Genomic DNA, 115343 nt, shown 5'->3' with positions numbered 1-115343 from the left:
TTGTTCTCCTAAATCTACATTTGACTGCTCTATACTATTTGGAGCAATCGTTCCAAGCCCATTGGTTCCAGGTTTACCTGTAACAGGAGGACCAGAATGAGTTGTTTCTTTAAATAAATTACCTCCTACTCTTTGCAATTTTTCTGGAGCATTGAAATTAGCAAGTCCTACCATCCAAAGAGGAATTACTCTACCATTAGAGTAAATACCTGTAATTCTTCCTTCATTATCCACACTTATACTTTCAAGAGCACCAGGGCCAAAACCATTTTGATCATAAAAAAGTGTAGCATTGGAAGTAGCATACTGAGTAGTTCTAACTGATTCTGAACGCCAAGTATCTTTATAATAATACCCAAAATTAAGCTCTATTTGCTGAACATCATTTTTTGCTTGACCTTGATCATTAGAATTTGGAGCTCTATCATCATAAGGAAAATCTATTCCAAGAAAATCTGCTATCATTAAAGGATATCCGTTAGAACCAAGAGCATTATATTTATCTTTTGGAGAAGCTAAGGGCACTCCATTCACATCAATAACTTGAACCAAATCTCCTGTATTGGGATCAATTCTGTAAGTATCGTAAAACTTTTTTACATTACCTTGATTATCAAATTCAAGTCTTCCATACATTAAAACCCCCTTTTTAGTCTGAGTAAAAGTCTTCCCAGAAACAATTTCTATTCTTGAGTCAGTAGCAGGATCATACCATTGCATAGGATTATCATCTCTTAAAAAATCTCTTTGATCTTCAGAGGGATTACAAGTTACCAGAAATTCCCATACATTATCTCGGGTAGTAGGATTGTAATAGACAGTAATTTCATGCGGTGTTCCAAGAGAATCATAAACAAAAAGTGTAGAACGATAAGTATAAGCTGTAGATTGAAGAGGGGTATCATTTGTCGCATTCCAAGAATTAAATAGAGTAGGCATATCTACCACTTCATAAAGAGAATAAGAGCTATCATCATTCCCATCTTCATATAACTCATAGCTATAATCATTACTTCCATCAGTATTTATTCTATTTGAATCCCAGTCCCAGTTGAGTTTCTCGGTAGTTCCATTAAGAAAAAAGTTTACCGGACCATTTTTGGAAATATCATAGTTAGTTCCTTTAGCAAGTAAAGTTCCATTAACTGGATCATCTTCTGGAGTATTAGCTGTATCAGTCAGCGTTGTAGATGTTGGATTTTGAAAAACATAATAATCCCATGTAGACCCACTGGCAGATTGTTTTATAAATAAACGAATAGTTTGCTGATTTCCATTAGCATCTTTAATATCTATATCTTTCCAATACCAAGTATCTCCTGAGGCATAAGTAAAAGTATCTGCCCATGAAGTAACACTTGGGTCAACAGTTTCTATTCTTTTTGTACTCTTTTCTCCAATATTTAAACTTGTAGGATTGGCATTATCCTGAGTTACTGCACTCCAGTCAATTATTACCTGTTCTTGTGTAGTTGAAAGAGTTATAGTAGCTTGGGTAGAAGTAGTTCCTATTGTATTTTGGGATAAAACATTTGGATTTGTAATATCAGTAATATCTTCTATAGTATAAGTCCATGTTCCTTTTGCTGAATCATATCCAAGTGTGATTCGCAATTTAACATCCTGTCCATCTATATCTCTAATAACAAAATCGTAACTATCTGGATTAGTATCTGAGGTATTAATTGTTCCTCTGACATTAACGATTTTTGTTCTGGTTTCCTCTCTTGCATCTAAATTAGTAATCATATCTATTTTTGTAGTTTTTACTGGAGGAGAACTTCTATCAATTCTTATATCGGTTAAAGCTCCTGTAATATCATTAGTGGTTTCATCAATTTTCCATCCCTGTACTCTTAGACCCTGGGGATTTACTAAATATCCATCTTTATCAACTACAAATTGTCCATCTCTGGTATAATAAATTCCTCCAGTAGTTTGAGGATTTTTCACCATGAAAAATCCTGCTCCTGCAATAGCCATATCTGTTGGATTAGCAGTTGATTCAAAAGCTCCTTGAGTAAATTGCTGATAAAGTGCCTGTATTCCCGCTCCTCTACCGAGCTGTCCACTTCCTGCAGCGGTATTTATACTCTGAGCCATAATATCACTAAAAGTAATTCTTGCTCCTTTGAAGGCAGTAGTATTGAGATTTGAAACATTATCACCAATAACACTCATTCCATGTCCTAAAGCTCTAAGACCACTTGTTCCTGTAAACAGGGCATCTGTTAACCCCATATAATCACCTCCCTTTATTTATTTTCGGTTTTTTATAACAAAAACTTAAATTATACTTTACTTAAAAAATCTTCCAACATTTGATATGCTGTATTAATTACCCTTATATTACTTTGAAATGTTCTTTGGAGTGTTATTAAATTAACCATCTCAGTAGCTAAATCTACATTAGATGTTTCAAGAGCTCCTGATAAAAGTCTTCCTCTTGTCCCTGAACCCGGTGCAAAAATAAAAGGGATTGCTTCGGATTTAGTCTTAAATAGATTTCCTCCTATTTTATCTAAGGAATCTTCATATCCTGAAAAATCTGCAAGAAAAATCCTTGATACATCTATAGTCTTTTGATTGGTATACCAAGCCCGAATTAATCCCTCCTCTGTAATAACTTCTATTCTATCAAAAATTCCCTGAGGATAACCATCCTGATTAAAGCTTAGTTGTGTAAAGGGATTAGCAAGCATCTTTATGACACCAGATTCTCTTTTTATAGAACTATCAGAATTCACAGTAAATCCTAAATCTAAAGTAATAGATTGATTATTTCCATTTATATTTAAATTAAACACTGGTTTACCTGTTTGGGTAAGATCTATAGGAGTTAGTGTTCCATCTACTCCCACTTCTGAAAAATCAGCTGATACAATATCTCCAGAAGCTCCAAAAGTAAGATTTCCATATAAAAAAGCTCCTTTAAATTTGCCATTTCCTCTTCCATCAAGAGAAGGATCTGCAAGAGCAAGAAGCATTTCATAACTATTTGATGTGTTTCCTCTATCTACATATAACTTTAGTGGTATAGAATCTCCTTTATTATCATATATAGACCAGTTAAAAACCCAATCATATTTTCCATTTCCAATAGGTTCTTCTGGATTACTCTGCGCATCATATTTATCAATTAAAGTCTGATCATTTACAGATTTTCTACTATCTAATATAAGCTCGGCTTTGATATTAGATGTAGCCTTCGCATCCATAACCTTAGGAATAAGATAAGGCTGTAAATTATCCAGGTTAGCTGAAGTAGCTGTAGGATCAGCTCCAAGAAGATACATCCCCATGCTATTTTGTAAAGCTAAATGATCCTCATCAACTTCATTTATGAAGAACTGTCCATCTCTGGTATAAAATATATTTCCATCTTTATCTTGCACTATAAAAAATCCTTTTCCTGAAATAGCTAAATCTGTAGAAATATCTGTAGTGGTAATTCCTCCCTGTGTATATAAAGTTCTTATATTTTTAATAAAGCACCCTAACCCTTTTTCCTTTTCCAAAACCTCTTGTGTGCAACTTAATAGCTCATTCATAAATTCATAACGGCTACCTTTAAATCCAGTAGTATTAAGATTAGAGATATTATCAGCAATCACTTTCATACCTATAGAAGTTGCATAAACCCCACTGCACCCTGTATATATGCTTCCAAAAAGTCCCATACCTAACCTCCAAATAGTTCTTTTATATCTTCTAAATTAACAACTTCTTTTTCATCAATAATTATCTGAGGCTTATCACCAAGTTTTGCTCCTGTTACTTTAGCTATCATGGTAGGAGTAATTGTTGTTGTGGTTTTACCTTTAGGAATAATAATAGAAAACATATAATTACCATCCTTAACCTTATTACCTTCATTATCTGTTGCATCCCAATTTATTTTATGAGTTCCTGCTTGAAGATTTGTCAATTGAATCCTTTTCACCACCTTTCCTTCACTATTTCTAATAACAATCTCTGCATTATTAACAGGATTATCTAAATTAAATTCACCTCCTAAAAACTCTCCATTTTCCACTCTTCCTATTTTGGTATTAATTTTGATTTTTTTTCCTATTAAGCTTGTTGCATAAGTCAAATCCAAGGATTTGAAACTATTTTCTAATTTCTTTAAAGTATCATTAATATTAAAAAGCTGATCTACTTGATTAAATAAAGCAAGTTGAGTAGCCATTTGATCAGTATCCAGAGGCTTCATAGGATCCTGAAATTGAAGTTGAGTTATAAAAAGTTTCATAAAAGCCTCTTTATCTAAAACTTTCTTAGGCACTCTTTCAAGATTAGCAGGTTGATTAGTTTTCTCATTTATCTGATTTATCATTCTTTCCTCCTATTAAACAATATAATAAATTTTCCCATTTCTATTTATAAACATTTGTTTTGGATCTACTTCCACTTCTGTAATTTCTTTAGTCTGTTTTATTGCCTTATCAAAATATTTCCATCTCTTCTTTTCAAAATTTTTAAAATATCCATTATCCATGCTATTTCCTAAATAAAATTGAAAATCCTTAAGATTTAACCCCATTTCTTGCAAGCTATTTTTAATATGATGAATGTTATTTTTCAGTTCATTTAAAACTTCCATTTTATCTGCTCTTATAACTATCTTTACATCTTTATCCTTTATTTTGATTTCCAAATCTAAAGAACCTAAATCAGGAGGTTCAAGCTTTATAGAAGCCTTTTTTTCTCCTTCAGGTAAAGTTTCCAAAGTTATATTTTTTATAGATTGTAAAAACTCATTTGAAATTTTTGAATCTTCAATCAGTTTTACCTTATCCAGTTTTATAACTTTATCATCAAACTTGAATTGAAATGGTTGATTTAATAAAATATTATTAAATTTTAAAAATATCTCACTTTTGTTTAAAAACCCTGTTTGGTGATCTATTTTTTTGTGTCTCAATAAATCTTTAAATAAATTTGATACTTCATCTTTTGGTCTTATATTATCTTCTAATTCAACTAAATTATTCTTATAATTATGAAAATTTTTAAGTTCTTTTTTAGAAACATCTTGAAAAAAATTAAGCTCATTTAAATTAGATTTTTTAAAATTAGATTTTAATAACTTTATATCTTCTTTGAGATCTAATCCATCATCAGAAATTTGTTGAAAATTAATATTTTTGGAATACCTCGTCAATTTCTCTAAAACTGTTTTTAAAGCAGAATCATTATTCAAATTTTCCTTAATTATTTCTTCTAAAACCTTTTTTCTTTCCTCATCTTTTCTTATAAAATCAAACAAAGATTTTTTTAAATTTTGTAAATCTATTTTTAAATATGAAAGATTTTTTACATTGGCATTAGCATCTTTTTTTATATTTCTTTCTGAGGTTTTAAAATTAATATCTTTACAGTTATCTTTTATAATTTTTTCAAGTTCTTCTAAAAAATCGTTATTTTGTAAGACCCTGCTATTTTGATATAAATTATTTATATCATTTAATTTTTCTTTTATCCAATTTAAAAATTCACTTTCTGAAATAAATTCTATATTTTTAAGCCAGCTATTTTGAATACCTTTAGATTCTCCATCTAAACTTTTAAAGTCGGAAAATTCTGAACCATTTTTTCCTATCAAAAACCAGTTTATGAAAATATTTACCAAAAGATTTATCTCTTCATCTAATCCTTTTTCTTTTAAGTTTTTATTTATATTTAAATCATTTGATAATAAATCATAACCTTGCAAACGATTTGATTCATCAGAATAAAAATTACTATTTAAATTACTTATTAAATTTAATAAAATTATCTGAAACACTTGTAAATCTTGTAAATTTTCAAAAGCAATATTCTGACCCATTCCACTTAAAAAAGTTTTATTCAAATTAAAAACCTTCATTTCATTGTCCTCCCGAACTTTTTATTAAAATTAAATCAAAAAATATACCCAAAATTAAATCAGAATAATCAACTGAATTTAAAACTAAGAAGGATCAAAAATGAAAAAATTTTTTCAGGAAAACTAATAGAGTAGGAAAATTTTTCCCTGAGTTTAAATAAAAAAAGAGCTAAAAATTAAAATTAGCCCCCTTTTAGGGGGCTTTTAGATCAAAAATATTTTTTTCAGTTTTTTAAAAATTACTGAGGATAAAAGAAAAGATTGACATAAAGATAAATAGTTTTATAGATGATATTAGTCAAGACTTGAGGGTATACACCCAAAATAATAACCAAAAAGGCTGTAAGACAAACAGGAATTAGAAAAGTTATACCATATTTGTATTCAAAAGATATGTCTTTCTCATCCATATAAATAACTTTTAGAACTCTTAAATAAGGATAAGCACCAATTACTGAGAATAAGATAGCAAGAAGAGCCACCCAAATATATTTAGCTTTTATTAAAAATAGAAATACATAAAATTTAGCCATAAAACCAGCTGTAGGAGGAACACCTGCTAAAGAAAACATAAAAATAAGAATTAAAAAGCTAATAAAGGGATAATTTTTGCTAAGTCCAGCCATGTTAGGAATATTTAATAAATCCTTTTTATAATTAGCTAAAAATACAAGAACACTAAAAATTCCTATAGTCATAATTAAATAAACCAACATATAAAAGATAGAAAAACTATAACCTGCATAATTTCCACTTATTAATCCTAAACCTGCATAACCAGCATGTGCTATAGAAGAGTAAGCTAACATTCTTATTATATTATCCTGTTTTATAGCCATAATATTTCCAATTAAAATAGTTAAAAGTATAATAGGTATAAGCAATTCTCCTATTTGAACTTTTAAAGGATTAAAGCCAATTAAAATTATTTTTACCAAAGTAGCCATTGCTGTAAATTTCATTATTGATGCTATAAATGATGTAATAGGAACAGGAGCACTTTCATAAGCATCAGGAGCCCACATATGGAAAGGAACAAAGGATAATTTTATAGAAAAACCTCCCAGAAAGAAAATAAAGGCTAATAAAAGAATTTTATTATTAATAGATTCTTCTATTAATTTATGAGAAATTTCAGGTAAAGTGAAAGTTCCTATAAAATAATAAACCAATCCTAAACCAATTAAAATAAAAAGAGAGCCTAAGGATCCCATTAAGAAATATTTTAAACTTCCCTCTAAGGAAGTTTTATTATAAGCGTAATTCAAAGCAATTAAAAAATACACTGGAAAACTCATCAATTCTAAACCTAAATAAATAGTTAATAAATCCATAGCAGAGAGCATTATAAAAGAACCTACCAAGGAAAAAAGTATAAGTCCGTAGTATTCTCCATAATTTAAAGCTTTAAAATGTTGCAAATAATTGTATGAAATTAAAGTAATTAAAATTGCACCAAATAAAACAAATAATTTAAGAATAGAGGATGAAAAATCATTTTGATAAGCATAGGTAAAATTCCCAAAAGGAGTAAATAGAGCTAAAAAAATTCCTACAATTAAAGTAATAAAAGCTATATAAAAACTATAATTTTTATTTTTAATAAACTTATCTGTTAAAAAGATTAAAGAAGAAATTAAAATGAAAATAATTTCTGTAAAAATTACAGAAAAGTTTAAAGTAATACCCATTCCTTCCTCCATTTTACTTAAAATTCATTAATAAGTTTGCTACAGAAGTCTTCATAAAGTCTAAAAATAGATTAGGATACAAACCTATTAAGAAAACCAAAATCACCATTGGAATAAGAGCAACCAGTTCATTTGTTTTTAAAGGTGGTAAATTTTTCACATTAGGACTAACTTTTTGGAAAAATACACGTTGATAAAGCCATAACATATACCCAGCTCCTATGATCACTCCTAAAGCAGCAAAAGTAGTAGCTATTTTATTGCTAAGGAAAGTTCCTGCTAAAATTAAAAATTCTCCTATAAAACCATTAGTTCCTGGAAGTCCAATAGAAGCTAAAGTAAATATCATAAACAAAGCTGCATATAAAGGCATAGTTGTAGCAAGACCACCATAGTAATTAATAGCTCTACTATGGGTCCTATCATAGACTACACCTACACACATAAACAAAGCACCAGTAACAATACCATGATTTATCATCTGTAATATAGCACCTTTCATAGCTATGGGATTAAGAGAAAATATACCCAAGGTTACAAATCCCATATGGCTTACAGAACTATAAGCAATAAGTCTTTTCAAATCTTCTTGAGCTAAACAAGCTAAACCTCCGTATATAATAGCGATAACTGAAAGTGTAAGTATCAAAGGAGTAAAATAAGCTGAAGCATGTGGGAACATAGGTAAAACAAATCTTAAGAAACCATAAGCTCCGAGCTTAATTAAAATCCCTGCTAAGATAACTGAACCAGCTGTAGGAGCTTCTGTATGAGCATCAGGAAGCCATGTATGGACAGGCCACATAGGAATCTTTATAGCAAAGGCTAAAGCAAAAGCTAAAAACAATAATTTCTCAATTCCAAAAGAATATCCTTTATTTAAAAGCAATGTGTAATCAAAAGTTCCAAATTTTATATATAAATAAATAATAGCAATTAACATAAAAACAGAACCAAAAAAGGTATAGAGAAAGAACTTTAATGTAGCATAAATTCTTCTTGGACCTCCCCAAATACCTATAATAAGATACATAGGAATTAACATTGCTTCCCAAAAGATATAGAAAAGCAGCAAATCTAAAGCACAAAGAGTTCCTACTATAGAAATATTAGTAAATAACAAAGCTAAATGAAATTCTTTAACTTTCTTTTTGATAGAATTCCAAGAGATTAATATACAAAGAAGTGTGGTTAAAGTGGTTAAAGGTATAAAAAGAATACTTATTCCATCTACTCCTAAAAAGTAATAAGAATTAAGAAAATCTAACCACTTTTTCTTCTCTACAAATTGAAATCCAGGATCTGAAAAATTAAAATTTAAAAGTAAAATTAAAGATAAAATGAAATCTATTAAAATAGTGATTAAAGCTACCCATTTAATAGCCTTTTCATTTGTCCTGTTGATTAAAAATATTATAACAATTCCAATAAGTGGAAACCACAATATCCAGGAAAGTAAGTTATTCAATAAATCCATACTTTATCCTCCACTCTCCTATTTCAAACTTTTTATTTTAAATATAAATAAAGTATAATATAAATAATCACACCAAGTAAAACAAAGCTACCATAATAGTTAACTATTCCTGTATGTAAATATCTCAATCCTGTACCAACTATATTTACAAGCCTTGCACTACCATTTACAATTCCTTCAATAATAAAGTTATCTGATATCTTAGATACAATACATCTTGCTGTCCATAAAACAGGTCTTATAATTATTAAATGATACAACTCATCAAAGCACCACTTTCTATATAAAAATGTATAAAGAAGTTTAAGGTTGCGAGAAAAAACAGTTTCTAAAGCAGGAACCTTTATATAAACTAACCAAGCTAAAAAGATTCCAGATAATCCAGCAAGAACTGATAATCCCATAAGTAAGTATTCTGTAGAATGAGGAATTTCATGAATAACCTTAGGATGCCCTAATACAGGCTCTAAAAACTTCTCTATTAAATTATTTCCACCTAAAACTTCAGGAACTCCTATCCAACCTGCTATTACAGCACCTATAGCAAGGAAAATTAAAGGTATAGTCATTACCTTAGGAGATTCATGAGGATAACCATGAATTACATCTTTTCCTTTAAACTCTCCATAAAAAGCCCTAAAAACTACTCTAAAAGTATAAAAAGCTGTCATAGCAGCCACTACCCAACCTATAAACCAAATTATTTTACCCCAAGAATATTGAGAAAAATAAGCCTGGGATAATATCTCATCTTTACTAAAAAATCCTGCAAAACCGGGAATTCCAGAAATAGATAAACTTGCAATAAGAAAAGTCCAAAAAGTAACAGGCATATATTTCTTGAGACCACCCATTATTCTTATATCATTAGGATCAGGAGCATGATGAAGAGCATGTATAACACTACCAGCTCCTAAGAATAATAAAGCTTTAAAATAAGCATGAGTAAACAAATGGAACATACCTGCTATAAATGCTCCCACACCACAAGCCATAAACATATAACCAAGTTGAGAAAGGGTTGAAAATGCAATTACTCTCTTTATATCAAATTGAGTAGGAGCAATAGTTGCTGCCATAAAACAAGTAAATGCACCAACAAAAGCAACTATACACATCATCGCATTTGATAATTCAAAAAGAGGATGAAGTCTACATACCATAAAAACACCAGCTGTAACCATAGTAGCAGCATGAATTAAAGCTGAAACAGGAGTAGGACCTTCCATAGCATCTGGAAGCCAAACATGAAGCGGAAATTGAGCACTTTTACCAACTGCTCCACAGAATAAAAGAAATGAAGCTAAAAATGGAACATAAACCTTTAAACCTAAAATATTCAAATATGAATGAGAAATTTCTGGTAACTTAGGGAAAATCTCATGATAATATAAAGTTCCTAAATAATAAAAAACCATAAATATACCTAAAGCAAACCCAAAATCTCCTACTCTGTTAACAATAAAAGCCTTTTTACCTGCATCTGCAGCACTCTTTTTCTCATACCAGAAACCAATAAGTAAATAAGAACAAAGTCCAACTCCTTCCCATCCTAAATAAAGCTGAGCTAAATTATTACTCATACACAACATAAACATAAAAAAGGTAAATAGAGAAATATAAGAGAAAAACCTATAATATCCAGGATCACCACTCATGTACCCTATTGAATAAACATGAATAAGAAAAGATAAAGATGCAACCATAGCAACCATTAAAGCAGATAAGGGATCAATCAAAAATCCTAATCCCACTTTCAAATGAGAAGCAAAAATCCATGTATATACATCAAAATTATAAATTTTTCCACCTATCACATCTATTAAAACTTTAATAGATAAAAGAAAACTTAAAAATAAAGCCAAAACAGGTAAAAAATGTGATTTGTCTCTGAAATATTTCTTACCAAAAATTAAAGTTATAATACTTGCAACTAAAGGTAAAAAAGGTATTAAAAATACAAAAATATTGAAATTTGTCATTACTTCAAATGATTTTTCAAGCATACTTTACCCCTTGAAATTTGTAATTTCATCAGAATAAACTGTTTTTAATTTTTTATAAATTAAAACAACTAAACTTAATCCTATAGCAGTTTCTGCAGCAGCCATAGCTATTATAAAAAACACTATAATATATCCACTAATATCTTTTGTAAAATGAGATATACTCGCAAAAAGTATAATAATAGCATTAAGCATTATTTCTAAAGATACCAACATCACAATAAGATTCCTTCTAAGGATAAAACCAAAAAGTCCTATAAGGAATAATACAATAGATAAAGTAGTATAGTGAGTTAAACCAAGCATTTTACCTCCTAATTATTAATACTTTTAACTTTTCTAATTAAAAAGACTGACCCAAGTACAGCAATTAATAAAATAACTCCTATTATTTCAAACTGTAAAAGATAATTTTTAAACAAATAATTTGCTATCCACCAAACATCTGAAGCCTTTTCGTTAAAATTAAAAGGTAAATAAGCTTGAATAAATGGCTTATTTCTAAATACCAGCATTAAATTTGTAAAAAACATACCAAAAAATATCAAAAATATTATCAAAGCTAAGGAACATCTTCTTACAAAAATGCTCCGTGTAGTCTCTTTTCTTAAATTTATCAAATATACAACAAATAGGAATAAAACTAAAATCGCACCAGCATATACTATAATCTGGATAGCTGTTAAAAATTCAGAACCTAAGGTTAGGAGTAAAAAAGCTTGATGAACAATCATTACCAAAACTAACAAAACAGTATATATAGGATTATTAGAAAGTACACCCAAAATACTTGATATTACCATTGCAAAAGCTAAATAATAAAATATAACTAAATCCCAATTCATTTTTATACTCCTGTAAATTGACGTTTTTTAACTGGTAATCTTTTTTCAGGAATACCTCTTGGTTTCCAAAAAGGATTCAAATAAGGTCTTGATTCTTTAGCTATAAATTCATCCCAATTTTTTAAAAGTCTTTCCTTGTCAAAATAAAGGTCTCTTCTTGTAAATCCTATATATTCATAATATTCTGTTAAAACAATAGCATTGACAGGACAAACCTCCTCACAATATCCACAAAATACACACCTTAAAGCATCTATTTCATATTTGGTAACTTTCCTCTTGCCCTTTTCTTTATCAACTTCATATTCTATATGAATACACTGAGAAGGACAAACTTTAGCACACCTCAAACAGGCTACACATAAAGTATCTCCTGTTTCTGGATCTCTAACCAGAGCATGCCTTCCTCTAAATCCAGAATAAGGCTTAGGTCTAACTTTATCATAATACTCTATAGTAACAGGCTTGGCAAAAAGCATCTTCTTAAGAGTAAGCGCTAAACCTTGAAGAATTTCTGTTAAAAATACCTTCCTTATTAAACTCATCTTATAACCTCTTTTAAAAGATTAATTTGAAAATAGCTGTTAAAAATACATTAGCTAAACCCAAAGGTATTAATATTTTCCAACCTAATCCCATTACTTGGTCATAACGATAACGAGGTAAAGTAGCTCTAATCCATATATAACAAAATAGAATAAAATAGAATTTTAGGAAAAACCAAAAGAATGGTATATAAGGAATATCAAAAGGACCAGCCCACCCACCTAAAAAACAGGTAACTGCTAAAGCACTCATTACTATCATTCCAGCATACTCAGCTAAATAAAATAAAGCAAATCTCATTCCACTGTATTCTGTAAAATAACCAGCTACCAATTCCTGTTCAGCTTCTGGCAAGTCAAAAGGTGTTCTATTACATTCAGCTACAGCAGAAATCATAAAAACAAAGAATCCAATAATTTGAGGTATAAGATAAATTTTAAAAGGTGAATTAAGCTGAGCATTTACTATATCTCCTAAATTAAAAGAACCTGCCATCAATACCACACTCAAGAGAGCTAAACTCATAGCAATTTCATAACTTATTACCTGAGCCCCTTCTCTTAAACCTCCTAAAAGCGCATATCTTGAATTAGAAGACCAACCAGCTAAAAGTATTCCATAAGATCCAAGACCACTTAAAGCTAAAATAAATAAAAGACCCACATTGATATTACTTAAAACAAAATTTTTCCATATAGGTATAAGAGCTACTCCTGCTCCTGCACAAACCAAAGAAATAAAGGGTGCTACCCAAAATGTAGGTTTATCTACAGCCTTAGGAATTACATCTTCTTTAAATATTAATTTTAACATATCTGCAAAAGGCTGTAAAAGCCCCCTTGGACCTACTCTATTAGGACCAAGCCTTTGCTGCATACGTGCTATTATCTTTCTCTCAGCATAAGTTAAATATGCTACATGTAATAAAGTCACTGCAACCATTATAACTGCTGCCAATATAACTTTTACAATTTCTATATTTAATAGATTTAACAATTGTTCAATCATCTTGCCTCCTATCTATCAGAATCCCCTAAAACTATATCTAAGGTTCCTATAATAGCTACTAAATCTGCTATCATATGTCCTTTTGTTAATTCAGGTATAGCAGAAATATGCACAAAAGAAGGCGTTCTAATCCTTAATCTCCAAGGATTACTTGAACCATCACTTACTACATAAACAGATAATTCTCCCTTAGGAGACTCTATAGCAGCAAAAGCCTCTCCTACAGGAACTATAGGTTTATCTGCTCCCCTAAAAACGACTCCCTTTTTAGGAACAGGCATCGGCTTGGGTTCTTTAAGCCTTTTAGGCATTAAAAGATCAGGAGCACCCTCTGCTAAAATAGGCTCTCCCTCTGTTTCAGGAAGCTTATCCAAACATTGTTTTATAATATAATTAGATTGCCTCATCTCTTCCATTCTTACACGGTATCTATCATAAGTATCACCATTCTTACCAGTAGGAACTATAAATTCTACTTCATCATAAGCATCATATGGCCTAAATTTCCTTACATCATAAGGAACTCCAGAACCTCTTAAACAAGGACCTGTTAATCCAAGATTAATCGCTTCCTCTGCTGAAACTACTGCTATATTTTTGGTTCTCTTTAGCCAAATTCTATTAATATCAATCAAAGTTTCATAATCAGGAATTCTATTAGGAAATTCTTCTGTAAATTTATATAAATCGTCTATAATTTCCTGAGTAAAATCTAATCTAACTCCACCAACTCTTACGTAAGTATGAGTGAGTCTTGCCCCGCATATTTTCTCAAAAATATTTAAAAGCCACTCTCTATCTCTGAAACAATATAAAAATACCGTCATAGCCCCTATATCAAGAGCATGAGTAGCTAACCAAAGAAGATGGTTACAGATTCTTGCCATTTCACAAACTATAGTCCTGATAAGTCTTGCTCTTCTCGGAACCTTAAGACCCATCAGTTTTTCAAAAGCAAGAGCAAAAGCTATATTATTAGCAGCTGAAGCTATATAATCCAAACGATCACTTAAAACTATAGCCTGATTATAATTTAAATTTTCGGCAAGCTTTTCAACGCCTCTATGAAGTTGACCAATAATTGGATCACAACCAACTATAGTTTCTCCCTCTAATTGCAATAGAAGCCTCAACACCCCATGAGTTGAAGGATGTTGAGGCCCCATATTTATAAAATAAGGCTCTTCCCAACTATCTTCGTTTAACTGCTTTTTATTAATCTCTAATGCTAAACTCATTTATTTGCCTCTCTCCATTTTTGTTTTTTCTACTAATCCTTTATAAACAGCCCACTCTTGTTCTTCATCTAAATAAAGAGGATAATCCTTTCTTAAAGGATATCCTTCCCAATCTTCAGGCATTAAAACCCTTCTTAAATCAGGATGTCCTTCAAATTTAATACCAAACATATCATATACTTCTCTCTCAAACCAATTAGCTGTCTTCCATAAAGGTGTAACTGAATAATGCCAACAATCATCCTCTTTGATTCTCACTTTTAACCTTATCAGCTCTTTTGTATCTAAATTATATAAATGATAAACTACCTCAAATCGCTCTTCAAATTTTTTGTGTTTATAATTTAAATAATCCACACCACAAAGATCTATAAGGTATGTAAACCCCTTTTCCTCTTTCAAATGTTTTATTAAATCTAAAAATCCTTCTCTATTACAAATTACAGTTGGATAATCTTTATCCAACTGCACTTCCAAAACCACAGAAGAAAATTGATCTTTTAATTTATTAATCCATCCACTCATTTATTATCTCCAGCAACCCCATTTTTTACTTTCCCTTCTTATCTTCTCCTGAAGCTGCAACAAACCATAAAGTAAAGCTTCAGGTCTTGGAGGACAACCAGGAACATATATATCTACAGGTAAAAACTGATCCGCTCCCTGAGCAACAGAATAGGTCTTAAAAACACCACCTGAACAAGCACAACTTCCCATAGCAATAACATATTTAGGTTCAGGCATTTGATCATATACCCTTCTTACCATAGGAGCCATTTTCTTAGTAACTGTTCCAGCTACAATTAAAACATCCGCCTGACGAGGCGTAGCTCTAAAAATTATTCCATACCTGTCCAAATCATAATGACTTGCTCCTGTAGCCATCATCTCAATAGCACAACAAGCTAAACCAAACGTTACAGGCCATAGAGAACCTGTTCTCGCCCAATTTATAATCTTATCAATAGGACTTATAACTACAGGAGTTCCAGGAATATGCCTAATACCAGGTGCTATTTCTACAGTAGATTTTTCTATTCCCATGTTAATGCTCCTTCACTCCAAGCATAAATATATGCTACCAAAAGCATTATCATAAATACAAAAATTTCTATAAAACCAAATAAACCAAGATGATCAAATACTATAGCCCAAGGATAAAGGAATACTATTTCCACATCAAAGACTAAAAAAAGCAAACCTATAAGATAAAACCTGATCCTGAAAGGTATTCTTGTATCCCCAGAAGGGTCAAGACCACATTCATAAGCTATCAACTTCTCTTTGTATGGCCTTCTAAGTGCCAATAAATTATTAACAACTACCAAAATTACACCAAGTGCTAAAAGAATAAAAGCAAATATAAAAAATCCTTGATATATACTCATTTAGCTGCTTCCTCCTTTTTTTCCTCTGATTTCTTTTCTTCTTTTGGTTTAGGTTTGGGCTTTGGTTGCTCAAATACTACTTCTAAAGCCTGATTAGGACAAGCCTCTACACAATAGGGCAACTTACCCTGTTTAACTCTATCTACACATAAATCACATTTATTAATTTTGCCCAAATTTTCATTATATTTAGGAACTCCAAAAGGACAGGCCTCTATGCAATTCTTACAACCTATACACCGCTCTAATTCTAAAATAACTGCTACTTCATTTTTTCTGAGAGCTCCTACTGGACATGCACCAGCACATTGAGGTTTACCACATTGTAAACAGGAAAAATAATAAAACTTTCCTTTTACCTCATATATATCACAATTATTAAGCCCCCCATGATTAGTAGCACAAGCTTTTACACATTCTTGACAACCATTACATTTCTCAGGATTATGTTTTATTTTATACTTTTTCATGATATCCTATCCTCACTTTTTTCTATCTAATAGGATTTTATTTTTTTGAACTTTCAGATCAAGGTTTTGTTAAATATTTCACTAATTCAATCTATTTCCATTTTTTACTAATAAATATAATTATGTCTTCTTTATCATTATTTTGTACCAAAAAACAGTAATTATAAAAACAAAGAAAAAGCAAAGCCAAAAAATAATAAACAACTTTTAATAAAAACTCTTCCCTTTCAAAAGTATTAACTCTCTCCTTCAAAAATTCTTTAAAAGTAAAAGAACCTTTATTGTTCATATACTCCTGGATTTCTTCTATATAATAGTCTATAGAAATTTCTGAAAAGTTTTCTAAAAATTGTATTTTCATTTCCTCTTTTTCTAAAAGAGGTAAAAGAGCCTTTATAAGGTCATTAATACTACCCCTATTAAAAGACTCATCTTTAAAATTTAGACCATTTATACTATCCTTTTGAAATTCAGGAACAAAAATTTTATCAAAAAGAATTCTATCCAAGGATAAAGCTTTAAAATAATTAAATTCCTTTGAATATTTAACTTTTTCTATATCCTTTTCTTCAGGCTCTTCAAAAGATATATTTAAAAGTAAACAACTTTTCCAATAAAATGCCTCTGAGAGTTTTATAATAAACTCTAAAAAAATATCATTAAAAAGTTTAGATGAAGATATATTTTTGATAAGTTTTACTATGTTGAAAAGTGGTAAATCAAATAAAGCAAATTTATCTCTGTTTAAAACCTTTCTAAGCTTTTCAAATTCGTTATAAAGATCTATCTCATCTTTCATTTAACTAAACTTTTACCTAATTGATGTATTTTTTTGATACACATATTCATAACCACTTTTATACCTGCTTTTTCTGCTAATCTCTTAGCATCTTCATTAACAACTCCTTCTTGCATCCATATTACTTTGGGATTAAGTTTAATGGCTTCTTCTACAATAGGCAAAACCTTATCAGGTCTTCTAAAAATAACAATTATTTCTGGTTTAAAATTCTTAGGCAACTCAGATAAAGATGGATAAACCTTCTGTCCCAAAATTTTTTCTCTTATAGGATTAACAGGAATCACTTCAAAACCTTCTTTTAATAAATATTCCATAACCATATAACTGGGTCGTTCTGGTTTATGACTTACTCCAACTATTGCTATCTTTTTATATTTCTTTGATATTTCTAAAATATCAGGAGGAATTTGAGAATAGTCTGGTAAAACACAGGCTTCTTCCATAAAAATATCTCCTTTAACAAATTTTTTCAATTTGGATAGTACAAATTTTAATAAATTTTTCTGGATCTAAAGAAGCTCCTCCAACCAAAACTCCATCTATATTGGGTTGCCTCATTAAATCTGCTATATTTTCAGGTTTTACACTACCTCCATAAAGAATTCTTATTTTTTCTGAAATTTCTTTATTATATATTTCTTCTAATTTCTTTCTTATAAAAGCATGTACTTCTTCTGCTTGCTCTGGTGTAGCATTAACCCCGGTTCCTATTGCCCAAACAGGTTCATAGGCAATCACCAAATCATTTCCTTTTACTTCTTTTAGTTCCTTTAATCCTTCTATTAATTGTGTCTTCACCACCTCTAAGGTTTTACCTGACTTTCTTTCTTCTAAGGTTTCTCCTACACATAATATAGGTATTAAACCGTATCTATAAACTCCTCCTACTCTTTTTCCAATAAGTTCATTAGTTTCTCCAAAAATATGCCTTCTTTCAGAATGACCTAAAATAACATAGGTTACCCCAAGCTCTTTAAGCATTACAGGAGAAATTTCTCCAGTAAAAGCTCCCTTTTCTTCCCAACAAGCATTTTGTGCTCCTAATTTTATAAAGCTCTCTTCAGTTAATTTTCTGGTATGAGCAAGAACTGTAAAAGGCGGTGCTATCATAATTTCCCTATCTGAAAAATTAAATTCAGCAAGTCCTTTTAAAAATATTTCAAAATATTCTGTAGTTTCTTTAAAGGTTTTATGCATTTTCCAATTACCTGCCATTAGATATTTTTTCATTTCTATCTCCTCCAAAAGGTTAACTTTTTAAAACTGCAAGACCTGGCAATTCTTTACCTTCTAAATATTCTAAAAAAGCTCCTCCAGCTGTAGAAATATAAGAAAAAGCTGTATCTACTCCAGCTAATTTTATAGCAGATATAGTATCTCCTCCCCCTGCTATAGTAATAGAGGATAAAATTGCTATTTTTCGGGCTACTGCAACAGTTCCTCTATGAAAAGGTTCTTTTTCAAAATATCCCAGAGGTCCGTTCCACACTAAGGTTTTAGCCCCCATTAAACTATCACAAAAGAATTTAACACTTTCCTCTCCAATATCAAAAATTTTATCCTTTTCTAAAACCTCTTTTAATCCTATTTCTCTTGCCTCTCCATCTCTTTCTACTACCACATCTACAGGAAGATAAATTTTTACCTCTTGCTCTTTTGCTTCTTTTATTATTTCTTTAGCTATTTCTATGTATTCTTTTTCCACAAAAGAATTACCTACCGAGTAACCTTTAGCAGCTAAAAAGGTATTTGCCATAGCCCCACCAATTATCAATTTATCTATTTTATTAAGCAAACTCTTTAAAACTCCTATTTTTGTAGAAACTTTACTTCCTCCTACAATTGCATAAAAAGGTCTTTCAGGTTTTCCTACAATTTTAGAAAGATATTTCAATTCTTTTTCCATCTGAAAGCCTATACCCTTTTCCTTTACCAACTGCGCTATTCCTACCACCGAGGTATGAGCTCTGTGAGAAACAGAAAAGGCATCATTTATAAAAACATCTGCAAACTTTGCTAAAATCTTGGCAAATTCGGGATCATTTTTAGTTTCTCCTTCATAATATCTAACATTCTCTAATAAAAGAACTTCTCCATCTTTAAGCTCTGCTAAAATTTTTTCTGCCTCTTCTCCAGTTATATCTTCTAAAAATTTAACAGGCGCTTTTAAAACATTTTTTAAATATTCATAAACAGGTTTTAAAGAATATTCAGGTAATCTTTTACCCTTTGGTCTTCCTAAGTGAGAACAAAGTATAACTTTGCCAGAAGATTGAATAACATAATTTATAGTAGATAAGCTTTCTACTATTCTTGTATCATCAACAATTTTACCATTTTCTAAAGGAACATTAAAATCTACTCTAATAAAAACCTTTTTTCCTTTCAAATCAAAATCCCTTATAGTTTTCATACTTACCCCCCTATTTAAGATTTTAAATTTTTTCAATTTTTTTAAGTAAACTTATCATTTCTAAGGCACTTAAAGCTGCTTCAGCTCCTTTGTTCCCTGCTTTGGTTCCGGCTCTCTCTATAGCTTGTTCTATAGTATCTGTGGTTAAAATTCCAAAAATAACAGGAACTCCTGTTTCTAACATAACCTGAGCTACCCCTTTAGAAGCTTCAGCTGCTACATATTCAAAATGAGGAGTAGCTCCTCTTATAATAGCTCCCAAGCATATAACAGCATCAAATTTCTGAGTCTGAGCCAATTTCTTTGCTACTAAAGGTATCTCAAAAGCCCCTGGAACCCAAATTATATAAATATTCCCTTCAGAAACTTTGTGTCTTTTTAAAGTATCTAAAGCACCTTCCAATAATTTTTGAGTAATAAATACATTAAATCTACTTATAACTATTCCAATTTTTACCTCTTCTCCTTCAAAAAATCCCTCTAAAATTGGATAATTCATAAGAAATACCCCCTTCTTACTTTTTTGAAGTTCGTGAATAAATAATTATTTTTTCGCCATCTTTTATATATCCATATTTAGTCCTTAAAATCTCGTCATAAGCTTTGTCAGAACTGGAAAATTTTTGAATTTCCTTTTTTAAATAATTATTCTCTTGCTTTAATTCTTCTATATTCTTAACCTGACTTTTTATTAAAAAGTTTAAACCTATATAAACAGAAAGAGTTAAAATAAAACTTATTACCAGAATGCCTAATAAAAATTTTTTTATCTTACTTCTTTTCTTTTTTTTATAAGGTTTAATAATTATATGAGGCTGATAATCTTTAAACATGGTTAAAACCACTGCCAAGGTGAATTTGTAGTATTGTTATATACTTTTTTTTGATTAAAATAAATTTCAAATTTGGATTGAATTTGAGGTTGAGGTAAAGATTGAATTGCTATATCTGGTGGCGGAGGCGGAGGTGGTATGGGAATTTTTATATCAAATTCTCTTTTCTTTTGAAATAAATTGCTAATAAAATTTAAAATTTTACTAAAAGGATTAAATTTAGATAAAAATGGTCTTCTTTCTCCCTTCAAATTAATTTCTTGGTAAGATTTAGTTAAACATTTAGGGAATCCCCCTATTTTTACAGGAGATACCCCTATTTTAATATTTCCCAAAACTATAGAAGGGTATAATATAAAAAAAATTAACAAAACTAATAAATATTTCTGTCTCACTTTTTATTTTTAAGTTCTTCTTCCTTTTTAGCAATTAAAAGCCTTGTTTTTACAATAGTATCTGGAGTTAAACTTATGGAATCTATTCCGCATTCTGCCAAAAATTCTGCAAAATCAGGAAAATCACTGGGAGCTTGTCCGCATATTCCCACTTTTCTACCTGATTGTTTAGCTGTTTTTATAACATCAGCTACTAATTTTTTAACAGCAGGGTTTCTTTCATCATATAGATGAGATACTAATTCTGAGTCCCTATCTAAACCAAGAGTTAATTGAGTTAAATCATTTGATCCTATAGAAAAACCATCAAATACTTCAGCAAATTTATCAGCTAAAATAACATTGCTTGGAATTTCACACATCACATAGATTTCAAGACCATTTTCTCCTTGCTTTAAACCATGCTTTTCCATAACTTTTATTACTTCTTTACCTTCTTCAGGGGTTCTGCAGAATGGAATCATTACCTTTACATTGGTTAATCCCATTTCATCTCTTACTTTTTTAATAGCCTGACATTCTAAAGCAAAAGCTGGTTCAAATTTGGGATCATAATAACGAGATGCTCCTCTCCAGCCAAGCATAGGATTATGCTCTACAGGTTCGTATAAATCCCCTCCTATTAAATTGGCATATTCATTACTCTTAAAATCTGAAAATCTTACTATTACATCCTTAGGATAAAACGCAGCAGCTATCATAGCCACACCCTGAGCTAACTTATCTACATAAAAATCCGCTTTTCTCTCATAATTATAAGCCCTTTCTTCTATAATATTTACTACTTTTTCTATTTTTTTATCTTTTTTAGCAAGTTCTTTTAATTTTTCATACTCCAATAAAGCCAATGGATGAATTCCTATATGAGAACCTATAACAAATTCTATACGTGCAAGACCAACTCCATCATTGGGGATCTGGGCCTGAGAAAAAGCCTGTTCTGGAATACCTACATTCATCATCAATTTGATTTTTGTTTGAGGTATAGAACTTAGATCTATTCTTTCTACTTCATAAGGTACCAAACCTTCTAAAACTCTTCCTACTTCTCCTTGAGAGCAATCTATTGTAATCTCATCTCCATTTTTAATTAATTGAGTAGCCTTTTCAGTTCCAACTATACAGGGAATTCCCAATTCTCTTGAAACAATAGCAGCATGGCATGTTCTTCCTCCTCTATCTGTAACAATAGCTGCTGCTTTTTTCATAATTGGTTCCCAATCAGGATCAGTCATATCAGTAACTAATACCTCTCCAGGCTGGAAATCGGCAATTTCTTCAAGTTTAAGAATTACTCTGGCTTTCCCTTGACCAATTTTGCTTCCTACAGCTTTACCTGTACAAATAACTTTTCCTTCTCCTTTTAATTTATAAATTTCATAATATTTTTGTTGTTTTGTAGCATGAACTGTCTCTGGACGGGCTTGAACAATATAGAGTTCTCCTGTTCCAACATTTTTTCCATCTCCATCCTTAGCCCATTCAATATCCATAGGTCTTCCATAATGTTCCTCAATTATTACAGCCCATTTAGCAAGTTTTAAAATTTCATCATCAGACAATACAAATCTAAGCCTTTCATCCTTAGTGGTTCTGACAGTTTTTATAGGTGCTCTGTTACTTTGACCATAAATCATTTTTATTTGCTTAGCTCCTAATTTTTTGGATAAAACAGGTCTAAATCCTTGTTTTAAGGTAGGTTTAAAGACATAATATTCATCAGGATTAACTTTCCCTTGAACAACAGCCTCTCCTAATCCCCAAGAACCTGTAATATAAACTACATCTTTAAATCCACTTTCTGTATCTAAAGTAAACATAACCCCGGAACAAGCCATATCACTTCTTACCATTTTTTGGACAGCTACTGATAAATAGACAGAAAAGTGATCAAAACCTTTATCTTCTCTATAAGAAATAGCTCTGTCTGTAAATAAAGAAGCAAAACACTTTTGAACAGCTTTAATCACACTATCTGCTCCTCTGATATTAAGATAGGTCTCTTGCTGACCAGCAAATGAAGCATCAGGTAAATCTTCTGCTGTAGCTGAAGATCTTACAGCTACATCTGTATGTTTACCATACTTTTCTTCTAATTTAGCATAGGCTTTTTTAATTTCTTCTTCTAAATCCTTAGGCATTTTAGCTCTAAGAATTAAATTCCTAATCCTTCTACCTCTCTTTTGAAGATCTTCCACATTATGAGTATCAAGACCTGTTAAGATTTCTCTTATTCTATTATCAAGACTATTTTCTTTTATAAAATATTTATAAGCTTCTGCAGTAACAGCAAAACCATAGGGAACTTTTATACCTTTTTTTGTAAGTTTAATATACATTTCTCCAAGAGAGGCATTTTTCCCACCTACTAATGGGACATCTTTATAGGTAATTTGATCAAACCAGATTATAAAAGGCTTAGAACTGCTCATAGTGAGCCTCCTTTTTAAAAGATTTTAAATAGAAATATCCCTATATAAAAGGATAATAGCAAACTTATCTTTCTTGTCAAGGCGGCAAAAATTGACTTTAGCTATTAAATGTGTTATTTTTAATATATGCCTGAAAGAATAGTATGCACCAATAAAAAAGCTTATCATTTTTATAATATAGAAGAAACTTATGAAGCTGGCATACAGCTTCTTGGTTGTGAAGTAAAATCTCTACGCCTTGGCAGAGCTAATCTTAAAGATAGCTTTGCCAGAATAGTTAATGGCGAAGTTTTTTTATACAATTTTCATATAAGTCCTTATCCCCACAGCAGAGAAGCCCAAAAACTTGATCCTACCCGCACAAGAAAACTTTTATTAAAAAAATCAGAAATAAAAAGATTGGCTGGAAAGGTGCAAGAAAAAGGTTATACTCTTATTCCTTTAAAAGTATACTTTAATGAAAGAGGTTTAGCGAAAGTTGAGTTAGCTTTAGCTAAAGGTAAAAAAATATATGATAGAAGAGAAGATATTAAAAAAAGAGATCTTGAAAGAGAAATGGGAAGAAAATATAAAATCAAATAGAAATTAATGAGACCGCTTTATCTTTCTATAAAAGGCTTTGGTCCTTATCTAAATTTAGAGCTTTCTGAAGAAGATTTTAAAGTTCTTATAGAAAATAGACTATTTTTAATTTCTGGAGAAACAGGAGCTGGTAAAACCACTATCTTTGATGCTATACTCTATGCTCTTTATGGTGAAGGAACAATAGAAGGACGAACTCCTGCAGATTTAATCTCTCATTACCTCAAAAATCGTTCAGGTATTTATCCTGAAATTGATTTTAAATTTTTTTTAGACGGAAAAATTTATAGAATCTTGAGACGTCCTTCTTTTCAAGGAAGACCAGAAAATGTAAACCTTTGGATAGAAGATATTCTCTTTTCAAGTAAAAAAACAGAAGTTAAAAACAAAATAAAAGAACTCTTAGGTCTTGATGCCAAACAATTTAAAAAGGTCTTTTTAATTCCTCAAGGTGAATATAGAAAAATTTTATTAGCAGATGAAAAAGAAAGGAAATTACTTCTTGAAACTATCTTTGAAACCTTTCGTTTTTCCCAAATAGAGGAATTTCTAAAAAATAAGTTAAAAGACTTAAAAAATAAATACCAATCTTTAAAAGAAAGAGAAAAAGATCTCCAAAAAATTAGCCAAGTTTCTGGTTTAAAAGAGTTAAATCAAAAAATTTTAGAAAAAGAAGAAAAACTCAAAAATGCTAAAGTCTTAGAAAAAGAACTTCTTTTAAAAAGAAAAAATCTGGAAGAAAAGATTAAAAATCGTGAGTTTTTAATCCAGATTTATCAAAAATTTGAAGATCTTTCTAAAAAATTTGAAGAATTAAAATCAAAAGAAGAACAAATAAAAAATAAAAAGGAACTTTTAAATAAACTAAAAATTATTAAAGAACATTTAAATTATTATGAAAATCTTAAAAATCTCTGGAAAAATTTAAAAGATCTTCATATTAAAAGAAAAGTCTTAAATAAAAGTCTTGCAGAGCTTTCAAATAATTTAATTCTTCTTAATAAAAAGTTAGAGAAACTTCTTGAAAATGAAAAAGAAATAGAAACTAAGAAAATCAAACTGCAAAAACTTAAGGAACTTAAAAGACAACTTCAACAAAAAATTGATTTAGAAAAAGATTTAAAAAAGGTGAGTATTGCTTTAGAAAGCAAAATTCAACAATTGAAAAAATTAAATGAAGAGATAAATAAAATAAAAAACAATTTAGAAAAAACCCAGGAAAAAAAGGATCAATTAAGTAAGGCTTTAAGATTAATTAAAGAAAAGGATGAAATAGAAAGATTTATAAAAAATTTTAATAAATACGAAAATTTAAAAAATCAAAAAACAGAAGTAGAAAAAATTTTAGCAAATCTTCAAAAGGAATTTAATCAGCTTGAAAATTTAAAAAAAGAGTTGGAAATAAAAAATCGAGCTGAATCTCTGGCTAAATTTTTAAAAGATGGAAAACCCTGTCCTGTTTGTGGTTCTCTTCATCATCCCGATCCTATAAAACCAGATAAAAATTTTCAAAAAAAACTGGAAAAAATTGAAGAAGAGTTATTAAAGAAAAAAAATGATTTAGAAACAGTTCAAAAACATTTTTTTCAAATTAAAGCAAAATTAGACCATCTGGAAGAAGAATTGAAAAATTTAAAAAAAGATGAACTTATCTTAAAATTTAAAGAATTGGAAAAAGAGCTTTCTAAATTTAAAGTTGTTTTAGAAAAAATTAGAATTAAAAAAGATCCAGAAGGTGACTTAGAAGAAAAAATAGAAAATTTTAAAAATCAGCTAAAATTACTGGAAAAGCAAGAAGAAATTGAAAGAAAGAACATAGAAGAATTAAAAGCAAAAGAAGCTAATTTGAAAGGACAATTAGAAGTAATCCAATCCTTACTAAAAGACCTAAAATTAGATTGTGAAAAAATATCTATCTATATTACAACTTTGGAAAAAGAGATTTTAGAATGGGAAAATAAAAAAACAAAAATAGAAAAAAATCTTCAAAAAATACAACAAGAGAAAATCAAAACCGAAACAGAACTTAAAAATTCAAAAGAATTTTTAAATCAAAGGCTATATGAGTATAAAGAAAATCTTTTTAAACTATGTGAACTTAAAAGATCTGGAGTAATTTCTTCTATAAAAGAGCTTAAAAGTTATATTTCACTTATTTCAAAAATACCTGAATTTGAAGAAGAAATACAAATTTTTTATCAAGAATTAGAGAGAACTCAAAAAAATTTAGAAGAAATTAAAGCAGAATTGGAAAAATTAACCCCAACCAGATTAAATTATAAAAAGCTTTCCTCAGAACTGAATGAATTAAAAAATCAAAAAACAGAAATAGAAAACTCTTTAAGCAAATTACATTATCAAATAGGAAGTCTGCAAAGCGAACTTGATCAGCTTAAAGAAATTTTAAATTCTTTGGAAGAAATTAAAAAAGAAAAAAAGATTTTGGAAGATGAGACTCCTTTATTAGAAAAAATTTATAATTTAATTATAGGAAGAAATAGTAAAAAAATTTCTTTTCATTCTTTTGTGCTTTCTATTTATATAAAATTCATTTTAAAGCGAGCCAATTATTATTTCAAAGAATTTTCTTTTGGAAGATATAAATTTGTAGAAGATAAAGTTTTACACAAAAAATTAAGTTTGGAGGTGTTTGATCATTATACAGGAAGCAGAAGAGAAGCTAAAACCCTTTCTGGAGGGGAATCTTTTTTAGCAACCCTCTCCTTAGCCCTGGGAACCTCTGATGTACTCTTATATTTATTTCGTAATAAACCTTTTGAATCCCTTTTTATAGATGAAGGTTTTGGAAGTTTAGATGAAAGCACCTTAGAAAAGGTTGTAAATGTTTTATTGAACCTTGCTCATCAAAGTGGAAGAATAATAGGAATAATATCTCATTTAAAAGATCTAAGGGAAAAATTTCCTGTGGTTTTAGAAGTTTATAAAAATCAGATTTCAGGCAGTTATGTAAAAATATGCAAGAAATTTTAGGATGAAACCAGTTATATTAGCAGGTGGTAAAGGAGAAAGAATAGGAGGGAAAAAACCTTTAAAACTTTTATTAGGAAAACCTCTTATTTATTGGGTTTTTAACAAAGCCAAACTTATAGATATTCCTGTTTATATTTCAGTAAAAAATAGAGAACAAGAAGAAGAAATAAAAACTGTTTTATTAAAGGAAAATATTAAACCTACAGAATTTATTTTTATAAAAGATCTTTATCCAAATTTAGAAGGTCCTATTTCAGGTATTTTTTCAGCTTTAAAAATTATTCAAGATAATGAGCCTTTATTAATCTTGGCTGTAGATCAGCCTTTTATAGATCTTAAAAATATTTATTATTTTAAAACCCTTTCAGAAATTTTTTGCCATAATTTTTTAATAGTAACCAAAGGTGAAGAAAAAATAAGACCTTTTCCTGGAATTTATCCCCTTTCTTTAAAATCAGAAATAGAAATTTTTATAAATACCTTTACAAAAAGAAGTCTTTTCAGACTTTTTAATTATTTAAAAGAAAAAAATTTGGTTTTATTTATTATTAATGTTAAAATAAAAGAAATAAATTTTATAAACATAAATACATGGGAGGATTTAAAAGAAGCTGAAAAATGTTTTTACCAGAGCTTGAAAATCCAAGAAATGTTAAAATTTTAGTAGTGGATGATGATGAGAATGTTAGAAATACTATAAAAGAAATTCTATCTTTAGAAGGTTATCAGGTTTTTACAGCTAAAAATGGTAAAGAAGCTTTAGAAAAAATCAATACACTCAATCCAGATATTGCTTTAATAGATTATCTACTTCCAAAATTAGATGGAATTTCTTTATGTAAAATTATTAAACATGATCCAGAAATTTTTGATATAGGAGTAGTTTTAATAACAGGTTTAAATAATTTAGAAACTCGTATAAAAGGTATTTCAGCAGGAGCAGATGACTTTTTAACCAAACCTTTTTTTGTTCCAGAATTAAAAGCTCGGATAAAATCATTGGCTAAAATTAAAAAATATAGAGATTTTTTAAACACATATCAACATGTTTTGGAAAAAGAAGTTGAAAGCAAAACCAAAGAATTACAAAAAGCTTATTTAAATCTTCAACAGGCTTATGAAGAAATTAAAAATCTTTCTTTGGAAATAATTTTTCGTTTAGCTAAAGCTGCAGAGTATAGAGATAGACATACTGGATTCCATATTCAAAGAGTAAGTTATTATTCTGTTAAAATTGCAGAGGAACTGAGATTATCTCAGGAACAAATTGAACTCATTAAATATAGTTCTCCTCTTCATGATATAGGTAAATTAGGAATACCTGATAGTATCCTTCTAAAACCAAGTAATTTGAATGAAGATGAATGGGAGATCATGAAATCCCATACTGTAATAGGTGCCAAAATATTACAAGGTTCTAAAATAAAATATCTTAAAGCTGCAGAAAAGGTAGCTCTTTATCACCATGAAAGATGGGATGGTACAGGTTATCCTTATGGTCTAAAAAAGAATAAAATCCCTCTTTTAGCACGGATTATATCTATTGCTGATGTCTTTGATGCTTTAACCACAGATAGACCTTATAGAAAAGCTTTAGATGTTAAAACCGCTTTTAAAATTATTAAAAAAGAAGCCGGAAGCCATTTTGATCCTGAACTGGTAAATATCTTTTTAAAGATTAAAGATACTATTGTAGAAATTAGAAACCATTTTAAAGATGAAGATCTTTCTCCTACTCCAATTTAAAATTAAATATTCTTTATAAGAAGCTCTTTTAACTTTAAAGCATTAGGTACAGCGTAACCTTCTCCTGTATTATCAAAATAAACAAAAGCTTTTTTAATATTATAAGATTTTATTTTTTTTGCCAATTCTTGTAGTTCCTCCTCTTCGTAATTTGAAACATATAATTTCTTAGAGCCATGCATTCTAATATATAAATAATCTGTAGTTTGAACTTCATACCATGAAGGATATTTACCAGCACAATCAGAAAAACAAAGACAAACTTCATATTTTTTTAAAAGTTCTATAAATTCTTCACAATGAAAAGAAATATTTCTAATCTCTATCACATTATAATAATCTTTGGAAAGTAGTTTAAAAAATTCTTTTATAACCTCTGGATCAAATTTAAAGGAAGGAGGAAGCTGAAATAAAAGGACTTCGGCTTTTTCTTTTAAAGGAGAAATAGCTTTTAAAAACTCTTTTAGAGAATCCTTTACATCTCTTAATTTTTTTATATGAGTGATTACTTTAGGAGCTTTTACTGAAAAAACAAAATCCTTGGGGGTCTCTTCATACCATTTCTTAAAAGTTTTTTCAGTAGGAGTGCGATAAAAAGTAGCATTTATTTCTACAGAATTAAAATGTTTAGCATAGATAGAAAGCCATTGTCTTGGTTTAGAATCCCGGGGATAAAGATATTCTTTAAAAGAATAATAGCTCCAACCAGATGTGCCAATATAATAAATTGTCTTTTTCATTTCTTACTCCCTTGACCTTTATTTTATTAAAAGTTAGAATATCTTTGAAATTTTTAAAGTGGTTAGGCAAATTTTGTGGCTAAAAATTTTAAAAGCGAAAAAGATTTAAGACTTTTTATTAAAAAATTTTTAAAAGAAAACCTGAAAGGACTTCCAGAAACAGCTAAGATCCAGATCAAAGTGCTTAATATCAAACCTCCTCAAGTTGTTTTAGAAATGCCTTTTTATTCAGAAGGTAATTTAATAAGAGTTAATGAAGTGGATTTTTTAATTCAGCACCTTGTAAATTTGGGAATAAGAGTAAATATTATATATTTAGACGACATAGAAATCTATCAGGAAGAAAGAAGTGAATAGATTTTTGGTCTTAGTACCTTCAGAATATGAAGCCCGAGTTTTAGAAGATCTGGATATAGATCTAAATATCATAGGAGTAGGAATTATAAAGGCAGCTCTATCTTCTTATGAGATTTTTTTAAAAAAGAAACCCAAGTTAGCTTTTTTAACAGGATGGGCTGGAGCTTATCCAGAAACAGATCTTGATATAGGAGATATAGTAATAGCTTCTGAAGAAATATGGGTAGATTTTGGAAGAAAATATCCTTCTCACTATACACCTCTTCCAGAAAAACTTAAAATATGCAATTCTCTAAAGCTGGATTCGCATTATGCAGAGAAATTAATCTATTTATTAGATCTCTGTGGATTTAATGTTGTATCAGGGCCTATAGCAACAGTCTGTGCTTCCTCTTATGATGTTAAAAGAGCTTTATTTTTTAAAAATAAATATGAAGTTTTAGCTGAAAATATGGAGGGTTTTGGAGTGGCTATGGCAGCTAAAAAATGCAAAATTCCTTTTTTAGAAATAAGGATTATAAGTAATCTCTTAGAAAACCCTGAAAATGAATGGAATTTTAATAAAGCAGCAGAAATATTAAGAGAGGTCTGGAAATGTATTGCTCAAGTCTGGAAATAGCCCTTTCTCCATGTCCTAATGATGTTTTTATAGTCTCTGCTCTGCTATTAAAAAAAATAGCCACTCCTGGTGAATTAAAATTTCATTTTGAAGATATAGAAACTTTAAATCATTGGGCTATCAATAGAAAATATCCTGTTATAAAAACTTCTTTTGCTATATGGAACTATCTATTTTCTGATTATTATCTTTCTCCTGTAGGTTCTGCATTGGGCTTTGGAGTAGGTCCTCTTTTAGTAGGAAATAAAGCTTATTCTATTCAAGATTTTCCTGATCTTAAAATTGCTATACCTGGAAAACACACTACTGCTCACTTTCTTTTTAACTTCTTTTATCAAGGAAAAATAGAAAAGATATTTGTAAGATATGATAAAATTATTCCATATCTTTTGAAAAATAAAGCACAATTAGGTATTCTTATTCATGAAGGGCGTTTTGTTTATTCCAATTATGGTCTTACAAAACTGGTGGACTTAGGAGCCTTTTGGGAAAATAAAAATCAAGCTCCTATTCCCTTAGGTGGATTTTTTATAAAAAAAGATCTGCCAGATAAGACTAAAAATGCAATAATAAAAGTATTTAAGGAAAGTTTAAATTGGGCTAAAATGAATTTGAAGGAGGTTTTACCTCTATTAAAGAAATATGCTCAAGAACTTGATGAAAAGGTTATAAAAAATCATGTAGAAACTTATGTAAATGAATACACTTTTGATTTAAGAGATGAAGCTTTAAAAGGTCTTGAAGTGTTAAAAAATCTTTTGAACATAGAAAAACCTTTAGAAAACCTAATCTGGAGAAGATAAGTATGGAACTCTGGAAATTTTTTTTACAAATAGGTTATGTAGGGAAAACTGTGCTTTTGATTCTGTTTTTTATGAGTTTGCAAAGTTGGTATATAATAATCGCTAATTTTTTCAGGTATAAGAATTTTCAGGATGCTTTAGAAGAAATTAATGAAAAAATTAATAAAACAAAGGACTTCCCTTCGCTTATCAAATTAGTTAGAAATATGGAAAATAATCTTTTAGTAAGAAGTATTAAAAAAATTATAACTTTTTTTGGAGAAATTTATGAATATTATTTTGAAAATGAGAGAACCTCTCATGCTTTGGATATGGATTTAACTATAAACTTAGCTGAAAAAGAGTTGATGCAAAAATCTTTAATAGAAAAAGAACAGGTTTTAAGTCAGATTGATAAAGGTTTAGGATTTTTGGCTACTGTAGGAAATGTAGCTCCTTTTATAGGTTTATTTGGAACAGTTTGGGGAATTATGAAAGCTTTTCATGATATTGGAATGAAAGGTAGTGCCAGTTTGGCTACTGTTGCTCCTGGAATAGCTGAAGCTCTTATTAATACTGCTATGGGGCTATTTTGTGCTATTCCAGCAGTAATAGCTTATAATCATTATTTACTAAAAAAAGAAAAAATTGCTACTAATTTGGAGCTAACTATCAAAAAGATTCTTTTAATATTACAAAGAGGTTTTATCAGCAATTTGAAATAAATTAATTTTTAAGATTGAAGTTTTTTCAAATTATTGTATTATTGTAGTAAAAAATTAAAAGGAGGTTTATATGGGAGCTTGTAAAGTTACAGATCAGGATTTTGAAAAGGAGGTTCTTAAATCTGAGATACCAGTTTTAGTAGATTTTTGGGCTTCCTGGTGTGGACCTTGTAGAATTATTGCTCCTATAATTGATGAAATCGCAGAGGAATTTAAAGGGAAAATCAAAGTCTGCAAATTAAATGTTGATGAAAATCCTATTACACCAGGAAAGTATGGTATAAGAGCTATCCCTACTTTAATTATCTTTAAAGGTGGAGAACCTTTAGAAATAATTGTAGGAGCAGTTTCTAAAGCTACCATTTTAAATGCTCTTAATAAAGCTTTATCTTAAAAATGTGCAAACTCAATAAATTCCAGAAGTTTTTTTATTTGATTTTTATATTTTTATTAGTATCAGTGTTAAATTCTTGTGGAACTCTTTCTAAAATATCTTCTGGAACGAAGAATCAGATAACTGATATTTTTAAGAAAAAGAAAAAACATGAAGAAGAAACCCTGGATGATCTCTTAAGAGAAGCAGAAAAAGCTTTTGCTAAAGGTCATTATAACATCGCTTATGAAACTTATAAAAAAATAAGAAACAGATATCCAGGAACTCCGCAATCTATATTAGCTGAATTGAGAATGGCAGATTGTAAATTCTGGGAAGGTGAATATTTAGAAGCTATATCTATTTATGAAGAATTTGAAAAATTTTATCCCAATAATGAAGCTATTCCTTATGTTATATACCAGATAGGCACCTGTTATTATAAATTGAAATTATCCTATGATAGAGATCAAACTTATACTAAAAAAGCTATTGAAACCTATGAAAGACTTTTACAAAATTTCCCTCAAAATCCTTATAAACTGGAAGTAAAAAAAAGGATTAGGGAGTTGAAAGAACTTTTAGCCAAGCATGAATTTTATGTAGCAAAATTTTATTATAGAATAAAATATTATCGTGCTGCTTATGGAAGGTTATTATATATTATAAATAACTATCCTGACACTTATACTTGTCAAAAAGCAAAAAAGTTGGTTTTAACCTATTATAAAAAAGCTCTTTTAGAAACCAAAGAACTTAGAGAAGGGAAGAAAAAAGACTTTTGGGGAGAAAAAGTTCCTTAATTTTCTCCTTCCTCTGGAGAAAAAGGAAATTCTATTTCTTTGGGTTTTGGTTCTTCTAAGGTCTGCTCAGTTTGAAAGTTCATTTGTTCTTGGGTTTCTTCTTTAAAATCATCTATAGATAAAAATGGTTCTTTTGAAGGAATAGGGAAATATCCTAACTTTTCCAAAACCATTCCCATATCATTTCCACATTTAGGACAAACCTTTTTTTCTTCTGAAAAAAAATAATTGCATTTTGGACATCTCATTTCTTACTCCTTTTTAAATTTCTTTTTAAATTCTAACACGACGAGATTTTTTCTTCTTTTTCTTTTTTGGTTTAAAGTTTGTTTCTATTTTATTTTTTTCTAACTCTGAAATCATATCACCTATTTCTTCATTAGATTCTTCAATTTCTATTCTAAATAGATAAGAAAGTGTGTTCTCTTTAATTCTTTTCATAAGATCTACAAATAAATGAAAAGCTTCTTTTTTATATTCTTGTAAAGGATCTTTTTGTCCATAACCTCTTAACCCAACACTTTCTTTAATATGATCAAGCATTAATAAGTGCTCTTTCCAAAGTGTATCAATAGTAGTTAATAAGAAATACTTTTCTATTTCTCTTAAATTATCTGAACCAATTTGTTTTTCTTTTTCTTCATATCTTTTAAAAGCTACCTCTTTTAATTCTTCAAAAAGCTGCTCTTTTCTGGCAAGATCAGTATCAATTTCAGGAGTAAAAGCAAAAATCTCTTTAAAACGTTCTATTAAAACTTCTATATCTTCTTTTTCAAGGTGTCTTTTTTCTATAAAAGCACTTTCTACCAATTCCTCACATACTTCTTCTATCATAGAAAGTATCCAGTCTTTTATAGATTCGCTTTTCAAGATTTCTTTTCTTTGAGAATAGATAGTTTCTCTTTGCTTATTCATTACATCATCATATTCAAGAAGATGTTTTCTTATTTCAAAATGAAAAGACTCAACCTTCTTTTGAGCCTGTTCTATAGCTTTAGAAAGCCAGGGATGTTCTAAAGGTTCTCCCTCAGGAAGACCCAATTTTTCTACAAAGGTTTTAAGTTTATCAGAACCAAAAAGCCTTAACAGATCATCTTCTAAAGAGAGAAAAAATTTAGAAGCTCCAGGATCTCCTTGTCTTCCTGCTCTTCCTCTTAACTGATTATCCACTCTTCTTGATTCATGTCTTTCTGTTCCAATAATATAAAGACCTCCCAAAGCTTTTACCTTTTCTGCATCTTTTTGACATTCTAAATATTTTTCATAAAGAACTTTAGCCCAGTAATCTTTGTATTTAGTTGTTGGATCTATCCCTTGTTTAGCCATGGTAAGGACTTCGTTCCAAGCTCTTTCATCTATTTCAGAAAGATCATAGCCCTCTGCTTCAAGTTGTGCTTTAGCAAGACCCTCTGGATTCCCTCCTAAAAGGATATCAACTCCTCTTCCAGCCATATTGGTAGCAATGGTTACTGCATGAGATCTTCCAGCTTGAGCTATAATCTGAGCTTCTTTTTCATGATGTTTGGCATTTAAAACCTGATGAGGAATTTTTCTTTTTTTAAGCATTTTAGAAAGAAGCTCACTCTTTTCTATACTTGTAGTACCAACAAGCACAGGTCTTCCTTCTTTATAACACTTCTCTATTTCCTCTACTACTTTTTCAAATTTTTCTCTCTGGGTTCTAAAAACTACATCAGGATAATCTTTTCTTATCATGGGTTTATGAGTTGGAATAACTATTACATCAAGATTATATATTTCTTTAAATTCTGCGGCTTCTGTTTCAGCTGTTCCTGTCATTCCAGCAATTTTTTCATACATTCTAAAATAATTCTGAATGGTTATCATGGCTAAGGTCTGATTCTCAGCTTCAATTCTAACTCTTTCTTTAGCTTCTATAGCCTGATGCAATCCATCACTCCAGCGTCTTCCTGGCATAAGTCTTCCTGTAAATTCATCTACAATAATAATCTTTCCATCTTTAACCACATAATCCACATCTCTTTTGAATAAGTGATGAGCTCTTAAAGCCTGATGAATATGATGAACAAGTCTTACATATCTGGGATTATAAAGATTTTTAATACCTAAAAGCCTTTCGCACTCAGTAATTCCCTCTTCTGTAAGAGTAACATTCTTCGTCTTTTCATCTATAGTAAAATGTGTATCTATTTTTAGTTTCCTTACAATTTCATCTATAAAATAATATATATCCGTAGATTCTTCAGAAGGTCCTGAAATAATAAGAGGTGTTCTTGCTTCATCAATTAAAATAGAATCAACTTCATCTATAATAACATAATAATGTCCTCTTTGAACCATATCATCTAAGGAATATTTCATATTATCACGGAGATAATCAAATCCAAATTCACTATTGGTTCCATAGGTTATATCACAGGCATAAGCCTTTTTTCTTTCAGAATCATTCATATTATTTTGAAGATAACCTACAGTTAATCCTAAAAATCTGTAAATAGGTCCCATCCATTCAGCATCCCTCTTAGCTAAATAATCATTAACTGTAACGATATGAACTCCTTTTCCAGTAAGTGCATTAAGATAAGCTGGAAGAGTTGCTACTAAGGTTTTTCCCTCTCCTGTTTTCATTTCTGCTATTTTACCCTGGTGAAGAACAATACCACCCATAAGTTGAACATCAAAATGACGCATTCCAAGAATACGTCTTGCTGCTTCTCTTACCACTGCAAAAGCTTCTGGAAGAATATCATCGAGTGTTGCTCCTCTTCCAAGTTTCTCTTTAAATTCTACAGTCTTTCTGGCAAGCTCATCATCAGAAAGTTTCTTTATTTCAGGCTCTAAATCGTTTATCCTTTGAACTATAGGCTTAAGTTTCTTAAGCTCTCTTTCGTTTTTAGTACCTATAATTTTACTTAAAACCTTAGCAATCATGAGACAAAATTACCCCCTTTATATCTAAAAAAATTTTTATTTCTTTCTAAATTTAATACCTTTTCTTTATAATACAAGTTTTATTAAGATTTAGGCTACTGGATAAGCAAAATCTGGTCTATTTTTCTAAAACTTTGATATACAAAGCTTCTTAAGCATAATGCTTACTTCTTAGATAAGATTTTTAAAAATACCTTGCTATATTTTAAAAATGTATTATTTTTAATTTTAAAATAATTACAAATTTTAATAATATATGTATTTTTAAGTGTTAAAATTAAATTAAAATATTAAAAAATGAAAGAAAATATAAAAAAATATAAATGCAGTGTATGTGGATATATTTATGATCCAGGAATAGAAAATTCTGACAATATTCCGTCAGAAACACCTTTTGAAGATCTTCCTGAAGATTGGATGTGTCCTATTTGCGGAGCTTCTAAAAAAGATTTTATACCTGAAGATTAATATATAATTTTATTTTTAATTTTATTTAATTTAATTTTATTTAAAAAGAAAAAAAATGTATGAAAGCATTTAAAATTAAGGAAAGAGAGAAAGCTTGCCAAGGGATTAATTTTAGGTTCTCCCATTTTTTTATAATTAGGTATTAGCATCTATGGCAGGTTTTGGAAGTTATTTAAAAAGTTTAAGACCTAAAGGTAAAATCAAAGCTGCTTTTGGGTCTTATGGCTGGAGTGGAGAATCTGTAAAAATTTTAAATGAAGTTCTAAAGGCTATCTAAGCAGATATTATTCATGAGGGAATTAAAGTTAAATATGCTTCTGATAAAGAGTCACTTTCTAAATGTGAAGAACTGGGAAAAATGGTAGCAAGAAAAATAAAAGAAGGTTAAAACAGGAATTTTTAAATTAACTGAAAATTATATCCAAATAAAAAAAGAAGTTCTAAAAACCTTAGAGACTGAAGATATTTCAAGTATTTTAAAATCACTTAGTGTTTATCCTCCCACCAAGATTATTAGTTTTCTTATAGGTGCATTTTTACATCCTGATGAAGTAGTTCGTTGGAAAGCCGTCATTGCTTTTGGATATTTCACTGCTGAAATTGCTAAAAATGAAATGGAAAGAGCCAGAATAGTTATCAGACGCCTTATGTGGATGCTTAATGAGGAATCAGGAGGTATGGCTTGGGGAGTTCCAGAAGGATTTGCAGAAGCTCTTTATAATTGTGAAGTGTTAAAAGATGAATATTTACCTATATTTGTGTCTTATATTTGGAATGCAGAAGAAACTGGTAAATATAAAGCAGATAATTTTTTAGAATTTCCACCAGCTCAAAGAGGAGTAATATGGGGAATAGGAAGACTGGCAGAAAAATATAAAAAAGAACTCTGGGAAAATAAAGCTCCTTTTTACATTAAACAAATTCTGGAAGAAACCAAGGATTCAGGGGTGATGTTCCTCTCTCTATGGAGTTTGAATAAATTAAAACCTTTTCCTAAGGACTCCTCCTTAAATAACAACTTGATTGAAAAGGTTTTTTCTTTTCTTTTAAAAAAGAATTATTCTTTCTTGCTTTTTGATGGGAAAAGAATCTATTCAAAGTCTATTAAAGAACTTCAAAAAGAATTTTTTTCTACTTCTTAATTCCATTTAGAATGGCATTGTTTCATTGAGTATAACAGTTGATTTCTTTTAAATTTTTCAATAAAATAGATAAAGATCTTTTATTTTCTTAAAAATGGATTATATTTATCTCGCTATGAGAGTAGCAGTACAGGCTTATAAAAATGTAGATTTTGAAAAATTAATAAACGATTTTAATGAGCAACTCAAAGATCTAAGGGGGTGTCTTTGACCCTGAAAGTATTAAAATCCGTTTAAAAAATATAGAAGAAAAACTTCAAAACAATCCTGATTGGGATTCTATAGAAACTAAAAATCTTCTCAAGGAAAGAGCTCATCTCTCTGAAAGATTATCTATATTTGAAGATCTTATTAAGTCTTTTAATAATATTTTGGAGTGGTTTGAATTTTATAAAGAGGAAAAAAATTTAGAAACTTTGCAGGCATTTTTAGAAGAGCTTGAGGCTTTTGAAAGTAAACTTAAAAAAGAGGAAATCAAGCTCCTACTTTCTGGAGAATATGATTATTCTTCTGCTATTTTAAGTATTCATGCTGGAACAGGTGGAACAGATGCTCAGGACTGGGCTTATATGCTTTTAAGAATGTATGTAAGATGGGCTGAAAAAAAAGGATATAAAGTAAAATTAGTAGATAGCCTTCCAGGAGAAGAAGCAGGAATAAAAAATGCTGTTCTTTTAATAGAAGGACCTTGGGCTTATGGCTATTTAAAAGGAGAAAAAGGGGTGCATAGGCTTATTCGTATTTCTCCTTTTGATGCTAATTCCAGAAGACATACTTCCTTTGCCTCTGTAACTGTTATTCCTGAAATAGAAGAAGATATAGAAGTAAAAATAAAACCTGAAGATCTAAGAATAGAAACTATGAGAGCAAGTGGCCATGGTGGTCAGCATGTTAATAAAACAGAAAGTGCAGTAAGAATTACTCATATTCCTACAGGGATCGTGGTTACCTGCCAGAATGAAAGAAGTCAATATTTAAATAAAATGACAGCTTTAAAAATTTTAAGATCAAGGCTTTATCAACTTGAAAAACAAAAATTAGAGCAAAAAAAGGAAAATCTTATAGGAGAAAAAAAAGAAATAAGCTGGGGAAATCAAATCAGAACTTATACATTACATCCTTACAGAATAGTTAAAGATCACAGAACTCAATATGAAAACTATAAAGTAGAAGAAGTTCTTAATGGAGAAATAGATGATTTTATACGAGAATATTTACTCTGGGAAGCTAAACAAAAATTAAATAAAAAATAGGAGTAAAAACTATGAAACCCTTTAAAGCTCTTGTTATGTTAGAAGATGGCACTTATTTTTGGGGAAGGTCTTTTACAGGAAGAGGAGAATCTTTTGGAGAAATTGTTTTTAATACAGGTATGACAGGTTATCAAGAAATACTTACAGATCCCTCTTATTATGGACAGATTGTTACCATGACTTACCCTCTTATTGGAAACTATGGGATAAATTCTGAGGATATGGAAAGTGAAAAAATACATGTAGCAGGGTTTATAGTAAGAGAGTATCAACCCTTTTACAGCAACTGGAGAGCAGAAAAATCCTTGGGAAATTGGCTTTCAGAGAATGGAATACTTGGAATAGAAGGAATAGACACCAGAGCTTTAACCAGGCATTTAAGAATTCATGGAGCTATGAAAGGTGGTATTACTACAGAAACTTTGGATCCTAAAAAGTTTTTAGAAAAGATAAAAGAAAGTCCTGCTTATGTAGGAAGAGATCTGGTGCGATATGTAACCTGTAATAAAGTTTATTATTATGGTAAAAAAGGAAAAGAAAATTTTAAGAATTTTAAAGGAGAAGGTAAATATAAAATAGCAGTAATAGACTGTGGTTTAAAGCTAAATCAACTTCGTATTTTTGTTGAAAAAGGAGCTGAGTGTTTAATTTTTCCTGCTTATACTTCCTCAGAAGAAATACTTTCTTATAATCCTGATGGTATTTTTGTTTCCAATGGACCAGGAGACCCCGGAGCTCTTACTAAAATTGTGAGCACTGTAAAGGAACTTTTAGGTAAAAAACCCTTATTTGGAATCTGTTTGGGTCATCAAATTATTGGACAGGCTTTGGGAGCTACTACTTATAAGTTGAAATTTGGACATAGAGGAATAAATAATCCTGTTCTCAATTTATTTAATAAAAAAGTAGAAATAACCTCTCAAAATCACGGTTTTTGTGTCAAAAAAGAAGAATTACCAAAAGAAGCTATAGTCACTCATGTTAATCTTAATGATAATACTTTAGAAGGAATTTTTGTTCCTGAACTTAAACTTATGTCTGTACAATATCATCCTGAAAATGCCCCAGGTCCTCATGATTCAATTTATTTATTTGATAGTTTCTTGAAATTGGTGGAGGGAGAAATTGAAAATTTATACCCCTAAGGATTTTCCTCTTGATTTTGAAACAGTAATAACCATAGGTAGTTTTGATGGGATTCATTTAGGTCATAAGGCGCTTTTTAAAGAAGCAGAAATTTTAGCAGAAGAGCTTGGAGTTAGCCCTTTAATTGTTTCCTTTGATCCTCATCCTCGGCATGTCTTGTTTCCTGAAGCAAATTTTAAACTCCTAACCACTTTAGAAGAAAAATTACATTTACTTTCTCAACTAAATATTAAACAAATAGCTTTAATTCCATTTACCCAAAGTATAGCTAAACTTTCTCCAGATCTTTTTGTGCAGGAATATATAGTAGATAATCTCAAAGCAAAAGGAGTAGTAGTGGGATTTAATTTTAGATTTGGCAGGAATAAAAAGGGAAATACAGAATATTTAAAAAATTTGGGGAAAAAATACAATTTTATAGTAAAAACTGTTCCACCAATAACAATAGATGATTTAACTGTTTCAAGTACCCAAATAAGATATTTTATTGAAAAGGGAGAAATAGAAAAAGCCAACAAACTTCTTGGGCATTCTTATTTTATTATAGGAAAGGTTGTAAAAGGAAAGGGTAGAGGAGAACTTCTGGGTTTCCCTACTGCTAATTTAGAGATACCTTCTTTTAAATTAATCCCTGTTCCAGGAGTTTATGCTGTTTGGGTATATTGGAAAAATCAAAAGTTTAAAGGAGCTATGAACATAGGAACTAAACCCACTTTTGAAGACAAAGAATTAAGCGTGGAAATTCATATTTTTGATTTTAATAAAAATATATATGGAGAGACTCTTAAAATAGAATTGATTAAACATATAAGAGAAGAGAAAAAATTCCCTTCTTTAGAAGAACTAAAAGACCAAATTAAAAAAGACTGTGAATTAATTGATAAGATTTTAATTTAAAATTTACCCTCCTTTTTTAATTGTTCTACAAAAGCATCATAGACATTGACTTTTTTACCAATTTTTTTCGGAATATTTACTCCTCTTTTACGAAGTTCATTTACAATTTTATTAACTTGAAACTTACTTATACCAAGTTTTTCTGCTATCTCATTTGCACTCATGTGAGCATAATTTTCATATACAAACTTAACATCATCTATAGTTATAGGTCTTCCTCTTTTTCTCATAATTTACCTCCTTATCTATTTTTTATATTTAAAATATAACAGATTAAAGAAATATCAAGAGATTTAAAAAGAAAAATTAAAGCTATTTTCTATATTTTTAAGTTTTTCTAAAAATACATAATTAGTAAGATCATACTGAATAGGTGTAATAGTAATATATCCTTGTTTTAAAGCTATTACATCTGTATTAGGATCTGTTTCTGTATGTTCTTCTGCTCCTTGCCAATAATAAACTTTACCATGGAGATCCAATCTTTTATCAAAAAATTCTTTTAATTTGGCTTTGGATTGTCTAACAAATCTAATACCTTTTATTTGGCATGGATTTATATGAGGTATATTAATATTAAGACAGAAAGGTAAGTTAATAGGTAAATTGAAAACTTTTTCAATAAAATTTGATATAAAATAAGCTGTAAAACAGTAATCATTAACTTCGTAAGCATCTATGGAAACAGCTATAGCTGGATAACCCAACATTTTAGCTTCTGTAGCAGCAGAAACTGTTCCAGAATAAAGCACATTAATTCCTACATTAGCTCCTCTATTAATTCCAGAAATTACCAGATCAACAGGGCCTATTAATTCATAAATAGCGAGTTTAACACAATCTGCAGGGGTTCCATTAACAGCATAACCCCAGAAATATTTTCCTCTTTTTACTTTGCTAACTCTTAAAGGATAATGAATGGTGATAGCATGCCCTACTGCACTTCTTTCAGCTTCAGGAGCTACTATATAGACTTCATGTTCCAAACATAAAGCTTCGTATAAAGCACAAAGTCCCTCAGCATAAATACCATCATCATTGGTAAGAAGAATTCTCATAAAGATTTAAAAATCCTTAAATTTTTTGTAAAGATAAATTAAACACTTCTCTCTAAAAGCACAATACTCCTTAGGATGTTTACAACCATCGGTTAGTTTAACATATTCTCTATATTTTTCACAATAAGCTAATTCAGCTTGTTCTTCTTTTTGTTTCCCTTTTTCTTCTTTATTCTCCATTTTTAAGTTCTGTAATGAGCATTTATTTTTACATACTCTTCAGTTAAATCTGTAGTTAAAACTTCATAGCTTTGTTTTCCATCTTTTAACTTTATTAAAAGTTCTATTTCTTCTTTTTGGATTTCATCTTTTAAAATATCTTCATTTGTTGCCACTTTTAAATCCTTAATCCATAGATGATTATTTAAATAGATTTCTATTTTATCAAGATGGAAATAAATTCCTGTTTTTCCAAGTGCTGCAAAAATTCTACCCCAATTGGGATCTCCTCCATAAAAAGCAGTTTTTACTAATGGAGAATTTGCTATTGCAAAAGCTAAATTTTTAGCCTCCTCTTTGGTTTTGGCTCCTTTTATTGTTATTTTAATAACCTTACTTGCTCCTTCACCGTCTTTAATAATTAAATAAGCCAGCTCTTTAGCAACTTTTTTGCAGGTATTTTCAAAACTATCCCAATCTTTAATTTCTTTCCTATTGCTACAAAGCATATAAACTGTATCATTGGTGCTGGTATCACTATCTACCGTTATTCTATTGAAACTTTGATCTACCATCTTAGGAAGAAGTTTTTTAAGGGTCTCCTTAGAAACTATAGCATCTGTGAGAATAAAACCCAGCATAGTAGCCATATTAGGAGCAATCATTCCTGCACCTTTAGCAATTCCCATAACCACAATATCATCTATAGTTTTTTTGGAAACTATCTTTGGGAAGGTATCAGTGGTCATAATAGCTTTGGCAAAAGAAATATAATTATCTGGTGTTAAACCAGAAATTAGTTTTTCAATCTTAGGTAGTATTTTATTTAAAGGGAGCTGTTCTCCTATAACTCCTGTAGAGGCAGGTAAAAAATTTTTATAAGACAATTTAAATCTTTTAGCAATTTCTTCTAACAAATTTTGAGCTTTTACTAGACCTTCATCTCCTGTGCAGGCATTAGCTACACCACTATTTGCTACTATACCAAAAATTTCTTTCCCTTTAATTAGCTTTTTTCCAAGAATAACAGGAGCAGCTTTTACAATATTTTTAGTAAAAACTCCCCAGGCAGTTAATTTTTCAGAAGAATAAATTAGTCCCAGATCAAGCTTATCTTCTTTTTTTATTCCACAACTTACGGCAGAAAATAAAAAACCTTCAGGAACAAACATATTTTACCCCATTTTTCTAAATCTTAATTTAATTTTAACCAAATCTTCCTGTAATATAATCTTCTGTGAGTTTTTTCTCAGGATTGGTAAAAATTTTTTCAGTAGGTCCTACTTCTATTAGCTCACCTAAATACATAAAGGCTGTATAATCCGAAATTCGTGCAGCCTGTTGCATATTATGTGTAACAATTACTATAGTAACCTTTAGTTTTAGCTGAACTATAAGATCTTCTATTTTGGCAGTAGAAATAGGATCAAGTGCAGAGGTTGGTTCATCAAATAAGATAACCTTGGGTTCAACTGCTATTGCTCTGGCAATACAGAGTCTCTGTTGCTGTCCCCCTGATAAAGAAAAAGCACTTTCTTTAAGCCTATCTTTTACTTCATCCCATAGTGCAGCATCTTTCAAAGCTTTTTCCACTCTATCTTTTAATTCTGTCCCTTTTACTCCCTTTAATTTCAATCCATAAGCTACATTGTCAAAGATACTCATAGGAAAAGGAGTAGGTTTTTGAAAAACCATACCAATTTTAGACCTGAGATCAATTAAATCTATGTTTTTATCCAGAATATTTTTTCCTTCAAAAATAATTTCTCCTTCGTATTTATTTCCTACATATAAATCATGCATTCTATTTAAACATCTTAAAAGAGTGGTTTTACCACATCCAGAAGGCCCTATAAGAGCAGTAACTTTCTTTTTAAAGACTTTTAGATTTATATTTTTTAAAGCCTTTTCTTTTCCATAATAAAAATTTAGATTTCTAACTTCTATTTCTATATTTCTTTCTTGCATTCTGGCTCCTTGTTATCTTTTGTTCTTAAAAATATTACCATAATGAATTAAAAATTTGGCTATAAGAGATAATATTAAAATAAAAAATGTTAAGCAAAAAGAAGCAGCCCAGGCTTGATTATGCCAATATTCATAGGGACTCATAGTATAATTAAAAATGGTAACAGTTAAAGATGCCATAGGTTTAAAAATATCAAATGAAAGGTAATTATTACTAAAGGCTGTAAAAAGCAAAGGAGCAGTCTCTCCAGATATTCTTGCTACACCTAAGATAATTCCTGTTAAAATTCCTACTTTAGCTGATCTTAAGACTATATCTTTTATTATTTGCCATTTATAAGCACCTAAGGCATAAGCAGCTTCTCTTAAAGTAAAAGGAACTAAAATAAGCATTTCATAAGTAGTTACACATATTACAGGAACCATAAGCATAGCCAAAGCCAAAGCTCCAGCAAGAGCATTGAAATGTTTTAAAGGGATAACTAAGAGAGCATACATTACAGCACCCATTATAATAGAAGGAGTGCTAACCATTACATCAGTAATGTTTTTTAAAACATAAAAAAATTTAGAATTTCTACCATATTCAGCATAATAAATCCCAGCAAAAAGTCCAATAGGAATACCTATAATAGTAGATAAAATAGTTATAATTAGATGCCCTACAAAAGCATGTCTTAATCCTCCTATATTAAGTCCAGGAGGACCTGCATCTTGTGTAAATAATTCTATACTTAAATGTTTAAACCCATTAAAAAAAAGAACTCCTAAAATCCAAAATAACCAAAAAAGTCCATATAAAGCAGCTAAAAGAGAAAGAAAAAGCATAAGTTTATTTAAAAATTTTCTTTTTAACAGTCTTATTTTTTCCATCTTTTTTCCAGTCTTAACACCATTAATTTAGCTAAAATTAGAATTATAAAAGATATAATAAAAAGAAACAAAGATAAATAAAACAAAGAGGAAAGATAAAGAGGGGTATCAGCTTCTGTAAATTGATTGGCAAGGGCTACAGTAATAGTGGTAAAGGGTTCCAATAGAGATTTAGGAATCTGAGGAACATTACCTGCTAAAAAAGCCACAGCCATGGTTTCTCCAAGAGCCCTTCCTGTAGATAAAATTAAACCACCTGCGATACCAGAAGCAGTATAAGGAATAACTACATCTTTAATTACTTCCCACTTAGTAGCTCCAAGCCCATAAGCTGATTCTTTCATTACAGAAGGAACCAAATTAAAAGCATCTTTAACTACAGAAGCCATAAAAGGTATAATCATAATAGAAAGAACCAATGAAGTAGTAAGAACATCCACACCTGTAGGGACTCCAGAAAAAAGTTTTCCTATAAGCGGAATAGGTCCTAAAACCGTTTGTAAAAAAGGTTCTACTTTGTTTCTCATGACTTCAGCCAAAATTAAAAAACCCCACATACCATAAATAATACTTGGAATAGCTGCTAACAACTCTACACAGGTGATTACAAAACCTTTTAACCAAGAAGGAGCAAGTTCTGTAATAAAAATTGCAATTCCTATTGAAATAGGAGCAGCGATAATTATAGCTATAAAAGTGCTTATTAAAGTCCCTGCTATCATGGGCAAAGCACCAAAAGACTCTCTTACAGGATCCCAAGAGGTAGAGGTTAAAAATTGAAGAAATCCAAACTTTTGAATAGCTAATCTGGATTCATAAAACAGGATCAAAAATATAATTAAAGGAAAAATAAAACCTGTAAAAACTGCCCAAAAACCTAAAAAATATCTGGTAAAGGTCTCTATATAAGGACTTTTTTGAAACATTTTGCACCTTTATTCAGGTCTAATTAATTTTAACATAAAAATTGAAAAAGATAATAGTCCCTCTCTTCTGTAGAAAAGAGAGAGACTATACGTAGAATCTATGATTAGTAAGGATATACTTTTTGAATCTTCCAGTATTTATAAATCAAATATTTTAAATTCTTAGGAAGAGGAATATAATGCAACTTTTTAGCTATTTCATCTCCATTTTCAAAAGCCCATTTAAAAAATTTAGTAACTTCTTTTGTTTTAGGATTATCTTTTATCAAAAGAATATAAGAAGCCCCTGTAATAGGATAAGAATCTCTTCCAGGTTGATAAGTAAGATCAGCATAAAAATCTTTTTTTATAGACCATTTAGCATAAAAAGCAGCAGCTTTCATAGTTTTAACCGAAGGTTTCACAAAATTTCCACTTCTATTTTTAAGAATTGCTATGGGTAAATGGTTTTCCATAGCATAAGTATACTCTACATAGCCAATAGCTCCAAGAGTTTGTTTTACATAATTAGTTACACCAGGATTTCCTTTAGCACCTATCCCAACAGGCCAGTTAACAGATTTTTCTGCTCCTATTTTATTTTTCCATTCTGAACATACTTTACTTAAATAGGTAGTAAAAAGCCAAGTTGTCCCAGAACCTTCAGATCTATGAACCACTATAATAGGCAAATCAGGAAGATTTATATCAGGATTAAGTTTCTTAAGATAAGGATTGTTCCAGTTTTTAATTTTGCCTAAATAAATGTCACAAATGGCTCTCCCATCAAGCCTTAAAGTTTTATTATGCAAAGGTAAATTGTAAGTAATGACTACTGCACCTATAATTTCAGGAAATTGAGCTAAATTGTATTCCCTAAGCTCTGAAGATTTTAAAGGTTTATCACTTGCTCCAAAATCAACAGTCCTACTTTTAGCCTGTCTTATACCTCCTCCAGATCCAATGCCCTGATAATTAATCTTAATTCCTGTTTCTTTATAATATTGATAAGCCCATGCTTCAAGAACCGGTTGAGGAAAAGTTGCCCCAGCCCCTGTTAACTCCAAACTCCATCCTTGTGATAAAGTAAAACAAAAGAGAAAAATAAAACATAGTAAAAAACTAAACATCACATTCTCCTTAATTTTGCTGTAGTATCTCATGATTAACCCTCCTTTAAAGTTTTTCTTAAAAGATACAATAAATATGTTAAATCTTTGTTAAAAATCTGTTTAAAAAAAATAAAAATTTTATGAAAAAAGTTTTAAACTTAAAGCATAATTAATAGAAACCAGAACATAGATATTCTGAAATTTTTTCTGAAAGTTTTTCCTGCTTTTGCCAATCACCAAAAAGCAACCCTTTACCAAGAAGTTTATTTATAACTCTAAAAAGCTCTTTATCAATTTTACCAGGTTTTTCATAGGCAAAAGGGGTCTGAGGAAGTGGCATAAAGGTATGAGCATGAATAATAGCTCCCATTTGGGTTAAATCTTTTATAACTTTTATAGTTTTTTTAACATCTTCTTCTGTTTCTCCTGGTAAACCAAAAATAAAATCAACTTTAGCCTTGAGTCCAGCTTTGATAGTAAGCTTAACAGCTGTATAAACATCTTCTACAGTATGCCCTCTATGGCATAAATCAAGAATTTTTTGACTTCCTGATTGAGCTCCTATAACCAAATTATCATTATTGCAATATCTCAAAACCAGTTCCAAAGTTTCCTTAGTAACATGTTCAGGTCTGACCTCAGAGGGAAAAGAACCAAAAAATATGCGACCATTTGTTCCTATGATTTTGCGAATATTTTTAAGTAAAGACTCAAGAGCTTCTAAATTTAGAATTTTTCCATCAGAAGAGCCATAACTAAAGGCATTAGGAGTAATAAATCTTATATCTGTAAGATTTCTGCTTTTGAGTATCTCTACAATTTCACAAATTTTTTCTATGCTTCTATGTCTTACTTTGGTTCCAAAAATACGAGAAGTTTGACAAAAATAACAGGCAAAGGGACAACCTCTGGTGATCTCTATAGGTCCAAATCTTTTAAACTTAAGACTAAAAGGCAGAAATTTATCAAGATTTATATTCTTTCTCTTTCCTGTAAAAATAATCCTGTTATCTTTTAAAAAAGCAATTCCTTTTATATAAAAAAAATCCCTTTTTTCTAAAAGAGCTCTACAAAATTCTAAGAAAGTTTCTTCTCCTTCTCTTAAAACTACAAGATCAGCTCCTGCTTTTAAAGTTCTCTCAGGATCCCCTGTAGGATGAGGACCCCCTGCTATGATAAAAACTTTTTTGTCAAATTCCTTTTTGACCTTTTTTATAAGATCAAAAAATTCCCAAAGCTGAGGTGTAAAAAAAGATAGAGCTAAAATTATTTGAGAATAAAAATTTTTAATTTGAGAAAGGACTTTGAAAACCTCTCTTCTGTTTTCACAGAGAAAAATTTCTATTTCTTTTAATAGATATTTCTGAGTTTCAAGAGCTCCTAAAATAGCATTAAAACTGTATCTATTTAAGCGGGAAAGATATATTACAAGAGCTATATTTTTAAGCATCAAGCCAAAATTTTTAAAATTTCTTCTATTTTCTCCATAAAGAAATCTATTTCTCTATAGCTTATAATTAAAGGTGGAGAAATGCGCAAAATGTTAGATTTTGGAGTAGTGGTTAAAATTTTTTGTTCCAAAAGTTTTTGATAGATCTTTTTAACCTCTACATGAAATTCTATTCCTATAAGAAGCCCGAGCCCTCTTACTTCTTTTATAAGCTGAGGATATTTTTCTTTTAAAGTTTCAAATTTATCTTTGATTATCTTTCCTTTGAGTCTTACCTCCTCTAAGAATAGTGGATCGGAAACTATTTCAAGAACTTTTAAAGCTACTGCACAGGCTAAAGGATTTCCTCCAAATGTTGAAGCATGAGTCCCAGGTTTTAGAGCGGAGATAACTTCATCCTTAGCCAGCATAGCAGAAAGAGGCATACCATTAGCCAAAGCTTTGGCAAGACACATTATATCTGGCTCTATTTCAAAATGTTCATAAGCAAAGAGTTTACCTGTTCTGCCTATTCCTGTTTGAATTTCATCAAAAATAAGCAAAGCTTTATATTTTTCGCAAAGCTCTTTGGCGGTTTTTATAAAATCTTTTTCCAAGGGATAAACACCACCTTCTCCTTGAATAGGTTCCATAATAATAGCACATACTTTTTCATTAAAAGCAGATTTTAAGGCTTTTTTATTATTAGCAGGAATAAAAGTTATTCCTGGGACTAAAGGCTCAAAACCCTCCCAATATTTAGGTTGTCCTGTAACAGAAAGAGCTCCATAGGTTCTTCCATGAAAGGAGTTATATAAAGCTATAAATTGATTTTTTTCTTTACCAAAATTTTCATAAGCCCATCTTCTGGCAAGCTTTAAAGCTGCTTCTACTGCTTCAGCACCGCTGTTTGCAAAAAATACTTTATCTCCACAGGAATTTTCTACAAGCTTTTGGGCAAGTTGGGTCTGAGGTTCAGTATAATAAAGATTTGAAGTATGCCAAAGCTTTTCAGCCTGCTCTTTTAAAACTTTTACCAGTTCAGGATGTGTATGTCCTAAATTACAAACTGCGATTCCTGAAGTAAGATCTAAATATTCTTCTCCATCTTCTGTAAAAAGCCTTGTTCCGAATCCTCTAATAAAAGCTATAGGTTCTCTCTTATAATTTCCAGCTAAAAAAAGTTCTCCCATTTCTACAAGATAGCCCATAAGTTTTCTCCTTTTAAAATAAATTAAAGAAGGATTTTTTAATGATATCAAAAATATATTAAATTACAAGACTTTATCTTTTCCAGAATTGACCCTGTATAGTTTTCAGTATTTTGAATTTTCTATCCTCAAATTAGGAAGTGCCCAACTAATTATAGAATTTTCACCAAAGGATTGGAGACTCCCTATATTTAAAATTATGTGATATATTTTAAAACTATAATGAAAATTAAAGAAAAATTAGAAGATTTTATAGTTTATGAAATAGCAGATATTTTCCCAGAAGGTAAAGGTGATTTTTCTCTCTATCTTCTTAAAAAATATAATATATCTACTTGGGATGCTCTTGGGAAAATAGCCAAAAAATTGAGAATTTCCATGGATTCCATAGGATTTGGTGGATTAAAAGATAAAAAAGCCATATCTCATCAATTTATAACTATTAAAAAAGGTCCTAAAAAGGATATTAAAACTAAAGAATATGAGCTGATATATCTTGGACAAACTACCAAACCCATGTCCAAGGATTTTCTTTTAGGAAACAAGTTTGAAGTTATTATAAGAAGTTTTTCTGTAGATGAAATAAAATTTAATAAAGAAGTCTCCTTAATAAAGCAATATGGACTGCCTAATTACTTTGATGAACAAAGATTTGGCTCTGTTAAAAACTCTAAGGAGTTTGCAGTAAAAGAAATTATAAAAGGTAATTACGAAAAAGCTCTTTATCTAATGCTTGCAGAGGGTAGCCCTGCAGATATTCAAAAAACAAGAAAATTGAGGAACTGTCTAAAGAAATATTGGGGAAATTTTAAAGAATGTTTAGAATTTGCTAAAATTAAATGGGAAAAGGAACTCCTGCAATTTTTGATAGAACATAAACCCTCCAAACGCACTTTTAAAAGGGCTTTGAATTTGGTAGATAAAGAATATTTATTTTTTTTAGGAAATGCTTATCAGAGCTATTTATGGAATGAAATTCTAAAAGAAATTTTAAAAATACTTGAAATACCATATTTTAAAGTTCCTTATCTTCTTGGAAACTTCTATTTTTATAAGGAAGTCCATGAAGAAAAATGGGAAATTTTAAGATCTTTGAAACTTCCTCTTCCTGCTCCTAAATTAAATTTTAAAAAAGAAACAACTTCTTTAAATCTATCTCAAATCTATGATGAAATCTGTCAGAGAGAAGGTTTTTCTGGTTTAAAAAATTTGAGGACCTTTATAAGAGGACTTATTTTTAAAACTTATCCCAGACCTGCTGTAGTATTTCCAGAAGATATAGACTGGCAAAAATTGGATAATAGTACTGTAAAACTTGTTTTCTTTTTAGAAAAAGGTTCTTATGCTACTTTAGTTATCAAAAGACTTTATTATGGTTATCAGAATTCCTAATTGGCTTGGTGATGCCTTAATGGCAACTCCTGTTTATTATAATCTTTCTCAAATGGAGAAAATATATCTATTCGGTCCTCCCCAAATAGTTGATCTTTTTAAAAATTTCCCAAATACAAAAATTATTTATTATAGAAAGGAAGAAACAAAAGAAAATTTAAATGTTTTAAAACCGCTTAAAAACGAGATAGGACTTCTTTTACCAAACTCCTTTTCTTCTGCCTGGCTTTTTTTTAGAGCAAGACTTAAAGAAAGATGGGGCTATGCTACAGATTTGAGAAGCTTTCTTTTAACCAGAAGAGTAAAACCTCCCAAAAATAAACTTCATCAGCGAGATTATTACTTAAATCTTTTAAAATCTTTAGAACTCCCTTGTGATTTTAAAGAGCTAATTTTGCCTTTGGATGAGGAAATTTTAAAGAAGGCTAAGATGCTTTTAAAAGGAGTTGATGAACCTTTTATTGTGCTTGCACCAGGTGCTGCTTATGGGCCTGCCAAAATGTGGCCTAAGGAGTATTATAGAGCTTTAGCTAAGGACCTGACAAGGTTAGGATACGCAATAGTTATTGCAGGAGGGGTTAAAGAAAAAGAAATCGGAGATTTTATAAAAGATAATTCTCCTCAAATTTATAATCTTTGCGGAAAAACAGATTTATTAACTGTAGCAGGAATTTTTTCCCTGGCAAAATTGGTGATATCTAATGACTCAGGGCTAATGCATCTGGCAGCAGCCTTAAAAATTCCGCAAATTGCTATTTTTGGATCAACTGATCCAGAAGCTACAGGTCCTTTAAATCCAAATGCTATAATTTTAAAAAAAGAACTTTCCTGTAGTCCATGCTTTGAGAGAACATGCAAATATGGACATTACAATTGCTTAAAGTCTATCGCAGTAGAAGAAGTTATTAGTTCTATTTCAGAACTAATAACTTGAAAAGTTTCATATTTCCAATCTACAACTTTTACAAAGTTACAAGATATACTTTCAAAGCTACATCAAAACATCCAGACTCTGAAACAGAAATAACCAGTTTCCAAACTGTCACATTTTCTCTTCTGTAATTTTTTATAATTTTTAAAAATTTCAAAATAGAATAAAATCGTTTAGTTTTTCAGCTTTCTGTAATATTTCTGGATCTCCTGCCATTTTTCCCAGGCTTTACCTGATTCTATTAACTGTTTAGCCTTCTTAATGCCTCCCTTAAAATCTATAGACTTTTCACAGAGATAAAGAGCTCCTCCAAGATTTAAAAGGAACATATCCATAATAGGTCCTTCTTGTTCACCTTTTAAGACTCTTTCCAAGATCTTTTTGCTTTCTTCAGGACTTTTTACCTCAAGCTCTGATAGATCTTCACACCTTTCAAAACCAAATTTTTCTGGATCTTCATAATAAGTGGTAATTTTTTCATCTCTAAGCTCTGAAATCTTAGTAGAACCTGTAATTGTGATTTCATCAAATCCTTCCTCTCCAAAAACTACTAAAGCCCTTTTTACTCCTATGCTATCAAGAACATAAGCTATTTTTTCTGTAAATAAAAAGTTATATACTCCTAAAAGCTGATAATTAGGTTTAGCTGGATTTAAAAGTGGTCCTAAAACATTAAAGATGGTTCTTCCTAAACGTTTTCTTATAGGAGTAATTTTTTTAAAAGCTGGATGATAAATAGGAGCAAAAAGAAAGGCAAATCCTATTTCTTCTAAAGCCTGAGCTGAAGCCTCAGGTGAAAGATCTATGGGTATTCCGCAAACCTCAAGAAGATCAGCACTCCCGCATTTGCTTGAAATAGACCTGTTTCCATGTTTTGCTACATAGATCCCTTCCTCTGCAGAAAGAGCAATAGCCACAGCTGTAGAAAAATTAAAACTATTTTTCTGGTCTCCTCCTGTTCCGCAAGTATCCACTATAATTGCATCTTCCGGCAATTTATGAGGTAAAGGAGTCATAACTTCTCTATAAGCAAGCACTGCTCCAGTAATTTCCTGCCAAGTCTCTCCTTTTTTTTGTAAAAAATCTAAAAATTTCTCTACTTCCTCTTCATTAAAATTTTGTGTAGCTATTTTTTTAAAAACTTCATAAGATTCCTTCTTAGTAAGACTTTGTCCTTCTTTAAGTTTAACTATAGCTTCTTTGATCTCCATTAAATTTTAACCTCCTATATCCATTTTATTGATTAATAAACTTGGACTGCCCGTGCTTCCATAAAATTTAAGATCTGATCCTATTTCTATTATATTATTAAATAATTCAAAAAAATTTCCAGATAAAGCCATTTCAGAAAAATAATCTACTGGCTCTCCGTTTTTGTAGTAAATTCCTGAAACTCCCAAAGAAAAATCTCCGGAGATAGGATCTGATGTGTGAGCACCTAAAATTTCCAAAACTTCAAAAACTTCAGTATTTAAATTCAGAAGTTCTTTTTGAGTTAAAACTCCTTTTTCTATATAAAAATTGGTAGAAGATACCTTAGGAAAAGTGGTAAAATCAGGTCTTCTTGCATTGCCTGCTCTTATATTTGAAAAACCTCTTTTTTCTGCTTCTTTTTTCCAAAAAGTATCAAATAGGAATTCTTTAACTACTCCTTTTTCCACCAAAACTTTTTTATTTTGGGCCTCTCCTTCATCATCAAAAGGTCTGCTTTCAGGCAAATCAGGATTTATACCATCATCGTATAAAGTTAGTTTTTCTGAAAAAACTTTTTTCCCAAGTTTATCTTTCAAATAAGATCTGCCTTTTAAAACCTCATCTCCTAAAAAAGCAAATTCTAATAAATCTAAAAACTCTACACTAATAAAAGGTGGAAATAAAACAGGAATTTTCAAACTTTTACCTTTTTTAGCTTTAGATAAAGCCAAAGTTTTTTTGCAGGCTAAAAATGCTCTTTCTTTAATCTCTGTTAAATCCAATTTCGTATCTTCTAACCATTCATAAGCAGAGGCTTCTTTTTCATTATTTTTGGCTACTACAGAAATTATAAAACTATAAAAAGGAACTTCCCAACTAAACTTCAAGTCTTTTCTTAAAAGAATATATTTATTTGTTCCACAAGAAAGTTTTAATTTTTCTATTCTTTTTATAGCAGAATCAAAATCAAAGAGCTCTTCTTCAACTTCATTAAGTATATTTAAAATTTCATCAAAAGTTAAGAAATGAAAAGTTTTAGGAGAAATTTCAGGGTATTTAGAGGGTTTTGGGAAAACCGTTGGAACTCCATGTTCAGATAAAACTTTAGCCTTTAAACAAGTTTCTTCTATACTTACAGGATTTAAAAAGGTGTTATAAGATAGCCCAGCTTTTCCATTTTTATTTAAATATCTAACTGTAAAGGTTTGTTCATTGTATCTTTCTTTTAAAAAGATTTTACCGTCTCTTTTTTCTACTTCTATACCTTCTTCTAATTCTATCCAAAATTCTACAGACTGAGCTTCTTTTTTTAATAAATTTTTTATAATTTCTTCCATAAGTCTATTTTAAAATGCTTTTTCCTGCAAAAATAGCAGTATTTCCGAGAAATTCTTCTATTCTTAAAAGCTGATTATATTTTGCTATTCTCTCGCCTCTGGCAGGAGCACCTGTTTTAATCTGTCCTGTATTCAAAGCTACTGCTAAATCTGCAATAAAAGTATCCTCTGTTTCTCCAGAACGATGAGAAATCATACAATTCCAGTTGTATTTATAAGCAAGTTCTACTGCAGAGATAGTCTCTGTTAAAGTTCCAATCTGATTTAGTTTAATAAGCACTGCATTAGCTAATTTTTCGTCAATCCCCCATTTTATTTTTTTAGGATTAGTTACAAAGATATCATCTCCTACAATTTGAAATTTTTTTCCAAGCTTTTCTGTTATGAGTTTAAATCCCTCAGGATCATCCTCAGCAAAAGGATCTTCAATAGAAATAATAGGATAATTATTTACCAGCTTTTCATAATATTCTACCATTTCTTCTTTGGTCAATTTTTTGCCAAGCCCTGGAAGATGATACACACCATCTTTATAAAGTTCTGAAGCAGCTACATCAAGAGCTATAGCTATATCATCACCTGGTTTATAACCCGCTTTTTCTATAGCTTTAGTAAGAAATTCTAAAGCCTCTTCAGGAGAACCGATTTGAGGAGCAAAACCTCCTTCATCTCCTATAGAAACGCTTAAACCTTTTTCTTTAAGAAGACTCTTTAAAGCATGATATGTTTCTGATCCCATTCTAAAAGCTTCTGCAAAATTAGGTGCTCCCCAAGGAGCAATCATAAATTCTTGAAAATCCAGAGGATTGTCCGCATGAACTCCGCCATTAAGCACATTCATAAAAGGCACTGGAAGAGTCCTTGCTCTTAAACCTCCTATATAAGCAAACAAAGGTACCCCAAATTCTTCTGCTGTAGCTCTGGCACAGGCTAAGGATACTCCTAAAATAGCATTGGCACCAAGCTTAGATTTATTTTCTGTTCCATCAAGTTCACAGAGAAGCTGATCTATTTCAGTCTGCTTAGAAGATTCCAAGCCTTCCAATTGAGGAGCAATAATCTCATTTACATTAAATACTGCTTTTTGAACTCCTTTTCCAAAAAATCTTTTTAAATCACCGTCTCTTAATTCTAAAGCTTCATGTTTACCTGTAGAAGCTCCTGAGGGAATAGCTGCTCTCCCAAAAAATCCACTCTCTAACCAAACTTCTACCTCAACTGTAGGATTTCCTCTGGAATCAAGAATTTCACGAGCTTTAATATATGCAATTTTACCCATTGTTAAACCTCCTTAAGAAAAATTTTCCTTAATAAAACTTTTTATTTCTTCCCAATAGATTGGCTTGGTACCTATCTTACCAACTACTATTCCTGCTGCTATATTAGCCAGCTCTAAAGCTTTTTCTATAGGTAACTTAGCAGCATAAAATGCTCCAAGAGAAGCAATTACTGTATCTCCTGCTCCTGAAACATCATACACCTCTTTAGCCTGTGCAGGTAAATATTTAAAACCTCTTTCAGGATGATAAAAAAATATTCCATCTTTTCCCAAAGTGACTACCAAAAAATCCAAATTGTATCTATCTATCAATTCCTTTGCAGATTTTTCCAAATCATCCTGAGGTAGATTTTCTTTAAAAGCTGTGTTTTTAAATTCTTTTAAATTGGGAGTTATAGCAGTAGCCCCTTCATATTTTTTCCAATCTATACTTTTAGGATCTACCAAAACAAACCTACCTTTTCTTCTGGCTTCACCTATTAACCAAGAGCAAAAACTTGCAGATAAAAACATCCCTTTAGCATAATCTGAAATAATTACACCATCTACCTTTTCTAAAATCTCTTCATATATCTCTTGAAAGCGCTTCATTAATTTTTTATTTAAAGGAGCTCTTTCTTCTAAATCTATACGTAAAAGATGCTGAGAATAGGCAATTATTCTGGTTTTAAGAGTGGTAGGTCTTGATTTGTCTTCCAGAATCCCCTTTATACCTATTTTTTCTTTTTGAGCAAGTTCTTTTAAAATTTTTCCTTTATCATCTTCACCTACAATTCCCATTAATTCCACCTGAACATTTAAACCTCTCAAATTAGCTGCTACATTGGCAGCTCCACCAAGGCTATAATAAGTTTCTTTCAAATCAAAAACAGGAACAGGAGCCTCTGGAGAAATGCGATTTACCTCTCCTAAAAAATATCTATCAAGAATACAATCTCCTACTACTAAAAGCTTTACTTTACTAAGTCTTTCTTCAAGTTTTTCTAAATTTAAAGATTTCATTTTTGAATAATCAGTCTTATTCTAAAGTTTTTTCTTGGGTTTTCATTTTTTGACAAATTTTTGGTTTTTTGTTTTGTTTTTTTCTTCTGGTAGAGATAAAATAGGTAATCCTGCTAATTCTCTAATTTGTCTTTCAATTTCTTGGGCAAGCTGTTTATTCTCTTTTAAATATTTTCTGACATTTTCTCTGCCCTGACCCAAACGTTCTCCTTTATAAGAATACCAAGCTCCACTTCTTTCAATAATTCCCATAGCAAGACCAAGATCTATTAATTCAGATTCCTTGGAAATTCCTTCTCCAAAATAAATATCAAATTCTACTTCTTTAAATGGAGGAGCTAATTTATTTTTAACTATTTTAACTCTGGCTCTATGCCCTAAGATCTGTGTTCCTTCTTTAATTGTTCCTATCCTTTTTATTTCCATTCTCAGAGAGGCAAAAAATTTTAAAGCCATTCCACCAGTGGTAGTTTCAGCAGGTCCTCCATATCCTCCCATACCTATTTTCATTCTGGTTTGATTAATAAAAACCACAGCGGTATTACTTTTAGAAATAGCAGCTGTTAATTTTCTCATAGCTTTTGACATGAGACGCGCTTGAAGACCAACCTGTTGAGTATCCATTTCTCCTTCAAGTTCAGCTTTGGGAACAAGAGCTGCTACAGAATCCACTACAATAATATCTACAGCTCCACTTCTTGCTAAAATTTCTGCAATTTCTAAAGCCTGTTCTCCTGTGTCAGGCTGAGAAATAAGCAAATCATCCACATTCACTCCTAAATTTTTAGCATAATGAACATCTAAAGCATGCTCAGCATCTATAAAAGCAGCCACTCCTCCTGATTTTTGAGCTTCAGCTACAGTATGCAGAGCTAAAGTCGTTTTTCCTGAAGCTTCAGCACCATAAATTTCTGTAATCCTACCTCTGGGAATGCCCCCTATTCCTGTAGCAATATCTAAGCTTAAAGAACCAGTAGGAATAACCTCTACCTCTATTTTTTTACCTGATTCTCCAAGCTTCATTATAGAGCCTTTTCCAAATTGCTTTTCAATCTGAGATATAGCTGCCTCTACAGCTTTCTTCTTATCCAAAGCCTCCATCTAAATAAGCCTCCTTTTTCTTAACATTTTTATAATCTTACCATAAAAAATTTTTGCTAAAAAGTCAAGTAAAATAATTCTTAAATTTTTTGATTGTTATTCTAAATATAAGCCTGAAGAAATTTTTAATAACAGCAAAAATTGTCTTAAATAGTTTATTATATTATATTATATCTTATGGGAAAAGATCCTTGGTTTGACAAATGGGCAAAAAAAGCTAAACAGTTAGGTTATCCTGCACGTTCTGTTTTTAAGCTTATGGAAATTCAAGAAAAATACCATCTTATCAAAAAGGGGAACATTGTTTTAGATTTAGGAGCTGCTCCTGGCTCTTGGTCTAAATATGCTTGTAAATTAGTAGGCTCTGAAGGTAAAGTAATAGGTGTTGATCTGCAGGAGATCAAAATAAATTTGCCAAATTTTTTCTTTATTCAAAAAGATGTTTATGAACTTTCTGAAGAAGATTTTAAACCCTTTGGTGTTAAAAGCTTTGATGTAATCTTGAGTGACATGGCTCCTAAAACCACAGGAGATAAATTCGGAGATCACATAAGGTCTGTTAGATTAGTAGAAAAAGCCTTAGAGCTTGCTTTAAAATTTTTAAAATTTAATAGACCATTTTTAGCTAAGGTATTTGAAGGGCAAAACCTGCCTTTACTCAAAAAGCAAATTGAAAAATACTTTAAAAGTGTTAAACTTTTTAAACCAAAAAGCTCAAGAAAAGAAAGCAAAGAACTTTTTATTATAGCTCAAGGTTTGAAAAGTAGAGGTTAGTTTTGAAAATTATTCATACTTCTGACTGGCACTTAGGAAAAAATTTTTTTGGTAAAAAGCTCACAGAGGAACAGTCTATATTTTTTGAAAAATATTTTTTTCCGTTATTAGAGGATATTAAACCTGATCTTTTAATAATAACAGGAGATATAGTAGATAAACCCAATCCTGATTACGAAACCCAGCAGCTTTTTAAAGATATTCTTTATAATCTTTTTGATAAAAAAATACCTGCTATCTTTATTTTAGGAAATCATGATTCTAAAAGAATAAGTCTTTATAAAGAATTTTTAAGAGATCTTAATCTTATTTTAGTAGATAATCTTAATTATTTTAAAAATCCTTTTGTTTTTGAAAATAGGAAAGGAGAAAAAGCCTATTTTTATATCTTACCCTATTTATCTTTATATGAGCTAAAAGAAAATATGGAAAATTTTTGGCAGGAAGAAATTCAGCGCTTTGCAATTTTTTTTAATTCTAAAAATCAACTTTTTTTAAAAGAACTGATAGAGCTCCTTTTATCTTTTCAAAATTCATTAAAAAGACCTGCTTTCTTATTAGGACATTTTGCTTTAGAAAAAGGAATTTTTACAGGAGAAGAGGTTACTTTGAAATGTATAGGAAGAGAAGAAATTTTTCCTATAAATTTTTTTGAAAAATATGATTTTCTTTTACTTGGGCATTTACATAGATTACAAAAAATTTCTCATAAAGCTTATTATGCAGGTTCTCTTTTACCATATAGTTTTGAAGAGGCAAATTATAATAAGGGAGTATGGTTTTTAGAGCTTAAAAATAATTCTTTAGTAAAAGAAGAAAAAATTTATTTAAACCCCTCTTTTAAAATAAAGACTTTAAAAGGCTATTTTAATGATTTGATAAAATATCCTAAGGATGAAGCCTATATAAAAGTGATTTTAAAAGATGAAATCCCTGTTCTTCATCCCTTTGAAAGACTAAAAACAGTTTTTCCCAACCTTTTGGTTTTAGAATATGAAGAAAAAGATAAAAGTAATGCAAACTATGATTTTAATGCAGATAGTTTAGAAATTTTTGACAAAGCTGAAATTGATTTAAACGAAGAGAAACTTTTTAAAGAATTTTACAAATTAATAGAAGGAAATGAAATAGATGAAAAACTTTTTAAAGTTTTTCAAAAATATTTAGAAAATTTTAATGAAGAATTGAATAAAGAAACTTTATAAAAGGAGGGATACCATGGCTATAAAAGCAATAGTTGCAGGAGCAGCAGGAAGAATGGGAAAGACTATTATCAATTTAATATTTCAAAATCCTGAAATAGATCTGGTTGGAGCGTTTGAACATCCTGAAAATCCAGCTGTAGGGAAAGATGTAGGCGAGGTGGTTGGTCTTCCAAAAACAGGTATTATAATAGAGGATTCCTTAGAAAAAGTTATTGAAAAAGGAGATGTGATTATAGATTTTACTTTTCATAAAGCTTCTGTAGAAAATGCCAGAATTAATGCTAAATATAAAAAAGCTATGGTTATAGGAACTACAGGTTTTACTAAAGATGAATTAGAGGAAGTTCATAATTTAGCCCAAGCTAAATTTCCTTTGGTGCAAGATTATAACATGAGTTCAGGTATAAATCTTCTCTGTAAATTAGTGGAACTTACTGCTAAAGTCCTTTCAGAAGGATATGATATAGAAATCATAGAAGCCCATCATCGTATGAAAAAAGATGCTCCCAGTGGAACAGCTTTAAAACTTGCTAATGTAATAGCTCAGGTGCTTGGAAGAAGTGATAAAGATTATAGATTTTGCAGAGAGGGAATAATAGGAGAAAGACCTGCTAATGAGATAGGTATTCAAACTATTAGAGGTGGAGACATTGTTGGAGAGCATACTGTTATGTTTGCAGGAATAGGAGAGAGAATTGAGCTTACTCATAGAGCAAGTAGTCGTGAAACCTTTGCCAGAGGTGCTATAAGAGCTGCTCTTTGGGTTGTTGGAAAAGCTCCAGGAGTATATACTATGCAGGATGTTTTAGGCTTAAAAAAATCTCTAATATGAGGAGGCTTATGGAAGAGAAAAAATCTTGCCCAACTGCAGAAAGTTTTTTAAAAAATGAGCTAAAAAAACATTCAGGTTTAAAAGATGTTAGATTTGTATTAGCTGTAGGAAGTGGAAAAGGAGGAGTGGGGAAAACCACTGTTTCTGCTCTTTTAGGCTTAGCCTTAAGAGATGCTGGTTATTCAGTTGGTATTTTTGATTTGGATTTCTATGGACCTAATATTAATCTTGTTTTAGGAATTAAAAATAAAAAACCTATTATAGAATTTGGTAAAATTAAACCTGTTTTAGGTGCAGAAAATATTAAATTGGTCAGTTTAGCTTTGATGGTATCTGAAAAAGAACCCATTTTTATGCGTGGACTTTTAGCTACTAAACTACTACAAGAACTGGTTCAAAAAGTTGAATGGGGACCCGTAGACTTCTTGATCCTTGATTTGCCTCCTGGAACAGGTGATATCTTTCTCACCATGCTTGATATTTTTGTGCCAGAAGGATTTATTCTTGTTACAACCTCTCATAAGTTGGCTTTAGCCGATGCTAAAAGAACTGTGGCTATATTAAAAGAAAATAAAATCCCTATTCTGGGAGTAATTAAAAATATGGCTGATTTTTTTGAAGATGAAGGTAGTTTTAATCAATTTTTAGAAGAACAAAGACTCTCGCTTCTATTTGAATTGCCGGTTTTAAAAGAACTTTCCTATAAAGAAAATTTACAAGAAGTTACAGTTTTACCTGAAAGACAAAATCTTTTAAAAGATCTGGGAGATAAAATTTTGGATAGAGTTTTTAGAATTCACTAAGAGGCTTTTGTAAATATGAGTATTTATAAAGATCTTGTAGAAAAAGCCTTACCTCTTGCCAGAGCTAAAAAAATTAAAAGAGTTTGTGTAGGGATTCACTATACCGTAGCTGAGATAGAAAGAGGAGGTGCAGGTCTTGCTTATACTTTTTTTAAAGAAGCTAAATATTGCTGTGAATTAGGAGATGAATTAAACTTCTGGAAAAGCCCTGCTGATATAGTAATAAAAGGTTATCTTTCAGATCATCCTGTAGAAATTTCTGTGGGATTAGCTACTATAAATGCCATTTTTTCTAATAAAAAAGAATTTCTAAAAAATGCTATAAGTGGAGATATATTTTCTGAAATAAAGCTTGAGCCAAGGGATGAAATCTTAATGATAGGATATTTTGAGCCTATATTTAAAAAATTGCAAGGAAAAGTAAAAAAGATATGGCTTTTGGATAAAGCACTGGAAGAAGCTAACTTTAAAATCTCGGATATTGTACATAAGATAAATTTAGCTATAATTACTTCTTCAACCTTAGTAAATAAAACTTTAGAACCTTTACTGGATGAATTAAAGGATGTGCCAGAAGTTTTATTGATGGGACCAAGCACTCCTTTAAATCCAGAGATTTTTAGATTTACTCCTATAACCTGGTTATGCGGGAGCATAGTTAAAGATTCAGAATTTTTATTTCGTAAAATTTGTGAAGGTAAAGGTGCTCCTGCTTTTTTTAAAAGCGGAGTTTTAGAAAAAATAAACATAAGGATTAAAAAATGAACTGGAAACACTATTTGCAAAAAGAATTTTTTTTACCATTTTTTTTATGGATTCTTTTTAGCTTGAGAATTTATCCTTCGGATTTGTTAAAAACCTTTTTAGAATCCGGAAAAATATTTATAGGAAGTGGTTTATATGGATTGGGAATGACCATTATAGCTAATGGTCTGACTGCTAAAATTGCTAAAAAGCATTTTAGTAGAGAGTATTTCATAAAGATTGCCCTTTGGTTAGCTGTTATTACAGCTATATCTGCAAGTCTGGAATTTTATTTTGGATTACGTAGATGATAGGAGTATTTGATTCTGGTTTAGGTGGTCTTACTGTTGTAAAAGAACTTCTTAAACTCCTTCCTCAATACCGACTTATTTATTTTGGAGATACTGCAAGAACTCCTTATGGAACAAAAAGTGCTGAAACTGTTACTCATTATGCTATAGAGATTACCAATTTTCTTCTTAAAAAAGGGGCTAAAATTATTGTAGTAGCTTGTCATACAGTTTCAAGCACTGCCATGCCTGCTCTTAAAGAAATTTTTCCAAAAGTCCCTTTTTTTGAAGTAGTAACTCCCTCTATGAAAAAAGCCTTAAAACTCACTAAAAACAAAAAAATAGGACTTATTGGCACCAGAACTACTGTGGAAAGTGGTATTTATGAAAGACTTTTTAAAGAGGTAGATCCAGAAATTAAACTTTATTCTCAACCTGCCCCTCTTTTAGTTCCTCTTATTGAGGAGGGATGGCTTAAAAAACCTGAAACAAGACGTATTGTTAAAAAATATCTTATTCCTCTTAAAATGCGCGGGATTGACACTTTAATACTCGGATGCACTCATTATCCTTTGATTAAGAAGGTCATTCAGGAAAAGGCAGGAAAAAGAAGAAAACTGGTTGATCCATCTGAAGAAGTAGCTTTAGAGGTAAAAACTTTTATAGAAACACATCCTGAATTTATCAAAGAACTTGCTTCAAATGAAGATCCTGAGATCTATGTTTCTGATATAACCCCAAATTTTGAAAAAATAGCTCAACTTTTTCTGGGAAGAAAGATTACCTTGAAAAAAGTAAATTTAGGTTAAATTTTCAATTCATTTTAAAAATAATTAAAATTGTAACAATAAAACCTAAAAGTTCTTTATCTTTTGATAATTCTACTCAATTTAAAATTCGAAAAAATGCTAATTTTCATTCAGAAATTCAACTTAACAATGTTTACGGACCGGGCCATAATTATAGTTATTATCCAGAAGGTTTAAAGTATCTTTTGGAAAGCAATATTTTCTCTGAAAGGGGAAGGGTTATTTAAATTGTGTCTATGTTATGATAGTATAAAAAATTAAAAGGACTGGGAGGTGAGGGAAATGGAAGTAAAAGAGATTAATTACTGACTCTCAACCACCTTGGAGATTAGTTTTATCATCTAAAGTTTAAGATTCTTTGATAAACCCTATTGCAAAAAAATGGAATGTAGATAAAGGTTGCATAGGCTATGCAACTTAATCTCCTCCTCCACCAAGTGCAGCGTAAAGGGCTATGCGGTTTGCGTATTTTGACATAATAAGATTAGTAAGTGCTTGTTTTGCCTGAAGTAAATTCCTTTTTGCATCAAGAACTGAAAAATAGCTATCTATTCCCTGTTTATATCTTTTTAAAGAAAGCTCATAAGTCCTCTCAAGAGAACGAACTAGTTTTTTCTGTGCTTCTATCTGCTCATCAATCGTTGCCTTAATCGTAAGTCTATCCATCACCTCTTTAAAGGCATTTTGAATTGTCTTTTCGTATTGGGTTAGCACAATTTTCCTCTGAACCTTGCTGAGCTTATAAGCAGCCCAAATCCTTGGGTCAAACACAGGGAGTGCTCCTTTTAGACTCAGATTCCATGTGCGTGCAGAGCCTTTAAAGAGATTGGATAGCTCGTCACTTACTGTCCCAATTGCACTGGTTAAAGATATAGACGGAAAAAATGCTGCCCTTGCTGCACCAATTCTTGCATATGATGCCTTCAATTTGTGCTCTGCAGCCATCACATCTGGTCTATTTAACAAAACATAAGAAGATATACCTGGTTTTACCTCTTCAAAAGGATTTTTTTCAGGTAAACCTTTGGGAAGTAATTTTTCATCAACATGTGTGCCTACTAAAAAGTTTAATGTATTTATGTCCAGATTTATCAATTGTTTTAATTTGACCACATCCACTTTTATTGACTCCACCTCAGTCCTGGCTCTGTTTAGATCAATTTCAGTTGCTACTCCAGCATCATACTGGCTTTTTACAAGCTCAAAATTTTCTTCTGCAGTTCTTAGTAACTCCTCAGCAATCTTTAAATTTTCTATATCAGCACAAAGCCTGAGATAGGCTCGGGATACCTCTGTAATTAGAGCTATTTGCGCTGCACGCCGGTTTTCCTTTGCCGCCAGAAATTCTTCCAAAGCCTCTTTTTTGAATGAACGAATTTTCCCAAAAAAATCTATCTCCCACTCTGCAAGCCCAAAATTAACACTGTATCGCTTTTCTGTATAAGCTTTCTTTGTAAATGATATATCCTCTGGCACCCTCTGTTTCTCTATACCAGATGTAGCGTATAAAGATGGATATAATTCTGCTGCCTTAATCCCATATAAGGCTCTTGCCTGTTCAACATTTAATATAGCAAGTCTAAGATCTCTGTTGTTTTTTAAAGCAAGTTTTACAACTTCCTTTAACTTTGGATCTTTTATAAAGTCCTGCCACTTTATCTTTGACACATTGGTCTCATTTCCAAAAGAAATATTTTTATATACACCTTTGTCTGGAAATTTTTTTTCAACTGGCATTGCGGGTCTTTTATATTTTGGAATAAAAGAACAACTACATAAAACAGTTAAACTTATGATTGTTACAGCTATATTTCTTCCCATCTATGCGTCTCCTTCTTGATGTTCCATACTATGTTTTATATCAACTTCTTTTCTACGTTTTCCGAACAGCTTATAAATAATCACATAAAATAATGGGATAAAAATTGTTGCAATAAATGTGGAGGAGATTGTACCACCAATTACAACTGTTCCTATTGCATTTTCAGCCCCAGAGCCTGGTCCATGCGCTATTGCAAGTGGAAGGACTCCCATACCAAATGCAAATGAAGTCATAAGTATTGGCCTAAGTCTTAATTTACAAGCCTCAAGAACTGCTTTTATCAATTCATATCCAGCATCTATCCTCTCCCTTGCGAACTGAACAATCAATATTGCGTTTTTGGTGGTAAGACCAAGCACTGTTACAAGACCAACCTGAAAATATATATCATTATCAAATCCTCTCAAACTGGTAGCAATTACTCCACCAATTACACCAAGGGGCATGGAAAGAAGTATTGCAATTGGAATTGGCCAGCTCTCATACAAAGCAGCAAGGACCAAAAATATTACAAAGAGTGCAAATGCATACACCAGTGGTCCTTGTTTTGTTGCCATTTTTTCCTGATAAGACAATCCTGTCCACGCATATCCAAAATCTTTTGGCAGCTTATTTGCAAGCTCCTCCATGGCCTTCATTGCGTCACCTGTACTAAACCCTGGTGCAGGTTCTCCCCAAATTTCTATTGATGGGAAGCCATTATATCTCTCTAATTGCTGTGGACCATATACCCACCTACCCTTTGCAATAGCTGAAAATGGAACCAGTTTCCCTTCTAAATTTCTTATGTATATTTTTCTTAAGTCTCTTGGCATCATCCTGTATGGGGCATCAAACTGGACATACACGGTTTTTACCCTTCCATTTTTCACAAAGTCATTTACATAAGCTGAACCAATTGCTGCAGCAATGTTGTTGTGAATAGAAGTAATTGGCAATTTCAAGGCCCCTGCCTTTTCCCAATCTATATCTATCTTATATTGAACAACAGGGTCCATTCCATTTGGCCTTACACGAACAAGTCTTGGATCCTTAGATGCCATGTAAAGCAGCTGATTTCTCGCCTCCATCAATTTTTGATACCCAACACCGCTATAATCCAGTAGCTCAAAATCAAATCCTGCAGCATTTCCAAGCTCAATAATAGCTGGGGGCATAAATGCAAATACCATTGCATCATTGTATTTTGAAAATTCCTTGTTAAGCCTGTTAACTATTGCCTCAGCTGAAAGGGACTTATCCTTTCTTAAACTCCAATCTTTAAGTTTAATAAAACCAAGTCCTACATTTGGAGCACGCCCTGCAAAGGAATAACCAGCAACATATGCTGTAGATTCAATAGCTTTTTGTTCATGTGTACGAATGTATTTTTCAGCGCGCTTTAGAACTTTTTCGGTCTGTTTCATGGTAGAGCCTGAAGGTAAAATCACTTGAAAAAGCAAAATTCCGCGGTCTTCATTTGGAAGATATCCAGTTTTCATATTTAAAAATAAATAGCCAGTTATACTTACAATTATCAAATAGATAATAACAAATCTGATTTTCCTGGCCAGTGTATACCCAACAACTGAGAGGTATAATTCTCTTCCTTTCTTTAATACCTTATCAAAAACTTTTAAAAATGGCCTGAAGATGAAAAAAGTCTTTTCATAAATAGGGGTCCCTTTGGGATATGGTTTTAAAAAAGTAGCACATAAAACAGGGGTCAACACAAGGGCCACTACAACAGAAAGTAGCATTGCTGCTGCAATTGTTACTGAAAACTGTCTGTAAATAATTCCAGTAGAACCCGGGAAAAATGCCATTGGTAAAAACACAGCAGATAAGACCAATCCAATACCAATTAAAGCACCTGTTATCTCATCCATTGACTTGGCAGCTGCCTCCATTGGAGGTAAGCCTTCTTCTTCCATGATTCTATCTACATTTTCCACAACTACAATAGCGTCATCAACCAGAAGTCCTATGGCAAGAACCATTGCAAACATGGTTAGGACATTTATAGAAAACCCAAGCACCCAGATTATGCCAAATGTTCCAAGCACAACAATAGGGACTGTAATAGTAGGAATTATAGTTGCCCTGAAACTTCCCAAAAATACAAACATAACGATAAATACAAGGATAACTGCCTCGTATAAAGTCTTTACAACCTCATGGATGGCTGCTTTTGTAAAGAGAGTGGTGTCATAAGGATATACAACCTTAACTCCCGGTGGAAAATATTTGCTCATCTCCTTTAATTTTTTCTTTATACGCTCTGCTACTTTTAATGAGTTTGCCCCAGCCATCTTTCTGACCGCTAAAGCTGCAGCAGGCTTCCCATTGTATGCATCTTCAATATCGTAAAACTCTGTTCCAATCTCAACTCGTCCAACATCCTTGATAAGCACCTTTGAGCCATCTTTATTTATTCTTATGGGAATTTTGGAAAATTCCTCCGGGGTCTTTAAATAGTGCTGAACAATAATTGATGCATTAAATTTTTGTCCTTTGACTTCTGGGGCACCCCCAAATTGCCCTGCTGAAACTTCTACATTATATCTTTTAAGAGCAGCAATCACATCCTCTACAGTCAAGTTATATTTTATTAATTTGTCTGGGTTTAACCAGATCCTCATGGCATATTCTGTTCCCCAGGTCATTACCTCACCCACCCCTGGTATCCTTGCCAGGACCTTCTCAATATTTGACTTTGCATAATCCCTCAAATCATTACCATTATATCTACCATCGGTTGATATAAGCGCCACAACAAGCAAATAGTTCTTGGTTGACTTACTTACCTTTACTCCCTGTCTTTGAACAGGCTCGGGCAACCTGGCAAGGGCAAGCTGGACTTTGTTTTGTACCTTGGACCAGGCAATATCAGGATCAGTCCCCGGGGCAAATGTAAGGTCAATCCTACATTCTCCAGAAGAGCTTGATCTGGCACTCATATACCAAAGGCCATCCAATCCAGTTAATTTTTGCTCCAAGATCTGGGTAACAGTGCTCTCAACTGTCTCAGCAGAAGCACCAGGATACATTGCTTCTACTGAAATTACAGGAGGCGCCAGTTCTGGGTGTTCGGAAACCGGCAAAAATTTAAGCCCGAGTAATCCAAAACTCATGATTGCTATAGCTATTACCCAGGCAAAAACCGGTCTTTTTAGAAAAAAACGAGATATCATTTATCTCCTCCTATGTCACATATAAGCACTATCTTTTGTCTTAAGGTTTCTCTAACACCGCCTTTACTGGAACACCTGGCCTTATGTATTGAAAACCCTTTACTATAACCCTATCATTTTCCTTCAAGCCTGATGTGACCAGCCACTTATTACCAATGCTTCTGTCAATGACAATTGGCCTTATAACTGCCCTATTTTGCTTGTCCACTACAAAGACATAGGGATTCCCTCTGGGGTCAAACTTTACTGCCTCTTCAGGAACCAGAATTCCATTTTCCATGATACCTTCAATAATTTTCACCCTAACAAACATATGAGGAAGCAATACCTTATCTCTGTTTGGAAACTTGATTCTTAAAATAACCGAGTCTGTGGTCTTATCCACAGTAACTTCATTAAATTCCAAAATTCCCTTTTCCGGATAAATAGAGTTGTCCTCCAAGATAAGTTGAACATTTTTGTCCATATCCGGGGTGTATTTTAACAATTTTGAGGCCCTCTTTTTTCTTAACTCATATAATTCCTCTGTAGAAATTGTGGCATCCACATAGACTGGATCAAAATTTTGAATTATTGCCAAAGGATCGGGTTGATATGCATAAACAACCTGTCCCTCTGTTATATATGAACGGCTTATTATACCATCTATAGGTGCCTTAATATAACAATAATCCAAATTGATCTTTGCAGATTTTATCTGTGCTTTATATAGCTCTATATTTGCTTTTAATTGATCTAAAGCAGCCTTGGTGTCATCATATACTTGCTTGCTAATAGAGTGAGTTTTTACAAGTTTTGCATATCTCTTGACTTTTTTTGTTAATGCAGGAAGCTTTGCTTCAGCTGCTTTTAAAGCCGCCTGAGCACTTTCAAGCGCTGCCTCATATGGCCTTGGATCAATGATATATAAAAGATCTCCTTTTTTTACATAAGATCCCTCTTTAAAAACCCTTTTTAATATAACTCCACTTACCTGTGGGATTATCTTAGCGGTTTTATACGATGCAACCCTTCCTGGTAATTCTTTCATTAAAGTAACCTTCTGTGGTTTTATTACTATATATGACACCACGGGAAGCCTTGTTTGCACATTGGCTGGCCCTTTATTTCTCTTACACCCAAATAAAAGCAACATAAACACAAAAAGAAATGGAAAAATATATATTTTTTTCATAAAACAACCTCCATAAACTTATCTATTTATTGAATTCAAAATAATTTTTACATACGATGAAAGTATGTGAGTAATTTCGGATTTTGTAATATTCTTTCTTAATAAAATCTCATTCGTTAAAAACAGATTAAATATCATCCCCCTAAATGCCATAGCAATGATTTTTAAATTAAAATCTTTATTAGTACTTTTGTATTTAGAAAAAATCTTCACCAACAATTCATCTATTTGATCTATTAATTTTTGGTAAATATCTATAATCTTTTCTGAATATTGGTTTACTTCTGAAAATGTTATCATTATAAATTTCTTTTTTGACACCAGGGTATAATAAAACTTTTTTGCCAGTGAAAATAACAGATCCTCTAAACTATGATTTTCTACATCTCTGATCATAGCCACTAAGTCAGGAATAATGGATTTGGTCTTTAACACCTCTTCAAATAACGATTCCTTTGTTCCAAAGATTCTAAATAGGGTTACCTCTGAAACTGACGCTGCCCTGGCAATCTCCCTCGTACTGGTACCATGATAGCCTTTTTCTGAAAATAAAGTATAAGCAGCCTCAATTATCCTATCTCTGGTACTGAGTTTTTCCATTACATTCCACATGTAAGTAAGTAATCACTTACTTAAGTTTACTCAATTTTTCGTAAAAGTCAATACGAAAAATTTCAAATGACTGAGAAAATTTCAAATTACAAAAATTGAGATGAAAAGGTACAGTATTTTAAAAGCCTTCCAATCTTAAAGTCAATCAACAGATGATTGTTAATATCTCTCATTTTAGAGAAAAGTTAAAAGAAATCCATGGACCAAGATTAAGGATTGGCCACATATCTACAGCCAGATAGTGATTTTATTTGAAGATAGGCTATAATAAAATTTACACAAATGTAACTTTAAATTGAAAGTTTAACTATCTATGATAGCAAATTGGGAAAATGCGACATTTTTTTGACAAAAAATATTGACAAGAATACAAATTTTCTAAATCTAATCAAAAAGATTAGAGATTTTTATATATTTCTTTCAATTCCTTTAAGACCTCTTTTAAAATCTTTTTTAGATTTTCTTCAAAAAAGGAAGCTTGATATAAAACTGGTTTTTTAGAAATAAGGTTTTGGGTTTGTAAAATTTTTTTTATACCATCAAGGGTATAACCCTCTTCAAGCATTTTTTTTATTGTCTGAAGTAGTTTAATTTGCTCTTTTTTATAAAATTTTCTTTGAGCTATTTTATAAGGCTTTAATTGAGGAAATTTTTTTTCCCAATAATAAAGAATATGAGGTTTGACATTCAAATTTTTTGCAACTTCTGAAAGAGGTACATACAAACTTTCATCTTTATTTTTAACTCGTTTCATTATGAAGCTCGGCTTTAAATTGAGAAGCTATTTTAAAAATTACTTTTTTAAAAGGTGGTATTATTACTTCTTCTCCTGTTTTTAAATTCCTACCTATTCTTCCTTTGGTTTTATAAGTAACAAAACTTCCAAAACGAACAATCTGAACCTCTTCTTCTCTTTCCAAAGCTAATTTAATCTCTTCTAACAATATATCTATCAGATTATATAATAATCTTTTAGATAAACCTACTTTCTGATGTAATTTCTCTGCAACTTCTTTTTTAGTAATTGTTTCCATTTTTTATCTTGGTTTTGCAGAAAATTTAATAAAAATCTTTTTAGCCAGATCTTCCTGTATTTCATTTACTTCTTCATCTGTTAAAGTTCTGTCTGGTGCTCTATACCAAAATCTCAAACTGACACTTTTTTCATCTTCAGGTATAGGTGGTCCTTCATAAATTTTAATACATTTAACTTTTTCTAAATAAAGCACTGATAAAGATTTTATAAATTCTAAAATATCTCCTATTTTGATTTCCCTTTTCAAAATACAGGTTACATCTCTAAATGTGGAAGGATACTTTGGAGGTTTTTTTACTTTAAATACTTCTTCCCATTGCTTTAAAACTGGTTCTAAATCAATTTCAGCTAACAGAACATTGGTTTTTAAATCAAATTCTTTTAAAATAAGATTTTTTACTTCTCCTGCAAAACCTATTTTAGAATTGTTAAGTATTAAATCAAAAGATACTCCTTTTTTTAAAAATGGTTCAGATGAATAAGGTTTAAATTGAATAGGTATTTTTAAAATTTCAAAAAATTCTTCTAAATATCCTTTAAGATCATAAATATCAAATTTCCTTGGTTCTTCATACCATATTTCTTCAGTATTATTTCCCATTAAAAGAATACCTAAATGCATAGGTTCATAAGCCAAAACATCTTCAGTAGGAAAGAAAACTTTTCCTATTTCAAAAATTTTTAATGAATTTACCTCTCTAAAGAGATTAAAACAAGCAGTTTCCAAAAGCCCAGGAACTAAAGTGGTTCTCATTACAGATTGAGTAGAAGCTATAGGATTGGCAATTTCAATTAAATTTTTTCTTGGATCATCATGACTTAAATTAAGCTTTTCTAAAGATTTAGGATCAATAAAACTATAAGTGATTATTTGAAAAAAACCTAAGGATTTCAAAACATTTTTTACTTTGTTTTCTAAATTAATAATATCTAAAGGAGCTTTAGCATATAAAACTGCTTTAGGATAGGTAGTAGGGATTTTTTCATAACCATATATTCTGGCTACTTCTTCTATTAAATCTTCTGGAATTTTTAGATCCTGTCTATAAGAATAGGGAATAACTTCAAAACTACCCTCTGATCTTCTGACCCAACCTATTTTATTTAAAGTATTTTCTACTTCCTCAAGAGGTATAGAAAAACCTAAATATTTAGAAAGCTTTTTTTGGGATAATAAAATTTGAGGAGCTATATAAGGTTTTGGATAAAGATCCATTATTTCTGAAAATTTTTCTGCTTTAGCAATTTCTAAAATCAACTCACTTGCTCTTAATAATCCCAAAATAACTCCTTCTGGATCTATCCCTCTCTCAAATCTATAAGAGCTTTCTGTAGTTATTCTATGTCTCTGAGAGCTTTTTCTAATTCTTTTAGGGTTAAACCATGCTGATTCTAAGAATATATGTGCAGTTTCCTCTGAAACACCTGAATCTTCTCCACCCATAATCCCTGCAAGAACCATAGGTTTTTCTGCATCAGCAATAACCAAATCTTCTTCAGTAAATTCTCTTTCTATTCCATCCAGCATGAGAAGTTTCTCACCAATCTTTGCTTTTCTTATAACAATAGTATGATCTTTTATTTTATTCCAATCAAAAGCATGTAAAGGCTGCCCAAATTCTAAAAGCACATAATTAGTAATATCTACTATATTATTAATAGGTCTTAAACCGCAAAGCCATAGCTTTTTTTGAATATGGAAAGGACTTTCCTGGACTTTCACATTGGCAAAAAATCTACCTGCATATCTAAAACAACCATCTTTATCTTCTATTTCTATTTTCCCCTTAAATTTATTACCAGCTTTGAGATAATCCTCAAATTTAATAGGTTTTAATTCCCAAGAAGTAAGGGTATGAAGTTCTCTTGCTGCTCCTAAAATAGAAAGCACATCTCCTCTATTAGGAGTAATCTCAAGCTCAAGAACTGTTTCAGATATACCTAAAATTTTATAAATAGATTCTCCCAAAGGTGCATCTTCTGGTAAAATAAGCAATTTATCTTTTTCTTCCCCAATTCCTGCTTCATAAGGAGAGAGAAACATACCATAGGATTGATATTTTTTTATATGTTTTATTTCTATTTTTTGAAAAGTAAAAGTGGTGCTACCAGGTTTAACAAGACCTAAAACTAAGCCAGGCTTAACCTGATCTTTAGCTGTAGTTATAACTGTATAAACTTCTTTTCCATCTGTAACCTTACAAAGAGCTATCTCTTTGAGCTCTTCTGGTTCTAAAACTTCCAAAATTTTAACTGCAACAAGTTCTCCCAAATTTTCATAGGGATCTTCAATAGATCCTACTTCAATACCACCCATAGTAAGGATTTCTGCTATTTCTTCAGGAGAACCTTTAAGATCTATAAATTCCGAAAGCCAGCTAATAGGAACTCTCATTTAATAATCTCCTACTTTTCTATTTAAAGCTTTCAAGAAAATAAAGATGGTTTTCAAAGAAAAGTCTTATATCATCTATACCATATTTAATCATAGCAATTCTTTCTATTCCAAGACCAAAGGCAAATCCCTGCCATATTTCAGTATCATAATTTACTGCTTTAAAAACCTCAGGATGAACCATACCTGCTCCAAGAATTTCCAGCCAACCTGTATAACTGCAAACTCTACATCCCTTGCTATTACAAATAACACAGCCTATATCCATTTCTACACTTGGTTCGGTAAAAGGAAAATAACTGGGACGGAATCTTACTTTTGTTTTTTCCCCAAAAGTTTCTTTAGCAAAATAAGTTAAAATACCTTTTAAATCTGAAAAACTTACTTCTCTATCTACCATAAGACCTTCTATCTGATGAAACATCGGAGAATGCCGCACATCAGCATCACAACGATAAACTTTACCAGGAGCAATTATTCTTAAAGGTGGAACCCTTTCAAGCATGGTTCTAATTTGCATAGGAGATGTGTGGGTTCTAAGAATGGCTCCATTTTTAAGATAAAAAGTAGCCTGCATATCTCTGGCAGGATGCCAGTCTGGTATGTTTAAAGCAGTAAAATTATAATATTCTGTTTCTATTTCAGGACCTGTAACTATTTCAAAACCAAGACGGCTAAAAATAGCACATAATTCATCAATAATTTGGGAAAGAGGATGGATAGCCCCGAGAAAAACCCTTCTCCCAGGTAAAGTGAGATCTAACCCAACCTCCTTATCTTCCTCTTTAAAAAGAATTTCTTTTTCTTTTTGTTTGAGACGAGTCTCTATATCTGCTTTTAGCTGATTTAATTCCTTTCCTAATCTCTTTTTTTCTTCTAAGGTTAAATCTTTTAATTTCTTTAAATAAGAAGTAATTACTCCTTTTTTACCTATATACTTTATACGAAAATTATTTAATTCAGAAAGACTATCTATATTTTCAAATTCTTGCCAGATTTCAGATTTAAGCTTTTCTATTTCATCCGCAATCATTATTGCCATTGAGCTTTAGCAATTTCTACTAATTTAGCAAAAATTTCTGGCTCAGTAATAGCTAAATTAGCCAGCACTTTTCTATCAAGTGCAATACCTGCTTTTTTAAGGCCTCCCATAAATTTACTATAATTTAAACCATTAAGTCTGGCAGCAGCATTAATTCTAACTTGCCAGAGCCTTCTAAAATCTCTTTTCTTTTGACGTCTATCTCTATAAGCATAAACCAAAGCCCTTTCTACAGTTTCTTTAGCTCTTCTAAAAACATTTTTCCTCTGTCCCCAATATCCTTTTGCCATTTTTATAATCTTTTTATGCCTTCTCCTAGTTTTAAAACCACCTTTAGTCCTTGGCATATCTTTATCCCTCCTGTAAAAAATCTTTTTCTTTAAAATTTATAAGGAATACATTCTTTTATATGAGAATAAAAACCTTTAAAAATCTCTTTATATTGTCTTAAATGTCTTTTTCTTTTTTTACTTTTTTTTCTCAATAAATGACTTTTTCCAGATTTCTTATGCATTATTTTCCCATTAGCAGTAATTTTGAATCTTTTAGCTGCTGAACGATTAGTTTTAAGCTTTATTTTAGCCATAATACCTCACTCCTTCTAAAATTTTTATAATTTCAAAACTTTACACCAAATTTTTAGAAAAACAAGACCTAAGTTTTATTTAAAACTGCTTCTAAAGCTTCTTTAGAAATTTTAAAACTTTCTTTTTCTGATGGAAATTTTTTTTCTTTACAATCTTTTACATATTCACAAAGGGCTTTTTTAAAAGTCTCAAAACCATTACAATAAGTCTTAACAAATTTTGGACGCATTTCAGGAAATAATCCTACTACATCATGGAAAACCAGAATTTGTCCATCTGTAAAAGGGCCAGCTCCTATTCCTATGGTGGGAACTTTTATTTTTTCAGTAATTATTTTAGAAAGTTCTGAGGGCACACATTCAAGTATTATCGCAAAAACTCCAGCTTCTTCCAAAGCTATTGCGTCATTGAGCAATTTTTGAGCACTTTCTATGGTTTTACCCTGAACCTTTAAACCTCCAAGTTCCATACTTCTTTGAGGAGTAAGCCCTATATGTCCTAAAACTGGAATTCCTGCTTTTACAATAGCCTGTATTGTTTCTGCTGTTTCTTCTCCACCTTCTACTTTTACTCCATGACATCTACCTTCTTTTACAAATCTTCCTGCATTTAATATAGCCTGCTCTTTGGATACCTGATAGGATAAAAAAGGCATATCCCCTATACGCAGAGTATTAGGAGCACCTCTACTAACAGCCTTACAAAACATAAGCATCTCTTCCATACCAATAGAATAGGTATCTTCATGCCCAAGAACTACCATAGCTCCTGAATCTCCAATTAAAATAAAATCCATTTTACTTTCTTCTGCAAGCTTTGCAGAAATGTAATCATAAGCTGTAATAGCTACAATTGATTCTTTACCCTTTTTTTCTTTTAAAGAATTAGGACTCAGCTTGAAAAGAGACATAATTTTTCTCCTATGTTTATATTAAATTTTTCTTTCAAATAAAGATAACCTTTTTGAGTAAGAATCCTTCCTCTTCTTGTGCGAGCTATTAAACCTAATCTTATTAAAGAAGGCTCATAAATGCTTTCAAGTTCTTCTGGACTTATGTTAGCAGAAAGAGCCAAGGAATTTAAACCTACAGGTCCTCCCTTAAATTCTTTATAAAGAGTTAAAAGACATTTCCTATCCTCTGGAGTAAGTCCCCAGTCATCTATTTCTAAGAGTTCTAAAAATTTTTTTAAATTTTTATAATTTATCTTAATAACATTATTAAAAGATTTAAAATTAAGATAAGCAAATTCCTTTAGTCTCCTCAAAAGATTTAAAGCCTGACGAGGAATACCTTTAGAAGCTTTAGCAAGATATAAGGCAGATTCTTTATCTATTTCAAGATCCCATTCTTTACCAACTTTTATAATTATTTCCTTAAGCTCTTTTTCATTATAATAATTTAATTTAAAAGTAAGTTGAAACCTATCTCTTAAAGGTGCTAAACAAAGATTGGGTTTATTAGTAGCTCCGATCAAAGTGAATTTGGGAAGATTAAGTCTGATGGTTTTTCCTGCGTTTCCTTTTCCAATTACAATATCAAGAGAAAAATCTTCCATAGCAGTATATAAAATTTCTTGACAGGGTTTGGGCATTCTATGAATTTCATCTATAAATAAAATATCTCCTTCTTTTAAATTGGTAAGAACTGCAGCCAAAGTGCCTGTTTTATCAAGCACAGGACCTGAAGTAATTTTAAGATCCCTTCTTAATTCAAAAGCTATAATTCTTGCCAGTGTAGTTTTGCCAAGACCAGGAGCCCCTATAAAAAAAGTATGAGGAAAAATATCCTGTCTTTGTTTTATAGAAGAGATATAAATAGAAAGCTCTTTTTTTATCCTGTTCTGCCCTATAAAATCTTCTAAACTACTTGGTCTATATTGAACCATATTTTAAATTATAACTTAAAAAGAATTTTTGCCAAAATTAAAAAGCTTTAAAATTTCCTTTATTTCTATCAAAATTTTCTACTTCCTTTATTACTTTATTTCTTATAAATAAGCACTTTTTAGGCATTTCCTCCGCTAATCTAGTCTATTTTTATGAATCTTGCTTTTTGAAACTTTTTAAATTTCTTTCAATTTCAGTTTTTAAAGCTTCGGGCAATTTTAAATTTTGATATAATTCCTGTCTTTCATTTCCAGTAAGATAACTAAAAAATTGAGTTAGCAAAGTGATTCCAAAGGATTTATCTTCTTTTTTACCTGTAGTTTCTAATTTTTCTGCTTCTTGCAAAAATTTCTTTTTAGTTTGTATATCTTTTAATCTTTTTAAAACAGCTTCTTTAACTTTTTCTTTCAAAAGTTCAGCTTTTTTTAAAATCAATTCAGGAGGGAGTTCACCCAAGCAGATTTCAGCATATTTACAATATGCTGCACAACCAAAATCCATACGTGGATTTGGTACAGACTTTTTACAGGAAGGACATTTTCTTATAGGATCATCTTTAAAAAACTCTATAAAAGCTCCACAATAAGGACATTCTATTTCAAAAATAGCATCTTCTTTCCAATATCTAGTATCTTGTCCCGGACATTTCATAATTTATTCTCCTTTTTAATAATTTTATAACTTATTTTAAAAATTTACCCAATTTAAAATTAAATTATCATTATTATTTAGCAAAACTCTGTCTAAACCTTACAGCAGAAAAAGCCAAAAGCATACTTCCAATCAACAAAATACCTAAAATATCATGCCAGATATACTTTAAGCTGTTTCCTTTTAACAATACTCCATAGCTAAAATCTAAATAATATCTCATAGGAGATAATAAACTTGCATATCTTGCAAATAAACGCATAGCTTCTGGAGGGGTCCAGACTCCTGAAATCATAAGCATAGGCACTAATATAATCATAATAACCATCATAGCCTGAGAAAGATTTCTAACCATAGTTGCAATAGCAATACCTATAGAAGATAAGGTAAAAATATAAAAACAGGTTACTATATAAAATAAAAATAAATTCCCTCTAATAGGAACTCCTAAAACGCCTTTAATCATAATAAAAATACTTAACATAGCAAGTAAACTTACTATTATAACTGTAGGTAACATCTTTGCTAAAAAAATTTCCCAACTTCTAACAGGAGTAACCAGAAGTTGTTCTATAGTTCCATATTCTTTTTCTTTTATAAGTGCCGCTGCAGTAATTAAAAGAGGCACCATAGTAATTACATTAAACAATTCAGCAAGCCCCATAAACCAATGACTAAGACAATTTGGATTAAATAAAACTCTGGTTCTTCCATCAATTTGTGGAAAGCTTTCAAAAAACTGCTTAGTTACTCCTCCTTTTCTTTCAAGCAGTTCTATAGCATAATCATTAGTAATCTCTGCTACATAAGATACAGCCATAGTTGCAGTTATGGACATGGTTCCATCAATAATCACTTGAATTTTGCCCTGCCCTTTATCTACTTTTCTTTCAAAATCAGGAGGTATAATAATAGCCATAGAAGCTTTACCTTTGTCAAGCCAATCCACTACTTCTTTATCAGATTCTACAAAGGCAAGAATTTTAAAATAGGGTTCTCTAAATCTACTTATAAGTTCTCTACTTTTAAAAGATTTACTTTGATCCTGGATAATAGTAGGAAAATTATTTACCTTTAACTTTACCCCCTTACCACCTACATAAACATCTATAGTAAAGGCATAGATTAAAATAATTATCAAAATTTTATCCCGTAAGAGCTGTAAAAATTCTTTTTTTAATAAAACTACTAAACGCCTCAACCTATCCTCTTTTTAAACCTCAAAATAGTTAAAGTGTAAACAATAAAAGCATAAAGACAAAGATAGAAAAGATTGTTTATATAAAAACCCAAGCCCAGTCCTTTTAAATAAATACCTCTTACAACTTTTAAAAAATAAGTTGCAGGAATAAATTTACTCATAATTTGCCCACTAAGATCCATACTACTTATTGGACAGAGATAGCCAGAATATAAATAAGAAGGTAGCACTGCTAAAACAAAGGCTAAAAGCATAGCTGTAATTTGGGTTTTTGTAAAAGAGGAAATTAAAAATCCGAGTCCCACTGTGCAGGAAAGGTAAAGAAAACTACCTATAGAAAGAGCTATAAAATTTCCGATAAATTTAGTTTTAAAAACAAACACAGTAATAAAAAACAAGATTAAATAAGTTAGAAAACTAACTACAATATAGGGTATAGCCTTCCCAAGAACTATTTCCCAGGGTCTGGCAGGAGAACAATAAAAATTAAAAATACTACCCAGTTCTTTTTCTCTTACTATTGCTAAACAACTTATCAAAATAGGATAGAAACATAAAATTGTAACTAATTCTCCTGGCATAATAAAATTTTTGCTTTCAAGAGCAGGATTATACCAGGCTCGCATTTCAATTTCTATTGGGAATTTTATTTCTTTACCAAAGGTTTCAGCATAATTTTGAAGAAGTTTCATATTAAATTTGGAATTTATGGCTGAAACATAGCCTTTTATAATTTGTGAACGATTAGGATAAGTTCCATCTACTAAAATTTGCACTTGAACATTTTGCCACTTATAGAGTTTTCTTGAAAAATCTGGAGGTATAACTATTAAAGCTCTTATTCCCCCTTTCTTAATAAGCTCTTCTGCCTCTTTATAATTATTAACCAGTTTATAAAGCTTAAAGTATTCAGAATTAACAAAAGAATTGATGTATTCTCTACTAAGCTTACTTTTATCATAATCTAAAAAGGCTAAAGGTATTTTTTTTACATCAAGAACAAGTCCGTAACCTTCAAGAAATATCACTAAAACAGGAGCTATAAAAATAAGCAAAAGAGCTAATTTATCCCTTAACAATTCAATAAATTCTTTTTTTACGATTCCTACGAATCTTTTAAACATTTAAGCCTTCTGTTCTTTTTATAAAATCTACAAAAGCTTCCTGTAAAGACACAGAAACTTGTTTTATTTCAAAAGGCAACAAATTTTGGGCTTCAAGAAGATTTTTAATTTTTTCCTTAGCGTTTTCTATTTCAAAAGTTCTAACAAAAATTTTATTTCCATAAATTGAATTTTCATTAAATTCCTGAAAAATCAGCTCATAAGCTTTATGAAAATGAGGAGTTTTAATTTGTAAGAGATAACCTGAGATATTTTCTGATTCTTTTTTTATTTCTTCAGGAGTTCCAAGAGCAATGAGTTTTCCTCTATTCATAAGTCCCAGTCTATCACAGTGTTCTGCTTCATCCATATAATGGGTAGAAACAATAACCGTAGTTCCTTCTTCACGGGAAATTTGGTAAATAATTTTCCAGAAATTTCTTCTGGCAACCGGATCAACTCCAGAAGTGGGTTCATCCAAAAATAAAATAGGTGGTTTATGTAAAAGGGCACATGCTAAAGCTACTCTCTGTCTTATACCAAAAGGTAAATCCTTAACCAGTTTTTTCTCTAAACCTTTAAGCCCGAGTCTTTGAAAAAATTCTTCCAAATCAAAATTTTTAACCCCATAAAGCCCTGCATAAAGCTCCATATTTTCTTTAACTGTTAGATCTTTATATAAAGAAAATCTTTGAGACATATATCCTATCATATTCCATACTTTGGTTCTTTCTTTTTGCACATCGTATTCCAGAATAGATATTTTCCCTTCAGAGGGTTCAAGAAGTCCGCACATCATTTTTATAAGAGTGGTTTTACCTGCTCCATTAGGACCAAGAAGTCCTAAAATTTCTCCTTTTTTAACTTCTAAATCCACTTTATCAACTGCTCTAAAGTCTCCAAAAACTTTGCTTACATTTTTACAAACTATTACAGTGCTATCCCAGTTTTTTGAACTTTTACAAACAAAAGATTCAGGCTTTTTACCTGTAATTCTTTCAATAAAAATATTTTCCAAATCAGGGAGGTTTTCTGGAAAATCTTCAAGAAGTATTCTTCCTTCATGCATAAGAGCAATTTTATGACATCTTTCTGCCTCATCCATATAAGAGGTGGTAAGAAGAACTGTAATTTGTCTTTCTTTAACTAAGCTATGAATAATTTTCCAGAAATCCTGTCTTGATAAAGGATCAACTCCTGTAGTAGGCTCATCAAGAAGAATAATATCCGGAAGATGAAGGAGAGTGCAAATTAAAGCAAGCTTTTGTCTCATTCCTCCTGAAAGATCTTTTACTTGTCTATTTAAAAAAGGTCTTAATCTGGTTATCTCAAGAAGAATTTTTTTATTCTTTTTAAAAACATCTTCAGGAATAAGTCTTAAATCACGAAAAAAATTAATATTTTCTTCTACAGTAAGATTGTCATAAAGGTTAACTCCCAACCCCTGAGGCATATAACCAATTATAGCTTTTATTCTTTCAGGTTCTTTTGTAACATCTATACCGTTTATAAAAGCTCTCCCAGAGTTAGGAGTTAATACTCCTGCTAAAATTTGAATAATAGAGGATTTTCCTGCTCCATCAGGACCAATAAGACCAAAGACTTCTCCCTTTTTAATTTCAAAGGAAACCTCTTTTACTGCCTGAAAATTTCCATAAAATCTGGAAACTCTTTCAACCCTGATAACAACAGAATTTAAGGTCTCACCCATTTGGCTTTAGGATCTATTTTTATCACCACATCAGCTGGCATACCGGGTTTTAACAATTCCTCTTTGTTATCTACCGAAACTTCTGCTCCAAAAACAAGCTTTACTCTTTCTTCTTTTGTTTCTACATTTTTGGGAGTAAATTCAGCCTGTTCATAAATCCTTGTAATCTTTCCATTAAAATAACAATCTTTATAAGCATCTACATAAACTCTGGCATACTGACCAAGCTTAATTTTACCAAGCTCTGGCTCAGGGATATAAACTTTTACATAAAGCTTCTGCAAATCAACCATAGTATAAAGGATTCTTCCAGGATTAACTACTTCTCCTTCTTCTGCAGGCCTTGATAAAATTACACCATTAGAAGGAGCATATATTTTGGTTTCCTTATAAAAGACTTCTACTTTTTTTAATTTTTCTAAAGCAGATTTATATTTAGCTTCAGCATAAGCGATATATTTTTGATTAACTTTTAATTCTGCTAAAGCAGAATCATATTGAAGTTTAGCCAGTTCATAATCTCTTTGAGAAATCACTCCTTCTTCATAAAGTTTCCGGTATCTTTCTAAATCTCTTTTAGCTTGTTCAAATTTAGCTCTGGCTTTAATTAAATAACTCTCAGCCATAAGTTTATTCTGCCAAGCAGAATTCACTTCATCCTGAGCACTTTTATATTGAGCCAGATATTCATCAGGACGAAGCTCAGCTAAAATTTCTCCTTTTTTGACTTTTTCACTTTCTCTTTTATAAAGTTTTATAATCCTTCCCTTAATTTCTGGAGATATATCAATCTCTTTCCCTTCTATTCTACCATGAAGAATGAGAATTCCTTTTGGCTTTCGCGTGTATTTTAAATAATAAGTATAAGCTGTAAGCCCAAGAAAAACTAAAATAATTATAAAAATCAGAAATTTCACATTAAGTTTAAATCTCATAAGATTTATATTATATATGAAAATTTAAAAAAATAAGAACTCTAAATTTCCCAGTAGCCTTTATATCTCAAGAGGTCTTTAAGAGGAGTTAAAACCTTTTTTTCTAACTTCTCTACTCTTTCGGAAAAATCTAAGTCTGTTGAAATCTTTTTTTCTTCCAGAAAAGTTAAAATAAGATTAACAACACTTTCCTGAAGATTAATAAGATTGTATCCTCCTTCTAAAGTAAACATTATTTTACCTTGGCAAACCTCCTCAGCAATTTCTTTTAAAATCCTGGTTAAAACTGCTATGCCAAAATCTGGAGTAACTTTCATATCTCCAAGAGGATCATCTTTGCATAAATCAAAACCTGCGGAAACCATAATAATCTGTGGCTTATACTGAAGAGCAATAGGTTTCAAAAAGGTTTTAAAAACATAGATATATTCTTCATCTCCACATCCTGCGGATAAAGGGATGTTTAAAGTATAGCCAACACCATAACCAGCTCCAATCTCTGTATAATGTCCTGTTCCCGGATAATAAGGATATTGATGGGTAGAAAAATATAAAACTTCGTGATCAGAATAAAAAGATTTTTGTGTCCCATTCCCATGATGCAAATCCCAATCTACAATTAAAATTCTTTTAAGTCCATATAGATATTTGGCATAATAAGCAGCTATAGCAATGTTATTAAACAAGCAAAATCCCATAGCTCTATCTTTTTCAGCGTGATGTCCAGGAGGCCTTACAAGGGCAAAAACTCCGTTATATCCTTCTTCTAAAAGCAACTTTAAAGCTGTTTTTTGTGCTCCTACAGCTCTTAAAGCCGCTTCAAAAGAATATTCATTAGCTACAGTATCAGGATCAAGCTGGGTATAAGGTTTCCCTTTTGTTTGAGCAACCAAGTTATATAAAGTTTCACTATGGTTCCAGAGGATTTCCTCTTTGTTAGCAATATCCGGAGAAAAAACTTCTATAAAGGGCTTTATATCATCTTTTTGAAGTCTTTCCCAGATAGCCTGAACCCTCTGAGGAGCTTCTGGATGAAAACTCCCTGGATCATGTTTTAAAAATATTTCATCATAAATAATTGCAAATTTTTTCATCTTAGTGTTTTAAAATAGGCATCCTTTTTATTATAAATTTGTAAACTACAATTGCCCAAGTGATCATAGATAATGAAAAAGCAACTTCCATCCATGTAGGCCAGTATTTTTGAGAAAGAGGTATATACCATCTGTATGCTATTAATCCCACATTAAATCTATTTAAAATAAGCCCTAAAATCACCCAAAAAGCGCTCAATTGAACCCATTTAACCCATTTAGCCTTAATACCTATTATAAGTGTAATTATCGGTATTACCACAAATCCTATTAATTCTACCAAATACCAATAACCATAAGGGGTAAACAAATATTTCCATTTATTATAATGAGCTAAATCAAGCAATTTCAAAAGTAAATAAGCTACCAAAACTACAACTAAAATTTTTGATAAACTCAAAAGTCTTCTATGAAATTCTTTATAATTAAAATTTACCAATTGATTTCTATAGACTTTATAAGTGATAGTAGCTTGAACAATAAATACTGCAATACCAGCAAATACAGCAGAAACTAAAAAGAAAACAGGCAACAAAGATGAATACCAGAGGGGATGAAGTTTTGTAGGTATTATTAAAAATAAGGCTCCAAGAGCTGCCTGATGTCCACCTGTTATTATCACTCCCAGAGCTGTAGCCCAGACACCTAATTTAGCAAACAAGTTTCTGGCTCTTTCAGCTCCAACCCATTCAAAAAACGCAGGAAACCATTCTACGAAGCATATAAGAATATATAAAAAGAAATGCCAAGCTGTTAAAAACAAAACAGATTCTAATCCCCAGAACAAAACAAAAGGATATAACACTCTATCATATCTTCCTAAATCAAAAATCAAAGTTAATACACCAAATACATATCCTAAAAGACTGGCAAGTACAGCAGGACGAGCAAACATTTTATAGTCTTTTACCTTAAATAAATACACTGCTGTCCCTATAGCTAAGCCGGGGGCAGAAAGAGGAATCTCAGCTAAAATGTTTAAAGTTTTCCATAATCCCCAAGGATATTCATTTGTAAGATTAGTAGCAGGGCCAAATCCAAAAAGAATACGATATCCCAGAGCATATATGCCCAAAATCAAAATAATTCCTACAATTAAATTCCAAGGAGTTAATAACCCAGCTATATAATCTTTAAAATCTTGGCCAAGTAAAATCTTTTCTCTAAACCAGCTATTTGTCTTCATTTTTTCCACCGGTTTTAGATTTATCTGAAAGAGATTTATATGCTAAATATACTAAAGGTGGAGCAGCTAATATTTCTAAAACCTTCACAGCGAAAAGAAAGTTTCTGGTAAATTTAGCAGGGGTTTCATTATAACCCATAGGAAATCCCAGCTTTTCAAAAGGAACAGGAGAGATATAAAGCCAGTTTGTTCCACCAAAATCATGTTCTCCATAAACATAAGGAACATATTTATCTGGATTATCTTCTATTATTTTATGAGCTAATTCTAACAATTCTTTTCTTTTACCAAATTTTAAGGCATCTGCTGAACATATAGCTACACACGCAGGAACCTCCCCTTCTACAATTCTATCAAAACACATGGTACATTTTGTAACTTGAGGAGTAAAGGGATCAAAATATTCATAAGCTGGAATATCAAAAGGACAAGCAATTAAACAATAACGACACCCTACACATGCATCAGGATTATATATCACTGCTCCCTCAGGTGTTTTAGTAAAAGCTCCAACAAAACAAGCAGAAACACAAGCAGGATCAAGACAATGCATACATTGTATCTTTACATATACAGGTTTTCCTGTTTTTTCATCAAAAAATCTATTTACTACTGTGAACTGACCTGCGGTAGTTCTTCTAATTTCATTGAATACAGAATTTTTCTCAAAACGGGATTTTTCAAATTCTTTTATAGGTTTATTGGGATTTTTGTTCCATTCATTACAAGCCCATTCACATCTTCTACAACCTATACATTTATTTAAATCTACTAAAATTGCATAAGTATCTTCTAATTTTTGGGAAACGGTTTCTTTTCTCTTTTTATATATCTCCCAAACTTTCCTATTAACAGAATTACCTGTAGAACGAAAAGGAACAGATTCCTCTTTAGCTACATAAGGGTGATAAACAGTTAACCCTGTAACTTTTAAAATTTTATTTAAAAACTCTCTCCTGTTCATAATTTCCTCAAAATTAGTATTTCTTTTTTTCCTGCAATGTGAATATAACTATTATAAAAATAAAAAACGCTAATCCTGCTAATGCATATTCAAAACCGTGATTTGTAAATAACTCTTCAAAACTATACATTTTTTTCTTCCCTTTTTAAAAATAATTTTTTCAATTTATTTCCTTTTTTATATTTATGACAATCTGTGCAATTAATAGCTTTTTTTATCTGCATATTTTCATGGCATTTTATACATTGATTATGATAAGCAGCTTGTAGTCTTGGTCTTTCAGGATGAAGAGGATCAAAATCAACACTATGACAATTGCTACAAAGAGGTAATTTATTTTTTTCTAATTCAGCTTTTACATTACTCTTGTGATGACAACCTCTGCAAATTGTTTCCAGATTTCTATGAAAATAAGTAGCCAGTTTACTATTATTAGAAACCTCAACCAATTTATTAATCATTTTTAAATGTGGCATTTTTGCTGGCTCAAATTCTTTAGAAAGTTTCTTTATTGTGATCTCCTTTTTAATCTTCTTCAAATTCAAACCCTCTAAGGATAATTTCTTAGTGGGTAATAATTCTTTTTTCCCTGTATGACAAATTTTACAAGATCTTTCATCAGCCAATTCTGATCTTGCTTCAGCTAAATTGAAAAAGTAATGACAGCTTAAACAGTTTTTATTGCTTTTAATTTGTCTATAATGACACCCTCTACAACTTCTATCAGAAAATAGAGAATGGTAAGCAGTAACAAGATTTATATAATCACCTTTTGAACTACCTCCTATTGTATGACAATCTTTACATGCTTTTAACCTTTCATGATGACAGGTTCTACACTTTGCTACCTCATTCTCATGAAATTTATGATCAAAAGGAACTCCTTTCATCTTGGAAAGATTTTTTACAAATAAGAAATATTTATCTTTTTGACCTCTTTCTGGACAAGGAACTTTCTTTAACTCTGCTATAGTTTTATATTTACCTGTATGGCACTTAGAACAAACTATAGGACCTGCTTTTTTGTTTTCTTTTTTTAATTTAAAATGGCAGCTCAAACATAGAGAATGAAATGCATTAGGTAAATTCCAATTTTCTTTCTTTGAAATAGCTACAATTTTGCTTAAGTCAGGACCTCTTTTTTTACTTAAATCATGACAATAATAACAGGATTCCTCTGTTCCATTTTGATATACCAATTTCTTAGTTTTTAAATCATAAGTATGATGACATAATTTACAGGTTTCTTTTGAAGATCTATTTTTAGTTCTATCTTTGAGTTTTTTTACATGTTTATCATGATAAGCAAAATCAAAATCAAATGCAGGATATTTAATCTCTTTATTAACATACTCCCTTTTATGACATTCTCCACAAGAAAGTTTAATTGGACCTGACTTTTTCCCTTTTTTTCTAAACTTCACATGACATTTTATGCATTTTTGGTGATATTCTTTTTTAATCTCTTCTGACTTTTTCTTATAAATACCTTTAACAAAAGTAAAAACATAAAGTCCTTTTTTATTTATATAATGACAGGCTTTGCATCCTTTTTCTTTTAAAGCTTTAACATGTTTTTGATGGCTAAACAAAACCGGAGCATATTCCAATTTTTTAAAATATTCTTTATGAGCTATTAAAATCTCATTGTTTTTTACCTCTTCTGATTGGGAGCTTATTTGATTCTTTTTTTCTACCAAGGATAGACCTTTGCTGTAATAAAAAATGATTGAAATTCCTATTACAACTAAAATAATTTCTAAAATAAAAACTCTTTTTCTTTGCATATTAAACCCTTAAATGTTCGGGTATTTCCATGCATTCAGCGATTACATCGGCTAAAAATTTTACATGGGCATTTATATTATAAGTTTCTATTAAATCTTCTATTCCTTTATGACAGGTATGACAGGGAGCTATTACTAAGGTGGCTCCTGTATCTTTTATTTGTTCAGCCTTTACCTTACCACCTTTTATTCTTGCGGACTTCCAAGGTGGTCCTGCATCTATCATTCCGCCTCCAGCACTACAACAGTAATTATACTCATAATTCGGTGTCATTTCTACAAAATTCTCACACAACTGATTTACTATATACCTGAGTTGATTTCCTAAACCTCTATATCTCACAACATTACAAGGATCCTGTAAAGTTGTTACTTCTTTTATTTTTTGAGCTATTTTTATACGTCCTGTGCTTAATATTTCATAAAAAAACTCTACTGCATGAATAAAAGGAATTGGAGCATCTTTCCATCCCATCAATCTTGGAGCCTCATAAACAGAGGCTCTATAGGTATGGCCTCATTCGGTTATAACAATTCTTTTAACTCTTAGTTTGGTGGCAATTTCATAATGCCTTTTAGTAACCATAGTCATGGTCTCAAAGTCATGCATGTAAATAGACTTGTTAGTATAATCCCAGCCATCTATATCTGGCAAAGTAAAATCAACTCCGGAGACCAACATTATTTTTAGCATATTCATCAAAAGTGGAGTCATATATTTAGCTTCGAGTCCATGTATTAAAAGTAAAATATCTGAATCCTTTTTACCAATAGGAATTCTTGCATTTTTAATTTCATATCTCAATTCATCTTCTATCCACTGAATTGTATCCAGCCACTCATCTTGTTTAAGCCAAAGCATATTATAACAGGACATATGACTATAAACCTGATCTTGAATAAATTGAGGAGCAACACCTAAAATTCCGCAAATTCTTCTTACTAAAGAAATAAGATAACCTATGTCTATACCAAAAGGACAAAACATTGTGCACCTGCGACATAAATTACACTCAGTAAAAGCAATCCTTGCATATCTTTTTATATCTTCTTTGGTTACATTTCCATCTTTTTCTAAAATATCTCCTATGGTCATTTTAACTTTTGCAGCAGGAGCATAGGTAGGATCACCATCATGAGATAAATAATGATGACATGTTTCAGAACAAAGTCCACAATGAACACAGGTTTGCACAAAAGCCTTTAATCTTGCAGCAGATTCCTTACTTAATACCCTATCTATAGCCCTTTTAATCCTCTTTTCATCTAAAAAATCTAAAACTCTATCAATTCCTATATCTGTTATTATCTCTCTTTTAAATTCTTTCATAAACCCTCCTCAGTAATCCTTAGAGTGTCTAACGCCTTGAAATTCAGATGCAGTGTGAGCTCGTGTAAGCCAAAAAAGAAACATGTGCCCTAACCTGGTAAAAGGTATAACAATTAACATTATCTCCCCTAATAACATGTGCAATACAACCATATATCTATAATCCAAAACTACCTGATAATGGGCTAAAATTCCTGTAAGAAACACTCCAATTACAAGCAAAAGCAATGCATAGTCTTTAGAAGTGGTTAAAAATCTAACATGTTTAAGAGATAACCTTCTTATAAGTAATAGAATTCCGCAAGTAATAGTAGTTATAGTCAAAATATCTGATATAAAATTTGGAAATCCCTTCCAGCTAATACCCCAAGATTCTTCCCAAAGTTCTATGTGTCCTAAGAAAAAAATAGGAGTTAAAATAATCCCTATATGAAAAATAAAACTAACAAAAGTAAACCATGGATGTCTTCTCATACTCAAACTTCCATAAGGACAAAGCCAGTGTATTATAGATCTCAAAATGCATTTAAAGTTAAGATAGGTATAAATTATTTTATCTTTTTTAGCTTTTAAAGATAAATATAAAATTTTATATACTATTCCTCCTAAAAAAGCTATAAAAGATACCCAAACCAAGGGACCTCTAACTATAGTATATAAAGTTTCATAATCAAAGGAAAACATGTTACTTATCCTATAATTTTTTCTATTTTCAAAACTTTTCTATAGTAAGTATTTCCTTTTATCCCTCTTAAAAGCACTTTTTCTCCATCAGGGCTGAAAATAGGATCCCACAAATAATCAAAACTTTCTTTATGAATTTTATCATTTATAACTAAAAAATATTTATTCCCCTTTTCAGCTCTAACAGCAACTTTTTCTCCGTCAGGGCTGAAAATAGGATCCCAGACTCTATCAACATCCAAACTCCATGGTTCATCATCTACTACAATTCCCCATTTACCTTTATCTTTTACTGCAACAGCAACTTTTTCTCCATCAGGGCTGAAAATAGGTGGTAATACTAAATCAGAAAAACTATATTTCCAAGGTGTGCCATTTACTATAACTGTCCATTTCCCAAGATCAGTAGCAATTACACCTGCTATTTTTTCCTTAGCAGGATGAACTCTTAAATTCCAAATCTGGGTAAAACCATACTCCCAAAAGGGTCTTCCATTACAATATAACTGCCATCCTATTTCTGTTTTTACAGGTGCTAAAACATCTACATTATTTAAAAATACAGGTTCCCAAACTTGTAAAAAGGTACTCTCCCAAATATTTCCATCCACAGCTATAGAAAATTCTCTATTTGAAAATCTTACTCCAGCAGCAACTTTTTCTCCATTAGGACTAAAAGCACAGCCAAACACACTTATAAACTTTTTATCCCAAGCACTTTCATTAACCGCTAAACTCCACATCCCTTTTGCGAAATTTAAAATATCTAACACTGGATAATTTTCTAACCTTACATAAGTTGCTATATTGTTTCCTTTATCAGAAATAAAGAGATCTCTTGCATCGTAAAAAAATTTTTGCCATGGTTTATCATTTACACAAACACTATATTGATTTCCAACTTTTACATTTACTGCAATAACTTTTCCATCTTGGTTAAATTGTAAATTCCATACATAATCAAAACTATTTTCCCATAAATTTCCATCAATAGCCACTGTCCATAATCCATCTTTTTGAACCGTGCAAATTAAACGATTATCAGGAGTAAATTGCAAATAACATACTCTTTCAAAAACATTTTCCCAGGTTTTACCATTAACCCAAACAGTAGTTTCTCTATTTTCATTTTCTACTACAACAGCAATTTTTTCCCCATCAGGACTTGCAACCCAATCATAAAATAGAGGGTAATTTCTGAGTGAAAAAAGATCCACAGTTTTTGACGAATTTTCCCAATTAATATTAAAAATCATTTCCATCTTATTTTAAGAATATTTATCACCTTAAAATAAAAAGTCAAGTTTAGATTTTTTCTAATTTCACAGATTTAAGCCTAATTTTATTCAAAAATTAAAAGATTTCAAAAATTATTGTCAAATTGAACTTAAAGATAGCTAGCAACAATAATTTACAAAATAACAAAATTTCTTACAATTTCAAGGAAAATAATTCATTGCAAAAATTCAAAAGCTGTTTAGTATAAAAAAATCTTAAAAGAGGTAGATTATAATGCGAGATTTTTTTAAAACTGTTCTTAAAGAGAATGAACTGGGGATAAAACCAGATTGGGACAAAATTTTTGGCAGAAAAGGCCCTCTTTATCTTGAAATAGGAATAGGAAATGGAGAATTTATTGTCTGGTTAGCTCAAAATAAACCTGAAGCAAATTTTATAGGAGTAGAAGTTTCCAGAGAGTATTTTAGAAAAGCTGTAAATAGAGCTATTAATGCTAAGTTAGCCAACTTACGTTTAATTTGTATAGAAGGAGCTAAAGCACTTTCTAAACTTTTTGATTCTGAAACCTTAGCAGGACTTTATTTAAACTTCCCTGATCCCTGGGCCAAAAAGAGTCAAAAAGAAAGAAGACTGGTAAACCCTGCTTTTATATGGTTATTAGGAGATCGTCTTGTTTTAGAGGGTTTTTTTATTATGGTAACAGATTATGAACCATACGCTAAGGAGGTTTTAGAGCATTTTTTAAAATGTCCTGTTTTTGAACCCCTCTGGGATACTCCTTTAAAAATGAATCTTACTGAATATTACCATACCAAATATGCCAGAAAATGGCTTTCTATGGGATTATCTTTATTTTATATAGGTTTTAAAAAAGTAAAAAGAGTTGAACTTCCTGAATGGATAAGTAAATTTTATCCATTAATAAAACTTAAAAAGGAGGAACCCTTGCCTTTAAATATTTTGAAATTAGGAAAGTCGGTAACTTTAAAAGAATTTTTAAAGTTCTTTTCCAAAGATGTTATCTGGAAAAAAGGAGAAGAGCTTATAAAAATTTTGGATATTTATTTCAAAGAAGATGGGATTTTATTGGATACTTTAGTAGTAGAAGGACTTTTAAAACAAAGATTTTTTATTTCTATAAATCCCTATGATAAAGATGGAGTAATTATTTCTATACATGACTCTGATCATCCTGATCCTACAGATGGTGTTCATAAAGCCTTAGTTCTTATAACCTTAAAAATTCAAGAAAAATTTCCTCAAGCAAAACTTATACAAAGCAATTGCAAAATTAAGGCTTTTAGAGAAATTAAAAAAGAAAAAGGACTTGAATAAAATTAAAAGTTTTTTATTATTAAATTTAACCATTAATTTTTAAGGAGGATTTCCATGGGACAAATTGGTATTGAAGATCTTTTTTTAGAGGGAGCTAAAATTCTTACTTTAAAGCAATTTGATAAAGCCTTAGAAATTTTTAATCAAGTTCTTTCTATAGATCCCAATTTTGTTAAAGCTTTAGAAGCAAGAGCAGTAATATACATGCAAAAAGAGGAATTGGAACTTGCCCAGCAGGACATAGAGAAGGCTTTAACTTTGGAGCCAGAAAATGCCAGACTTTATTTTCGTTTAGGCCAGATTTACTATCGTAAAAAAGAGCTGGATAAGGCTTTAGAACTTTTTGATAAAGCTATAGATTTGGAGCCAAATTATCCTGCAGCTTATATGGCAAAAAGTCAAGTTTTAAGAGAAAAAGGGCTGGAAGAAGAGGCAGATTGGGAATTGGACAAAGCAGTAGCAGTCCAAAGAGAACTTGCTAAAGCCAGAAAAGTGGTAGATTTTTAATCTTCTAAAATAACTGCCCAACCAAAAGAGTCTTCTTTCTCTCCATACTGAATACCTGTAATATAATCAAAAAGCGTCTTGGTAAGTTCTCCTGTTTGTCCATTATTAATTCTATAAGATTTATCTTTATAGTAAATTTCTCCCACAGGAGAAACCACAGCAGCTGTTCCTGTTCCAAAACACTCTTTTAAAGTGCCCTTTTCTATTCCTTCTATCACTTCTTCTATGGAGATTCTTCTCTCAGTAGCATTGATACCAAGCTTGGGAGCAAGTTTTAAGACCGAATCACGAGTAACCCCTGGTAGAATAGAACCTGTAAGAGCAGGAGTAGTCAATTCGTTTTCAAAATAAAAGAAAATATTCATGCTCCCCACTTCTTCTACATATTTTCTATATAAAGGATCAAGCCAGAGAACCTGACTATACCCTTTTTTATTAGCCATTTCCTGAGCTTTAAGACTGGCTCCATAGTTTCCACCTGTTTTTATATCACCTGTTCCACCTGGACAGGCTCTTACATACTCCTCTGTAACATAAATTCTCACAGGATTAAATCCCTCTTGGTAATAAGCACCTACAGGAGAAAGAATAATCATAAAAAGATATTCATGGCTTATCTTTAAACCCAAAGTTCCTTCTGTAGCAAATATTACAGGTCTTATGTAAAGAGCAGAACCTCTTTTACGGGGAATCCAATCTTTATCAAGAAGAACCAAGGTCTTTATAGCCTCAAAAACCTTCTCTGGTTCCAAAGTAGGAATACACATCCTATCCGCAGAGCGATTGAGTCTATTTATATGATCCCAGGGTCTAAACAGCCTAATTTTCCCATCCACACCATAATAAGCCTTCATCCCTTCAAAAACACCTTGAGAATAATGCAATACTATAGCTGCAGGATGAAGCTCTATATCAGAAAATGGAACAATCTTAGGAGAATGCCAACCTTTACCTTCTTCATATCGCATTAAAAACATATGCGGAGTAAAAATGTTACCAAAAGTAAGATTGTAAAAATCAGGAGCTTTTCTCTTCTCAGGTGAGGCTAAATTAATTTCAATTTCCATTTTCGCACCCCTTATCAAATATTTTTTAATTAAACAAAAATATACCTTTTATGAGTTTTTGACAAGAGTTTGTAAATAAATTATATTTTAAAATATATGGGATTAAAATTGCATCAAAACAAAGTCACTTTAAGAATTCTTAAAGAAAAAAATGAAGCTATTATTTTAGGAGAAATTTTACATTATATCTGGGAATGGATCTTATCTCAGGATAGAGAAATCTTAAATATGAATCAAGAAACAGAAGAGTTTCATCAAAAAATAGATCTCTATATCCAAAAAGCCTTGGCTTATTACCCTGAACCTCTGCCTCAAAGAAAAATCATTCAAAAAAAAGTAAAAGAGATTATATATAAGGCTTTTAAAAGTCCTGAAATAGAGAAATTAAAAGAACTTTTTTCTCAAAAAAATTTAGAAGTTTATAAAGAAGCAGAAAGTTTCTTTTTAGAAAAGGGAGAAATTCAGGAAATTAGACCAGATATTATTTTAAAAACTCCCAAGGATTGGATTATTTTAGAATTCAAACTCCATAAAGATTCTCACAGAGAAGAAGAACAATTGGAAAATTATCAAAGATTCTTGAAAAAATTATCCTCTGATGCTAATATAAAAATATATCTTATAGCTTTTGAGCCTTTTAGTGTAGAACAAAAATATGTCTCAAGCCTTTCTTATCCCTCCCAGCTCAAACTTTTTGAAAACATTGGCTAATTTTTTTCTTAGCAATCATTCTTTAAAGAAAGAAAATATTTTAAAAATCTGGTGTATTTTTCCTACTAAAAGGTCAGGACTTTTTTTTAAACACTATATTAAAGAGAAAAATAAAAAGCTTTCTGCTGGATTTTTACCTAAAATTTTGTCTTTTGAAGAATTTATTGAAAACCTTTATACTTTGCTACTTGATAAACCTTTTCCTAAAATTCCTACTATACTTAGACTTTTTATTCTTTTAGAAGCAGCAGGGCAAAAGGAAGAAGATTTTAATAAATTTTTTAATTGGGGTTTAAAGTTTTTAGAAGTCTTTGAAGAATTTGAAAAAGAAGGAAGAATTCCTGAAGATCTTCTTTATCCGCCTGAAGGACTTCCTGAAATTGCTAAAAAACTTTTTGAAGAATTAAGAAAAACCTATGAAAAGTTCTCTGCTCTTTTGGAAAAAAAGGAATTTTCTTATCCAAGTTATAGATTAAAAAAACTTGCAGAGACTTTTAGAAATAACTCTTTATCTAACAAAAATCTTTTTGAAGAAATAAATGAGATCTGGTTTATAGGATTTGCAGCTTTAAGAAAAGCAGAAACAGAAATTTTTAAATTCTTTAAAAATAATTTTAATAAAACCTTCTTCATATTTGAAGCCTATGAACCAATTCCTCAAATTATTCAAAATACCTTAAGAGCTTTAGAATTAGAGCCTCAATTTTTAGATAGCAAATATTACGAAAATTTAAATTCCAAAGCAAAACCAAGAATATATTTTTATGAGACTTCAGATTTGCACTTAGAGGTTGAATCAGCAGTGAAAAATATCCCTGATGAAGTAAAAAATCCTGATGAAGTAGCAGTTATTTTACCTAATTCTCTTTCTCTTTTACCTTTAATTTATGGTTTAGAAAATAAAGAAAATAATTTAGAAATTAATATCACTCTGCAATATCCTATTACCAAGCTTCCTCTTAACCAGCTTTTAAATAATATTATAAAAGCCCAAAAAGAAAGAAACGGAAAATTTTATCCTGTTAGATCTTATTTAAAGGTGATAAAACATCCTTATCTAAAAGCTCTAACCTTAGATTCTGGCTTGCCTTTAGAATTTTTAATAAAAGAGATAGAAAAACTCATAAGAGAAAAAGGTTATATTAAAATAAAGCTTTCTGAAATAGAAAACTGGTTTTTAAATCAGAAGGATTTTTTGGAAAAACTCCACAGGATTTTTTTTAGAAATTGGGAAGAAATAGAAGCACCTATCAAATTAGCAGAAAATTTAAAAGAATTTATTTCCTTTTTGAAACCTCTTTTTGAAAATTTAAAAGCAGATAATTCTGATTGGCATAATGTTTTATTAAGGAACTATTTACATGTTTTAGAAAATAAAATTTTATCTATTTTTGAAGAAGAGAGTTATCTTAAAGAAAAGAAAATTTCCAAAGCTATACTTTTAGAAATTTTAGAATATCTTCTTAAAGAAGAAAGTATTCCTTTTATAGGCGATCCTTTAAAAGGTCTGCAAATAATGGGGTTCTTAGAAACAAGACTTTTGTCTTTTAAAAAAGTTATTATTCTTGATGTAAATGAGGGGATTCTCCCACCTTCACCTTCTTTTAATCCTCTTCTTACAGATGAAATCAAACACTATCTTGGAATTCCTGTTTATAAAAATGAACTCTGGGTTTATTACTTTGAAAGACTTATTCAAAGTGCAGAGGAGGTGCATATATTTTATCTTTTTGTTGAAAAAAGCAAAACTCAAGATTTTAAAGAGCCTTCTCGTTTTATCCATAAACTTAAATGGGAATTAGAAAAAAATAATGAAAAACCTGAAAGTAAAATTATCAATTTAGAATTAAATATCCTTTCACAAAGAGATGGTATTCCCAAAACACAAGAAGATAGAAAAAATCTTATAAAACTCCTGCAAACTACAGAAATAAGCAGATATTTTTTAGAAACTTATTTGAGATGCGGAGTTCAGTTTTATTTCAAATATCTTTTAAAACTAAAAGAAGCAGAAAAAATCGGACTTAAACCTGTAGATGTGGGAAACTTTTTGCATGAATTTTTTGAGAGCTTTTTTAAAAGTTTAGAAGGAAATAATTATCTCATAAAAAATATTTATAATGAAAATGAGGTTTTAAAAAATTTAGAGCTTTTGTGGAATAAATATGAATTTAATAGGAAAATGAATGCTCTTTCCCATTTTTTTTCCAAAAAAATTGCTATAGAAAGCATTAAAAAATACTTTGATTATCTCATAAAATTAGAAGAAAAAAAAGTAAAAAATAATAAGGTTTTAGGAGTAGAAAAAGTTCTGATTTTAAAGGAAAAGATAAATTTTTTGGATTCTTTTAAAGATTTTTCTGGAAATCAAATTGATGTTATTTTAAAAGGTATCTGCGATTTTATTATAAAAAGAGAAGAAGGAATTCCAAAGTATTTGATATTGGATTATAAAAGCAATCCCAATACAAGACCAGCTACAAAAAAAATAAAAGAACTTTTTGATTTTAAATTGCCAGGGGATTTTTCTCAAGAGGCAATTTATGAAGTAGCAGATGCATTTGGGCAGAAATTATACAATTTTCAGCTTCTTTTTTATTATTATCTTTTTTATCAAAAAAAAGATAAGTTTATAGAAGAACCTAAAGGGTGTTTTTATATTATAAATGCTGGTTTTATTACCCCTTCTGATTTAGAGACTCCTGAAAAATTTATTTTTACCTCAACAAATGTTAAAAATAGAGATTGGCCCAAGGTTTATAATTATTTTCAGAATGATTTTAAACATTTGATAGAATGGATAATCAATCATTTATTGTTTAGTGAAAAATTTTATTTTGCTTTTGATGAAAATGTTTGTAAATTTTGCGAATATCAAGCTCCTTGCAAAAATTTTAAATATCTCTTATAATAACTTTTATGCAAAACCTGGTTTTAGAAGAATATTTTAAAAAAGACAATTTTTATAAAAAGGTAGCTGAAAAAGTTTTAAATTTAGAACCTCTTGATTTTGATTCAGCCTTAAAGCTTTATAGAGAAGGGGATCTTTTCTTTCTTGGAAAGCTTGCAAAAAGATTAAAAGAAAAAATTCATGGGAAAAAGTATTATTATACACTCAATCGCCATATTAATTATACAAATATTTGTAATATAAATTGTAAATTCTGCGGTTTTCACAAAAGACCTGGAGAAAAAGGAGGCTATACTTTAAGCATAAAAGAAATTATAAAAACATTAAAAACAACCCCAAGTTTAAAAGAGGTTCATGTTGTAGGAGGCTTAAATCCAGAGTTACCTTATGAGTATTATATAGATTTAATAAAAGCTATAAGGGAGAACTTTCCACATATTCATATAAGAGCATATACTTGTGTGGAAATTGATTGGTTAAGCAGGATTTCTGGGAAATCTATAAAAGATGTTCTGATAGAGCTTAAAGAGGCTGGTTTAAACTCTATTCCTGGAGGAGGAGCTGAAGTTTTTTCGGAAAGGGTCAGAAAAGAGCTTTATCCTGCCAAAATTTCTGCAGAAAGATGGATAGAGATAGCCAAAACTGCCCATAGCTTAGGAATAAAAACCAATGCTACTTTACTTTTCGGTCATATAGAAACTGAGGAGGAAATAATAAATCATCTTCTTAAACTCAGAGAAATTCAAGAAGAGACCAAGGGATTTTATTGTTTTATTCCCCTTGCTTTTATTCCTGAAAATAATGAACTTTCCTATCTTCCAGGTCCGTCTGCTCATCAAATTTTAAAGGTAATAGCTCTTTCTCGTATAATTTTAAATAATTTTCCTCATATCAAGTCTTATTGGGTTTTTTTAGGGATAAAGCTTGCTCAAGTGGCTTTACTTTGGGGAGCAGACCATTTTCACGGCACAGTAATAGAGGAAAAAATAAGCGAATTAATGAAAGGTGAACCAGTGATAAAGCTTCCTCCTGCACAAATACAGCGTCTGATAAGAGAAATAGGCGGAGAACCAGTAGAATTGTAAGGTGAGTAATATATTCTTTTCTATTGTTATACCTACCTATAATAGAGCTCTTTTTTTATCTACAACCTTGGAATCACTTTCTAATCAAACTTATCAAGGAGAATATGAAATTATTGTAGTAGATGACGGCTCTACAGATAATACCCAGAAAATACTTGAAAAATGGATAAAAAAAGAGTCAAGATTAAAAGTTGTCAGGCATAAGATAAATAAAGGTGCTGCTTCAGCAAGAAATACAGGTATATCTATAGCAAAAGGACAATATCTTCTATTTCTTGATTCTGATGATAGATTATTACCAGAGGCTTTAAAAATCTTTGAAAAAAAAATTAAAAATCATCCTGAAAGTGAAGTATTCATAGGTGCTACTTTTAAAGAAAATGTAAAAGGTAAAATTAGAAAATTAACTATACCTAATATTACAGGAAATAAAGTATCTGATTTAAAAAATTTTATAGATGGTAAGTTTTCTGGATGTTTATATTTAGTGAAAAAAGAAATTTTAAGTTATCATACTTTTCCTGAGAGCTTAAAAGTAAGAGAAGATTTTGTAATTAGAGGTTGGTGGATAGCTTTACATAAAGTATTTCCTGTTAAAACTGCAGTTGGCATTATTAAAGATCATCCAGATAGATTAAGATATAAAACAGAATTTTATTTAGAAAGTGCTTTAGCTTCTGTAAATTTACTCTTTCAAAAATTACCCCAAGAATTTCAAAAACTTTATCCTTATGCCAAAGCCAAAGCTTATATGGAAATCGGTGGCAAACTTTATCAAAATGGTAAATATAAAGAAGCTTTTGAATATCTTAATCAAGCAATTAAGATTTATCCTAAAATTTTATTAAACTTTAAATTTTTAAAGAAATATCTAAAAACATGTTTTAGATTTTAAAAAAGATATTTATATCGTTTTAAAAAAGGAAAAGTTAACATAGTTATAAATATTTTATATTTCAAAGGTAATTGCTTTTTCCAAGTGAAGTCTCCTTTAATTTGAATATTTTTCATTTTAAATCTATCTGGATTTCCTCCTACCTGGTGTCTATCTTTTTTAACCAAAAGTTGATAATTTCTTATTTCAGGAAAAATGTTTTTCTCTAAATTGAAGCTTTTTTCTATTTCTCTTAAATATTTGTTTGGATGATTAACAAAATCTTCATATCTTAAAAAATAATAATATTGAAGTTCAGATTTAATTTTTTCTAAAGCTATGTTATATTTTAACCAATTCCTGGCTGTGGTAAATGGATGGTGAGTTTTTATATAATTGTTTATACTATAATCAAATTTCCTTTTTGTCCAAGAATATGTTACTGCCCTTGGATCCCTTACAAGGTGAATAACCATTAAATTAGGTATAAAATTTTTTAAAACTATTAACCAGTAAGGTACTTTTGATGAATCTATTATTATCTTAGCTGAAGAAAATTTTATAACTTTATTATAAATTTCTTTTAAAAAACTTCCAAATTCGCTTATCTCCTTATGGTATTTAAATAAATACTCTTTTTGCTTTTTTAAATTTACTAAAGGAATTCTCTCAACAATTTTTTGAAGCTTATAATAATACATAGCTATGTTTTTAATATTTCCAGTATTTCCAAAAAGCTCTTTTAATATCTGTCCCCAAAATGGGCAATCTTTATAATTTTTTTGACAAGTACAAAGACCGTTCTTAAGAATAAAAGACTTCCAAAATTGTCTGAATTCTCCTATAGAAAAACAACTTTTACTTTCCCCTAAAATTGTATCTAAAAGTGTACTCCCGGAGCGTTCTGCTCCAGCAATATAAATCAGTGAATATATAGGATAAATATTTCGTTGACTCATTTTAAAAATTCTTCTTTTTAACCCTCTAAAATTGAGTTGTTATTTTATCAAAAATAAGCTAAAATACAATAAAAAATTTTTCAATTAATAAATTTATCTTTGTTGAGAAAAAAATTTATTTTGCTAAACATAAAAGATATAAAGGTAAATAAGAATTTTTATAATTTTTTAGAAAAAAACAATCTTCTTTCTTTTGATATTCTCTGGAACTTACCTGATCCTTATTTTTTTAGAAAAAAAAGATATCGTATAGTTTCTGCTTATCAAATAAAAGGATTTAAAATTTTTATAAAAAAATATCTGGCTCATCCAGAGGAAGCTAAAAAAGAATGGGAAAACATTCTTTTGCTCTGGGAAAAAGGGGTTCCAACATCTATTCCTGTATTTTTCGCTTTATCAGAAGACAAAAGAGCTATGATAGGGACTGAAGAAATAAAAGGAAAACGTGTTATAGATATAATCCAAGATGATCCTTCCAAAGTTTCCTTTTTTATTTCTAAAATTGCTGAATTTTTAGCTAAATTTCATAAAATAGTTTTTTTTCATCAAGACTGTTATTTAAATCACTTTTATTATGATGAAAAATCTGATCAGCTTATTATTATAGATGTATCCAGAGTTAAGTACAAACCCTTTTTTTCTAAATATTATTTTATTAAAGACCTTGCCCAACTAAAATTTTCTTTTTATACCTATCTTGGAGATAAAGCTGAAAGGTGGTGGAATTTTTTTTGGGAAAATTATAATAAATCAACAAAAAACTCCTTTTTATTTTTGCCAAAACTGATAGATTTAAAAGTTTGGCTTATCAAAAGGCATACAGAAAGAGTTTTAAAAAGAGGTGGAGAAATTTAAAATTGAAAAAAATCATTCTTATTCGTCCAAAAATTGGATTCGGTCTTGGTGGAGCTGAAACCCATGCAGCTACACTTGCAACTAAATTCTTAGAATATGGCTATGAAGTAGGGCTTGTAGCTACTGAAATTAATTTTCCCAAAAATATTTTAACTAACCTTTCTTTTTATCCTGTAAAACTTAAAGCAAGAGGAAGTGTTTTAAAATACTGGCTATTTTTAAAAAAAGCTAAAAAAACCTTAAAATCTCTTAATTATGATTATCTTATCAGCCCCTTCAGATTCCCTGAAGCCGATATTTTAATACTTTGCGATCCCTTGCAAAGATTCTGGATAGAACAGAAATATAAATCTCCGATTTTTAGAAAATTAAATTTTTTTCGTCCAAGATATAGATTTTTACTGAACATTGAAAAAAAATCTATTGAAAGTGCAAAAAAAATTGTGGTTCTTTTTGAAATGGGAAAAGAGCTTGTTTCTAAATACTATACTCAAGCTTATTACAAAACTTTTATTTGCCATAGAGGAATAGATTTTAAAAGATTTAATCCAAAATTAAAAGATTTTAAAAAAACTTTGAGAGATAAATTCGGCTTTTCTCAAAAAGATTATTTAATACTTTTTGTAGGGTATGATCCTAAAAGAAAAGGCTTGCCTTTACTTCTTAAATTGATAAATGAACTTCCTACACATGTAAAGCTTCTTATTGCAGGAATAGAAGGTAAATCTACAAAAAGGATTATTTATTTAGGAAAAATTAAGCAGATAGAAAATTTTTACGCCCTTTCTGATTTAGTAGTTCTTCCAACTCTTTATGATCCAGGAGCTATGGTTACTTTAGAAGCTCTTGCCTCAGGAACCCCTGTTATTACTTCTATTTATGATGGAACTAAAGAATTTATCAAAGAAGGAATAAATGGTTATATTACCGATCTTGAAAAGGAAGATTTGAGAAATAAAATTTTAAAAGCTATAGAAACTACTTTTGATCCATATATATGTTATGAAACTATAAAACACCTGACCTGGGATAACTATGTTAAATGCCTTATCAACCTTCTTTCCTGAATATAAAATTAAAATTTTTAAAAATATAGGTTTATCTGATAAAATTTTGTTTCCTAAAATAATTAAAAAAGGAAAAAGTAATTTAAATCTGATTTTAATAGATTTTGTTAAAAAAGAACCTCTATTTTTTGTAAAGTTATACTTTGCTAAACCTTTAACTGGTAATCGTTTAAAAAAAACCTTAAATATAATTGAAAAATTGGAAACTTTGGATATTTCATTTATAAAACCCTTGGCTTTATTTTATCTCTCTCCTTTAAAAGCTTATATAAAAAGAAAATCTTTCTATGGTGGAATAATTTATCCTTTTATAAAAACTGGATTTATTAACAAAAAAAAGATTTTAGAATTTAAAAAACAAGAAAAATATGAAAAATTTTTAAATAAATTGATAGAATTTTTATTTAAACTTCATGAAAAAGGAGTTTTTCTTAGGGATACCAAACTTAACAATTTTTGGTATGAAAAAAACGAAATAAAAATTTTTGACTTAGATGGAATTAAATTTTATCCTAAAAGTCTTTCCAAAAAATTAAGACTTAAAGATTTATCCACCCTTGCAATGTCTTTAGAATGGGTCCTTGAAAATAAATCTGAAAAAAGTCAAATTTTTGATCTATATAAAAATTTATATCCTTTAAATGAAAAAGACTTTTTAACTTTTACAAAATTTGTAGAAAATAGATATCAAAAAAGATTAAAGACCTATCAAAAATAAAGCTATTTTATTTGTTTCACCAGAAAATAGTCTTTTTTTCTTATCTTTAAATAATTGGTTTGGTAATCCTTAGAATTTAAATAAAAATCTGATAGATATTTTTGAGGAATCAAAACCCATTGATTAACAGGTAATTTTTGACAATTTGCTAAAATTTTTACATCATTAATAGCCTTAATTTTATATTTTAAATAATAAATCAAATGATGAGGAATACTATGGCAAAGATAAAGAACCTTATTTTTATAAATATCTTTTTCTAAAATTTGGGCTATTTTAGCAGCTGCTTTTCTATAATAGTTAAATCTTTGCTTATGATAGGGATAATAAAAAGAAACATAAATCTGTTTTACAAAAAAAACTATTAAAACAAAAAATAAAAAAACAAAATTGAAGGATTTTTTATTTTTGGTTCTGATTAAAAAGTAAAAACAAAGTAAGATTAATAATAAAAGGTTAAAATATAAAAATAGAGATAATTGGTGAAAATGAAACTTTATATAGATAAAAAAAGCTAAACTACTTATAAGTAAAATACCTGCTAAAAAATAACTAAGGTATTTCCAGAAACTGACTTGCCAGAACTTAGAAGGATATACAAAAAAATACAAATTTGATATAGCAACAAGAAAAACAAATCCACCTACAGAAGGAAGTATATATCTAAGTCTTGAACCCGGAAAGATAAGATAAAATAAATAAGAAAAAGCAAACAGACAAATTGAAAAAAGGGCTAAATCTTTCAAAACAGGATGAGTGTTTAAAAATTTTTTTCTGAAATCTTTATTTTTATAAAGTATGAGAAAAAAAATCCAGGGAGAATAACCTAATAAAGCTGAAAGCGTAAAACTTTTTAGATGTTGCATTAATGAAACTTCTACAGTAGAAGCAGCAGTATGATATTCTGCTAACCAGGCTTTAATAAAAGGAATTAACCCAACTTTAAAATTAACAGGTATAGCCCAAACCAAAAAAACAAAACAATAGGTAGAAATACCTAAAAAATGAGACAGACTAAAAAGTTCTTTATATCTTTTTTTAATAAAGAGATAGGGAATAATAGCCAAATAAAAGAAAGTTAGAGCTTGAAAAGTTTTGGTAAGAATTCCTAACCCAAGAAAAAAGCCACTTGTTATAAAAGCAAGTGTTTTTTTATTTTTTATTTCAGAAAAATAAAACCATAAAAACAAGGCTAAGGTTATAATAAAGGTATAAGTCATGTCTATTTCTGCTCTGATAGCTTTGTCTATCACCTCAGGTGTAGTCAAAAATATTAAAGCAGGTATTAAAAGAAGCCAAAAAGAAGTTTTAATTTTAGAGGTTTCCAGAGTTTTTTTCCATATATAAGTAATAAAAATGGAAGCTCCTAAAGCCATCAAAGATGAAACAGCTCTTGCCATAAATTCTGAGAAATTTTTAGTAAGATAAAAGAAAAAGGCTAAAATCCAGTTGAACAAAGGAGGTTTGGTAAAATAAGGTTTTCCCAAAAATTGAGGTATTAAAAACTTTTTATTTTCAAGCATTTGTAAAGCTATAAGAACACGCCTGCCCTCTTCTCCTTCAAATTCTTTTACATTTATATATGGAAGATATAAAAAAAGAGCAAAAACTACTAAAAAAGCTATTACTAAAATTGTTTGAGTTTTTGAATACATTTAGAAGGCTATTTCCTTAAAAGAAGATTTAGAATTATAGTTAAAAGAATGCTCAGCAAAATAGAAGTAGCTAAAGGAAAATAAAAAGTAAAATTTCCTTTTTTTATATAAATATCTCCGGGAAGTTTTCCTAAATAAGGAATCTTGGGTAAAAAGGTAAGTAAAAGCCCTAAGGCTATTATTACAAATCCTATAAGAACCAAAAATTTACCGAAATTTGATAAATCATTCATAAATTTAAAATTTAAAAATTTTTGAAAAAATTGCAAGTTCAAATATTAAATTTTCCCTAAAAGGACCAATTTCCCTGAAATTATTTTCTCTTCTTTTAAAAACTTATATCCCTCTTTTATTAGCTTTTCTTTTACTATATTCAGATTTCTTTTTAAATATCTCTCTTCAAGGACTACAAATTTGTAATTTTTATTTTTTATATATTTAATAAATTTTTCAGGTCTTTGAGAGAGCCAGTAATAAAATTTTGAATTTATAAACTTGGGACACATCATAAAACCTTTGGCATTACCAGCAAAAAATATTATTTCACATTTAGAAGTAAAAATTAAACTCTCACACCTGGTTGTTTCACATACATTTTCAATGTTTTTTGGCAGATATTTAGCTATTTCAACTCCAATTTTCTTAATACCTAATTTCCTTTTTCTTATAGATGCCATGGATTTAGGTAAAGAAAAAATAACAATATATAAACATACAATTGTTACGATTTTTTGATATGACAAATTAGAAAATTTTTCTTTAAACCAGTTAATCAAATTTTCAATACCTAACCCCAAAAAAGGACTCAAAAGATAAATTAAAGGGAGCATATAACGTTTCTCCATATACCAATGAGTAAAAGCAAAAAACCAGAGAATAATTATATAAAAAATTGAAAATGACAAAAAATAAAAAAGAAACTGATGTTTTTTTAAATTGTTTTTCAAATTTTTAAAACCTGCAAGAAGGAAAATTAAATTAGGAGCATAAAGAGCAGGGATAAATTTATAAAACAAAGTAGTTCCAAGAGCAATAAGCCAGAGATTTTGTCTTACCATGTCCCAGAAATATGGACTTGGAGCCGGAATGTTTTTATATTCAAAAGTCTTTAACACTTTTCTATAAGGTTGCGTGAAAGGATTAGTTATTTTTGCTTTGCTTAGCCATTCTGTTATAATAAAACCTTTAAAATAAGATAAATAAATTAATCCTAAAATAAAACCTATTAAAGGTAAAATTAAAAACCAGAAAAGATTTTTTAAAGCTTCTTTTTTATCTGAGGTAAAGAGAAGTTTTCCAAATAAGTAAATTCCAGAAAATATAACAAAAAATAATCCTTCAATTCTTATCCAAGCAGAAAGTATCCAGGTTATACTGGAAAACATTAAATAAAAGCCTTTCCATTTATTTGAAACTTCTAATCCCTTTAAAAAGCTCCAAAGACCTATAAGAAAATAAAAAGAAAAAAGAGATTCTCTCAAAATTTCAGAGCTTTCTTTAATTAAAATTGGATGAATTGCATAAATAAGTAAGGTTAAATAAAGAACTAAACCTTTGAAATATCTTTTTAATATAAAGTATAAAAAACACAATGATAAACTGCTTGCAATAAAAGAAACACATTTACCAGCTATCTCCAAATTTTTAAAAATATAAAAAAATGGAACAATACTTACAGAAAAAAGATTAATCTCTTTAATTCTTGAAGAAATGGCGCATATTTTTAAAAGAGAGAAATTACCCTTAGCTAAAGCCCAAGTTTGATAAAGATAAAGAGTTGCATCAGGATTTATTCCATAATTATGAAAAAAAGCCCAAAGTCTTAAGAATATACCTAATAATAATATTAAAAAAATGTATGATCTTTTCATTTTCTATATTTTAATAATCTTCCAAAAAATTTTTGACAATCTTATCTTAACATAATCTTCTTAGGATTCAAAGTAGTAATAGGGACAGAAAAATCTGGGAAAAAGAATGAAAATTTAAAAAACAGGATTAAAATAAAAATTCATGATTATATCTTTTCTTCCTACTTTTAAAGGAGAGGTTAATCTTTTCCAATTTGAAGCATTAAACACCAAACTTTTTGATATTTTATTTAAAGCAAAAGCTATTATATTTCCTCCTACCATTTCTTCTGAAATTTACTTTTTTTGTAAAAATTTAAACATCCCTATTTTTCCAGAATATACCTATAGATTTTTATACCCTGGGAAAATAGGTCAGATTTTGTTATTAAAGAACTTAAAACTTCCTCATCCTGAAACTATTATTATACCAAGACTTTGTGGAATAGAAGAAAATCCCTATAAACGACCATTAAAAGTCTCTTTTCCTTTAGTTTTAAAAGGTAATTGGGGAAACGAAGGTTCTGAGGTTTATTTAGTTAATAATTTAGAAGAATTAAAAGATAAATTTAAATTGATTAAAAGTTGGGAAAGAATGGGACGATACGGTTTTCTTTTACAGGAATATATTCCTACAGAATTTGATGCCAGAGCTATAGTAATTGGAGAAAAAATATTGATCTTCTTTAGAGAAGGGGGTTTTAAAAAAAATCTGGTTCAAGAAGGTAAAATTATCTCTCCTCCAAAAAGAGGTTTGAAAAGAAAAGTATATGAATTAACTTTAAAAGTAATTGCTAAAACCAACTTCAATTTGGTTGCTATAGATTATCTTTTTAAGAATAATAAACCTGTTGTTAATGAATTTAATTTTGTTTTCGGAAGAAGAGCTTTAGGAGAAAAAAGATATGAGTATTATTTAAAAAAAGCTATTAAAAATTTCTTAAATAAAGTTTTATGATAAAAAAATTTTTTGTGAAAACCTTAGGATGCAAAGTAAATCAAGTAGAAAGTTCTTTTATAATAGAGTGTCTTAAAAATGAAAACTTTATTCCTTCTTCAGAGAAAGAGGCTCAGATTTTTATTTTAAATAGCTGCATTGTTACAGCTAAAGCTGAAGCAGAGTGTAGAAAAATTATTAAAAGATGGGCTAAAAAAAATCCAGAGCTTATTATTTTAACAGGTTGTTATGCTCAAAGATTCCCTCAAGAAATTTTAGATTGGGCTAAAAAACAGTGCATTCCTAATCTCATTATCTTAGGGCAAAAAGAAAAATTTGAAATTTCTCAAATTTTAAAAGAACTTTTAAATAAGTCAGATATAGAATACCCCTTAATTATGGTTGAACATTTATCCAAACTAAGTGAATGCGAACCTATAATTTTACATAAATTTTTTGGTCATTCCAGAGCTTTTGTAAAGGTTCAGGATGGTTGTGATAATTTTTGTTCTTATTGTATAGTTCCTTATAGCAGAGGTGCTCCAAGAAGTGCTTCTGCAGAATTAGTTTTAAATCAAATAAAAGTTTTTATCAATCAAGGATATGAAGAAATAGTTCTTACAGGAATTCATTTGGGTAAATGGGGAAAGGATTTAGATCCTCCTCAAAAACTTACAGATTTGCTTTGGAAAATAGAAGAATTTCTGCTATCCTATGGAAAGGAATTTATTCTAAGGCTCTCTTCTTTAGAAGTAAATGAGATAGATGAAGATTTTTTGGAATTTGCCAAAAGAAGTAAATTTTTAGCTCCACATTTTCATATACCTCTTCAAAGTGGATCAAATAAGATTTTAAAATTAATGAATCGGCATTACAGCAAAGAACAATATATAGAAATATTGGAGAAACTTTATAAAATTTTCCCACATGCTACTTTTGGAGCTGATGTAATAGTTGGGTTCCCTGGAGAAGATGATACCGATTTCTGTTCCACTTACGAAGTGGTAAAAAATTCTCCTTTAAATTGGCTTCATATTTTTCCTTTTTCTCCACGCCCTGGAACCAAAGCAGAAAAATTTAAAAATAAAGTCCCTTTTGAAACCATTAAAAAAAGATGCCAAATCCTAAAAGATTTAATTGCTCAAAAAAGAGAAAAATTCTTAGAAAAAGAAATTGGTCAAACAAGAAAAGTTGTTTTGGAAAAATTTGATGAACAAAAATGGAAAGGAATTTCAGAAAATTATATTCCTGTTTTTTTAACAATTGAACTCCCTGATCCAGATCTAAAGGGTAAAATTGTCAAAGCTATATTTAAAAATAAAAAAGGTGATCATTTAATAGGTGAAGTTTTGAGTATACCCCAAAAAACTAAAGAATAGTGTAAAAAGGAAGCTAAAGTAAAAAATATCACCATATTTTCAAAGCAAACGATAACAAAGGAATTCAAAGGATATATAAAAAAATCTATAAAAAATACAAGCAAAAACAATAATTGAAAAGCAGTAGAAATTTTTCCAAGAATAGTAGGTTTAATATTAGTATAATTTTTATGTAATAGATAAATAGCTCCACTAAGTATAGCAATATCTCTAAAAATAATTATAAAAAAAAGTTTAAAAGAGATATAATTTTCTAAATAAAATAAAGCATAAAGCATATTAATAAAAGTTTTATCAGCTATAGGATCAAGAAGTTTGCCTAAGGTTGTTTCCTGGTTAAAAATTCTGGAAAAAATTCCATCAAAAGCATCACTTAAAATAGCTGTTGTAAGTAAAATAACCAGAATATTTACAGAAACCTTTTTTAGCCAAAGAACCGGAAAAATAAAAGCCAATATAAGTCTATACAAACTTAAAAGATTGGGCATTTTAAAAATATCTTTTGGTCTAATTTCCATAAAAAATTATTATAATGCCTATCCTTGATTTTTAAAGAATTTTTATTAAGCTTTAATGAGAGGTATCAAAAATGATTCTTTTACATATTTGTTGTGGACCTTGTAGTCTTTATTTTGTTAAATATTTTAGAGAAAAAAATCTACCTTTTGTAGGTTATTTTTATAACCCTAACATCCATCCTTATAAAGAGTTTCGTCAAAGAATAAGAGCTTTGGAGGAAGTTCAAAAAATTAAAAATTTTGAAATTATCTGGGATAAAGAATATGGTCTAAGGAAATTTGTAAAGGAAACCTTTATGCTTTGGGATAAACCTGGTAAGAGATGTGAAAGATGTTATATAATGCGTCTTAAAGCTACAGTTAAGAAAGCTTTAGAAATAAAAGCTGAAGCTTTTACTTCAACTCTTCTTTATAGCGTTCATCAAGATCATGAATTGATAAAAGCTATAGCAGAAGATTTGAGCTATAAATATAAAGTTCCTTTGTATTATGATGATTTCAGAAAAGGCTATAAGGAGGGACAGAAAGAAGCTATAGCACTTGGTATTTATCGTCAGGGATATTGTGGATGTATTTTCAGTGAAGAAGAAAGATATTATAAAAAACGCAAAAAAGAACTACTTAGACAACTTAAGGCTAATGATACTTTTTTATTTCATCAATAATAAAAGCAAGGGCTGAAAAAGCCTCTTCTCTATGTTTTGCAAAAACACTTATGGAAGCAATTCTTTCTCCTATTTTTAAAAACCCTATATTATGATAGATAAGAATCTCAACCAGATCAAACTTTTTTTTAGCTTCTTTTTTTATATCTTTTAATTTTTCTAAGATTTTTTTATCTATATTTAAACCACGGGAGGGTACTTCTTTTCCATTTTTAAGATCATATTCTCTTACAAAACCATGAAATTCTAATATACATCCAAATTTTCCCTTTAAATCTCTTATAAACTTCTCTTTTTTTTCCATATAGTCTTTATAAGTTTTCACAACCATAGTTCTTTATATTTCTCTTTATAGAAATCCTTCCACGATCATTCCTATAAGATTAATTAGCTCTTCTTTTGAAATGCTAATTTGAGCAATTGTTTGCATCTTTTACCTCTTTTTTAAGGTTTTTTTAATTCAAGTTTAAACATGTTTTAAAAACATTCAAGACGTGACTATATTAAAGTTAAATTATACTCTGGGAAAAGTAGAAATTATTTACTGAGAACTCTGCCTGAAAATTGCCTGCAAAATGCACCCAAAAATCCTCTGAAATCGATTGAAATCGATTGGGATAAATTTCTGAAAACCCTGATTATTTCTTAAATTAAAGAGCCGGCGAGGGGACTTGAACCCCTAACCCTGGGATTACAAATCCCATGCTCTGCCAATTGAGCTACGCCGGCGTATTTAAAAAATGGCGGAGGAGGCGGGATTCGAACCCGCGGTGCGGGTTTTAGCCCGCACACTCGCTTAGCAGGCGAGCGCCTTCGACCACTCGGCCACTCCTCCTTTTATTTAAAGATTATGGTTCCGGGGCCTGGATTCGAACCAGGATTCTGGGAGCCAAAGTCCCATGTCCTGCCAATTAGACGACCCCGGAATTATACTAATTCAATTGTAAAATATAACACAATTTAAATTTTTGTAAAGTTAATTTGCTCCCTCTAAAAAACGAATTTAATATCTTTACAAAAATTTGAAAAAATAAAGAGAAACTTTATAATAAATTTGTGCTTATATTAGAAATATTAATTTTTGTACTTCTTTTTTTATTATTCCTTTTTCTATATAGCCGCTATTCTTATCTACATTCCAAAGTTGAAGAAAATTCTAATATGCTAAATCAATATTTCCAAAATATACAAAATCCTTTGTTTTCTATAAAAGAACGTCTTCAAGATCTCCAAGAAATCCGTACAGAACTTAAAACCCTTCACCTTACAGAACATCTGTTGCAAAAAATAAATGAAGAAATTAATGCTTTAAATGCTATTTTTATAAGTAGAAAATCTGGTATAAGTGGAGAAAAATGTTTAGAAGAAATTTTGGCTCTATTACCTCCTAATTTGTTAGTTAAAAATCTAAAACTTAATAACGGCGTAGTAGAATTCGCTTTAAAACTCAAAAATGAAAAATATCTTCCTATTGATTCTAAATTTATAGCTCCTGAACTTCTAAAAAATCAAGAAAATTCAAATTATTTAGAAAAAGAAATTATTAAAAGAATAAGAAAAAGAGCCCAAGAGATTACCTTATATCTAAAAGATGAAAAATCTGTAGGTTTTGCTATTATGACTGTTCCTGATGGTGTATATAATTTTTTAAGAATGCGTTTAATGGAAGAACTTGAAAAAATAAATATAATTCTTGTTCCTTATCAATTATTACTTCCTGTTTTGATGTTTATATGGTTCTTTTTTGAAAAATTTACTGTTAATTATAATGAAAATATGATAAGTAAATATTTGAGCTTTTTAGAAACAAGTCTTTTTGAGTTGGAAAAAAATTTAAATCAAATTTTAAAAGAAATTAAAGCTTTTGAAAATTTCAATCAAAAAAATAAAGAAATAATTCATTCTCTTAAAAAAGAACTTGAAAAGCTTAAAAATTTGAAAAACTGAATTAATTAGTATCTTAAATGAATACAATCGCCAGAATAAATTTTTTCTATTTTTCCTTCCTTTGTTTTTAAAAGTAAAGCTCCATCTTCAGCAAGATCAAAAGCCAAACCTCTTATTTCTCTTTGAGGCTGAATAATTTTTACTGCTTTACCTAAGGTTGAACTTAATTTTTTCCAGTCTGAGATAATCTTCTCAGAAGACATTTTTAAATATTTTTGAATTTTTCGCACAATTTCTATAATTAAGTCCTCTCTTTTTATTTCTTTTTTTAAAATCTCTTTTAATGATACAGCAAAAGGTTCAAAAGAATTTATTTCATTGTTTACATTTATACCAATTCCTATAACAGCATATTTAAGTTGATCTACTTCTGCTTTTATTTCAAGAAGAACCCCAGCCAATTTTTTCTCTTCGTTCTCTTTTTGATAAAGTACATCATTAGGCCATTTCAATTTTATTTTCAAGCCTGTAGTTTCTTTAATAGCTAAACCAATTGCCAAACTTGCTATATAAGTAAGAAGAAACGCTTCTTTCAAAGAAAAAGATGGTTTTATAACCAGGCTCATCCATATCCCACCTTCAGGAGAAATCCAAACTCTCCCAAGTCTTCCTCTACCTGATGTTTGAATTTCAGCAATAACCAAAGCCTCTTCGCCTCTTTCTCCTAATTCCTTTGCCACATTCATAGTAGAAGAAATTTTTTTAAAATAATAAATTTTATAAGGAAGCTTCTTTAATATTTCTTCATCAATAAAATTTGGTGAATTTATAAGTCTATAACCTTTGTGAGTGGTTTCTATTTGATAGCCCTCTTTTTTCAAGGCTTGAACATTTTTCCATACAGCAGTTCTTGAAATACCAAGTTTTTTAGCAATACTCTCTCCAGAAACAGGCTCTGAAGCTTTTTCCAGTATCTTAATAATAAATTTCTTATTTTTCATGTTTTGTTTTTTCTATGTAAGCATAGGCATTATGAGCATGGATAGACTCAAAATTTTCAGCCTCTACTGCAAACCAAATAACTTCAGGATGTTCTGACAATTTTTTAGCTACTCCTCTTACCACATCTTCCACAAACTTTGGATTATTATAGGAATATTCTGTAACATATTTTTCATCAGGTCTTTTTAAAAGAGGATAAACCGGGCTTGAAGCAGATAACTCCGCAATTTCTATAAGCTCCTCTAACCAGATAAACTTTTTGAATCTCACTTTTATGGTTACTATTCCCCTTTGATTATGAGCAGAATATTTACTTATAGCTTTGGAACAAGGGCAAAGGGTCATTACAGGAACTTTAACTCCTATAATCAAATCTTTTTTTCTTGAAGAAAAAGAAGCCATCATAAAAGCCTGATATTCCATAAGAGAAGAAACACCACTAACAGGTGCTTTTTTTTCCAAAAAATATGGGAAATACATCTCTAAATGTGCTGATTTAGCAGATAATTTTTGTCTTATTTTTTTTAAGATTTTCTCAATATTTTTAATGTGTATTTCTCCCTTAAATTCATTAATCACTTCTATAAATCGGCTCATATGAGTGCCTTTAAATTTAGCAGGTAAATCAACATAAAGATTAATTTCTGCAATGGTATGCTGAAACCCCTTTTCTTTATCTAATACTGTAACAGGATATTTAAACCCTTTTATTCCTACTTTATCTAAAGGAATTTTTTCTTCAGGAGAAGTGTTCTGAATGTCTATAAGTTTCATTAAATCTTCTCTAAATTAACAAATTTTAAGCTTCAAAAGCTTATCTCTTATTTTTTTTACATCTTCAAAAGTTTTACCTTTATAATTCCAAAAATCTTCTCCTCTTTTTTCCAGCTTTTTAAGTTCCAAATCTTCATAAACCCATCCTATAATTTTTTCTTTAAATTCTTTTTTAATTAATTTCTGATCTTCTTCATCCTGAATTTGATTCCCTATAATCCAAACATTTTCCAATTTTAAATCCTTTGCCAATTTTAAAATTTGCTTTGAAGTATCTATACTTCCTTGAAAAGGTGTAGTTACTACTAAAATTGCATCCATAGGAACTATAGAAGCTCTACCAAAGTGTTCTACTCCTGCTTCCATATCCACAATTACTATCTCCTTGGATGATAAAATTAAATAGGTAAGAAGTTTTCTTAAGACAGTTTGTTCTGCACAGGCACAACCTCCTCCTGCAATTCTAATAGCACCTAAAACCATTAACTTAAGATCATTTTTTTTTAGCATAAATTTTTCAGGAAGATCTTCTACCTTAGGATTTAAATTATAATAAATTCCTGATTTTTGTGCTCTTTCTATTAAAAGATCTTTCATCTCTGCTAAAGGTTTAACCTCTCCTTTGATGCCAAAGATCCTTGCTAAATGAGGACTGGGATCAGCATCTATAGCTAATACAGTATAACCCTTTTCTAAAAATGCTAAAGATAAGAAACCTGCTATTATACTTTTACCAACTCCACCTTTACCACAAAAAGCAATTTTCATAAATAAAAAATATATCAAATTTTAACAAAAAAAGCAACAAAAAGTTTTAAAATAACTTTTAAAGACCTTTTGATAAAATTGAGCTTTGATATTTAAAAATGAGATGATTTATGAAACTTTTTGATTTAAATGGCAGGCCAGGAGGGACTTGAACCCCCAACCTTCGGATTTGGAGTCCGACGCTCTGCCAAGTTGAGCTACTGGCCTACCTCCTATTTTTTAACTTCTTTATGTATAGTATGTTTTCTATCCCAGGGACAATATTTTCTTAATTCTAATCTATCAGGAGTATTACGTCTATTTTTAGTAGTAGTGTAATTAATCCTCTTACATTCAGTACACTGAAGATGTATAATTATCCTTGCTTCTCCTTTTTTAGCCATCTCTGTATGCCCCTTTATTCTATTATTTTTGTAACTACACCAGCTCCAACTGTTCTACCACCTTCTCTAATCGCAAACCTCAATCCCTCCTCTAATGCCACCGGCTTTATCAACTCAACCTCTAACTCTACATTATCCCCTGGCATCACCATCTCTACTCCCTCTGGTAACTTCACCACCCCTGTTACATCTGTTGTCCTAAAATAAAACTGCGGCCTATACCCATTAAAAAATGGTGTATGCCTACCCCCCTCCTCCTTCTTCAATACATATACCTCTGCCTTAAACTTCGTATGTGGCTTTATACTCCCTGGCTTCGCAAGCACCTGCCCCCTCTCTACATCATCCTTCCCTACTCCCCTTAATAACACCCCTACATTGTCACCTGGTAATGCCTCATCCAATATCTTCCTAAACATCTCTATACTCGTTGCTACTGTCTTTATCGTTGGCCTTAAACC

118 protein-coding genes and 4 tRNA genes (1 of these 122 running past the window's edge) are annotated in these 115343 nt (G+C 30.3%); 38 read left to right on the top strand and 84 right to left on the bottom strand.

The features are described 5' to 3' along the window. The 24 genes from CC87_RS08680 to ppsA form a co-directional block, all read right to left on the bottom strand. Positions 1-2241, bottom strand: partial view of a flagellar hook-basal body complex protein gene (locus CC87_RS08680; RefSeq protein ID WP_051920628.1) — the 5' portion only. 102 nt of this gene lie to the left of the window's left edge; the window shows 2241 of its 2343 coding nt (coding positions 1-2241); the start codon lies at positions 2239-2241; its stop codon lies off the left edge, out of view. Between the two features lie 50 nt (positions 2242-2291). After that, positions 2292-3680 (bottom strand): flagellar hook protein FlgE, encoded by a 1389-nt coding sequence (locus tag CC87_RS05395; protein ID WP_038056933.1) that lies wholly within the window; start codon positions 3678-3680, stop codon positions 2292-2294. A 2-nt stretch (positions 3681-3682) separates the two neighbouring features. After that, the gene (locus CC87_RS05390) at positions 3683-4339 is read right to left on the bottom strand and encodes a flagellar hook assembly protein FlgD (RefSeq protein ID WP_038056932.1); all 657 of its coding nucleotides are present in this window, start codon (positions 4337-4339) and stop codon (positions 3683-3685) included. A 12-nt stretch (positions 4340-4351) separates the two neighbouring features. Next, a complete protein-coding gene (fliK, locus tag CC87_RS05385; RefSeq protein WP_038056931.1) occupies positions 4352-5872 on the bottom strand; it encodes a flagellar hook-length control protein FliK in 1521 nt (506 codons plus the stop codon). Positions 5873-6111: 239 nt separating this feature from the next. Then, positions 6112-7563: an NADH-quinone oxidoreductase subunit N gene (locus CC87_RS05380; protein WP_038056929.1), complete on the bottom strand. Its 1452-nt coding sequence runs from the start codon at positions 7561-7563 to the stop codon at positions 6112-6114. Between the two features lie 13 nt (positions 7564-7576). Continuing rightward, positions 7577-9040 (bottom strand): NADH-quinone oxidoreductase subunit M, encoded by a 1464-nt coding sequence (locus CC87_RS05375; RefSeq protein WP_038056928.1) that lies wholly within the window; start codon positions 9038-9040, stop codon positions 7577-7579. Positions 9041-9072: 32 nt separating this feature from the next. After that, positions 9073-11046: an NADH-quinone oxidoreductase subunit L gene (nuoL, locus tag CC87_RS05370; protein ID WP_051920626.1), complete on the bottom strand. Its 1974-nt coding sequence runs from the start codon at positions 11044-11046 to the stop codon at positions 9073-9075. A gap of 3 nt (positions 11047-11049) precedes the next feature. Further along, positions 11050-11352: an NADH-quinone oxidoreductase subunit NuoK gene (gene nuoK / locus CC87_RS05365; RefSeq protein WP_038056925.1), complete on the bottom strand. Its 303-nt coding sequence runs from the start codon at positions 11350-11352 to the stop codon at positions 11050-11052. 8 nt (positions 11353-11360) lie between these two features. Continuing rightward, on the bottom strand, positions 11361-11891 hold the full coding sequence (locus CC87_RS05360; RefSeq protein WP_038056923.1) for an NADH-quinone oxidoreductase subunit J family protein: 531 nt from the start codon (positions 11889-11891) through the stop codon (positions 11361-11363). A gap of 2 nt (positions 11892-11893) precedes the next feature. Then, positions 11894-12436, bottom strand: a complete 543-nt coding sequence (gene nuoI / locus CC87_RS05355) for an NADH-quinone oxidoreductase subunit NuoI (RefSeq protein WP_038056922.1) — start codon at positions 12434-12436, stop codon at positions 11894-11896. A 13-nt stretch (positions 12437-12449) separates the two neighbouring features. Next, entirely contained in the window at positions 12450-13445 is a 996-nt protein-coding gene (gene nuoH, locus CC87_RS05350; RefSeq protein WP_038056921.1) for an NADH-quinone oxidoreductase subunit NuoH, read from the bottom strand. A gap of 8 nt (positions 13446-13453) precedes the next feature. After that, positions 13454-14683 (bottom strand): NADH-quinone oxidoreductase subunit D, encoded by a 1230-nt coding sequence (locus CC87_RS05345; RefSeq protein WP_038056918.1) that lies wholly within the window; start codon positions 14681-14683, stop codon positions 13454-13456. Next, positions 14684-15208, bottom strand: coding sequence for an NADH-quinone oxidoreductase subunit C (locus tag CC87_RS05340; protein ID WP_038056916.1), 525 nt, complete (start codon positions 15206-15208; stop codon positions 14684-14686). Positions 15209-15211: 3 nt separating this feature from the next. Beyond that, positions 15212-15727 (bottom strand): NADH-quinone oxidoreductase subunit NuoB, encoded by a 516-nt coding sequence (locus CC87_RS05335; RefSeq protein ID WP_038056914.1) that lies wholly within the window; start codon positions 15725-15727, stop codon positions 15212-15214. Next, a complete protein-coding gene (locus CC87_RS05330) occupies positions 15718-16071 on the bottom strand; it encodes an NADH-quinone oxidoreductase subunit A (protein WP_038056911.1) in 354 nt (117 codons plus the stop codon). Before CC87_RS05330 ends, CC87_RS05335 begins: the two co-directional genes overlap by 10 nt. Beyond that, on the bottom strand, positions 16068-16541 hold the full coding sequence (locus CC87_RS05325) for a 4Fe-4S dicluster domain-containing protein (RefSeq protein WP_038056908.1): 474 nt from the start codon (positions 16539-16541) through the stop codon (positions 16068-16070). The genes CC87_RS05330 and CC87_RS05325 overlap by 4 nt, the downstream gene beginning before the upstream one ends. Positions 16542-16632: 91 nt before the next feature. Next, positions 16633-17340, bottom strand: coding sequence for a hypothetical protein (locus CC87_RS05320; protein WP_038056906.1), 708 nt, complete (start codon positions 17338-17340; stop codon positions 16633-16635). Beyond that, positions 17337-17786: a CoA-binding protein gene (locus tag CC87_RS05315; protein WP_038057081.1), complete on the bottom strand. Its 450-nt coding sequence runs from the start codon at positions 17784-17786 to the stop codon at positions 17337-17339. The genes CC87_RS05320 and CC87_RS05315 overlap by 4 nt, the downstream gene beginning before the upstream one ends. A 13-nt stretch (positions 17787-17799) precedes the next feature. Beyond that, positions 17800-18573 (bottom strand): triose-phosphate isomerase, encoded by a 774-nt coding sequence (gene tpiA, locus CC87_RS09270; protein ID WP_038056904.1) that lies wholly within the window; start codon positions 18571-18573, stop codon positions 17800-17802. A 19-nt stretch (positions 18574-18592) separates the two neighbouring features. Further along, entirely contained in the window at positions 18593-19756 is a 1164-nt protein-coding gene (locus CC87_RS09265) for a phosphoglycerate kinase (protein ID WP_038056900.1), read from the bottom strand. 22 nt (positions 19757-19778) lie between these two features. Next, complete coding sequence (gene ribH, locus CC87_RS05300; RefSeq protein WP_038056895.1) at positions 19779-20255, bottom strand: 6,7-dimethyl-8-ribityllumazine synthase; 477 nt, start codon at positions 20253-20255, stop codon at positions 19779-19781. A 16-nt stretch (positions 20256-20271) separates the two neighbouring features. Beyond that, positions 20272-20589, bottom strand: coding sequence for an FtsB family cell division protein (locus CC87_RS05295; RefSeq protein ID WP_038056891.1), 318 nt, complete (start codon positions 20587-20589; stop codon positions 20272-20274). Between the two features lie 2 nt (positions 20590-20591). Further along, entirely contained in the window at positions 20592-20924 is a 333-nt protein-coding gene (locus tag CC87_RS05290) for a hypothetical protein (RefSeq protein WP_156955586.1), read from the bottom strand. Between the two features lie 56 nt (positions 20925-20980). Continuing rightward, entirely contained in the window at positions 20981-23416 is a 2436-nt protein-coding gene (ppsA, locus tag CC87_RS05285) for a phosphoenolpyruvate synthase (RefSeq protein ID WP_038056883.1), read from the bottom strand. Positions 23417-23542: 126 nt separating this feature from the next. On the opposite strand from ppsA, the gene smpB reads away from it, so the two are divergent. From smpB to CC87_RS05265, 4 genes are read left to right on the top strand one after another with little or no spacing between them, the layout of a single operon-like run. Beyond that, positions 23543-23998 (top strand): SsrA-binding protein SmpB, encoded by a 456-nt coding sequence (smpB, locus tag CC87_RS05280; protein WP_038056881.1) that lies wholly within the window; start codon positions 23543-23545, stop codon positions 23996-23998. Positions 23999-24004: 6 nt separating this feature from the next. After that, complete coding sequence (locus CC87_RS05275) at positions 24005-26989, top strand: AAA family ATPase (RefSeq protein ID WP_038056878.1); 2985 nt, start codon at positions 24005-24007, stop codon at positions 26987-26989. 1 nt (position 26990) lies between these two features. After that, on the top strand, positions 26991-27653 hold the full coding sequence (mobA, locus tag CC87_RS05270; protein WP_038056876.1) for a molybdenum cofactor guanylyltransferase: 663 nt from the start codon (positions 26991-26993) through the stop codon (positions 27651-27653). After that, positions 27608-28735: an HD domain-containing phosphohydrolase gene (locus CC87_RS05265; protein ID WP_051920624.1), complete on the top strand. Its 1128-nt coding sequence runs from the start codon at positions 27608-27610 to the stop codon at positions 28733-28735. Before mobA ends, CC87_RS05265 begins: the two co-directional genes overlap by 46 nt. 2 nt (positions 28736-28737) lie before the next feature. Here CC87_RS05265 and CC87_RS05260 read toward each other — a convergent pair whose 3' ends face one another. Further along, a complete protein-coding gene (locus tag CC87_RS05260; RefSeq protein WP_038056874.1) occupies positions 28738-29475 on the bottom strand; it encodes a DUF72 domain-containing protein in 738 nt (245 codons plus the stop codon). 75 nt (positions 29476-29550) lie between these two features. Here CC87_RS05260 and CC87_RS05255 point away from each other — a divergent pair, with 75 nt between their 5' ends. The 6 genes from CC87_RS05255 to CC87_RS05230 all read left to right on the top strand — a co-directional run bounded on the left by CC87_RS05255 (position 29551) and on the right by CC87_RS05230 (position 33134). After that, positions 29551-29832, top strand: a complete 282-nt coding sequence (locus tag CC87_RS05255; protein ID WP_038056871.1) for a hypothetical protein — start codon at positions 29551-29553, stop codon at positions 29830-29832. After that, complete coding sequence (locus CC87_RS05250; RefSeq protein WP_038056870.1) at positions 29825-30451, top strand: phosphorylase family protein; 627 nt, start codon at positions 29825-29827, stop codon at positions 30449-30451. The genes CC87_RS05255 and CC87_RS05250 overlap by 8 nt, the downstream gene beginning before the upstream one ends. After that, positions 30427-31254: a 1,4-dihydroxy-6-naphtoate synthase gene (locus CC87_RS05245; protein WP_038056866.1), complete on the top strand. Its 828-nt coding sequence runs from the start codon at positions 30427-30429 to the stop codon at positions 31252-31254. Before CC87_RS05250 ends, CC87_RS05245 begins: the two co-directional genes overlap by 25 nt. Positions 31255-31256: 2 nt before the next feature. Beyond that, complete coding sequence (locus tag CC87_RS05240) at positions 31257-31958, top strand: MotA/TolQ/ExbB proton channel family protein (protein ID WP_038056864.1); 702 nt, start codon at positions 31257-31259, stop codon at positions 31956-31958. Between the two features lie 70 nt (positions 31959-32028). Next, positions 32029-32352: a thioredoxin gene (gene trxA, locus CC87_RS05235; protein ID WP_038056863.1), complete on the top strand. Its 324-nt coding sequence runs from the start codon at positions 32029-32031 to the stop codon at positions 32350-32352. A 2-nt stretch (positions 32353-32354) separates the two neighbouring features. After that, entirely contained in the window at positions 32355-33134 is a 780-nt protein-coding gene (locus CC87_RS05230; RefSeq protein ID WP_084222208.1) for an outer membrane protein assembly factor BamD, read from the top strand. Here CC87_RS05230 and CC87_RS05225 read toward each other — a convergent pair. Continuing rightward, positions 33131-33382: a hypothetical protein gene (locus CC87_RS05225; protein ID WP_038056860.1), complete on the bottom strand. Its 252-nt coding sequence runs from the start codon at positions 33380-33382 to the stop codon at positions 33131-33133. The genes CC87_RS05230 and CC87_RS05225 overlap by 4 nt on opposite strands. A gap of 25 nt (positions 33383-33407) precedes the next feature. Continuing rightward, a complete protein-coding gene (gene secA / locus CC87_RS05220) occupies positions 33408-36047 on the bottom strand; it encodes a preprotein translocase subunit SecA (RefSeq protein WP_084222207.1) in 2640 nt (879 codons plus the stop codon). Between the two features lie 309 nt (positions 36048-36356). On the opposite strand from secA, the gene CC87_RS08890 reads away from it, so the two are divergent. The 6 genes from CC87_RS08890 (at position 36357) to CC87_RS05200 (ending at position 40953) form a co-directional block, all read left to right on the top strand. Beyond that, the gene (locus CC87_RS08890) at positions 36357-36515 is read left to right on the top strand and encodes a rubredoxin (protein ID WP_084222216.1); all 159 of its coding nucleotides are present in this window, start codon (positions 36357-36359) and stop codon (positions 36513-36515) included. Between the two features lie 151 nt (positions 36516-36666). Further along, positions 36667-36792, top strand: a complete 126-nt coding sequence (locus CC87_RS09320; RefSeq protein WP_281170012.1) for a hypothetical protein — start codon at positions 36667-36669, stop codon at positions 36790-36792. Between the two features lie 118 nt (positions 36793-36910). Further along, positions 36911-37657, top strand: a complete 747-nt coding sequence (locus tag CC87_RS08675; RefSeq protein ID WP_342666626.1) for a DVU0298 family protein — start codon at positions 36911-36913, stop codon at positions 37655-37657. Between the two features lie 115 nt (positions 37658-37772). Continuing rightward, positions 37773-38910, top strand: a protein-coding gene (gene prfB, locus CC87_RS05210; RefSeq protein WP_211248399.1) for a peptide chain release factor 2 whose coding sequence is annotated in 2 segments (ribosomal slippage) — positions 37773-37865 and positions 37867-38910 — 1137 coding nt in all. Because the reading frame shifts where the segments join, the coding sequence is not laid out codon by codon here. Positions 38911-38921: 11 nt separating this feature from the next. Next, positions 38922-40055 carry a glutamine-hydrolyzing carbamoyl-phosphate synthase small subunit gene (gene carA, locus CC87_RS05205; protein ID WP_038056858.1) on the top strand — a complete coding sequence of 378 codons (1134 nt, stop codon included), beginning with the start codon at positions 38922-38924 and terminating at the stop codon, positions 40053-40055. Next, positions 40036-40953 (top strand): bifunctional riboflavin kinase/FAD synthetase, encoded by a 918-nt coding sequence (locus CC87_RS05200; protein WP_038056857.1) that lies wholly within the window; start codon positions 40036-40038, stop codon positions 40951-40953. Before carA ends, CC87_RS05200 begins: the two co-directional genes overlap by 20 nt. Here CC87_RS05200 and CC87_RS05195 read toward each other — a convergent pair. From CC87_RS05195 to CC87_RS05155, 10 genes are all read right to left on the bottom strand, one after another. Then, on the bottom strand, positions 40950-41183 hold the full coding sequence (locus CC87_RS05195) for a winged helix-turn-helix transcriptional regulator (RefSeq protein WP_038056848.1): 234 nt from the start codon (positions 41181-41183) through the stop codon (positions 40950-40952). The two genes, CC87_RS05200 and CC87_RS05195, sit on opposite strands and share 4 nt — an antisense overlap. A 63-nt stretch (positions 41184-41246) precedes the next feature. Next, positions 41247-42011: a 5'/3'-nucleotidase SurE gene (gene surE / locus CC87_RS05190; protein WP_038056844.1), complete on the bottom strand. Its 765-nt coding sequence runs from the start codon at positions 42009-42011 to the stop codon at positions 41247-41249. Between the two features lie 6 nt (positions 42012-42017). After that, positions 42018-42191, bottom strand: coding sequence for a hypothetical protein (locus tag CC87_RS09035; RefSeq protein ID WP_156955584.1), 174 nt, complete (start codon positions 42189-42191; stop codon positions 42018-42020). Positions 42192-42193: 2 nt separating this feature from the next. Further along, the gene (gene argJ, locus CC87_RS05185) at positions 42194-43342 is read right to left on the bottom strand and encodes a bifunctional glutamate N-acetyltransferase/amino-acid acetyltransferase ArgJ (protein ID WP_038056843.1); all 1149 of its coding nucleotides are present in this window, start codon (positions 43340-43342) and stop codon (positions 42194-42196) included. Between the two features lie 34 nt (positions 43343-43376). Next, complete coding sequence (gene pstB / locus CC87_RS05180; protein WP_038056841.1) at positions 43377-44138, bottom strand: phosphate ABC transporter ATP-binding protein PstB; 762 nt, start codon at positions 44136-44138, stop codon at positions 43377-43379. Between the two features lie 12 nt (positions 44139-44150). Further along, positions 44151-45011, bottom strand: a complete 861-nt coding sequence (gene pstA / locus CC87_RS05175) for a phosphate ABC transporter permease PstA (RefSeq protein ID WP_038056839.1) — start codon at positions 45009-45011, stop codon at positions 44151-44153. Further along, positions 44999-45937 carry a phosphate ABC transporter permease subunit PstC gene (gene pstC / locus CC87_RS05170; protein ID WP_038056838.1) on the bottom strand — a complete coding sequence of 313 codons (939 nt, stop codon included), beginning with the start codon at positions 45935-45937 and terminating at the stop codon, positions 44999-45001. The genes pstA and pstC overlap by 13 nt, the downstream gene beginning before the upstream one ends. A 104-nt stretch (positions 45938-46041) precedes the next feature. After that, the gene (gene pstS / locus CC87_RS05165) at positions 46042-47046 is read right to left on the bottom strand and encodes a phosphate ABC transporter substrate-binding protein PstS (RefSeq protein ID WP_038057070.1); all 1005 of its coding nucleotides are present in this window, start codon (positions 47044-47046) and stop codon (positions 46042-46044) included. 151 nt (positions 47047-47197) lie between these two features. Beyond that, entirely contained in the window at positions 47198-48478 is a 1281-nt protein-coding gene (locus CC87_RS05160; protein ID WP_038056836.1) for a TIGR04013 family B12-binding domain/radical SAM domain-containing protein, read from the bottom strand. After that, positions 48478-49668: an aspartate aminotransferase family protein gene (locus CC87_RS05155; protein ID WP_051920618.1), complete on the bottom strand. Its 1191-nt coding sequence runs from the start codon at positions 49666-49668 to the stop codon at positions 48478-48480. The genes CC87_RS05160 and CC87_RS05155 overlap by 1 nt, the downstream gene beginning before the upstream one ends. A gap of 222 nt (positions 49669-49890) precedes the next feature. On the opposite strand from CC87_RS05155, the gene truD reads away from it, so the two are divergent. Then, a complete protein-coding gene (gene truD, locus CC87_RS05150; RefSeq protein WP_038057066.1) occupies positions 49891-51060 on the top strand; it encodes a tRNA pseudouridine(13) synthase TruD in 1170 nt (389 codons plus the stop codon). Continuing rightward, positions 51041-51994 carry a lipopolysaccharide heptosyltransferase II gene (gene waaF / locus CC87_RS05145; RefSeq protein ID WP_051920617.1) on the top strand — a complete coding sequence of 318 codons (954 nt, stop codon included), beginning with the start codon at positions 51041-51043 and terminating at the stop codon, positions 51992-51994. Before truD ends, waaF begins: the two co-directional genes overlap by 20 nt. A 28-nt stretch (positions 51995-52022) precedes the next feature. On the opposite strand, the gene CC87_RS09315 is transcribed toward waaF, so the two are convergent. The 6 genes from CC87_RS09315 to recA are packed head-to-tail and all read right to left on the bottom strand — an operon-like array spanning position 52023 to position 57904. Continuing rightward, on the bottom strand, positions 52023-52148 hold the full coding sequence (locus CC87_RS09315; protein WP_281170009.1) for a hypothetical protein: 126 nt from the start codon (positions 52146-52148) through the stop codon (positions 52023-52025). A 16-nt stretch (positions 52149-52164) separates the two neighbouring features. After that, positions 52165-53202, bottom strand: coding sequence for an anthranilate phosphoribosyltransferase (trpD, locus tag CC87_RS05140; protein WP_038056834.1), 1038 nt, complete (start codon positions 53200-53202; stop codon positions 52165-52167). Positions 53203-53208: 6 nt separating this feature from the next. Then, positions 53209-54522, bottom strand: a complete 1314-nt coding sequence (locus CC87_RS08670) for a TldD/PmbA family protein (RefSeq protein WP_051920616.1) — start codon at positions 54520-54522, stop codon at positions 53209-53211. Between the two features lie 4 nt (positions 54523-54526). Beyond that, a complete protein-coding gene (gene eno / locus CC87_RS05130; RefSeq protein ID WP_038056832.1) occupies positions 54527-55801 on the bottom strand; it encodes a phosphopyruvate hydratase in 1275 nt (424 codons plus the stop codon). Positions 55802-55813: 12 nt separating this feature from the next. Then, positions 55814-56803 (bottom strand): D-glycero-beta-D-manno-heptose-7-phosphate kinase, encoded by a 990-nt coding sequence (rfaE1, locus tag CC87_RS05125; protein ID WP_038056830.1) that lies wholly within the window; start codon positions 56801-56803, stop codon positions 55814-55816. Positions 56804-56845: 42 nt separating this feature from the next. Continuing rightward, positions 56846-57904, bottom strand: coding sequence for a recombinase RecA (gene recA, locus CC87_RS05120; RefSeq protein ID WP_038056829.1), 1059 nt, complete (start codon positions 57902-57904; stop codon positions 56846-56848). Between the two features lie 177 nt (positions 57905-58081). Here recA and CC87_RS05115 point away from each other — a divergent pair, with 177 nt between their 5' ends. The 7 genes from CC87_RS05115 to murI are packed head-to-tail and all read left to right on the top strand — an operon-like array spanning position 58082 to position 63361. Further along, positions 58082-58678: an RlmE family RNA methyltransferase gene (locus CC87_RS05115; RefSeq protein ID WP_038056828.1), complete on the top strand. Its 597-nt coding sequence runs from the start codon at positions 58082-58084 to the stop codon at positions 58676-58678. A 2-nt stretch (positions 58679-58680) separates the two neighbouring features. Continuing rightward, positions 58681-59883: an exonuclease SbcCD subunit D gene (locus CC87_RS05110; protein WP_038056826.1), complete on the top strand. Its 1203-nt coding sequence runs from the start codon at positions 58681-58683 to the stop codon at positions 59881-59883. A 13-nt stretch (positions 59884-59896) separates the two neighbouring features. Further along, positions 59897-60715, top strand: a complete 819-nt coding sequence (gene dapB / locus CC87_RS05105) for a 4-hydroxy-tetrahydrodipicolinate reductase (RefSeq protein ID WP_038056824.1) — start codon at positions 59897-59899, stop codon at positions 60713-60715. Positions 60716-60723: 8 nt separating this feature from the next. Further along, complete coding sequence (locus CC87_RS05100) at positions 60724-61518, top strand: P-loop NTPase (protein WP_051920615.1); 795 nt, start codon at positions 60724-60726, stop codon at positions 61516-61518. A 15-nt stretch (positions 61519-61533) separates the two neighbouring features. Then, positions 61534-62283 (top strand): Rossmann-like domain-containing protein, encoded by a 750-nt coding sequence (locus CC87_RS05095; protein ID WP_038056822.1) that lies wholly within the window; start codon positions 61534-61536, stop codon positions 62281-62283. Continuing rightward, positions 62280-62573, top strand: coding sequence for a hypothetical protein (locus CC87_RS05090; protein ID WP_038056820.1), 294 nt, complete (start codon positions 62280-62282; stop codon positions 62571-62573). Before CC87_RS05095 ends, CC87_RS05090 begins: the two co-directional genes overlap by 4 nt. Beyond that, entirely contained in the window at positions 62570-63361 is a 792-nt protein-coding gene (gene murI / locus CC87_RS05085; protein WP_038056818.1) for a glutamate racemase, read from the top strand. The genes CC87_RS05090 and murI overlap by 4 nt, the downstream gene beginning before the upstream one ends. Before the next feature lie 417 nt (positions 63362-63778). On the opposite strand, the gene CC87_RS05080 is transcribed toward murI, so the two are convergent. The 25 genes from CC87_RS05080 to tmcD all read right to left on the bottom strand — a co-directional run bounded on the left by CC87_RS05080 (position 63779) and on the right by tmcD (position 90998). After that, positions 63779-65182, bottom strand: coding sequence for an efflux transporter outer membrane subunit (locus CC87_RS05080; RefSeq protein WP_038056816.1), 1404 nt, complete (start codon positions 65180-65182; stop codon positions 63779-63781). Beyond that, positions 65183-68356 carry an efflux RND transporter permease subunit gene (locus tag CC87_RS05075; RefSeq protein ID WP_038056814.1) on the bottom strand — a complete coding sequence of 1058 codons (3174 nt, stop codon included), beginning with the start codon at positions 68354-68356 and terminating at the stop codon, positions 65183-65185. It lies immediately after the preceding gene. Positions 68357-68396: 40 nt separating this feature from the next. Continuing rightward, complete coding sequence (locus CC87_RS05070; RefSeq protein ID WP_038056812.1) at positions 68397-69530, bottom strand: efflux RND transporter periplasmic adaptor subunit; 1134 nt, start codon at positions 69528-69530, stop codon at positions 68397-68399. Positions 69531-69548: 18 nt separating this feature from the next. Further along, positions 69549-70130 (bottom strand): TetR/AcrR family transcriptional regulator, encoded by a 582-nt coding sequence (locus CC87_RS08665; RefSeq protein ID WP_051920612.1) that lies wholly within the window; start codon positions 70128-70130, stop codon positions 69549-69551. Positions 70131-70539: 409 nt separating this feature from the next. Further along, positions 70540-70896 carry a MerR family transcriptional regulator gene (locus tag CC87_RS05060; protein WP_038056811.1) on the bottom strand — a complete coding sequence of 119 codons (357 nt, stop codon included), beginning with the start codon at positions 70894-70896 and terminating at the stop codon, positions 70540-70542. Beyond that, positions 70883-71176 carry an HU family DNA-binding protein gene (locus CC87_RS05055; RefSeq protein ID WP_038056810.1) on the bottom strand — a complete coding sequence of 98 codons (294 nt, stop codon included), beginning with the start codon at positions 71174-71176 and terminating at the stop codon, positions 70883-70885. Before CC87_RS05055 ends, CC87_RS05060 begins: the two co-directional genes overlap by 14 nt. A 3-nt stretch (positions 71177-71179) precedes the next feature. Next, positions 71180-73573 (bottom strand): phenylalanine--tRNA ligase subunit beta, encoded by a 2394-nt coding sequence (pheT, locus tag CC87_RS05050; protein WP_038056809.1) that lies wholly within the window; start codon positions 73571-73573, stop codon positions 71180-71182. Positions 73574-73592: 19 nt separating this feature from the next. After that, complete coding sequence (locus CC87_RS05045) at positions 73593-74606, bottom strand: phenylalanine--tRNA ligase subunit alpha (protein WP_038056807.1); 1014 nt, start codon at positions 74604-74606, stop codon at positions 73593-73595. Next, the gene (rplT, locus tag CC87_RS05040; RefSeq protein ID WP_038056805.1) at positions 74606-74962 is read right to left on the bottom strand and encodes a 50S ribosomal protein L20; all 357 of its coding nucleotides are present in this window, start codon (positions 74960-74962) and stop codon (positions 74606-74608) included. Before rplT ends, CC87_RS05045 begins: the two co-directional genes overlap by 1 nt. Positions 74963-74994: 32 nt before the next feature. Next, positions 74995-75201: a 50S ribosomal protein L35 gene (gene rpmI, locus CC87_RS05035; RefSeq protein ID WP_038056803.1), complete on the bottom strand. Its 207-nt coding sequence runs from the start codon at positions 75199-75201 to the stop codon at positions 74995-74997. 68 nt (positions 75202-75269) lie between these two features. After that, positions 75270-76112 (bottom strand): 3-methyl-2-oxobutanoate hydroxymethyltransferase, encoded by an 843-nt coding sequence (panB, locus tag CC87_RS05030; RefSeq protein ID WP_038056801.1) that lies wholly within the window; start codon positions 76110-76112, stop codon positions 75270-75272. Beyond that, positions 76094-77089, bottom strand: a complete 996-nt coding sequence (gene ruvB / locus CC87_RS05025; protein WP_038056799.1) for a Holliday junction branch migration DNA helicase RuvB — start codon at positions 77087-77089, stop codon at positions 76094-76096. The genes panB and ruvB overlap by 19 nt, the downstream gene beginning before the upstream one ends. Positions 77090-77240: 151 nt before the next feature. Next, positions 77241-77741, bottom strand: coding sequence for a hypothetical protein (locus tag CC87_RS08660; RefSeq protein ID WP_051920609.1), 501 nt, complete (start codon positions 77739-77741; stop codon positions 77241-77243). Positions 77742-77814: 73 nt separating this feature from the next. After that, positions 77815-78942, bottom strand: a complete 1128-nt coding sequence (locus CC87_RS05015; protein WP_038056797.1) for an ABC transporter permease — start codon at positions 78940-78942, stop codon at positions 77815-77817. Beyond that, entirely contained in the window at positions 78939-80066 is a 1128-nt protein-coding gene (locus CC87_RS05010; RefSeq protein WP_038056795.1) for an ABC transporter permease, read from the bottom strand. Before CC87_RS05010 ends, CC87_RS05015 begins: the two co-directional genes overlap by 4 nt. Further along, the gene (locus CC87_RS05005) at positions 80059-81756 is read right to left on the bottom strand and encodes an ATP-binding cassette domain-containing protein (RefSeq protein WP_038056793.1); all 1698 of its coding nucleotides are present in this window, start codon (positions 81754-81756) and stop codon (positions 80059-80061) included. Before CC87_RS05005 ends, CC87_RS05010 begins: the two co-directional genes overlap by 8 nt. Beyond that, the gene (locus CC87_RS05000) at positions 81741-82691 is read right to left on the bottom strand and encodes an HlyD family secretion protein (protein WP_038056791.1); all 951 of its coding nucleotides are present in this window, start codon (positions 82689-82691) and stop codon (positions 81741-81743) included. Before CC87_RS05000 ends, CC87_RS05005 begins: the two co-directional genes overlap by 16 nt. A gap of 41 nt (positions 82692-82732) precedes the next feature. Beyond that, positions 82733-83785, bottom strand: a complete 1053-nt coding sequence (locus CC87_RS04995; protein ID WP_038056789.1) for a histone deacetylase family protein — start codon at positions 83783-83785, stop codon at positions 82733-82735. Between the two features lies 1 nt (position 83786). After that, positions 83787-84971, bottom strand: coding sequence for an NrfD/PsrC family molybdoenzyme membrane anchor subunit (gene nrfD, locus CC87_RS04990; RefSeq protein WP_084222204.1), 1185 nt, complete (start codon positions 84969-84971; stop codon positions 83787-83789). Next, a complete protein-coding gene (locus tag CC87_RS04985; protein WP_038056787.1) occupies positions 84958-85935 on the bottom strand; it encodes a 4Fe-4S dicluster domain-containing protein in 978 nt (325 codons plus the stop codon). Before CC87_RS04985 ends, nrfD begins: the two co-directional genes overlap by 14 nt. A gap of 122 nt (positions 85936-86057) precedes the next feature. Beyond that, positions 86058-87722, bottom strand: coding sequence for a sulfate respiration complex hexadecaheme cytochrome HmcA (gene hmcA, locus CC87_RS04980; RefSeq protein ID WP_038056785.1), 1665 nt, complete (start codon positions 87720-87722; stop codon positions 86058-86060). A 1-nt stretch (position 87723) separates the two neighbouring features. Continuing rightward, the gene (locus CC87_RS09105) at positions 87724-88197 is read right to left on the bottom strand and encodes a heterodisulfide reductase-related iron-sulfur binding cluster (protein ID WP_051920607.1); all 474 of its coding nucleotides are present in this window, start codon (positions 88195-88197) and stop codon (positions 87724-87726) included. Between the two features lie 42 nt (positions 88198-88239). Then, the gene (locus tag CC87_RS09100) at positions 88240-89052 is read right to left on the bottom strand and encodes a 4Fe-4S dicluster domain-containing protein (protein ID WP_051920605.1); all 813 of its coding nucleotides are present in this window, start codon (positions 89050-89052) and stop codon (positions 88240-88242) included. Between the two features lie 9 nt (positions 89053-89061). Then, a complete protein-coding gene (gene tmcC / locus CC87_RS04970) occupies positions 89062-89736 on the bottom strand; it encodes a TmcC family electron transfer complex membrane anchor subunit (RefSeq protein WP_038056784.1) in 675 nt (224 codons plus the stop codon). A gap of 5 nt (positions 89737-89741) precedes the next feature. Beyond that, the gene (gene tmcD / locus CC87_RS04965) at positions 89742-90998 is read right to left on the bottom strand and encodes an electron transfer complex subunit TmcD (protein ID WP_038056782.1); all 1257 of its coding nucleotides are present in this window, start codon (positions 90996-90998) and stop codon (positions 89742-89744) included. 250 nt (positions 90999-91248) lie between these two features. Between tmcD and trmB the strand changes: the two genes are divergently transcribed. Both trmB and CC87_RS04955 read left to right on the top strand, forming a co-directional pair. Then, positions 91249-92310, top strand: coding sequence for a tRNA (guanosine(46)-N7)-methyltransferase TrmB (gene trmB, locus CC87_RS04960; RefSeq protein ID WP_084222203.1), 1062 nt, complete (start codon positions 91249-91251; stop codon positions 92308-92310). A gap of 54 nt (positions 92311-92364) precedes the next feature. Beyond that, on the top strand, positions 92365-92817 hold the full coding sequence (locus CC87_RS04955) for a tetratricopeptide repeat protein (RefSeq protein ID WP_245605490.1): 453 nt from the start codon (positions 92365-92367) through the stop codon (positions 92815-92817). Here the strand turns inward: CC87_RS04955 and CC87_RS04950 are convergent. Beyond that, complete coding sequence (locus CC87_RS04950) at positions 92814-93884, bottom strand: branched-chain amino acid aminotransferase (protein WP_038056780.1); 1071 nt, start codon at positions 93882-93884, stop codon at positions 92814-92816. The two genes, CC87_RS04955 and CC87_RS04950, sit on opposite strands and share 4 nt — an antisense overlap. Before the next feature lie 96 nt (positions 93885-93980). On the opposite strand from CC87_RS04950, the gene CC87_RS04945 reads away from it, so the two are divergent. The 4 genes from CC87_RS04945 to CC87_RS04930 are packed head-to-tail and all read left to right on the top strand — an operon-like array spanning position 93981 to position 99486. Then, on the top strand, positions 93981-94595 hold the full coding sequence (locus CC87_RS04945) for a PD-(D/E)XK nuclease family protein (protein ID WP_038056778.1): 615 nt from the start codon (positions 93981-93983) through the stop codon (positions 94593-94595). Further along, positions 94588-97506, top strand: coding sequence for a PD-(D/E)XK nuclease family protein (locus CC87_RS04940; RefSeq protein WP_169740266.1), 2919 nt, complete (start codon positions 94588-94590; stop codon positions 97504-97506). The genes CC87_RS04945 and CC87_RS04940 overlap by 8 nt, the downstream gene beginning before the upstream one ends. Positions 97507-97514: 8 nt before the next feature. Further along, on the top strand, positions 97515-98591 hold the full coding sequence (locus CC87_RS04935; RefSeq protein ID WP_038056774.1) for a CofH family radical SAM protein: 1077 nt from the start codon (positions 97515-97517) through the stop codon (positions 98589-98591). Position 98592: 1 nt separating this feature from the next. Next, a complete protein-coding gene (locus CC87_RS04930; RefSeq protein WP_038056773.1) occupies positions 98593-99486 on the top strand; it encodes a glycosyltransferase in 894 nt (297 codons plus the stop codon). On the opposite strand, the gene CC87_RS04925 is transcribed toward CC87_RS04930, so the two are convergent. Then, entirely contained in the window at positions 99483-100424 is a 942-nt protein-coding gene (locus CC87_RS04925; RefSeq protein ID WP_038056771.1) for a sulfotransferase, read from the bottom strand. The genes CC87_RS04930 and CC87_RS04925 overlap by 4 nt on opposite strands. A gap of 120 nt (positions 100425-100544) precedes the next feature. On the opposite strand from CC87_RS04925, the gene CC87_RS04920 reads away from it, so the two are divergent. From CC87_RS04920 to CC87_RS04910, 3 genes are read left to right on the top strand one after another with little or no spacing between them, the layout of a single operon-like run. Next, entirely contained in the window at positions 100545-101279 is a 735-nt protein-coding gene (locus CC87_RS04920; protein ID WP_169740265.1) for a lipopolysaccharide kinase InaA family protein, read from the top strand. Positions 101280-101281: 2 nt separating this feature from the next. Next, positions 101282-102346 (top strand): glycosyltransferase family 4 protein, encoded by a 1065-nt coding sequence (locus CC87_RS04915; RefSeq protein ID WP_038056767.1) that lies wholly within the window; start codon positions 101282-101284, stop codon positions 102344-102346. Further along, positions 102315-103064 carry a hypothetical protein gene (locus tag CC87_RS04910; protein ID WP_038056766.1) on the top strand — a complete coding sequence of 250 codons (750 nt, stop codon included), beginning with the start codon at positions 102315-102317 and terminating at the stop codon, positions 103062-103064. Before CC87_RS04915 ends, CC87_RS04910 begins: the two co-directional genes overlap by 32 nt. Before the next feature lie 2 nt (positions 103065-103066). Here the strand turns inward: CC87_RS04910 and CC87_RS04905 are convergent, their stop codons facing one another. From CC87_RS04905 to CC87_RS04895, 3 genes are read right to left on the bottom strand one after another with little or no spacing between them, the layout of a single operon-like run. Continuing rightward, positions 103067-104719: an ArnT family glycosyltransferase gene (locus CC87_RS04905; protein WP_038056764.1), complete on the bottom strand. Its 1653-nt coding sequence runs from the start codon at positions 104717-104719 to the stop codon at positions 103067-103069. Between the two features lie 8 nt (positions 104720-104727). Continuing rightward, positions 104728-104952 carry a DUF2905 domain-containing protein gene (locus tag CC87_RS04900; RefSeq protein WP_038057048.1) on the bottom strand — a complete coding sequence of 75 codons (225 nt, stop codon included), beginning with the start codon at positions 104950-104952 and terminating at the stop codon, positions 104728-104730. 45 nt (positions 104953-104997) lie between these two features. Then, a complete protein-coding gene (locus CC87_RS04895) occupies positions 104998-106590 on the bottom strand; it encodes a hypothetical protein (protein ID WP_038056763.1) in 1593 nt (530 codons plus the stop codon). A gap of 142 nt (positions 106591-106732) precedes the next feature. Between CC87_RS04895 and CC87_RS04890 the strand changes: the two genes are divergently transcribed. After that, positions 106733-107527, top strand: coding sequence for an ATP-grasp domain-containing protein (locus CC87_RS04890; RefSeq protein ID WP_038056761.1), 795 nt, complete (start codon positions 106733-106735; stop codon positions 107525-107527). After that, positions 107524-108885: a tRNA (N(6)-L-threonylcarbamoyladenosine(37)-C(2))-methylthiotransferase MtaB gene (mtaB, locus tag CC87_RS04885; RefSeq protein ID WP_051920602.1), complete on the top strand. Its 1362-nt coding sequence runs from the start codon at positions 107524-107526 to the stop codon at positions 108883-108885. The genes CC87_RS04890 and mtaB overlap by 4 nt, the downstream gene beginning before the upstream one ends. Here the strand turns inward: mtaB and CC87_RS04880 are convergent. Next, positions 108837-109403, bottom strand: coding sequence for a CDP-alcohol phosphatidyltransferase family protein (locus tag CC87_RS04880; RefSeq protein ID WP_051920600.1), 567 nt, complete (start codon positions 109401-109403; stop codon positions 108837-108839). The genes mtaB and CC87_RS04880 overlap by 49 nt on opposite strands. A gap of 71 nt (positions 109404-109474) precedes the next feature. On the opposite strand from CC87_RS04880, the gene CC87_RS04875 reads away from it, so the two are divergent. Next, positions 109475-110068 carry an epoxyqueuosine reductase QueH gene (locus CC87_RS04875; protein WP_038056759.1) on the top strand — a complete coding sequence of 198 codons (594 nt, stop codon included), beginning with the start codon at positions 109475-109477 and terminating at the stop codon, positions 110066-110068. Here CC87_RS04875 and CC87_RS04870 read toward each other — a convergent pair. The 4 genes from CC87_RS04870 to CC87_RS04855 form a co-directional block, all read right to left on the bottom strand. Then, positions 110040-110399 (bottom strand): molybdenum cofactor biosynthesis protein MoaE, encoded by a 360-nt coding sequence (locus CC87_RS04870; protein ID WP_038056757.1) that lies wholly within the window; start codon positions 110397-110399, stop codon positions 110040-110042. The two genes, CC87_RS04875 and CC87_RS04870, sit on opposite strands and share 29 nt — an antisense overlap. A 325-nt stretch (positions 110400-110724) precedes the next feature. Further along, positions 110725-110797, bottom strand: a tRNA-Thr gene (locus tag CC87_RS04865). A 12-nt stretch (positions 110798-110809) separates the two neighbouring features. Further along, positions 110810-110903, bottom strand: a tRNA-Ser gene (locus CC87_RS04860). A gap of 16 nt (positions 110904-110919) precedes the next feature. Then, positions 110920-110994 (bottom strand) — tRNA-Gln (locus tag CC87_RS04855). Positions 110995-111229: 235 nt separating this feature from the next. On the opposite strand from CC87_RS04855, the gene rmuC reads away from it, so the two are divergent. Beyond that, complete coding sequence (rmuC, locus tag CC87_RS04850) at positions 111230-112015, top strand: DNA recombination protein RmuC (protein ID WP_156955582.1); 786 nt, start codon at positions 111230-111232, stop codon at positions 112013-112015. Positions 112016-112020: 5 nt separating this feature from the next. On the opposite strand, the gene CC87_RS04845 is transcribed toward rmuC, so the two are convergent. The 6 genes from CC87_RS04845 to CC87_RS04820 form a co-directional block, all read right to left on the bottom strand. Further along, positions 112021-112956 (bottom strand): biotin--[acetyl-CoA-carboxylase] ligase, encoded by a 936-nt coding sequence (locus tag CC87_RS04845; RefSeq protein ID WP_038056753.1) that lies wholly within the window; start codon positions 112954-112956, stop codon positions 112021-112023. After that, complete coding sequence (gene folE2 / locus CC87_RS04840; protein ID WP_038056751.1) at positions 112946-113731, bottom strand: GTP cyclohydrolase FolE2; 786 nt, start codon at positions 113729-113731, stop codon at positions 112946-112948. Before folE2 ends, CC87_RS04845 begins: the two co-directional genes overlap by 11 nt. Before the next feature lie 15 nt (positions 113732-113746). Further along, complete coding sequence (locus CC87_RS04835; protein ID WP_038056748.1) at positions 113747-114499, bottom strand: ATP-binding protein; 753 nt, start codon at positions 114497-114499, stop codon at positions 113747-113749. 130 nt (positions 114500-114629) lie between these two features. Beyond that, a tRNA-Trp gene (locus CC87_RS04830) sits at positions 114630-114706 on the bottom strand. A gap of 5 nt (positions 114707-114711) precedes the next feature. Then, the gene (gene rpmG / locus CC87_RS04825; RefSeq protein ID WP_038056746.1) at positions 114712-114882 is read right to left on the bottom strand and encodes a 50S ribosomal protein L33; all 171 of its coding nucleotides are present in this window, start codon (positions 114880-114882) and stop codon (positions 114712-114714) included. Positions 114883-114896: 14 nt separating this feature from the next. Further along, a partial coding sequence (locus CC87_RS04820; protein ID WP_038054987.1) for an EF-Tu C-terminal domain-related protein occupies positions 114897-115343 on the bottom strand: 447 nt, incomplete at its 5' end.

The organism is Thermodesulfobacterium hydrogeniphilum (assembly GCF_000746255.1).
Classification (GTDB): domain Bacteria; phylum Desulfobacterota; class Thermodesulfobacteria; order Thermodesulfobacteriales; family Thermodesulfobacteriaceae; genus Thermodesulfobacterium; species Thermodesulfobacterium hydrogeniphilum.
The sequence above is the reverse complement of the archived record's forward strand: the minus strand, read 5'-3'. Positions and strand labels throughout refer to the sequence as shown.

Coding starts and splice junctions, on each gene's coding strand:
- CC87_RS05395 (WP_038056933.1), bottom strand. CDS start 3,680: ATGGGACTTTTTGGAAGCATATATACAGGGTGCAGTGGGGTTTATGCA.
- CC87_RS05390 (WP_038056932.1), bottom strand. CDS start 4,339: ATGATAAATCAGATAAATGAGAAAACTAATCAACCTGCTAATCTTGAA.
- fliK (WP_038056931.1), bottom strand. CDS start 5,872: ATGAAGGTTTTTAATTTGAATAAAACTTTTTTAAGTGGAATGGGTCAG.
- CC87_RS05380 (WP_038056929.1), bottom strand. CDS start 7,563: ATGGGTATTACTTTAAACTTTTCTGTAATTTTTACAGAAATTATTTTC.
- CC87_RS05375 (WP_038056928.1), bottom strand. CDS start 9,040: ATGGATTTATTGAATAACTTACTTTCCTGGATATTGTGGTTTCCACTT.
- nuoL (WP_051920626.1), bottom strand. CDS start 11,046: ATGCTTGAAAAATCATTTGAAGTAATGACAAATTTCAATATTTTTGTA.
- nuoK (WP_038056925.1), bottom strand. CDS start 11,352: ATGCTTGGTTTAACTCACTATACTACTTTATCTATTGTATTATTCCTT.
- CC87_RS05360 (WP_038056923.1), bottom strand. CDS start 11,891: ATGAATTGGGATTTAGTTATATTTTATTATTTAGCTTTTGCAATGGTA.
- nuoI (WP_038056922.1), bottom strand. CDS start 12,436: ATGAGTTTAATAAGGAAGGTATTTTTAACAGAAATTCTTCAAGGTTTA.
- nuoH (WP_038056921.1), bottom strand. CDS start 13,445: ATGATTGAACAATTGTTAAATCTATTAAATATAGAAATTGTAAAAGTT.
- CC87_RS05345 (WP_038056918.1), bottom strand. CDS start 14,683: ATGAGTTTAGCATTAGAGATTAATAAAAAGCAGTTAAACGAAGATAGT.
- CC87_RS05340 (WP_038056916.1), bottom strand. CDS start 15,208: ATGAGTGGATGGATTAATAAATTAAAAGATCAATTTTCTTCTGTGGTT.
- CC87_RS05335 (WP_038056914.1), bottom strand. CDS start 15,727: ATGGGAATAGAAAAATCTACTGTAGAAATAGCACCTGGTATTAGGCAT.
- CC87_RS05330 (WP_038056911.1), bottom strand. CDS start 16,071: ATGAGTATATATCAAGGATTTTTTATATTTGCTTTTATTCTTTTAGCA.
- CC87_RS05325 (WP_038056908.1), bottom strand. CDS start 16,541: ATGAAAAAGTATAAAATAAAACATAATCCTGAGAAATGTAATGGTTGT.
- CC87_RS05320 (WP_038056906.1), bottom strand. CDS start 17,340: ATGAAAGATGAGATAGATCTTTATAACGAATTTGAAAAGCTTAGAAAG.
- CC87_RS05315 (WP_038057081.1), bottom strand. CDS start 17,786: ATGGAAGAAGCCTGTGTTTTACCAGACTATTCTCAAATTCCTCCTGAT.
- tpiA (WP_038056904.1), bottom strand. CDS start 18,573: ATGAAAAAATATCTAATGGCAGGTAATTGGAAAATGCATAAAACCTTT.
- CC87_RS09265 (WP_038056900.1), bottom strand. CDS start 19,756: ATGAAAACTATAAGGGATTTTGATTTGAAAGGAAAAAAGGTTTTTATT.
- ribH (WP_038056895.1), bottom strand. CDS start 20,255: ATGAATTATCCAATTTTAGAGGGATTTTTTGAAGGAGAAGAGGTAAAA.
- CC87_RS05295 (WP_038056891.1), bottom strand. CDS start 20,589: ATGTTTAAAGATTATCAGCCTCATATAATTATTAAACCTTATAAAAAA.
- ppsA (WP_038056883.1), bottom strand. CDS start 23,416: ATGAGCAGTTCTAAGCCTTTTATAATCTGGTTTGATCAAATTACCTAT.
- smpB (WP_038056881.1), top strand. CDS start 23,543: ATGCCTGAAAGAATAGTATGCACCAATAAAAAAGCTTATCATTTTTAT.
- CC87_RS05275 (WP_038056878.1), top strand. CDS start 24,005: ATGAGACCGCTTTATCTTTCTATAAAAGGCTTTGGTCCTTATCTAAAT.
- mobA (WP_038056876.1), top strand. CDS start 26,991: ATGAAACCAGTTATATTAGCAGGTGGTAAAGGAGAAAGAATAGGAGGG.
- CC87_RS05265 (WP_051920624.1), top strand. CDS start 27,608: ATGTTTTTACCAGAGCTTGAAAATCCAAGAAATGTTAAAATTTTAGTA.
- CC87_RS05260 (WP_038056874.1), bottom strand. CDS start 29,475: ATGAAAAAGACAATTTATTATATTGGCACATCTGGTTGGAGCTATTAT.
- CC87_RS05245 (WP_038056866.1), top strand. CDS start 30,427: ATGTATTGCTCAAGTCTGGAAATAGCCCTTTCTCCATGTCCTAATGAT.
- CC87_RS05240 (WP_038056864.1), top strand. CDS start 31,257: ATGGAACTCTGGAAATTTTTTTTACAAATAGGTTATGTAGGGAAAACT.
- trxA (WP_038056863.1), top strand. CDS start 32,029: ATGGGAGCTTGTAAAGTTACAGATCAGGATTTTGAAAAGGAGGTTCTT.
- CC87_RS05230 (WP_084222208.1), top strand. CDS start 32,355: ATGTGCAAACTCAATAAATTCCAGAAGTTTTTTTATTTGATTTTTATA.
- CC87_RS05225 (WP_038056860.1), bottom strand. CDS start 33,382: ATGAGATGTCCAAAATGCAATTATTTTTTTTCAGAAGAAAAAAAGGTT.
- secA (WP_084222207.1), bottom strand. CDS start 36,047: ATGATTGCTAAGGTTTTAAGTAAAATTATAGGTACTAAAAACGAAAGA.
- CC87_RS09320 (WP_281170012.1), top strand. CDS start 36,667: ATGGCAGGTTTTGGAAGTTATTTAAAAAGTTTAAGACCTAAAGGTAAA.
- carA (WP_038056858.1), top strand. CDS start 38,922: ATGAAACCCTTTAAAGCTCTTGTTATGTTAGAAGATGGCACTTATTTT.
- CC87_RS05195 (WP_038056848.1), bottom strand. CDS start 41,183: ATGAGAAAAAGAGGAAGACCTATAACTATAGATGATGTTAAGTTTGTA.
- surE (WP_038056844.1), bottom strand. CDS start 42,011: ATGAGAATTCTTCTTACCAATGATGATGGTATTTATGCTGAGGGACTT.
- CC87_RS09035 (WP_156955584.1), bottom strand. CDS start 42,191: ATGGAGAATAAAGAAGAAAAAGGGAAACAAAAAGAAGAACAAGCTGAA.
- argJ (WP_038056843.1), bottom strand. CDS start 43,342: ATGTTTGTTCCTGAAGGTTTTTTATTTTCTGCCGTAAGTTGTGGAATA.
- pstB (WP_038056841.1), bottom strand. CDS start 44,138: ATGCAAGAAAGAAATATAGAAATAGAAGTTAGAAATCTAAATTTTTAT.
- pstA (WP_038056839.1), bottom strand. CDS start 45,011: ATGGAAAAAATAAGACTGTTAAAAAGAAAATTTTTAAATAAACTTATG.
- pstC (WP_038056838.1), bottom strand. CDS start 45,937: ATGTTTCAAAAAAGTCCTTATATAGAGACCTTTACCAGATATTTTTTA.
- pstS (WP_038057070.1), bottom strand. CDS start 47,046: ATGTTTAGTTTTTTACTATGTTTTATTTTTCTCTTTTGTTTTACTTTA.
- CC87_RS05160 (WP_038056836.1), bottom strand. CDS start 48,478: ATGCTTAAAAATATAGCTCTTGTAATATATCTTTCCCGCTTAAATAGA.
- CC87_RS05155 (WP_051920618.1), bottom strand. CDS start 49,668: ATGGGCTATCTTGTAGAAATGGGAGAACTTTTTTTAGCTGGAAATTAT.
- truD (WP_038057066.1), top strand. CDS start 49,891: ATGAAAATTAAAGAAAAATTAGAAGATTTTATAGTTTATGAAATAGCA.
- waaF (WP_051920617.1), top strand. CDS start 51,041: ATGGTTATCAGAATTCCTAATTGGCTTGGTGATGCCTTAATGGCAACT.
- trpD (WP_038056834.1), bottom strand. CDS start 53,202: ATGGAGATCAAAGAAGCTATAGTTAAACTTAAAGAAGGACAAAGTCTT.
- CC87_RS08670 (WP_051920616.1), bottom strand. CDS start 54,522: ATGGAAGAAATTATAAAAAATTTATTAAAAAAAGAAGCTCAGTCTGTA.
- eno (WP_038056832.1), bottom strand. CDS start 55,801: ATGGGTAAAATTGCATATATTAAAGCTCGTGAAATTCTTGATTCCAGA.
- rfaE1 (WP_038056830.1), bottom strand. CDS start 56,803: ATGAAATCTTTAAATTTAGAAAAACTTGAAGAAAGACTTAGTAAAGTA.
- recA (WP_038056829.1), bottom strand. CDS start 57,904: ATGGAGGCTTTGGATAAGAAGAAAGCTGTAGAGGCAGCTATATCTCAG.
- CC87_RS05115 (WP_038056828.1), top strand. CDS start 58,082: ATGGGAAAAGATCCTTGGTTTGACAAATGGGCAAAAAAAGCTAAACAG.
- dapB (WP_038056824.1), top strand. CDS start 59,897: ATGGCTATAAAAGCAATAGTTGCAGGAGCAGCAGGAAGAATGGGAAAG.
- CC87_RS05100 (WP_051920615.1), top strand. CDS start 60,724: ATGGAAGAGAAAAAATCTTGCCCAACTGCAGAAAGTTTTTTAAAAAAT.
- CC87_RS05095 (WP_038056822.1), top strand. CDS start 61,534: ATGAGTATTTATAAAGATCTTGTAGAAAAAGCCTTACCTCTTGCCAGA.
- CC87_RS05090 (WP_038056820.1), top strand. CDS start 62,280: ATGAACTGGAAACACTATTTGCAAAAAGAATTTTTTTTACCATTTTTT.
- murI (WP_038056818.1), top strand. CDS start 62,570: ATGATAGGAGTATTTGATTCTGGTTTAGGTGGTCTTACTGTTGTAAAA.
- CC87_RS05080 (WP_038056816.1), bottom strand. CDS start 65,182: ATGGGAAGAAATATAGCTGTAACAATCATAAGTTTAACTGTTTTATGT.
- CC87_RS05075 (WP_038056814.1), bottom strand. CDS start 68,356: ATGATATCTCGTTTTTTTCTAAAAAGACCGGTTTTTGCCTGGGTAATA.
- CC87_RS05070 (WP_038056812.1), bottom strand. CDS start 69,530: ATGAAAAAAATATATATTTTTCCATTTCTTTTTGTGTTTATGTTGCTT.
- CC87_RS08665 (WP_051920612.1), bottom strand. CDS start 70,130: ATGGAAAAACTCAGTACCAGAGATAGGATAATTGAGGCTGCTTATACT.
- CC87_RS05060 (WP_038056811.1), bottom strand. CDS start 70,896: ATGAAACGAGTTAAAAATAAAGATGAAAGTTTGTATGTACCTCTTTCA.
- CC87_RS05055 (WP_038056810.1), bottom strand. CDS start 71,176: ATGGAAACAATTACTAAAAAAGAAGTTGCAGAGAAATTACATCAGAAA.
- pheT (WP_038056809.1), bottom strand. CDS start 73,573: ATGAGAGTTCCTATTAGCTGGCTTTCGGAATTTATAGATCTTAAAGGT.
- CC87_RS05045 (WP_038056807.1), bottom strand. CDS start 74,606: ATGATTGCGGATGAAATAGAAAAGCTTAAATCTGAAATCTGGCAAGAA.
- rplT (WP_038056805.1), bottom strand. CDS start 74,962: ATGCCAAGGACTAAAGGTGGTTTTAAAACTAGGAGAAGGCATAAAAAG.
- rpmI (WP_038056803.1), bottom strand. CDS start 75,201: ATGGCTAAAATAAAGCTTAAAACTAATCGTTCAGCAGCTAAAAGATTC.
- panB (WP_038056801.1), bottom strand. CDS start 76,112: ATGTCTCTTTTCAAGCTGAGTCCTAATTCTTTAAAAGAAAAAAAGGGT.
- ruvB (WP_038056799.1), bottom strand. CDS start 77,089: ATGGTTCAATATAGACCAAGTAGTTTAGAAGATTTTATAGGGCAGAAC.
- CC87_RS08660 (WP_051920609.1), bottom strand. CDS start 77,741: ATGAAATGTCCGGGACAAGATACTAGATATTGGAAAGAAGATGCTATT.
- CC87_RS05010 (WP_038056795.1), bottom strand. CDS start 80,066: ATGTTTAAAAGATTCGTAGGAATCGTAAAAAAAGAATTTATTGAATTG.
- CC87_RS05005 (WP_038056793.1), bottom strand. CDS start 81,756: ATGGGTGAGACCTTAAATTCTGTTGTTATCAGGGTTGAAAGAGTTTCC.
- CC87_RS05000 (WP_038056791.1), bottom strand. CDS start 82,691: ATGAGATTTAAACTTAATGTGAAATTTCTGATTTTTATAATTATTTTA.
- CC87_RS04995 (WP_038056789.1), bottom strand. CDS start 83,785: ATGAAAAAATTTGCAATTATTTATGATGAAATATTTTTAAAACATGAT.
- nrfD (WP_084222204.1), bottom strand. CDS start 84,971: ATGAAGACAAATAGCTGGTTTAGAGAAAAGATTTTACTTGGCCAAGAT.
- CC87_RS04985 (WP_038056787.1), bottom strand. CDS start 85,935: ATGAACAGGAGAGAGTTTTTAAATAAAATTTTAAAAGTTACAGGGTTA.
- hmcA (WP_038056785.1), bottom strand. CDS start 87,722: ATGCAAAGAAAAAGAGTTTTTATTTTAGAAATTATTTTAGTTGTAATA.
- CC87_RS09105 (WP_051920607.1), bottom strand. CDS start 88,197: ATGGGATGGAAAGATGCTCCAATTCCTTTTATTCATGCAGTAGAGTTT.
- CC87_RS09100 (WP_051920605.1), bottom strand. CDS start 89,052: ATGAAAGAATTTAAAAGAGAGATAATAACAGATATAGGAATTGATAGA.
- tmcC (WP_038056784.1), bottom strand. CDS start 89,736: ATGTTTTCCTTTGATTATGAAACTTTATATACTATAGTTAGAGGTCCC.
- tmcD (WP_038056782.1), bottom strand. CDS start 90,998: ATGGAAATGATTTTTAATATTAATTGGGAAAATTCGTCAAAAACTGTG.
- trmB (WP_084222203.1), top strand. CDS start 91,249: ATGCGAGATTTTTTTAAAACTGTTCTTAAAGAGAATGAACTGGGGATA.
- CC87_RS04955 (WP_245605490.1), top strand. CDS start 92,365: ATGGGACAAATTGGTATTGAAGATCTTTTTTTAGAGGGAGCTAAAATT.
- CC87_RS04950 (WP_038056780.1), bottom strand. CDS start 93,884: ATGGAAATTGAAATTAATTTAGCCTCACCTGAGAAGAGAAAAGCTCCT.
- CC87_RS04945 (WP_038056778.1), top strand. CDS start 93,981: ATGGGATTAAAATTGCATCAAAACAAAGTCACTTTAAGAATTCTTAAA.
- CC87_RS04935 (WP_038056774.1), top strand. CDS start 97,515: ATGCAAAACCTGGTTTTAGAAGAATATTTTAAAAAAGACAATTTTTAT.
- CC87_RS04925 (WP_038056771.1), bottom strand. CDS start 100,424: ATGAGTCAACGAAATATTTATCCTATATATTCACTGATTTATATTGCT.
- CC87_RS04910 (WP_038056766.1), top strand. CDS start 102,315: ATGTTAAATGCCTTATCAACCTTCTTTCCTGAATATAAAATTAAAATT.
- CC87_RS04905 (WP_038056764.1), bottom strand. CDS start 104,719: ATGTATTCAAAAACTCAAACAATTTTAGTAATAGCTTTTTTAGTAGTT.
- CC87_RS04900 (WP_038057048.1), bottom strand. CDS start 104,952: ATGAATGATTTATCAAATTTCGGTAAATTTTTGGTTCTTATAGGATTT.
- CC87_RS04895 (WP_038056763.1), bottom strand. CDS start 106,590: ATGAAAAGATCATACATTTTTTTAATATTATTATTAGGTATATTCTTA.
- CC87_RS04890 (WP_038056761.1), top strand. CDS start 106,733: ATGATTATATCTTTTCTTCCTACTTTTAAAGGAGAGGTTAATCTTTTC.
- mtaB (WP_051920602.1), top strand. CDS start 107,524: ATGATAAAAAAATTTTTTGTGAAAACCTTAGGATGCAAAGTAAATCAA.
- CC87_RS04880 (WP_051920600.1), bottom strand. CDS start 109,403: ATGGAAATTAGACCAAAAGATATTTTTAAAATGCCCAATCTTTTAAGT.
- CC87_RS04875 (WP_038056759.1), top strand. CDS start 109,475: ATGATTCTTTTACATATTTGTTGTGGACCTTGTAGTCTTTATTTTGTT.
- CC87_RS04870 (WP_038056757.1), bottom strand. CDS start 110,399: ATGGTTGTGAAAACTTATAAAGACTATATGGAAAAAAAAGAGAAGTTT.
- rmuC (WP_156955582.1), top strand. CDS start 111,230: ATGCTAAATCAATATTTCCAAAATATACAAAATCCTTTGTTTTCTATA.
- CC87_RS04845 (WP_038056753.1), bottom strand. CDS start 112,956: ATGAAAAATAAGAAATTTATTATTAAGATACTGGAAAAAGCTTCAGAG.
- folE2 (WP_038056751.1), bottom strand. CDS start 113,731: ATGAAACTTATAGACATTCAGAACACTTCTCCTGAAGAAAAAATTCCT.
- CC87_RS04835 (WP_038056748.1), bottom strand. CDS start 114,499: ATGAAAATTGCTTTTTGTGGTAAAGGTGGAGTTGGTAAAAGTATAATA.
- rpmG (WP_038056746.1), bottom strand. CDS start 114,882: ATGGCTAAAAAAGGAGAAGCAAGGATAATTATACATCTTCAGTGTACT.